The organism is Burkholderia sp. Bp8984 (genome assembly GCF_003853755.1).
Taxonomy (GTDB): domain Bacteria; phylum Pseudomonadota; class Gammaproteobacteria; order Burkholderiales; family Burkholderiaceae; genus Burkholderia.
On record NZ_QTQN01000002.1, the window covers coordinates 113,228 to 225,941 of the forward strand.

A 112,714-nucleotide genomic window follows, 5' to 3' on the forward strand; every position below is an offset into this window, starting at 1 on the left:
TCGGCGCCGGCGCGACGTCGAGGATCGGCGCGCTCTTCTCGTACGCGGCGCGCGCCTGCTGCGCCGTCTGGTGGTGATAGGACGGACGTTTCGCGCGCTCGACCATGTCGAGCACCTGGGCAATCTTCGGATTCAGCGGCATCGGTGAGGACGGCGCGGGCGGCGCCGTGAGCGGACAAGCGTCACATGATGCCACGCCGCGCGGTTGCGGGCCGCCACGCAAAACGGCCCTGCCGGTGAAAAGGCAGGGCCGTTCGTCGAGGGCGCTTACGCGTCGCTCGGGCCGGGCTGCGCATCCGGCGCGGTGCGGGTGCGTTGCCGCTTGATGTCGCGGCCCACCGCGAGCCGCCGCATGTACTTGAACGTGCCGAGCGCCTTCGCGACGAAGTTGCCGTCGCTGTCGCGCACTTCGCCTTCGCAATACGCCATCGTCGTCGAACGATGCATCACGCGTCCGTATGCGCGCAACTCGCCGCGCCCGGGCTGCATGAAGTTCACCTTCATCTCGACCGTGACGACGCCGACGCCGTCGTCGGTCAGGCTGCGCGCGGCCATCGCGAGCGCGATGTCCGACAGCGTCATCGTCACGCCGCCGTGCGCGATGCTCCACGTGTTCATGTGCCGCTCGTCGAGCGGCAGCACGATCTCGCTCGCACCGTCCTTCGCGGACACGAGCCGCACGCCGAGCAGGTCGACGAACGGGCTTTCGATCGACGGGCCGGCCGCCGGGGATGTCGCGTCGCTCATCGTGCGCTGTCGGACAGGTAGTCGACGCACTGGCGCGATTCGGCCACCGCCACGATGAACTTCTTCACTTCCTGGTGAACCGGATGCACCTGATACGCATCGAGCGCGGCCTGGTCCGTGAAATCGGACACGAGCACGACGTCGGACGTCGCTTCGAGGCCCGGCGTCGCGATGCCGACGTCGAGTTGCAGGATGCCCGGCACGAGGTCGCGGCAGCCTTCGAGCTTTTCCTTCAGCTTCAGCGCGTTCTGCGCGCGCGTGCCGCCTTCGGCCGATTCCTTCAGCTTCCACATGACGATATGTCTAATCACTTCCGTTGCTCCTGTTCGTGTTGGTTCGGCGGTTCGCCCAGAACCCTTGTCAGCCGGGCGTTACACAGCCCGTTCATCGTTCGCTCGCGTTCGTCGAAATCGCGCCCGGCACGGTGAAAAAGCGGGTATCCAAGCCGGTACAAGTTCAAGACGCCAACCACGATACCCGCTTTTTCACCGTGCCACTTGCGGACGTCACGATCCGCTAGCGAAAGCAGGCAACAAGCGTACCAAACTCACCGGCGCGAATGGACGGCATCTTGAGATGCGCCCATCTGGCTAGAAGCGCTGGCGGTATCGATACGGGATTGCCGGAAAGGGGATCGTACTCGCGATCGGCGAATCGCCCTCCGCCTTCCGGTTGTAAGCCCCGCATGGCTGGCCGCCATCGCGAACCACGGTTCACGCGCCTCTTGGCAGCCGCACCTCGAATACTGTTTCCGTCGGATCGGACCGCGCGTCAATACGGCCGTGATGTGCCTTGGCGATTTCGCTGGCGATGTACAAGCCGAGCCCCAACCCGACATCGTCACTCGCACTTGCCGATTGGTCGGCTCCGCGCTGAAGGGGGTCGAAAATGCGCTCCAGCGTGAGTCGGTCCATCGCCGGCCCTCTATTCCCAACCTCGATGAGCACTTCCTTGTCAGCCGATACCGCCGTCACCCGTACCGGCGTTTTGGACGCGCCATACTTGATCGCGTTGCTCACCAAATTACTCAGCAATTGCTGCATGCGCTGATCGTCCCAGTCCCCCCGGAGGTCGCCGCTTACGTCGACCTCGATTTCCCGATCCGGATGAGCCGCCCGCAGTTCGTCGACCACATTGGCGAGCACACGTGCGAGATCGACATTGCGCGGAACAACGTTGATGCCCAGCCCGAGCTGGGTTCGATTGAAATCGCAGAGATCGTCAAGGAGGCCTTGCATGCGCCCCCCGCTTCTGATCAGCCGGGCCGCGGCCTCCGATACTTCCTCTCCCGCATTGAGCGCCGCCAGATAAGTCGCCGTGATCTGAATGGTCTGCAGCGGCGTGCGCATGTCGTGACCCAGCATGCCCAACAACAAGTTGCGAGCCTGCTCGACCTGCTCGGTAAAGAAAGCGACTGATTCCGCGAGCGCCTGATCGATCGCCTCATTGAAACGAATCATGTCGTCCATGTGAGGCAGCCCGGGCTGGCACTCGTCGATCCACAGGCGCAACACACTGGCACGCAGCGCCCGATACTCGGCCGCCAACTGATTGATGTTGAAACCTCTTCGGGCGCGCAGCACGGCATGCGTCTGCGCGGCGGTTTCCGTGGCGTTCATCGGCTCGGGCGCGCGCCCGAGCGATTTTTCGTGTTGCTCGTCCCGCGTTTGCGGGGTGGCGATGTCCTTGGCCACGGCCTCCAGGATCTGCCGTGAATGGTCGCGTAGCGCGAACGAGTCCATGCCCCTTGCGGCCGGTAACAGCGTGGCGGCAAACGCTTCCCACTGCACCAGGATCGACTCCATGTTCCGGAGGATGAAATCAGCTAGTCGCATGTCGCCCCACATAACGAAATGAACGGTGGATGCTCCTGTGATACCGCACGAGATCACGCGAATACCAACGATCGAAGATCGCTTACATGGCAAGCCGCGCGCAAAGCCGTCGTCAGGTGCCCTCTATCGTATGGTGATTTGCCCGGCCCCAAGACGGGCCAGCGCGCGAAGCCGCAACCGCTAATGTGCAACAACTCGTGGTAACGCGAACTTCGTGGTTACCCGTCAAAGGCGCGGCTACGCCTGGCCATCAAAGCAACTTTCACGACCTGTGCTTCGCGATTCTTCGAATCGGCCATTGCCGCGCCCGCCACCGATCCCTTCGCACAACGGTCATGACGGACGACACTGCAGTCGCCATGCGTTCCAGCATTGCCGATTAATCTTCGATTTGAAGCGCCATTTCGGATCAATCGACCGGTCGTTATCCAGATTCATTATTCATTTCGACGGAATTGCATCTTTTACCGGCTCACCGGGTAATAATTACGAAAATCAAATAAAACACATCGAAATTGATCGAATCTGATTGACTTTGGCTTTCATGAAAATCTAGAATCCCCTACAACATCTTTCATCTGATTTTTCCAGCACCGGCAGAGCCTCATCCTTCGCCTGCCGAAAGCGCTCTCCATCGACTTCACCCGTTTCGTAACGGGTGGTGTGGGCTATCGTTTTCCATATTCAGCCTTTATCGCCCCCCCGATTAAAAAACGGTTCAATTCGCCCCGCAAGCATCACATCACGATTAATCCGGGCATTTTCAGAATGCCTGCGACGCAGAACGAAGCGGATCGAGCCGTCCGCTCATCCGGGCATTTCGATAAAAAAATCGCAGTCGTCAGGAGGGTCGTCATGAACGTGCATCGCTTCACGAAATCGCTGTGTCTGGGATTCGTCTGCGCCGGCCTGCTGGCCGCCTGCAACGACGACGACGTCCATTCGAACGACACGCCGCCCTCTTCCAGCGCTGCACTGTCGTTCCGCATGGACGCCGGCGGGCAGATCAACGCTTTCTACCGACAGGACAAGGTCGCCGCCCATCTGCTGGTGCGCTCGTCGACGAAGCCGCGCCTGCTTGTCGTGTTTCCGGCCGGCAACAGCGGCACCGGGCTGTGGTTCGACGACACTGCGCAGCCGGTGAACTGGAGCCTCGACACGCCACCGTCCGCACTGTCGGCACCCGACCCGCACGGCCGCCCGCTGTACGGCATCGGCGCCGACGTGTCGGTCGACACCGACACGCTGACGATCCGCCAGGGCGTGCTCAGCAACGTGCGCTTCCTGCGCGACTTCAACGGCGGCGCAACGATCCCGCCGGAGATCGTCACCGCCCCGACGATCCAGGGCAGCGCCGCGCAATGGCAGCGCGACCGGCTCGACGGCGCCCCCGGCTACGCACTGCGCATCACGCTGCGTGACGGCGGCAGCATCGCGACGGCCGCGGACGGCACGCTGGTGCTGCGCGCGGCGGCCGGTACGCGCACGCTGAAGCTGCATGTCGACGCGCTGTCGGGCGAGACGCCGATGTCGCCGATCACGCGCGCCGACCTGCTCGCCCCGTCCGCGAATCCGGACCCGGTCAGCCAGAACGTGCTCGAATTCCTGAGCTTCCACGACAAGCTGCTGGCCGGCTCGTGGCAGTACGACACCTATTTCGGCCGCGACACGCTGATTTCGGTGCGCATGCTGATGCCGGTGCTCGAACCGGCGGCGATCGAGGCCGGCCTGACGTCGGTACTGAACCGCCTGTCGAACGACGGCAAGGTCGCGCACGAGGAAGGCATCGGCGAATTCGCACTGGTCGACAACGCGAAGCACGGCCGGCCGAACGATGCGACGCCGACCTACGACTACAAGATGATCGACAGCGACTACCTGCTCGCGCCGATCGCGGCGGCGTGGCTGATCGACGACACGCGCGGCCAGGCGCGCGCGGCCACCTATCTCGCGCAACGCGGCGGCGACGGTCAGACCAATGGCAGCCGGCTCGTCGTCAACCTGCTGCACGTCGCGGCGACCGCGCAGCCGTTCGCGCAGCAGCCGTCGGTTGCGAACCTGATCCACCTGCGGCCCGGCGAGATCGTCGGCAACTGGCGCGACAGCACCGACGGGCTCGGCGGCGGCGTCTATCCGTACGACGTGAACGCGGTGCTCGTGCCGGCCGCGCTGCGCGCGGCGAACGCGTTCCTCACGCGCGGCCTGCTCGATCCGTACCTGGACGCCGGGCAACGCGCGGCACTTGCGAACACGGCGGCCGAAGCGGCCACGTGGGAACGGCAGGCGCCGCCGCTGTTCCAGGTGAGCGTGCCGGCCGCACAGGCGACGACCGACGTGTCGGCGTATGCGCCGTCGGCCGGCGTACCGGCCGGCACCGCGCCGGGCGCGCCGCTCACGTTCTACGCGTTGTCGCTCGACCAGCAGGGCACGCCGGTTCCGGTGATGAATTCCGACGGCGGCTTCGCGCTGCTGTTCGGCACGCCGACGGACGACGAACTCCAGCGCATCGTCGCCGACGTCACGCGGCCCTTCCCGACCGGGCTCGTCACCGATGTCGGGATGCTGATCGCGAACCCCGCGTATGCGAGCCAGGCACTGTGGCCGAAGTTCACGAGTTCCGCGTATCACGGCACCGTGATCTGGTCGTGGCAGCAGGCGATGTGGGTCGCCGGGCTCGATCGGCAACTCGCGCGCCAGGATCTGTCGGACACGACGCGCGCGCTGCTGACGCAGGCACGGCAGACGATCTGGCAAGTGATCTCGAACGGGCGCGACATGCGCACGTCGGAGATGTGGACGTGGTCGTACGTGAACGGCCGGTATCAGACCGACGCGTTCGGCACGCGCAGCGCAGACGCGACCGAGGCCAATGCGGCGCAGCTGTGGAGTACGACGTATCTCGCGATTCGCGATCCGCAACTGCGGACCGGCAAGTACTGGTGGCAGGCGATGGAGCGGATGAAGGATGTGCAGCCACAGCAGACGGCGGCCATCGCGGCTCGCCAGACGATGCACCAATGAAACGAATGCCCCGCACGCATCTTCGCGTACGGGGCTTCATTCAGGCCGGACGCAAACCGCGCGGACATCGCATCGCTCCGCCATTGCGCTGCATCCGCGCACACCACGCCGCCCGATGCGCGGCGCTCGTCCGTCAGTGCGCGACCACGCGATTGCGCCCGTCCCGCTTCGCCTGATACAAGCGTTCATCGACCGCGCGCAACAACGCATCGACCGTCCCGCCGTCGACCCCATACTGCGCCACGCCGACGCTGACCGTCACCTGCACGCGCTTGAAATCCAGCCCGAACGGCGAACTCGCGATCGACGAACGCACGCGCTCGGCCGTCATGCGAGCGCCCTCGAGCGGCATCTCGGGCAACAGCGCCATGAACTCCTCGCCGCCGACTCGCGCGAGCGCACCGGCCGGACGTATCGCCTCGAGACACTGGCGCACGACGCCGCGCAGCACCTCGTCGCCGATCTGGTGCCCGTATGCGTCGTTGATGTTCTTGAAGTTGTCGAGATCGAGCGCGAGCAGGCAAAACGGCGTGCCGTCGCGTTCCGCGCGCACGATCTCGCGCTCGACCTGCGCGATGAACTGGCGACGGTTGGACGCGCCCGTCATCGGATCGGTCGCGGCCATGTATTCGAGTTTCTGGTTCGTGCGGCGCAGTTCCTGCAACGCACTCTCGGTGCGCGCCATCGATTCCGACAGCCGGCTCATCAGGTCTTCCTGGCTGTAGATCGCCGAGAACGAACGCGTCGTCTGCAGCGCCTGCACGACGCCGTAGCTGAGCAGGAAGAACCCGCCCGCGAAGATCGCATGCGCGAGCCACCACATGTGATTCCACGGCTTGCCGAGGATGAACGCGAGCGACGACAGCGCGAACGCCATGATCGACACGCCGTAGATCACCATCAGCGGCGAGCGGATGCGCCGCGCGAGCAGCACGCCGACGTTCAGCAGCGAAAACACCAGCGCGCCGCCTTCCATCGACAGCCGCGTACCCGGCGCGCCGGCGACCGGCGAATAGGCGATGTACGCAACCGCCACGTTGATGGTCACGAACAACCCGACCCAGGGCAGCCACGTGCGCGCGCGCGTACGCTTCTCCACCCGATCGGGCGGCTGCGAATACGACAGCAGGCCCTTGAGCAGCAGGATCGACATTACGAGGCGCGAGGCGGGCCCGTACAGCAGGAACAGCCAGATGTTGTGGTGCGCCATCCCGGTGAACAGACCGTGCAGCGCGTAGATCATCGCGAAGCCGAGAAAGCCGAGCGTCAGCCAGCGCAGCAGCGGCTCGCCGGACGATCGGTAGCACACCCACGTCACGTAGGTGACGAACGCGCCTTCGAGGGTCGCGGCCGTGATCGCGATTTCATGGAATGCGTGGTTCTCGAACACGACGTGCGGGTCGCTGAAGAACCACAGATAGGCAATCAGATAGGCCGGCAGCAATGCAAAACCGACCAGCAGGCATTTCGCGTAGAGCCTCGCGGCCGCGCTGACGACACGCGGCGGTTCCCCGGCTGCATAGGTCGTGCTCAATTTGGTCCCCGTTTCGGTCTGCTGCGTGGTTCGAACGCCCACGGTGCCGGAAACGCGCGATGCATCGTCTTCGCCGGCTCCCGGAAACGCGTCACGTGCGCCGGTACGACGCACGCGTTGGCCCATCCCGCCGAAAGGCAAATGTCAGAGCAAGTATAGGTGCGGCAAATCGTTTGACAAGTAAGGGGAAACGGCAGCATCGAATGCATGGCGTTTGCTTCCTGTTTCTTACGAATCGCCCACGGATTTCGCCGATTCGCATCGCGGCCGCGGCTTCGGTCCCCCGAAAGCCGCGGCCGCCCCTCCTGCGCACAAATATCAGACGATTTCGAACAGGCCGGCAGCCCCCTGCCCGCCGCCGATGCACATCGTGACGACCACGTATTTCACGCCGCGCCGCTTGCCTTCGATCAGCGCATGGCCGGTCAGGCGCGCACCCGATACGCCGTACGGATGGCCGACCGCGATCGCGCCGCCGTTCACGTTCAGGCGGTCGTCAGGAATCCCGAGCGTGTCGCGGCAGTACAGCACTTGCACCGCGAACGCTTCGTTGAGCTCCCACAGGCCGATGTCGTCGACCTTCAGCCCCGCCTGCTTCAGCAGCTTCGGCACGGCGAACACCGGGCCGATGCCCATCTCGTCCGGCTCGCAACCGGCGACCGCGAAACCGCGGAACACGCCGAGCGGCTGCAGCCCTTCGCGCTGCGCGACATCCGCGTTCATCACCACGCACGCCGACGCGCCGTCCGAGAACTGGCTCGCGTTGCCCGCGGTGATCACGCCGCCCGGCACGGCCGAACGGATCTTCGCGACGCCCTCGAGCGTCGTGTCCGGCCGGATGCCCTCGTCGGCCGACACCGTCACGTCCTGCGTGAACAGCCGGCCCGTCGCCTTGTCGGCGATACCGGCCCGCACGGTGATCGGCACGATCTCATCGTTGAAGCGCCCGGCTTCCTGCGCGGCCGCGGCGCGCAGTTGCGAGCGCACGCCGTACTCGTCCTGCCGCTCCTTCGCGATCCCGTAGCGCTTTGCGACGTTCTCGGCCGTCTGGAGCATGTTCCAGTAGATCTCCGGCTTGTGCTCGACGAGCCAGCCCTCCTGGATCATGTGCCGGTTCATCTCGTTCTGCACGCACGAGATCGATTCGACGCCGCCCGCGACATACACGTCGCCCTCGCCCGCGATGATCCGCTGTGCGGCGAGCGCGATGGTCTGCAGCCCGGACGAGCAGAAACGGTTCACCGTCATCCCCGGCACGCTCACCGGCAGCCCGGCGCGCAGCGCGATCTGCCGCGCGATGTTCGCGCCGGTCGCGCCTTCGGGGTTCGCGCAGCCCATGATCACGTCCTCGATGCGCGCGGGGTCCAGCTTCGCGCGTTCGAGCGCGGCCGCGACCACATGGCCGCCGAGCGTCGCGCCGTGCGTCATGTTGAATGCGCCGCGCCACGATTTCGCGAGCGGCGTGCGTGCGGTCGATACGATTACGGCTTCGGTCATGCGAGTCTCCTTCGGTCCTGCTTCATGTCCTGAATCGGATGGGGGGAATGCGCTACGCCGTCGGGCGCGCGCCCGCGGAGGTCACATGTGCGACGCCCGCCGCCTGCATCTGTTGCCATGCGTGCGCGAGCGACCCGTTCAGGTCGATCGCACGGCACGCGTCGTTGATCACGGCCGCCTCGAAGCCGGCCGCGCGCGCATCGAGCGCGGACCACGCGACGCAATAGTCGGTCGCGAGCCCGCAGCACCACACGCGCTTCGCGCCGAGCTCGCGCAGGTAGCCGGCGAGCCCCGTGCGCGTCGTGCGGTCGGCTTCGACGAACGCGGAATAGCTGTCGACCTGGGCGTCGCCGCCCTTGCGGATCACGAGCCGCGCGTGCGGAATGTCGAGGTCGCGATGCAGCGCCGCGCCCTCGGTGTCCTGCACGCAGTGCACGGGCCACAGCACCTGCTCGCCGTACGGCAGCGCGAGCGTGGAAAACGGCTCGCGGCCGGGATGGTTCGCCGCGAACGACACGTGTTCGCGCGGGTGCCAGTCCTGCGTCAGCACGACCTGGTCGAAGCGTTGCGCGAGCGCGTTGATCACCGGCACGACCGCGTCGCCGTCCGGCACCGCGAGTGCGCCGCCCGGCATGAAGTCGTACTGCACGTCGATCACGAGCAACACGTCGTCAGTGCGTTTCATTGCATTTCTCCTTGCAAGCCTGGCCGCGCGGTCACGCGGGCCGTCAGCCGTTGAACCCGCGCCCGGCCCTGGCGAGCTCGACGATCGACGGCGCGAGCTGCCACGCGTCGCCGTTCGGTGCGGCCGCATAGCGGCGGATCGCGCGCTCGACGTTGTAGAGGCCGACCATGTCCGCATACAGCATCGGGCCGCCCCGCCACAGCGGGAACCCGTAACCGGTCAGGTAGACCATGTCGATGTCGGATGCCTTCGACGCGATCTTCTCCTCGAGGATCTTCGCGCCTTCGTTGACGAGCGCGAACACGAGCCGCTCGACGATCTCGTCGTCGCCGATCTTGCGCCGCTCGACGCCGCGCTCCTTCGAATACGCGACGACCATCTCGTCGACGAGCGCCGACGGCTTCGCCTTGCGCTCGCCCGGCACGTAGTCGTACCAGCCGCCGCCCGTCTTCTGGCCGAAACGGCCCTGCTCGCACAGGCGGTCGGCGATCTTCGAGCAGTGCAGATCGGGTTTCTCGACGTAGCGGCGCTTGCGGATCGCCCAGCCGATGTCGTTGCCGGCGAGGTCGCTCATCCGGAACGGGCCCATCGCGAAACCGAACTTCTCGATCGCGCGATCGACCTGCGCGGGCAGCGCGCCTTCCTCGAGCATGAAGAGCGCCTGGCGGATGTACTGCTCGATCATCCGGTTGCCGATGAAGCCGTCGCACACGCCCGACACCACCGCCGTCTTGCGGATCTTCTTGGCGACCGCCATCACGGTCGCGAGCACGTCCTTCGCGGTCTGCGCGCCGCGCACGACCTCGAGCAGCTTCATCACGTTCGCCGGGCTGAAGAAGTGCATGCCGACCACGTCCTGCGGACGCTTCGTGAACGCGGCGATCTTGTCGACATCGAGCGTCGACGTGTTCGACGCGAGGATCGCACCGGGCTTCGCCACCGCGTCGAGCCGGCCGAACACCTGCTCCTTCACGCCGAGTTCCTCGAACACGGCCTCGACGATCAGGTCCGCGTCCTTCAGGTCGTCGTAGGACAGCGTCGGCGTGATCAGCGCCATGCGCGCGTCGAGCTTCTGCTGCGTGAGCTTGCCCTTCTTCACCTGCGCGTCGTAGTTCTTGCGGATCGTGGCGAGGCCGCGGTCGAGCGCGTCCTGCTTCGTCTCGAGCAGCGTGACGGGCAGGCCCGCGTTGACGAAGTTCATCGCGATCCCGCCGCCCATCGTGCCCGCGCCGATCACGCCGACGCGGCGGATCTCGCGCACCGGCGTATCGGCCGGCACGTCGGGAATCTTGCTCGCCGCGCGCTCGCCGAAGAACGCGTGCCGCAGCGCACGGCTTTCCGGCGTCATCATCAGCGCGACGAAACCGTCGCGTTCGGCGACGCTGCCCTTGTCGAAGCCGTTCAGCACGCCGGCCTCGATCGCGTCGATGCACTTGTGCGGCGCGGGGAAATTCGGCGCGGCGGCCCGCGCGGAATTGCGCGCGAACTGGATGAAGCCCGCGGCATTCTCGTGGACGATCTTGCGATCGCGCACGCGCGGATGCGGCCCCTGCTGCGCGCCGACCTTGCGCGCGAACGCGACGGCCGCATCGAGCAGGTCGCCGTCGGCCATCGCGTCGAACAGCCCGCTGTTCGCGAGCTGCTCCGACGGCACCGGAGCGCCCGACACGATCATGTTCAGCGCGGTTTCGAGGCCCACCGCACGCGGCAGGCGCTGCGTGCCGCCCGCGCCCGGCAACAGGCCGAGCTTCACTTCGGGCAGCGCGACCTGCGCACCGGGCGCCGCGACGCGATAGTGCGCGCCGAGCGCGAGCTCCAGGCCGCCGCCCATCACGACGCTGTGCAGCGCCGCGACGACCGGCTTCGCGCTCGCCTCCACCGCGCGGATCACGGTGTGCAGCGTCGGCTCCTGCAGGGCCTTCGGGGTATTGAATTCGGTGATGTCGGCGCCGCCCGAGAATGCGCGGCCCGCGCCGGTCAGCACGATCGCCGTGACCGACGGATCCTGCGCGGCACGATCGAGCGCGTCCATGACGCCCTGGCGCGTCGACAGGCCGAGCCCGTTGACGGGCGGATTGTTGAGCGTGATGACGGCCACGCCGTCGCGAGTCGAGTAATCCACTGCCATCTGCCTGCCTCCATGCATCGCGCGCCGGGGTGGCTGCGCTTCATTGTGCGCGGTCGAACGGCCGCATGTCCGGATCGAACGGAGGCAGCATACAACGAAAAAGCACGGTCGTTCAATTTGATTTTGTTCCCGATCCGGGGGCCGGATCGGGCGACCGCGCGGCGGGCCGTCGGCGGCCGCGGCTTACGGTGCGCAGCGCGCCGTCGGCAGCACGTAGTCGCGGAACGTCTCGCGCAGCTTCAGCTTCTGCAGCTTGCCGGTCGCGGTGTGCGGCAGCGATTCGACGAACACGACGTCGTCGGGCACCCACCACTTCGCGACCTTGCCTTCGTAGAACGCGAGCAGCGCGTCGCGGGTCAGGTTCGCCCCCTCCCGCGGCACCACGACGAGCAGCGGACGCTCGGTCCATTTCGGGTGCGCGCACGCGATGCACGCGGCTTCGGCGACGCCCGGGTGCGCGATCGCGACGTTCTCGATGTCGATCGAGCTGATCCACTCGCCGCCGGACTTGATCACGTCCTTGCTGCGGTCGGTGATCTGCAGGAAGCCGTCTGGGTCGATCGTCGCGACGTCGCCGGTCGGGAACCAGCCGTCCGACAGCGGCGACGTATCGCCCTTGAAGTAGTGATCGATCACCCAGGGCCCGCGCACCTGCAGCTCGCCGAACGCGACGCCGTCCCACGGCAGTTCGCGGCCGTCGTCGCCGACGATCCGCATGTCGACACCGCAGATCACGCGCCCCTGCTTCTCCAGCAACCGGCGCTGCACGTCGAGCGGCCGCTGCGACTGCGCCCAGTTGAGCTTCGCGAGCGTGCCGAGCGGCGACAGCTCGGTCATTCCCCACGCGTGGATCACGCGCACGCCGTATTCGTCCTCGAACGTGCGCAGCATCGCGGGCGGGCACGCCGAACCGCCGATCACCGTGCGGTTCAGCGTCGAGAAGCGCACGCCGGCCTCGCGCATGTAGTTCAGCAGCCCGAGCCACACGGTCGGCACGCCCGCGGAGAACGTCACGCGTTCGGCCTCCATCAGTTCGTACAGCGACTTGCCGTCGAGGTCCTTGCCGGGAAGCACCAGCTTGCCGCCGGTGAGCGGCACCGCGTACGGCAGCCCCCACGCGTTCACATGGAACATCGGCACGACGGGCAACACCGCGTCCAGCGCCGACAGGTTCATCGCGTCGGGCAGCGCGGCGCCGTAGGCATGCAACACCGTCGAGCGATGTGAATACAGCACGCCCTTCGGATTGCCGGTCGTGCCCGACGTGTAGCACAGGCCGGACGCCTGCAGTTCGTCGAGGCGCGGCCAGTCGTAGCGGCCGTCCTCGGCGTCGACGAGCGTTTCGTAGCACAGGTACGGCGTCGCGCCGGACGGCAGGTGCGCGGCATCCGTCATCGCGATCCAGCCCTTCACGTTCGGGCACTGCGGCGCGATCGCGTCGACGAGCGGCGCGAAATTGATGTCGAAGAAGACGTAGCGGTCTTCCGCGTGATTGACGATGTAGGCGATCTGCTCGGGAAAGAGCCGCGGGTTGATCGTGTGGCACACGGCGCCCATCCCGCCGATTCCGTAGTACGCCTCCAGATGCCGGTAGCCGTTCCAGGCCAGCGTGCCGACGCGCTCGCCCGCTTCGACGCCGAGCCGTGCGAGCGCCTGCGCGAGGCGCTTCGCGCGCTGCTCGCAGTCGCGATACGTGTAGCGATGCAGGTCGCCTTCCACGCGCCTCGACACGATCTCCGTATCGCCCGCATAACGCGCGGCATGCGCGATCAGCGACGACACCAGCAACGGCATGTCCATCATCTGGCCCAGCAACGGCTTACCCATCGTCTTGTTCTCCCGGAAGGACGCGAATCGGTGACCAGCCTCGAAGCGATGCGCCAGCCTGCAACCCGTCCACGGCCCGGACCGGCCTGGCGCAAGGCGCGCGGGCCGCCATGCGGGCGGCGCGGCGCCGCCTTACAATATCGGCTTACCCAGAGGCGCTCAACATGTCGTTTTCCCGAAGCGCAGCCGCTACGGCTGACACTCTCCCCGACCTCGCCGCCACGCTCGGCGCGCCGGCCGTCGGCGCGTTCGTCGCACTCGGCGACGCGTTTCATACGCGGCTGCCGGCAGCACCCCTGCCCGCGCCGTACGTCGTCGGCTTTTCCGACGAAGTCGCGCGCCTGCTCGGCTTGCCGGCGTCGCTCGCCGCCCAACCCGGATTCGCCGAGCTGTTCGCCGGCAACCCGACGCGCGACTGGCCCGCGAGCGCGATGCCGTACGCGTCGGTGTATTCCGGCCACCAGTTCGGCGTATGGGCCGGCCAGCTCGGCGACGGCCGCGCGCTGACGATCGGCGAACTCGCCGGCACCGACGGCCAGCGCTACGAACTGCAGATCAAGGGCGGCGGCCGCACGCCGTATTCGCGGATGGGTGACGGCCGCGCGGTGCTGCGTTCGTCGATCCGCGAATTCCTGTGCTCGGAAGCGATGCATCACCTCGGCATTCCGACCACCCGCGCGCTCACGGTGATCGGCTCCGACCAGCCGGTGGTGCGCGAGGAGATCGAGACGTCGGCCGTCGTCACGCGCGTGTCGGAGAGCTTCGTGCGCTTCGGCCACTTCGAGCACTTCTTCTCGAACGATCGCCCGGACCTGCTGCGCCAGCTCGCCGATCACGTGATCGAGCGCTTCTATCCCGCATGCCGCGACGCCGACGATCCGTACCTCGCGCTGCTCGAAGCCGCGACGCTGCGCACGGCCGACCTCGTCGCGCAGTGGCAGGCCGTCGGCTTCTGTCACGGCGTGATGAACACCGACAACATGTCGATCCTCGGCGTGACGATCGACTACGGCCCGTTCGGCTTCGTCGACGCGTTCGACGCGAACCACATCTGCAACCACTCCGACACGAGCGGCCGCTACGCGTACCGGATGCAGCCGCGCATCGCGCACTGGAACTGCTACTGCCTCGCGCAGGCGCTGCTGCCGCTGATCGGGCTGCAGCACGGCATCGCCGACGACGATGCGCGCGCCGAGCGCGCGGTCGACGACGCGCAGGCCGTGCTCGCGAAGTTTCCCGAACGCTTCGGTCCGGCGCTCGAGCGCGCGATGCGCGCGAAGCTCGGCCTCGAGCTCGAACGCGAGAACGACGCCGAGCTCGCGAACAAGCTGCTCGAAACGATGCACGCGAGCCATGCGGACTTCACGCTGACGTTCCGCCGGCTCGCGCAGATCTCGAAGCACGACACGAGCCGCGACGCGCCGGTGCGCGACCTGTTCATCGATCGCGACGCGTTCGACGCATGGGCGAACCTCTACCGCGCGCGGCTGTCCGAGGAAACGCGCGACGACGCGGCCCGCGCGGCCGCGATGAATCGCGTGAACCCGAAATACGTGCTGCGCAACCATCTGGCCGAAGTCGCGATCCGGCGCGCGAAGGAAAAGGATTTTTCCGAAGTCGAACGACTCGCGCAGGTGCTGCGCCGCCCGTTCGACGAACAACCGGAACATGAAGCTTATGCGGCATTGCCGCCCGACTGGGCCGGGTCGCTCGAAGTGAGCTGCTCGTCGTGACCCGACCGACCCGACCGACCGATCAGGAGAACTCCCACATGTCACACGATTCCGACGACAAGACCTTCCCGTACCAGAAGGACGACGCCGAACTGCGCCGCCGGCTCACGCCGATGCAGTACGAGGTCACGCAGCATGCGGCGACCGAGCGCGCCTTCACCGGCGAATACACCGACACCGAGGACGCCGGCATCTACAAGTGCGTCGTCTGCAGCACGCCGCTGTTCGAATCCGGCGCCAAGTTCCATTCGGGCTGCGGCTGGCCCAGCTACTTCAAGCCGCTCAACGGCGAGGTGATCGACGAGAAGATCGACCGCTCGCACGGAATGGTGCGCGTCGAGGTCCGCTGCAACCATTGCGGCGCGCATCTCGGCCACGTGTTCGAGGACGGCCCGCGCGACAAGACCGGTTTGCGCTACTGCATCAATTCGGCTGCGTTAAACTTCGAGTCCCGACCCGAAAACGAATGAGCGGCACCGGACGGATCGGTCGGACAGCCTGCCCGGCTGCCCCGATCCCGGACGGTGGCGCCCGGCGGGTCCCCACAACGGTGAAAGGCCGCGCGATGCGGCCTTTCACGCAGCTGCGAGCGCCATGAAATTCCTGTTCGATCTGTTTCCGATCATCCTGTTTTTCGCCGCCTTCAAGGTCTGGGGCATCTTCACCGCCACCGCCGTCGCGATCGTCGCGACGCTGGCCCAGGTCGCGTGGGTCGCCTTCCGGCACCGGAAGGTCGACACGATGCTGTGGGTCAGTCTCGGCGTGATCGTCGTGTTCGGCGGCGCTACCCTCGTCCTGCATGACGAGAAATTCATTCAATGGAAACCGACTGTGCTGTACTGGCTGTTTGCGATCGGGCTGCTCGCCGCGCGCTATGCGTTCGGCAACAACCTGATCGAGAAGATGATGGGCAAGCAGCTGACGCTGCCGCACCCCGTGTGGGACAAGCTGAACGTCGCATGGGCGCTGTTCTTTGCGGTGCTCGGCGTCGCGAACCTGTACGTGGTGCACAACTACACCGAATCGCAGTGGGTGAACTTCAAGCTGTTCGGCACGACGGGCGCGATGGTCGTGTTCATCATCCTGCAGAGCCTGTGGCTCACGAAGTACCTGAAGGACGAATGACATGACCGACGCTTTCCTCGACGCCTCGCCCGACGAACGCATCGCGCTGATCGAAGCGCGCCTGACCGCCGCGCTCGCGCCGCTGTCGCTCGCGGTGCGCGACGACGGCGCGCAGCACGCGGGTCACGCCGGCGCCGCTGCCGGCGGCCACTTCACGGTCACGATCGTGTCGGCCGCGTTCGCGGGCAAGCCGCGCGTCGCGCGGCACCGGCTGGTGTATGATGCGCTCGCTGATGCGATGCAGCGCGGCATTCACGCGCTCGCGATCGTGGCTTACACGCCCGAAGAATTCAACGAATCTTCAATCTAGTCTCAACAGGAATTCCCGATGATCCTGAAATCCCCCCGCCTGTGGGTCGCGGCGGCTGCTTTTGCAGCGGCACCGGCATTCGCCCAGAACATCGCCGTCGTCAACGGCACGCCGATTCCGAAGTCGCGCGCCGATGCGATGGTCGCGCAACTCGTCCAGCAAGGCCAGACCGACAGCCCGCAACTGCAGCAGGCCGTGCGCCAGGAACTCGTGAACCGCGAAATCCTGATGCAGGAAGCGATCCGCGAAGGCATCCCGAACCGCCCGGACGTGAAGGCGCAGGTCGCCGTCGCGCAGCAGACGGTCGTGCTGCGCTCGATGATCGAGAGCTTCCTGAAGAAGAACCAGCCGACCGACGCGGAAGTGAAGGCGCGTTATGACGACCTCGTGAAGGGTGCCGGCGGCAATCGCGAGTATCACCTGCACCACATCCTCGTCGACAGCGAGCAGCAGGCGAAGGACCTGATCGCGAAGATCAAGGGCGGCGCGAAGTTCGAGGACCTGGCGAAGCAATACTCGAAGGATCCGGGCTCGGGCAAGAACGGCGGCGACCTCGACTGGTCCGACCCGAAGGCGTACGTGCCGGAGTTCGCGGCCGCGGCGCAGAAGCTGCAGAAAGGCCAGATGACCGACGCGCCGGTGAAGACGCAGTTCGGCTGGCACATCATCCGTGTCGACGACGTCCGCGACATCGCCCCGCCGCCGTTCGACCAGGTGAAGGCGCAGATCGCGCAGCAGCTCGTGCAGCAGAAGCTGCAGGCGTTCGAGGAAGGCCTGCGCCAGCAGGCGAAAATCCAGTAACGTCGGCGACGATCGCCCACGCGAAGGCCGCTCCCTGGAGCGGCCTTTTTCATGCGCGCTTGCAGTGCGCGCCGAAGCGCAACCAACGCGTCGCCATCGTCACTCGTATCGCGATCGTCACTGATGTCGCGATCGCCGGCCTGTGCCGGCACTTGCACTCGCGCCGATCCCGACGTCAACGCCAGCGCATGCACATCGCGCTACGCCTTCGCCGGCGCCGCCGATTGCGCACGCGCCCGGTCGGTTGCGAACGTCCTCGCGAGCACGCCGAGTACCGGCTGCTCGATCAGCCGGTACGCACCTGCCCCAACCACGACGACGAGCGCGAGGCCGCCCGCGACGATCCAGTCCGCACCGACCTGCTGCCCCACGCCGTGCTTGAGCGCCGTCGCGACGGCCGCCACGACGAAGTTGTGCGTCAGGTAGATCGAATACGACGCGTTGCCCAGCAACACCAGCGCGCTGTCCGCGACCGGTCGCACGTGGTCGATCAGCACCGCGCCCAGCACCAGCAGGAACGCCGGACCGCCGTAGACGAGCGCACGCGGCGCATGACCCACGAACAGCTCCATCGGCGGATTGCCCACACCGTCCGCGCCGGCCAGCGCCGCGCCGAGCAGCCCGAGCACACCCGCGACGACCAGCATCCGGCCGGCGGCCAGCATCGCGGCGGGCGTCCAGCGATCGCGCACGACCGCATACGCCGTCGCCGCGACGATGCCGAGCAGGAATTCGCCGATCAGTTGCGCGCCGGTCAGCATCGTGACCGACGTCGGCGCACCGAGCAGGTGGCAGGCCACGCCGACCGTCAGGAAGGTGGCCGCGAGAAACGGCAGCAGCAGGCGGCGCAAGCCGAGCGCGATCGCCATGGCGAATGCGAGATAAAAGTAGATCTCGTAGCCGAGCGTCCAGCCCTGCTCCAGAAACGGCCGCCAGATACCGTCCTGATTCGCCGCCGGCCACAACAGGTACGAGCAGATCAGGTAATGGAGCGTCGCGTGATGACTCTTCAGCACGAGATGCGCGCTCCACATCGCCACGAGCGCGGTGGTCCACATCCAGTACAGCGGATAGATCCGCAGCACCCGCCGCTTCAGGAACCGGCCGGCCGCGGCCCATCCGGCCGCATCGCGGCGATGCGTATGCAAGATGATGAAGCCGCTGATCACGAAGAACAGGTCGACGCCCGCATTGCCGATCGCCGCGAAATTGCGCGTGTTGATCCATGCGGGCGCATGGTGATAGAGCGGCATCGCGGCGGCGAAATGCCAGAACGCCACCAGCAGCGCCGCAACGGCCCGCAGGATCTGGATCGAGTGCAGTTGCGCGCGCGCCTCGCCTGCGCGGCCGCTGTTGCTGTCCGAATTCATTTCGATGACTCCCGTTGACGCGGACACCGTAGCAAGGGCGGACGATCCGCTGCGTGTGCCGGATCACTGAAACGCGATTGGCCGGCGCGATTGCGCCGGTCGGCGGGCGGGACAGGAAGAATGGATGACGAAAACGGCGCTACGCAAAGAAAAAGCCGCGTCGAAGCGGCTTTTCAGTTCATTCGGTCGAGTCCGGCGAGATCGCACACGGCCGGCGCACCGAACCGTTACACCGGATGGAACACGTCGTGATAGCGGACGTCGCCCGATGGCCGCGGCGCGGTGTCATCGAATGCCAAGGCGAGGAAATGCTCGGGCGGCGCATCCACGAACACGAGATCGCCGGACGGCACGAAACCGAAACGCGCGTAGTACCCGGGATCACCGAGCACGACGCAGCCGCGCGCGCCGAGCCGGCGCAACGCGTCGAGCCCCGCACGCACGAGCCCCGCGCCGATGCTCCGGCGCCGGCATTCGGGCAGTACCGCGAGCGGCGCGAGCCCGTACCACTGCTGGCTGCCTGCCGGCTCGCCGCCGATCGAGACCGGCGAGAACGCGGCATGTCCGATCACACGCTCGTCGCGCTCCGCGACGAGCGACACGCCGAGCGCGCCATCCGCGCGCAACGCGTCGACGATCCGCCGCTCGAACGCGCCGTGCTGCGGCGCGTCCGCGAACGCGGCCACGATCACGCGACCGATCTCCTCGACGTCGCTCGCGCGCTCATCGCGCAGCGTGACGATCTCGACCGGCGCGTGCGGATCGAACATCAGCCGATCCAGCGGCGTGCGTTGCGGAACACGCGCATCCACGGGCTCGCCTCGCCCCAGCCTTCCGGATGCCAGCTCATCGTGACCGTGCGGTGCACGCGCTCCATGTGCGGCATCAGCACCGAGAAGCGGCCGTCGGCCGTCGTGACCGACGTGATGCCGGCCGGCGACCCGTTCGGGTTGAACGGATAACGCTCGGTCGCTTCGCCGCGGTGGTCGACGTAGCGCATCGCGACCGCGACGCGATCGATGTCGCCTTGCTGCGAGAAGTCCGCATAGCCTTCGCCGTGCGCGACCGCCACCGGAATCCGCGAGCCTTCCATCCCCGCGAAGAAGATCGACGGCGACTTCTCCACTTCGACGAACGAGAAGCGCGCCTCGAACTGCTCGGACTTGTTGCGCGTGAACTTCGGCCACGCTTCGGCGCCCGGGATCATCGATGCGAGGCTCGACAGCATCTGGCAGCCGTTGCAGATGCCGAGCGCGAACGTGTCGGGGCGCGCGAAGAAGGCCGAGAACATGTCGGCGAGATTCGCGTTGAAGCGGATCGTCTTCGCCCAGCCTTCGCCCGCGCCCAGCACGTCGCCGTACGAGAAGCCGCCGCATGCCACCGCGCCCGCGAAATCGGCGAGCGTCGCGCGGCCGGCCAGCAGGTCGCTCATGTGCACGTCGTGCGCGTCGAAGCCCGCACGGTCGAACGCGTATGCCGTTTCGAGGTGCGAGTTCACGCCCTGCTCGCGCAGGATCGCGACGCGCGGGCGCGCGCCCGTCGCGATGAAGGGTGCTGCGATGTCGTCGGCCGGATCGAACGTGAGCACCGGCGAGATGCCCGGGTCGGCCGCATCGAGCAGCGCGTCGTATTCGGCGTCCGCGCAGGCGGGGTTGTCGCGCAGGCGCGCGATGCGCCAGCTCACTTCGCCCCATGCGCGATGGAGTTCCGCGCGCGGCGCGTCGAACACCTTCTTCGCGTCGCGGTACACCTCGATCACGTCGCGATCGTTGACCGTGCCGATCACGTGCGAGCACGCCGACAGGCCGAACTCGCGCAGCGCGCCGAGCACCGCGTCGCGATCGGCCGCGCGCACCTGCACGACGGCGCCGAGTTCTTCCGAGAACAGCGCGCGCAGCGTGCGATCCTCGCGACGGCCGCTCGTCTGCTTCGCCCAGTCCTTCGCGTCGCCGTAGTCGGATTCGTGATTCGGGTCGAGGGTCAGCATGTCGACGTTCAGCGACACGCCCGCGTGACCCGCGAACGCCATTTCGCACACCGTCGCCCACAGGCCGCCGTCCGAGCGGTCGTGGTACGCGAGCAGCTTGCCTTGCGCGTTGAGCGACTGGATCGCGTTGAAGAAGCGCTTCAGGTCTTCCGGATCGTCCACGTCCGGCGTCGTGTCACCGACCTGCTGCGTGACCTGCGCGAAGATGCTGCCGCCCATGCGGTTCTTGCCGCGGCCGAGATCGATCGCGATCAGCACGCTGTCGCCTGCGTCGGCGATGCGGCGCAGTTGCGGTGTCAGGTGACGGCGCACGTCTTCGACCGGCGCGAACGCGGAGATGATCAGCGACACCGGCGACACGACTTCCTTCGCGACGCCCTGCTCGTCCCACTTGGTCTTCATCGACAACGAGTCCTTGCCGACCGGGATGCCGATCCCGAGCGCCGGGCACAGCTCCATGCCGATCGCCTTGACCGTGTCGAACAGCGCGGCGTCCTCGCCGGCCGTGCCGCACGCGGCCATCCAGTTCGCCGACAGCTTCAGCTTGTCGAGCGACGCGATCGGCGCGCTCGCGATGTTCGTGATCGCCTCGCCGACCGCCATGCGGCCCGAGGCCGGCGCGTCGATCACCGCGAGCGGCGTGCGCTCGGCCATCGTCATCGCCTCGCCCTTGAAGCCCGCGTAGTCGAGCGCGGTCACCGCGCAGTCGGCCACCGGCACCTGCCACGGGCCGACCATCTGGTCGCGCACCGACGTGCCGCCGACCGAACGGTCGCCGATCGTGATCAGGAACGACTTGCTGCCGACCGTCGGGTGCTTCAGCACGTCGACCGCGATTTCCGACAGCGCGACGCCCGTCACGTCGACCGGCGCGCGCTCGGTCGCGACACGCGTGACGTCGCGGTGCATGCGCGGCGGCTTGCCGAGCAGCACTTCCATCGGCATGTCGACCGGGTATTCCTCGACGCCCGTCGCTTCGTCGTCGACGAGCTTCAGCTGGCGTTCGTCGGTCGCGATACCGACCACCGCGAACGGGCAGCGCTCGCGTGCGCAGATCGCCTCGAAGCGCGGCAGGTCGGCCGGCGCGATCGCCAGCACGTAGCGCTCCTGCGCCTCGTTCGACCAGATTTCGCGCGGCGACAGGCCCGATTCCTCGAGCGCGACCTTGCGCAGTTCGAAGCGTGCGCCCTTGCCCGCGCCGTCGACGATCTCGGGGAACGCGTTCGACAGGCCGCCCGCGCCGACGTCGTGGATGCTCAGGATCGGGTTTTCCGCGCCGAGCTGCCAGCAGCCGTTGATCACTTCCTGCGCGCGCCGCTCGATTTCCGGGTTGCCGCGCTGCACCGAGTCGAAGTCGAGTTCGGCCGTGTTCGCGCCGGTCGCCATCGAGCTCGCCGCGCCGCCGCCCATGCCGATCCGCATGCCGGGGCCGCCAATCTGGATCAGCAGCGAGCCGGCCGGCACGTCGTGCTTGTGCGTGTGCTGATCCGCGATGTTGCCGAGGCCGCCCGCGATCATGATCGGCTTGTGATAGCCGTGCACCTTCCCGCCGACGTTCTGCTCGTACACGCGGAAATAGCCGCCGAGGTTCGGGCGGCCGAATTCGTTGTTGAACGCGGCGCCGCCGAGCGGGCCGTCGATCATGATCTGCAGCGGCGACGCGATGCGGTCCGGACGGCCATACGGGCCGTGCTGCTCGTTCGGGTTGCGCTCGGCGACCGGCTGCGCCGCGTCGCGTGCGTTCTCCCACGACTGGCGTGCGTCCGGCAGGTCGAGGTTCGACACCGTGAAGCCCGTGAGGCCGGCCTTCGGACGCGCACCGCGGCCCGTCGCGCCTTCGTCGCGGATCTCCCCGCCCGCGCCGGTCGCCGCGCCCGGGAACGGCGAGATCGCCGTCGGGTGGTTGTGCGTCTCGACCTTCATCAGCGTGTGCGTGAGCTCGGTGTGGCGCCCGTAGCGCTCGCCCGGCTCGCCGGCCGCGCCCGCGTTGCGCGGGAACCAGCGCTCGGCTTCGGCGCCGACCATGATCGACGAGTTGTCCGAATACGCGACGATCGTGCCTTGCGGGCTCAGCTTCTCGGTGTTGCGGATCATCGCGAACAGCGACATGTCCTGCGCTTCGCCGTCGATCGTCCAGTTCGCGTTGAAGATCTTGTGGCGGCAGTGCTCGCTGTTCGCCTGCGCGAACATCATCAGCTCGACGTCGGTCGGGTTGCGTTCGAGCTTGCGGAACGCGTCGACCAGGTAGTCGATCTCGTCGTCGGCGAGCGCGAGGCCCAGCTCGACGTTCGCGCGCTCGAGCGCGGCGCGGCCGACGCCCAGCACGTCGACGGTCGCGAGCGGCTTGGCCGGCAGCTCGTCGAACAGGTGCTTCGCGTCGTCGCGCGCGGCGACCACGCTTTCGGTCATCCGGTCATGCAGCGCGGCTGCCACCGCGGCGCGCGCGTCGTCGGACAGCGCCTTCTTGCCGCCGAGCAGGCCCGACTTCAGCGTGACCGTGAATTCGACGCCGCGCTCGATGCGGCGCACCTGCGTGAGGCCGCAGTGCTGCGCGATGTCGGTCGCCTTGCTCGCCCACGGCGAAACGGTGCCGAAGCGCGGCAGCACGACGAAGGTCTCGGTCGTGCCCTTCTCGGCCGCCGGCTCGAACGGCGCGCCGTAGTGCATCAGCGCGTCGATGCGCGCGCTGTCGTCGGCCGACAGCGGCTCGGCCGCATTGACGAAGTGCAGGAACTGGCCGCGTACCGCGACGATGTTGGCGTCGATTTGCCTGAGCGTGTCGAGCAGACGGGTTTGACGGAAATCGGAGAGGGCCGAAGCGCCGGGAAAACACGAGAAGTGAGCCATGGGCTGGACTGACGTCGATGAGTCGCGCGAGGTGGCGACGTGGGGCGAAAGGAAGGCCGTAATTATACCCGGAAGTCGGTCATCCCAGACCGGCTGATCGGCACCCTGATCGGCACCCGTCACGCACCGCGACGGTGCACCGGCATCCACGCCGGCCCGGCCGCCCGCCGGCACGGCGTGCGCGGCCGCGGTGGCCTGTGACCGCAAGACGGCGGAATCGAATGGGGTTGCGTGGCACCGGTTCGCGTGATTTTGGCGCTATCATTCCCGGTTCACCGGGCCGGGGGCCCGTCAGCGAATTCTCACCGGGCGGCGTGCGCGCCGCCCGTCATCGAAGCAATCCATGGATGTCATCGTCATCGGCGGCGGAATCAGCGGCGTCGCCACCGCCTACCAGCTGCGCGCGGCCGGCCATCGCGTGTGCGTGGTCGAACGCCACGCGACCGTCGCGCAGGGCGCGACCTACGGCGACGGCGGCACGCTGCTGCCGAGCCCGCTCGACGTCTGGTTCGGCCCGACCTTCATGCGCCAGCGCCAGCCGCGCGACACCGGCATCGTCTACAAGCCGGGCTTCAACGGCGGCGTGCGCCGCTTCGTCAAGCAGCTCGCCGCGCTGCGCGAACCCGATGCATTCACCGCGCAGTATGCACGGCTGCGCCCGCTGATCGACGCATCGCGCGAGTCGCTCGCCGACATCGAGGCGCGCTTCCAGCTCGAATTCGAGCAGAAAGCCGGGATCCTGCACGTCGTGCGCGACCCGCGCGACTGGGAAGCGCTGCAGCCGGCGCTCGACTTGCTGCGCGCGCTCGACCAGCCGTACCGCGTGCTCACCGCCGACGAATGCGCGGCGCTCGAGCCGTCGGTGCCGGCCGAGCCCGGCTTCGCCGGCGGCGTGCTGCTCGAGAGCGAGCGCACCGGAAACTGCCCGCTGTTCGCGAAACTGGTCAAGCAGACGCTCGACGAGCACGGCGTGCAGTTCCGCTTCGGCGCGGACGTCGCGGCGATCCGCGTCGACACCGGCCGCGCCGCGATCGAGCTCGCACCGGCCGGCGGCCGGCACGCGAAGAAGGCGCACGAGGTCGACGTGATGGCGGCCGACGCGATCGTGGTCGCTGCCGGCGCCGGCAGCCTGCCGCTGCTGGAGCGGCTCGGCTGGCGGCTGCCGCTGCACCCGGTCCGCGCGCATACGCTGACCGCGCCGGTCGCGTACGAAGAACATGCGCCGCACCTGAGCGTCGTCGATTCGATCAAGCGGATCTCGATCACGCGCACCCACCAGCGGCTGCGCATCGGCGGCGGCGCCGTGCTGCAAAGCCTCGCCGACACCGCGAAGCCGCTCCCCGAGCCGTTGTCCGAAGCCGCCCTCGCGCTGCTCGGCCAGGCCGTCCACGACTGGGTGCCGGGCGCCGCGAAGATTTCCGCCGCGCTGTCGTGGCAAGGCACGCAACTGCTGTCGCCGGACGGCCTGCCGGTCGTCGGTCCGACCCCGCATCCGCGCGTGTTCGTCAATTTCGGTCACGGCCCGGCCGGTTGGGGCCTCGCGTGCGGGTCTGCTAAAGTGGTGACAGACTGTCTGGCCGGCGACACGCAGCAGTGGCCGGCCGACACGCTCGCCGCGCTGAGCGCAGCGCGCTTCACGACCTGACCGCCGCGGGCCCGTCCCGGGGCGCTTCCTCCCGCCGCCATGACCCCGCGATGACGAATACCCGCCCGCTTCCCGATTCCGTCCCGCTCGCGCTGCTGCGCGTCGCCGACCTGCGCGCGGCCGAGGCCGCCGCGACCGCCGAACTGCCGCCGCACACGCTGATGGGCCGCGCGGGCGCCGCCGCCGCGCGCTGGCTGTCCGAACGGGTCGCCGGCGACGATCGCCCGGTCTGGTTCGCGGTCGGCCCCGGCAACAACGGCGGCGACGCGCTGGTGGCCGCCGCGCAGCTGCAGCAGCTCGGTGTCGCGACGCAGGCCTGGATGCCCGTGCCGGTCAAGCCGGACGATGCGCAATGGGCGCTCGGCCTCGCGCGCGCGGCCGGCGTGCCGCTGTCGACCGAACCACCCGCCTCGCTCGACGATTACGCATGGGTCGTCGACGGACTGTTCGGCATCGGCCTCGGTCGCGCGCTCGACGGCCCGTTCGCCACCCAGGCCGCGCGCATCGCCGCGCATGCCCGATGCGGTGGCCGCGTGCTCGCGCTCGACGTGCCGAGCGGACTGGACAGCGACACGGGCCGGATCGTCGGCGCGGGCGTCGCCGTCGCCGCGACCCACACGCTTACCTTCATCGGCGCGAAGCCCGGCCTTTACACCGGCGACGGCCGCGACCTCGCCGGCCAGATCGACATCGCGTCGCTCGACGTCGCCCCACCCGCCGCGCCGGCCATCGTGCTGAATGCGCCGGCACGATTCGCCGGCGCATTGCCCGCCCGCGCGTTCGCGTCGCACAAGGGCACGTTCGGCAGCCTCGCGGTGCTCGGCGGCGACACGGGCATGTGCGGCGCGCCGATCCTCGCCGCGCGCGCCGCACTGTTCGCGGGCGCCGGCAAGGTGCATGTCGGTTTTCTCGGCGCCGGCGCGCCGCCGTACGACCCGCCGTTTCCCGAACTGATGCTGCATCCGGCGGACAGCCTCGATCTCGATGCGATGTCCGCGATCGCAGCAGGCTGCGGCCTCGGCATGCGCGAGGCCGCAGCCACGCTCGTGCGCGACGTGCTCGCGCACGATGCCGTGACGCTGCTCGACGCCGACGCGCTGAACCTCGTCGCGACGCACGCCGACCTCGCGGCCGCCGTAGCCGCCCGCGGCACACGCGGCAACGCGTGCGTGCTGACGCCGCATCCGCTCGAGGCAGCGCGGCTGCTCGGCAGCGACACGGCGTCGGTGCAGCACGACCGACTGGCCGCGGCCCAGGCGCTCGCCACGCGCTATGCGAGCGTCGTCGTCCTGAAGGGTTCGGGCACGGTGATCGCCGCGCCCGACGGCCGCCTGACGATCAATCCGACCGGCAATGCGGCGCTCGCCACCGGCGGCACCGGCGATGTGCTCGGCGGCCTGATCGGCGCGTTGCTCGCGCAACGCGTCGCGCCCTACGAAGCCGCACTCGCGGGCGTCTACCTGCACGGCCTCGCGGCCGATACGCTGACCGCGCACGGCACCGGGCCGGCCGGCCTCACCGCCGGCGAACTCGCGCCGATGGTGCGCACGCTGATCAATCGCCTTTTTTACCCGTCGCCGCGCGCCGACATGTAACGCCGCTATACTGAGTGCCCCCGCCGCACGGCGGGCCCGCTCGTCCGCCGGCCTTCCGATCCCGAGGCGCCGGCGCGGCATTCCTCCCGATTCACGCTTCACTCGAACCGCCATGACGCTGAATTCGCTCCCCGCCTGGACTGCCCTTCAATCCCACTTCGAACAGATTCGCCATGCGCGGCTGCGCGACTGGTTCGCGCCGGAAAACGACCGCGCGCCGACCCGCGCCGAACGCTTCACGGTCCCGGGCGGCGGCCTTGCGGCCGACTTCTCGAAGAACCGCATCAACGACGATACGCTGCGCCTGCTCGTGCAGCTGGCCCGCGAAGCGGGCGTCGAAGCGCGCCGCGACGCGATGTTCGCCGGCGAGATCGTCAACCCGACCGAAGGCCGCGCCGCATTGCACACCGCGCTGCGCGCGACGGACCCGCACGCGCCGTTCCATGCGCAGGTCAGCGCCGAGCGCGCGAAGATGGCGACCTTCGCGCGCGCCGTGCGCAGCGGCGCATGGACCGGCTACACCGGCAAGCGCATCCGCCACGTGATCAACATCGGCATCGGCGGCTCGGATCTCGGGCCGAAGATGGTCGTGCACGCGCTGCACCATGTCGCGACGCCCGACATCTCGACCCACTTCGTGTCGAACGTCGACGGTGCCGATCTCGCGCGCGTGCTCGAACAGCTCGACCCGGAAGAAACGCTCGCGATCATCGTGTCGAAGACCTTCACGACGCTCGAGACGATGACGAACGCACGCTCGCTGCGCGACTGGTTCGTCGCGCGCGGCTGCCCCGAGGACGCGCTCGCGAAGCACTTCGTCGGCGTGTCGGCGAACCCGGCCGAAGTCGTGAAGTTCGGCATCGCCGCGGACAACGTGTTCGAAATGTGGGACTGGGTCGGTGGCCGCTATTCGCTGTGGTCGGCGGTCGGCCTGTCGATCATGATCGCGGTCGGGCCCGAGCAGTTCGACGAACTGCTCGCCGGCGCGAACGACATGGATCGCCATTTCCGTGAAGCGCCGCTCGAGCGCAACCTGCCGGTGCTGCTCGGCCTGATCGGCATCTGGTATCGCAACTTCTTCGGCTCGCAGAGCTACCTCGTCGCGCCGTATTCGGAAGCGCTGCACTACCTGCCGTCGTATCTCCAGCAGCTCGAGATGGAAAGCAACGGCAAGTCCGCGCGTCTCGACGGCACGTTCGTCGATTACCCGACGTCGGCCGTCACGTGGGGCGAGCCGGGCACCAACGGCCAGCACGCGTTTTTCCAGATGCTGCACCAGGGCCCGACGATCGTGCCGATCGACTTCATCGCGGTGCTGACGCCCGAGCATCCGCTCGCGAGCCATCATCCGAAGCTGCTCGCGAACTGCTTCGCGCAAAGTGAAGCACTGATGCTCGGCCGCACGCTCGACGAGGCGCGCCAGGTCGCCGGCCCCGGCAAGGAAGCGCTCGCGCCGCACCTGACGTTCCCCGGCAACCGCCCGACGACGACGCTGCTGGTGGACGCGCTGACGCCGCGCACGCTCGGCGCGCTGATCGCGCTCTACGAGCACAAGGTGCTGGTGCAGGCGACGGTGTGGGACATCAATCCGTTCGACCAGTGGGGCGTGGAGCTCGGCAAGATTCTCGGCAAGGTCGTCGAAGCCGACCTGTCGGCCGACTCGGTCGATCCCGCGAAGCACGATTCGTCGACGACCGCGCTGATCGAGCGCGCGCGGGCAGCGCTCAAGCGCTGACGCGACGGCGTCGAACGCATGCCGGCCGCACCGGGCGATCCACCCGGCACCTGGCGCGGCCGGCAAAAATCCGGTCCCGCGCTATGCCGCGTGCGGTGCGACGATGCGTCCGGCGTCGATGGTGACCATCGTCGCGCAGCGCCGCGCGAGCTCGGGATCGTGCGTGACGAGCACGAGCGTCGCACCGTGCGTGCGATTCAGCTCGAACATCAGGTCGATGACCGCGTGGCCCGTGGCCGCATCGAGGCTGCCGGTCGGTTCGTCGGCGAACAGGATCGCCGGATGCGTGACGAACGCGCGCGCGAGCGCGACGCGCTGCTGCTCGCCGCCCGACAGCAGTTTCGGATAATGCGCGGTACGCTCGCCGAGACCGACCTGCACGAGCAGCGCGCGGGCACGATCGGCCGCGTCGCGCGCACTGATGCCGCCCTGCAGTTCGAGCGGCAGCATCACGTTCTCGAGCGCCGTCAGGTGCGGCATCAACTGGAACGACTGGAACACGAACCCGACCGCGCCGTTGCGCAGCGCGGCACGCTCGTCCTCGTCGAGCTGGTCGAGCGCGCGGCCAAGCAGGCGAACCGTGCCGCTCGTCGCGCTGTCCAACCCGGCAAGCAGGCCGAGCAGCGTCGATTTGCCCGACCCCGATGCACCGACGATCGCGAGGCTGCTGCCGGGCCGCACGGCGAGCGTGATGCCGTCGAGGATCGTCAGCTCGCCCGTTGCATCAGCAACCCGCTTGCACACGTCATGGACTTCGATGATCGGATCGGTAATCTTGAACATGGACACGACATTCCGCTGGAAAAGGCGCGCGGCACTCGCCGCACTGCTGGGAACCCTGGCCGCAACAAGCATGCCCGCACGCGCCGCGACGGCGGCGGCCCCGACCTCGGGCCAGCCCGCGCTCGTCGTGCTCGGCGACAGCCTGTCGGCCGAATACGGGCTGCCGCGCGACACCGGCTGGGTTGCACTGCTGCGGCAACGGCTCGCGACCGAGCGAATCGATTATAGCGTCGCGAATGCAAGCGTCAGCGGCGACACCACGAGCGGCGGCCGCGCACGGCTGCCCGCGGTGCTGCAACGGCTCAAGCCGTCGATCGTGGTCGTCGAGCTCGGCTCGAACGATGCGCTGCGCGGCGTGCCGCTCGCGACGACCGAGCAGAACCTGCGCGACATCATCGCCGATGCGCGGCAGGCGCGCGCGAAGGTCGTGCTGGTCGGCATGTACGTGCCGCCCAACTACGGCCCCGACTACACGCAGAAGTTCCATGCGGTCTATACGCGCCTGTCGAAGGAACTCGGCGTACCGCTCGTGCCGTTCCTGCTCGCCGGCATCGAGAACAAGCCCGAGATGTTCCAGCCGGACCAGATGCATCCCGCGCAGCAGGCGCAGGGCATCCTGCTCGACAACGTCTGGCCGGCGTTGAAACCGCTGCTCGGCAAGCCGCGCGGCTGACCTCGCGACTCGCCACCGCCGCAATGCAAAAAGCCCCGCTTCGAGCGGGGCTTCTTGTTGCTGCATGCGAAACCGTGAACGGCGCTTCGCTTGGTTGGCGCTGGGTCGTGGCTTAGTTGCCGCCGCCCTGCGACTGGCTCTGCGTGGTGCCGTACACCTTCACCTTCGAGCGGTCGCGCAGCGCGGCGAGATATGCTTCACCTTCGCTTTGCGCTTCGACCTGCGCCATCTGCTGCTGCGCGGCCGCGAGCTGCTGCGAATCGACGGCCGTACCCGCGATCACCGTGTTCACGCGATAGATCGCATAGCCGTCCGCACCGAGGTCGACACCGACATACGCCGGCAGCGTCTTCGCATCGACCTTGTAGACGGCGCTCAGCGCGGCCGGCGTCAGGCCCTGCGACTTCGTGCGCGACACCTTCTGCGCAGCCGCGAAGCCATCGGCCGACTTCGACTTCTGCAGTTCGGCCAGCTTCGCCGCACCGTCCTTCTTCGCGAGTTCCGCAGCCTGCTCGGCAACGACCTTCTGACGCACGACGTCCTTGATCGCGTCGAGCGCGGGCACGGCAGCCGGCTTGTAGTCGGTCACGCGCGCCGAGATCAGCGTGTTGTTGCCCACGTCGATCGCCTGCGTGTTGTTCTGGCTCTTCACCGAATCGTTCGCGAACACGGCAGCGAGGAACTTCGGATTGTTCAGCGGGCTCGTCGGCGGCAGTTGCGGATTCGGCGTCGGCGTGACGGTGGCCGTCTGGATCGTCAGCTTGTACTTGTCGGCGGCCGGCTGCAGCGTCTTCGCCTTTTCATACACGGTCGACGTGAAGCCTTCCGCGTTGTCCGTGAATGCCTTCGCTGCGTACTGCTGCTTCAGGTCGATTGCGATCTGGTCCTTCACGTCCGCGAACGGCTTGACCACCGACGGCTTCACTTCCGTCGCCTTCAGGATGTGGAAGCCGAGATCCGATTGCACGACACCGCTCACGTCGCCCTGCTTCAGCGCGAACGCCGCATCGTCGAACGCCTTGCCGCCCGCCGTCGAGCCGCGCGTGATGAAGCCGAGATCGCCGCCCTTCGCAGCCGACGGCGCATCCTGCGAGCTCTTCTGCGCGATCTGCGCGAACTGGTCCGGATGCGCCTTCACGTCCGCCAGCAACTGCTCGGCCTTCGCCTTCGCGGCTGCCTTGTCGGCCGCGCTCGCGCTGCTCGCCGCTGCGATGAAGATGTGGCTCACGCGCACCTGCGCTTCCGAGCGGAAGTGCGTCGGGTTGTCGTCATAGAACTTCTTGATGTCCGCCTCGGTCGGCTGCGCGCTCGCGGCAGCGGCGGCCGGCGAATAGACGAGATACTGGATCGTCGCGGTTTCCGGCGTCGCGAAGCTTTGCTTGTGCGCGTCGTAGTACGCGGCGAGCTGTGCGTCGGTCGGCTGTACCTTCGCCGCGTAGTCGCTCGTCTTCAGCAGCAGCGCCTGCACTTCGCGCTGCTGCGCGGCCAGTTCCGACAGGCGTTGCGCCGGGCCCTTCGGCGTGAACGCGCTCGCGATGATGCTCGCCGGAATCTGCTGCAGCGCGAGGCTGTAGCGCACGCGCTCCTGATACTGCTCGGGCGTCATCCCCTGGAACGACAGCAGCTGCGCGTAGCGTTCGACGTCGATCGAACCGTCGGGCTTCTTCAGCGACGCGATCATCGGGTCGCTCATCAGCGCATCGCGCACGGCGTTGTCGGATGCGGTCAGGTGCAGGCGTTGCGTCTCGTCGGCCAGCACGCGTTGCTGGATCAGGCCGTCGAGTACTTGCTTGCGATGTTCGGGCGTGTCGAACGCCTTGATGTCGAACTGCCCGCCGAGCGCCTGGCGCGCCTGGTCGACCTGCTGACGGAACGCGCCGTCGAATTCGACCCGCGTGATCTTGTGCCCGTTGATCGCCGCGACGTTCGCGCTGTCGTCGAAGAAGCCGCGGAAACCTTGGATCCCGACGAAACCCAGCCCCGGCAACACGATCAGGAGCAGGAGCGCCATCATCAGGCGCTGGTGATTACGGAAGAAATCGAGCATGCGTGACGGGAAAATTGGACAAAACGTCCGATATTACAACATACGGGGTGGCACGGGAGAAAAGCAGGTGCGCAACGCGCGGGCGTGAGCGACGACGCAAATGAAAAAGCCCGCACGAGGCGGGCTTTTTCATTTTCTGGCGGAGCGGACGGGACTCGCCTACATCCTGCAGGCCGCGGCTGCGCGTGCACGCGCAGCCCTTCGCGTCCCGCCGGAAGCCGCGCAGGCGGCTTCCTCCGCTCCGCAATCACGCGCTCGCAAGCGAGCGCAATCGATGACGCAAATGAAAAAGCCCGCACGAGGCGGGCTTTTTCATTTTCTGGCGGAGCGGACGGGACTCGAACCCGCGACCCCCGGCGTGACAGGCCGGTATTCTAACCGACTGAACTACCGCTCCTTGGTCTGGCTGAATCGTGAAACTGGTGGGTGCTGAGGGGTTCGAACCCCCGACCTACGCCTTGTAAGGGCGCCGCTCTACCAGCTGAGCTAAGCACCCGTTTCCGATTCGTTCTGGCTGCGATCTGCGTTTCGGCATCAACAACCAGCGAGCCCGCAAGTTTAATTCATCCCCGATCATTTTGCCAAGCCCATGCGCAAAAATTTTTAACGCGCGACGCTACACACGATCCCGACGCGCATAAAAAAACCCGCGGACTCGCCGCGGGTTTCGCGAACCACCGTCAGCGACGGCGTTCAGGTTCTCAGTGCTTCACGACTTCCGTCGAACCGGCATCCTTGGCCGCCTCGCCGACCGGTGCCGCAGCCTTCGCCTCTTCTTCCGGCGGCAGCGGGGTCGGCGTACGTTCGAGCGCGAGCTCGAGCACCTTGTCGATCCAGCGGACCGGCACGATCTCGATCGCGTTCTTCACGTTGTCCGGAATGTCCGCGAGATCCTTCACGTTCTCTTCCGGGATCAGCACGAGCTTGATGCCGCCGCGATGCGCAGCCAGCAGCTTTTCCTTCAGCCCGCCGATCGGCAGCACTTCGCCACGCAGCGTGATCTCGCCCGTCATCGCGACATCGGCACGCACGGGAATGCCCGTCAGCACCGACACCAGCGCGGTCGTCATCGCACCGCCGGCGGACGGACCGTCCTTCGGCGTCGCGCCTTCCGGCACGTGGATGTGGATGTCCTGCTTCTCGAACGCTTCGTCCTTGATGCCCAGACGCCGCGAACGCGAGCGCACGACCGAACGCGCAGCCTCGACCGACTCCTTCATCACGTCGCCGAGCGAACCCGTGCGAATCACGTTGCCCTTGCCCGGCATCACCGCGGCTTCGATCGTCAGCAGGTCGCCGCCGACTTCCGTCCACGCGAGGCCCGTCACCTGACCGACCTGGTTTTCCTTCGCCGCGAGGCCGAAGTCGTACTTGCGCACGCCGAGGAACGTATCGAGGTTCTCGCCGTCGACCTTGATCGCGCCCGATGCCTTCTTCAGCAGCAGCATCTTCACGACCTTGCGGCAGATCTTCGACACTTCCCGCTCGAGCGAACGCACACCGGCTTCGCGCGTGTAGTAGCGGATGATGTCGCGGATCGCCTGCTCGGTGACCTCGATCTCGCCGTCCTTCAGACCGTTGTTCTTCTTCTGCTTCGGCAGCAGGTAACGCTGCGCGATGCTGACCTTCTCGTCTTCCGTGTAGCCCGACAGACGAATCACTTCCATCCGGTCGAGCAGCGGCGGCGGGATGTTCAGCGAGTTCGACGTCGCGACGAACATCACGTCCGACAGGTCGAAGTCGACCTCGATGTAGTGGTCGGCGAACGTGTGGTTCTGTTCCGGATCGAGCACTTCGAGCAGCGCCGACGACGGATCGCCGCGGAAATCCATGCCCATCTTGTCGACTTCGTCGAGCAGGAAGAGCGGATTGCGCACGCCGACCTTCGCGAGGCTCTGCAGGATCTTGCCCGGCATCGAGCCGATGTACGTGCGGCGGTGACCGCGGATCTCGGCTTCGTCACGCACGCCGCCGAGCGCCATCCGGACGAACTTGCGGTTCGTCGCGCGAGCGATCGACTGGCCGAGCGAGGTCTTGCCGACGCCCGGAGGCCCGACGAGGCACAGGATCGGCGCCTTGACCTTGTCCACGCGCTGTTGCACCGCGAGGTACTCGAGAATGCGTTCCTTCACCTTCTCGAGGCCGAAGTGATCCTCGTCGAGCACCTGTTCGGCGTTCGACAGATCGTTGTTGACCTTGCTCTTCTTGCGCCACGGCAGGCCGATCAGCGTGTCGATGTAGTTGCGCACGACGGTCGCTTCCGCCGACATCGGCGACATCAGCTTCAGCTTCTTGAGCTCGGCGTCGGCCTTCTTCTTCGCTTCCTTCGGCATGCGCGCGGCGTTGATGCGCTTCTCGAGTTCCTCGAGATCCGCGCCCTCTTCGCCTTCGCCCAGTTCCTTCTGGATCGCCTTGACCTGTTCGTTCAGGTAGTACTCGCGCTGGCTCTTTTCCATCTGGCGCTTCACGCGCCCGCGGATGCGCTTCTCGACCTGCAGGATGTCGATCTCGGCTTCGAGCTGCGCAAGCAGGTGCTCGAGGCGCTCGATGACCGGGAACATCTCGAGGATGTGCTGCTTCTGGTCGAGCTTCAGCGGCAGACGCTCGGCGATCATGTCCGCGAGGCGGCCGGCTTCGTCGATGCCCGACAGCGACGTGAGAATCTCCGGCGGGATCTTCTTGTTCAGCTTCACGTACTGGTCGAACTGCGACACGATCGCGCGGCGCAGCGCTTCCGTTTCAGCGCTGTCGGCGTGATCGGGCTCGAGCGGCATCACTTCGCAGGAGAACTGCGTCTCCTGTTCTTCGATCGACAACGCCTTCGCGCGCTGCAGGCCCTCGACGAGCACCTTCACGGTGCCGTCCGGCAGCTTCAGCATCTGCAGGATGTTGGCGATACAACCGACCTCGTACATGTCCTTTTCGGTCGGTTCGTCCTTGGCCGCGGTTTTCTGGGCGACGAGCATGATGTGCTTGCCGCCTTCCATCGCTGCTTCGAGGGCCTTGATCGATTTCGGCCGGCCCACGAAGAGCGGAATGACCATGTGCGGGAAAACGACGACGTCCCGCAGCGGCAGCAGCGGGAGCGTGATGCGTTCCGGCGGGAGAAGTTGGGTGCCTGACATTTCATTTCCCCATGAGTGGAATCAATTGTTCGGTAATTGAGGCCGCCACAACGAATTGCAAGCCTTCAAGTGCGGGAAATATTCGGTAAGAAAGTAACCACCGCGTGTCGAGTCAGAGTTACCCACAAGATAAACGAAAAAAAGCCGCCCACGATCTCATGAACGGCCTTTTTCGCAGAACATCGTCGGCAAGCCGGTCAGTTCGAACCCGCCACCTTCGGCGTGTCCTCATAGATCAGCAGGGGTTTGCCGTCGCCATCGATCACGTTCTCGTCGATGATGACCTTGCTGACCCCTTTCATCGCCGGCAGCTCGTACATCACGTCGAGCAGCGCCTGTTCGATGATCGAACGCAAGCCGCGCGCGCCGGTCTTGCGGCGGATCGCCTTGCGGGCGACTGCCTGCAACGCGCCCGGCCGGATTTCCAGCTCGACGCGCTCCATCGCGAACAGCTTGTGATACTGCTTGACGAGCGCGTTCTTCGGCTCGACCAGGATCTTCATCAGCGCGGCTTCATCGAGCTTGCCGAGCGTCGCGACCACCGGCAGACGGCCGATCAATTCGGGGATCAGACCGAATTTGATCAGGTCTTCCGGTTCCGTTTCGCGCAGCACTTCGCCCGCGTCGCGTTCCTGCTTGCTCTTGACCGTCGCGCCGAAGCCGATGCCCGTCTTTTCGGTGCGATCGGTGATCACCTTCTCGAGGCCGTCGAACGCGCCGCCGCAGATGAACAGGATGTTGGTCGTGTCGACCTGGATGAAATCCTGGTTCGGATGCTTGCGGCCACCCTGCGGCGGCACCGACGCCATCGTGCCCTCGACGAGCTTCAGCAGCGCCTGCTGGACGCCCTCGCCCGACACGTCGCGCGTGATCGACGGGTTGTCCGACTTGCGGCTGATCTTGTCGATTTCGTCGATGTAGACGATCCCGCGCTGGGCCTTGTCGACCTCGTAGTTGCAGTTCTGCAACAGCTTCTGGATGATGTTCTCGACGTCCTCGCCGACGTAGCCGGCTTCGGTCAGCGTCGTCGCATCGGCGATCACGAACGGCACGTTCAGCAACCGCGCGAGCGTCTGCGCGAGCAGCGTCTTGCCGGAGCCCGTCGGGCCGATCAGCAGGATGTTGCTCTTCGACAGCTCGACGTCGTCCTTCTTGTCGAGATGCTTCAGGCGCTTGTAGTGGTTGTACACGGCCACCGCGAGGATCTTCTTCGCACGCTCCTGGCCGATCACGTACTGATCGAGGATGTCGCGAATTTCCTGCGGGCTCGGCAGATCCGACCGGGACAGGCTGGCCTCGACGCCGGCGGCAGCCGCCTCGTCGCGAATGATCTCGTTGCAGAGGTCGATGCACTCATCGCAGATGAATACCGACGGGCCCGCGATGAGTTTCTTCACCTCATGCTGGCTCTTCCCGCAAAACGAGCAATACAACAGCTTCTCGCTGTTCGAACCTTTTTTGTCCGCCATGAATGTAGAGCCTCCGGACAGGTAGATGACATGATACGCCGAATGCTCCGAACGCCGCGCCTAGGGCGCGACCGGAGTCGGCTGGATGCGCTTGCCGCAGATGCTCAGGGCACTCGGGACGTTGCAGGGGCGCCGCGCAAATCGGGGCGGCACCCCACTTAAGCTCACGGGCGCTTCAGCAGCACCTGATCGATCAGCCCGTAAGCCTTCGCGTCCTCGCTCGACATGAAGTTATCACGGTCGGTGTCGCGCGCGATGCGCTCCACGTCCTGGCCCGTATGCTGCGCGAGCAGGTTGTTCAGCCGTTCCTTCAGGTAGAGGATCTCGCGTGCCTGGATCTCGATGTCGGACGCCTGGCCGCGTGCGCCGCCGAGCGGCTGGTGAATCATCACGCGCGAGTTCGGCAGCGCGAAGCGCTTGCCCTTCGCGCCCGACGCGAGCAGGAATGCGCCCATGCTGGCCGCGAGACCCATGCACAGCGTCGACACGTCCGGCTTGATGAACTGCATCGTGTCGTAGATCGCCATGCCGGCCGACACCGAGCCGCCCGGGCTGTTGATGTAGAGGCTGATGTCCTTGTCGGGATTCTCGCTCTCGAGGAACAGCAATTGCGCGACCACGAGGTTGGCGGTCTGGTCGTTCACTTCGCCGACCATGAACACCAGGCGCTCCTTCAGGAGACGCGAATAGATATCGTACGAACGCTCGCCGCGGCCGCTCGTTTCGACGACGATCGGCACCAGCCCCAGCGCTTGCGCCTCGAAACCCTGCGGCGCGTTCGAAGCAAGCATGTCCAGCAATTCAGCGCGAGTGATCATTCAATGAACCTTGTTCGAATGGAAAATTGAACGGAGGGAAGCCGCCCGCTCAATCGCCATATTAATGGCAACCGTGCGCTTGACGTAAAAACGGCGTGCGGGCCGTCGCTCCGACAGCCGGCACGCCGCTAGAGCAACACTTACGCTTGCGCCGATGCGCTCGCGAGTGCCTCGAAGCTCACTTCCTTGTCCGTCACCTTTGCCTTGCCCAGCACGAAGTCGACGACGTTGCTTTCAACGACGAACGCTTCCATCTCGGCGAGGCGCTGCTGGTTCGAATAATACCAGCGGACCACTTCCTTCGGGTCTTCGTAGCTCTTCGCGAACTCGTCGACTTCCGCGCGGATCTGTTCCGGCTTCGCTTCGAGGCCGTTCGACTTCACGAGCTCGGCCAGCACGAGGCCCAGCTTCACGCGACGCTCCGCCTGCTCGGCGAACATCTCGGCCGGGATCGGTGCGTCCTTCGCGTTCGGCACGCCGCGCTGCGCCAGATCCTGGCGAGCCATTTCGACGAGACGTTGCTGGTCTTGTTCGATCAGGGCCTTCGGCACGTCGAGTTCGGAAATCTTCAGCAGCGCGTCCATCACCTGGTTCTTGACGATGGCTTGCGTGCGACGCTTCGCTTCGCGCTCGAGGTTTTCCTTGATTTCGGCGCGCATCTTCGTCAGGTCGCCGTCTTCGATGCCGAGCGACTTCGCGAATTCGGCGTCGATTTCCGGCAGGTGCGGCCATTCGATCTTCTTCATCGTGACCGTGAATTGCGCCGTCTTGCCCGCCACGTCCTTGCCGTGGTAGTCGTCCGGGAACTTCAGCTCGAACGTGCGCTGTTCGCCGGCCTTCAGGCCGAGCGCCGCCGTTTCGAATTCCGGCAGCATGCGGCCTTCGCCGAGCACGAACGGGAAGTCTTCGGCCGTGCCGCCCTGGAACGCGACGTCGTCGATCTTGCCGACGAAGTCGACCGTCACGCGGTCGCCGTTCTTCGCTGCGGTGTCCGCACCGCCGTCGCCGTGCTCGCCGGCTTCGCCGCGAGCGTGGTAGTGCACGCGCTGCTTGCGCAGGATGTCCAGCGTGCGGTCGATTTCGGCGTCGCCGATCGACGTCGTCGAGCGCTCGACTTCAGCCGTCGCCAGATCGCCGATCTTCACTTCCGGGTAGACCTCGAACGTCGCGTCGAACGCGTACGCATCTTCAGCCTGTTCCTGCTTCGGCTCGAAGCTCGGCTGGCCGGCGACGCGCAGGTTTTCCGCGCGGCTGATCGTGAAGAATTCCTGGCCGATCTTGTCGCTCAGCACTTCCGCCTCGACCTGACCCGAGTATTGCTGGGCGACCATCTTCAGCGGCACCTTGCCCGGGCGGAAACCCGGCATGCGAACGTTCTTCGCGAGTTTCTGGATACGGGCGTCGATTTCCTTCTGCACGGTGTCCTTCGGCAGGGAAATCGTCACGCGGCGTTCAAGCTTGCCGAGGTTCTCAACAACGTTAGCCATGGCTTCAATCGTCCTAAAATTATTCGAGCGAATCGGGTTTTCCTTGCCGTGCCTGCCTGCGGCATGAGGTGCGTCTCACGCACACGCCGCGCCGGAGCGCCACGCCATCCCTGCACGCGCCGGATGGCTAGCGCAAGCGGCTCGGAGCACGGCTTTGGCCGGAAGAATCGACTATTCTAGCAAACAATCTTCCTCATACCGCCAGATCGGCACGACAACCGTGCGCACCCGCGGTGCCGCCCGCTCCCGCGCGCGGCGATGCGCGCGGATCGCCGCTATGCCGAACGCCGTATCCACCGCGGGCCCGCCATCCTGTAAGCTCCGATTGAAGGTGCGCCGCGGCCGCGGCCGCCATTCTTCACACCAATCACGCCTTCCGGAGACACCATGCCGCAACACCCGTCCGCGCCTGTCGTCGTCATCGCGCCCGATTCGTTCAAAGGCTCGCTTTCCGCCGAGCAGGTCGCGGACGCGATCGCCACCGGCATCCGCCGCGCCCGGCCCGACGCGGTCGTGCGCTGCTGCCCGATGGCCGACGGCGGCGAAGGCACGCTCGACGCGATGCTGGCGGGCGGCGGTACGCGGCGCACGCTGCAGGTGGCCGGCGCGTCGCTCGCCGCACGCGATGCGGCGGTCGGCGTGATCGACGCGCGCACCGCGATCGTCGAGACGGCCGAGATCGTCGGCATTACCGATGCGGTCGGCATGAGCGTGCCGGTCGACGCACGCAGCACGCGCGGCATGGGCGAGGCGATCCGCACGCTGCTCGACGAGGGCGTGCGCCGCTTCTTCGTCGCGCTCGGCGGCAGCAGCACCAACGACGCGGGCGCAGGGTTGCTCGCGGGCCTCGGCCTGCAATGCTTCGACGCGGCCGGCCAGCCGGTCGAACCCGTGCCGGCACGACTCGCCGACATCGCGCGGATCGACGCGGCGGGGCTCGATCCGCGCCTGCAGGACGCGGAATTCATCGGCATGTCCGACGTCGACAACCCGCTGACGGGCGCGCATGGCGCAACCGCGGTGTTCGGTCCGCAAAAGGGCGTGACGCCCGCGCAGGTCGCGACCCTCGACGCCGCGCTCGGCCATTTCGCCGACCTGCTCGAGACCGCGCTCGACCGGCGCTGCCGCGACCTGGCCGGTGCCGGCGCCGCGGGCGGCCTCGGCTTCGCGCTGCACATGCTCGGCGCGCAGTTCGAAGCCGGCGCGGAAGTCGTCGCGCGGCAGGTCGGGCTCGATGCGGCACTGGCCGGTGCCGACTGGCTGATCACCGGCGAAGGCCGCTCCGACGTGCAGACGCTGCACGGCAAGGCGCCGTTCATCGCGTGCCGCCACGCGCGGGTCGCGGGCGTGCCCGCGTCGCTGCTGTCGGGCGCGGTCGACCCGGCCGCGCTGCCGCGCCTGTCCGAACACTTTTCCGGCTGCTTCTCGCCGGCGCCCGGCCCGATCACGCTCGACGTCGCGATCCGCGACGCGGCGAACCTGCTCGCGAACGAAGCGGAACAGTTGACACGGCTGAAGTACGGCGCACACTGACCGTTGACCCGAGCGCGCGATACAGGAACAATCGGGCCCGCCCTTTTTCTTCAGGATTCGACATGAAAGGCCGACAAGCCGGGCTCGACCAGTTTCTGACCTATCGCCTCCATGCGCTCGCGAAGCGATCCGACCGCGGGATCGCCGACGTGTACCGGCACAAGCTGGACATCTCGCTGCCCGAGGCGCGCGTGATCGCCGCCGTCGGCGCCTTCGGTCCGTTTTCGATCATGGATCTCGCGCGCCACACCAATCTCGACAAGAGCCAGGCGAGCCGCGCGGCGGAAGCGCTGCTGCGCCAGGGGCTGCTCGAGCGAAGCGCGAGCGAGGAGGATGGCCGGATCGTGCTGATCGCGCTGACCACCGACGGCCGCGCGCTGCATCGCAAGATCATGCCGATCGTGCGCAAGTGGAATGAAGGCTTGCTCGCGTGCCTGTCCGACAGCGAGCGCCAGACGTTCGAGCGGCTGCTCGACAAGGTGGTCGCGAGCGCGATCGAACGCGACGACTGAACCGCTTCTTGGCGGGCGTAGTCGGCGCCGCCCCTATCGCGAAGGTGCGGCATGGGCTGCAATCGCTGCGGCCGCGCACATGTTTCAGGCGCCTGCCGCTTTACCCGGATTTATTCGGATGAATCCCGCGGGCCGCCCGAGTCGCGCAAGCGTGGGCGGCGGCCCGGGCGATCGCTCGCCGTTTCGTCATTCTTCCCTGCATGCCGGCCATCGCCGCCGCGCTCTCCCTCCGCTACAGCCCGCTGTTCGCCGCACGCTGACGCAGCAACCCCAGCACCGCGTCGCAATACGGCGTCGGCACGCCGAGCTTGCGCCCCAGTTCCGGAAACACACCGAGGATCGGCCCGATTTCCAGCGGCCGCCCGGCCTCGAAATCCTGCAGCATCGATGTCTTGAACGCGCCGAGCTTGCGCGTCACGGCAATCCGCTCCGGCCCGCTCATCCCCGCATCGAGGCCGAGCTTCGCGCCGATCGCGGCCGCCTCCTCCATCATCCGCAACGCGAGATCCCGCGTGAACGGATCGTCGAGCAGCTGCTCGGCGGTCGACCCCGTCAGCGCGCTCAACGGATTCATGTTCATGTTGCCCCACAGCTTCGCCCAGATCTCGGTGCGGATCGCCGGCGTCGACTCGACGTCGAAGCCGCCCGCGGCAAGCGCCGCCGCGAACCGCGCGGTCGGCGCGGCGAGCCGATGGTCGGGCGAGCCGACGATCAGGCGGTTGCCGCGGCCGCGGCGCACGACACCCGGTGCATCGGTGCTCGACGACAGGTGCACGACGCAACCGATCGCCTGTGCGGGCGGCAACGCCGCCGAGACTGCACCCGCCGGGTCGACCGCGTCGAGCGGCACGCCGTCGAGCGGGCCCGCGAGCCCGTGCGTGAACCACCACGGCAGCCCGTTCATCGCGGCGACGATCACCGTGCCGGGCCCGACCAGCGGCGCGATGCGCGCGGCCAGCGCCGGCAGCGCCTGCGCCTTCAGCGCGATCACCACGTAGTCCTGCACGCCGAGCGCAACCGCGTCGTCGCTCGCGCGCACCGGGACCGACGACATGACGCCCGCCTCGTCGATCACGCGCACGCCGTGCGTGTCCAGTGCATCGAGCGTCGCACCGCGCGCGAATGCGCTCACCGTCATGCCGGCCCGCGACAGCGCGGCCGCGAGCAACCCGCCGATCGCGCCGACACCGACCACCGCCGCGCGCACCGCCCCTGAATTCGTGTCGTTCATGATGGAAATCCGTCTACCAGGAGCTGACGAGCATAACGCTCAATGGTTGCGGATACAACCATTCATGCCAGCACCCGCATGCCGATGCCGGCACGAGCGATTCAGCGCGCCGCGCCACCCGCCTCCACCGGCTCGTCGTCGGTCGGGCCGCCCGTCGCGCCGAGCACGCCGGCGATCTGGCTCTTGTCGTGCATGCCGAGCTTGCGGTACGCGCAGCGCAGGTAGTGACGCACGGTCGTCGGCGAAATCGCCATCTGCTGCGCCACCTCCTTGTGCGAACGGCCGGCACCGTAATAGCGGATCGCCGCCAGCTCGCGCGGACTCAGCCGGTCGAGCAGCGAGCGCGGCCGCGCCTCGATCTGGAACAGTCCCGCGACGGGCACGCACTGGATGCGCAACGCATCGCCGATGAACGGCTGGCCCGACTGGCGCCGCACGTGCGCGACCAGCGGCTCCGGTACGCGCGGGCCCGTCCACGCCGGCCATTCGGTGCGCAGCACGTCGTCGAAGCCGTGATCGGCGTGATGCAGCACGCCGAAGTTGTCGCACAGCGCGCGCGCCGCCGGCGCCACCGCGTCGCCGCGCTCGCGCGTGAGCTGCGCCGCGCGATTGATCGTCAGCGCGGCCGCCAGATGCGGGATCACTTCCTCGAAGCGGCTCGCGTCGTCGTCGCTGAACGGACGGTTCAGGCCCTGGCGGTAGATCGACATGAACGTCGTCAGCCCGAAGCGGCGGTCGAGCGTACACACGCACATCAGTTGCGCCAGCCCGTACTTCACGCACCAGTCGCGAAACCGCGCGTCGAACCCGGGCTCGACGACCGACAATCGCACCGCGCGACCGTGCGCGCCGAGCAGCGTGCGCTGCGCGAGCGGATCGCAGTCGCGCACGCGTTTCCAGTCGCTGAAGAACGCATGCGGCAGACGGTACAGGAAACTGTTGTGCATCACGGGGCCGGTCGGCACGTGCGTCGCGACGCCGGTCCACGCGGCGTCGAACGGGATGAGCCCCTGCAGCAGCGAAAAGAAGCGGCACTCGAATTCGCCGATGCCCGACTGCGCGGCGAGCGCGTACAGATCGAGCAGCATCAGGCCGAGTTCGCGCCGCGCCGCGTCGCCGCGCGTCACGCCGTCGAAATCGGCGCGGCGCGGCGGCAGCGGCGGCCAGGCGGATTCCTCGAGCACGATCGCGGCCGGCACGTCGCGCAACGCGTCGAGATCCTGCCCGATATCCGTCGTGATCCTCACCTTCCGCTCCCCTGCCCGATCGGGCCGCTGATGCGCGCAACGCAGACCGGCCGATTATAGCGACCGGCATTTTTGGCGGGCGCCGCCGCCGGAGTACACGACAGCCCCATCCATTTGAACGGGACGCCGCCCGTTGCTGCCGCGCAGCACGCCGCGCCGCGGCGTCGCGGCGTGTCCATGCCGTGCACCGCGGGTTTTCCATACCGTTCATCTGCACGACTGTTCGCCGGTTTTCCCGCTGCGGACACTGCGTCGCGACAACACCAGCGACAAACGACGCAGGACGGTATGGAGAACCCCACGTGATGACACCCCGCTTCATCCGCACGGCGATGGCCGCCGCTGCGCTCGCTGCGTGCAGCTTCGCCGCACACGCGCAATCGACCCTCACGCTGTACGGCGCGCTCGACGCCGGCGTGCAGTACCTGACGCATGCCGACGGACGGCACGCGGCCGTGCAGTTGCAGAACTACGGCATCCTGCCGTCGCAGGTCGGGCTCAAGGGCACCGAGGATCTCGGCGGCGGCTGGCGCGCGCTGTTCAAGCTCGAACAGGGTCTCAACATCAACGACGGCACCGCGACCGTCCCCGGCTACGCGTTCTTCCGCGGCGCGTACGTCGGCATCGCGGGGCCCGTCGGCACCGTCACGCTCGGCCGGCAGTTCAGCGTGCTGTTCGACAAGACGCTGTTCTACGACCCGCTGTGGTACGCGTCGTACAGCGGCCAGGGTGTGCTCGTGCCGATGAACGCGAACTTCATCGACCACTCGATCAAGTACCAGTCGCCGGCGTTCGCCGGCTTCGATGTCGAGGCCCTTGCCGCGACGGCCGGCGTCGCGGGCAATACGCGCGCCGGGCGCGTGCTCGAACTCGGCGGCCAGTACACGAGCAACGGGCTGTCGGTCAGCGCGGTGCTGCATCAGGCGCACGGCGACGCGTCGGCGGCGGGCGACGCGTCCGCGCGCCGCCGCGAGCTCGGCACGCTCGCCGCGCGTTATGCGTTCGCGACGCTGCCGCTCACCGTCTACGCGGGCGTCGAACGCCTGACCGGCGACCTCGATGCGGCGCGCACGATCGTCTGGGGCGGCGCGCGCTACCTGACGTCGGGCGGAATCGGGCTGAACGCGGGCGTCTACCACACCGATTCGCACGCGCCGGCGATCGGGCGCCCGACGCTGTTCATCGCGAGCACCACCTACGCGCTGTCGAAACGCACCGTCGCCTACCTGAACCTCGGTTATGCGCGCAACAGCGGCCAGAGTTCGCAGACCGTCTACGAATACGACCCGACACCGCTCGCCGGCGCATCGCAGTTCGGCGCGATGGTCGGCATGTACCACCTGTTCTGATTCCGTCCAGCGAGATCCAGCCATGAAAACCCTTTGCTCCACCGATGCAGCACTGCCGTCCGACGGCCGCGCGTCGCGGTTCGCGCGCTCGACGCTCGTCGCCCTCGTCGTGTTCGCGGCCATCACGCCGCTGCTGCTGCTCGTCGCGCCGGCCGTCGCCGGTCAGTTGGCGACACAGCTCGGGCTGTCCGCGTCGCAGATCGGCACCTACTTCTTCGTCGAACTCGGTGCGTTCAGCCTCGCGACCGTGCCGTCGTACCTGTGGCTCGGCCGCGTCGATGCGCGCCGCGTTGCCGCCTGCGCGATCGCGCTGTTCGGCGCGGGCAATCTCCTGACCGCGCTGTGGATGCCCGGCTTCGTCACGCTGCTCGCGTTGCGTGCCGTCACCGCGCTCGGCGGCGGCTCGCTGATGGTGCTCTGCATGACCAGTGCGGCCACGAGCGAGAACAGCGATCGCGTGTACGGCCTCTGGGTCGTCGGCCAGTTGATCGCAGGCGCGATCGGCCTGTTCGTGCTGCCGCACGTGTTCGCCGGGTTCGGGCTGCGCGCGCTGTACGTCGCGCTGGCCGTGCTCGCACTGCTTGCCGCGCCGCTGTCGCGCGGCTTTCCGGCGACGCTCGGTGCGCGGAGCGCGTCGGCGCGGGCCGCGCGCGGCGCTGCGACGAATACGCCGCAGCGCTTCGTCGCGCTCGCGATCGGTGCGGTGCTGACGTTCTATCTCGCGATCGGCAGCGTGTGGACCTTCGCGAGCCGCGCGGCGGCGGAAGCCGGACTCGATCCGCAAGCGACCGGCAACGTGCTCGCGATCGCGAGCGTGATGGGGATTGCCGGCGCGGCGCTCGCATCCTGCGCGGGCGGCCGGCTTGCGCGGCGCACGATGCTGGCCACCGGTTACGCGCTGCTCGCGGCGTCGCTCGTCGCACTCGCCGCGCTGCCGCATGCGCGCGGCTACAGCGCCGCGATCTTCGCGTTCAAGTTCGCGTGGACGTTCGTACTGCCGTTCATTCTCGCGACCGTCGCACAGATCGATACGTCCGGGCGCCTCGTCGCGACGCTCAATTTCGTGATCGGTGCGGGCCTCGCGGCCGGCCCGCTGCTCGCCGGGCTGTTGCTCGATGCCGGCGGCACGATGCACGCGCTGTTCGCGGCCGCCACTGCCGTCGCGATCGCGTCGTTCGCCGCGCTGCGCCATATCGATCGCCGCGCGCGGATTGCCGCGGCTGCCGTTTCCTTCCAACCGTGACAGGTCAAGCACATCCATGAATCGCACTGCCTTCTTCACCGACGAACGCACGTTCTGGCACACCGGCGGCACGCACGCGCTGTTCTTCCCGGTCGGCGGCTGGGTCCAGCCGCCATCGAGCGCCGGCTACGCGGAATCGCCCGATTCGAAGCGGCGCTTCCTGTCGCTCGTGCAGGCGTCGGGCCTTGCCGCTCACCTCGACCTGCGCGGTGCCGCGCCGGCCACCACCGGCGATCTGCTGCGGATTCATCCGGCGAGCTATCTCGACGCGTTCCGCGCGCTCAGCGATGCGAACGGCGGCGACCTCGGCGATCTCGCGCCGTTCGGCAAAGGGAGCTACGAGATCGCCGCGCTGTCCGCCGGCCTCGCGATCGCGGCAGTCGACACGGTCGTCGGCGGGCATGCGGCCAACGCGTTCTCGCTGTCGCGCCCGCCCGGCCATCACTGCCTGCGCGATCGCCCGATGGGCTTCTGCCTGCTCGCGAACATCCCGATCGCGATCGAGGCCGCGCGCGCGAAGCATGCGATCGAGCGCGTCGCGGTGATCGACTGGGACGTGCATCACGGCAACGGCACGCAGTCGATCTACTACGACGATCCGGACACGCTGACGATCTCGCTGCACCAGGACCGCTGCTTTCCGCCCGGCTACAGCGGCGGCGACGAGCGCGGCGAAGGCGCGGGCGTCGGCGCGAACCTGAACGTGCCGCTGCTCGCGGGCAGCGGCGACGACGCGTATCGCCATGCGTTCGAGCGGATCGTGCTGCCGGCGCTGGAACGATTCCGGCCGGAGCTGATCGTCGTCGCGAGCGGTCTCGATGCCAGCGCGGTCGACCCGCTCGCGCGCATGCAGTTGCATACCGACAGTTACCGGTACATGACGCGGGCGGTGAAGGAGGCGGCACGGCGCCACTGCGGCGGACGGCTCGTGATCGTGCACGAAGGCGGCTATTCGGAGGCTTACGTGCCGTTCTGCGGACTCGCGATCGTCGAGGAACTGGCCGGCATCCGCACCGAGGTCGCCGATCCGATGCTCGACCTCGCGATCGCGCAGCAGCCGGGCGAGCGGTTCGTCACGTTCCAGCGCGAGCTGCTCGACGAACTGGCCGTGTCGTTCGGGTTGTAACGCGCGCTCACCAACGAGATGGGGCCGGCCCTTGCGCGATCGGTGCGGATGGGGTTTCCTGTGCTTTTATACCTGCCAGGCCCGGGCCCCTCTTCAGATGAAATCGTCTCCGCGCGAACCCGACACCAACGACAAAGCGCGCCGCCAGCCTTCGAAGCTCGCCCTGAATATCGCCGCGGTGCTGGTCGGCCTCGTCACGTTCGCGATCGGCGTCGCGTGGTTGATCTATAGCTGGATCGTCGATCGCGAAGCGCAGTATTTCGCGATTCCGCTGGTGTTTTCGGTGCCGGTGATCGTGGCGGTCGCGGTGCGGAGTTTCTGGGACTAGGCGCGCGCCGAACGACAAAGCGCCGCGGTCGGTCGACGCGCGGCGCCTTTCATCAAATGCGGTAGCAATATTGGCGGTCCGCTCCCGGCCGCTCACAAGCCCGCGTGCCGACACGGGTTGGGAACCGCGCCCTGATACCCGCTGGCGAAACCCAGTGCGGAACCGAGCAGCGCCGTGCCGACCGATTTCAGGACGGTTTCGCCCGACAGCGACACCCCGCTCGAAATCAGCCGGCCCGAATAGGCCGAACACTCCGGGGAGGCTGCGCCGGTCTGCACGGACCTGGCGCTCCACGCGACGTTGTCGGCGGCCGTCGTGGCAGATGCCGGTACGGCCAGCGCGAGCGTGAGTACGGCAATCGATGTGTGTGCGATGTTCTTCTTCATGGACGGTCCTTGGCAGGGAGCGCTGCGTACAGGAACTGTAATGAAGAGATGATACGCGCTACGCGACCCGAATTTCCGTGCGCTGGACAGGAGCCGTGTATCGGCGAAAATCGTCATCAACAAAAAAGCGCTGCCGGTCAGCCGACCGGCAGCGCTTTTTTGAACGGTCCTGGGCGGAGCCCGTTCGACTTCGTGGTGCGTGAGGCCGGATCCATATTGAAGTCTCTGCGCCTTTCTGGCATTGGCGTCCGATGAGTTCGAATTTCTCGGATGCCCCCGCATATGCCCCCTTGTGCAAATACTGCCGATTTTTGTTGTTGCGACACAACGAATCGGCGGTTTCCATCATCGCGCAAGGAGATCGTCATGGCAAAGAACTTCGTCGGGGCATTTCGTTTTTCGTTGGCCGTTGCAGTACTGCTCGCATGCGCCGCATGTGGCGGCGGTGGAGACGGCGCGCCAGCGGTCACGGCAGTGCAGCAAAGGGTGACTCTCCCGCTGACCACCCAACCCATTATCCATTCGCCTACGGTCCTGATCGAGGAAGATGGCGATTCGAAGACGTATGGCGCGACGCTGGTCAATGGGGACTATGTGCAGGCGCCGGACAACATGCCGACCTACCTGCGCACACTCTTCAACTGGCAGGTACAGACGCTGAACAACGGCATTGGGCACTCGACGGCGCTTGATCTGCTGAACGGCACGGGTGGCTTCGGTGTACCGTTTGCGCAACGCATGGCCGAATCGAAAGCGCAGATCGTGGTGATCAGCTTCGGCGCAAATGACGCGACGAACCGGAGCGAGACGCCGGCCGTGTTCGAGCAGACGCTCTACCAGCTCACGATGATCGCGCAGAACGCGGGCAAGTACGTAGTGATCGAAGACGCAAGCCCTGCAACCGGCGTACATGAGGGCGACATCGCCACCTATTCGCTCGCGGCAATTGATGCCGCGAAGCAAATGGGCGTGCCAGTGATCGATCAGTACAACTGGATCGGGCATCAACCTGACTGGCAGGCGTTGCTCTCAGACGGCCTACACCCGACTGATACCGGCTACAAGATGATGGCACAGCAGCAATATGATGTGCTTGCGCCAATCGTTGCAGCACTACACTAGGCCCCGTTATCGACGTTCGTGGGCGTGATCGCATCTGGAATGACTGCCTCTGCACCGATTCCCGGCATGATCGATTTTTTGCAGTGGTCTTTCTGGATTTTGTCCAGCAAGCCGCAGAGAATGCAGGCCCAGCGTTCGCCCTTGATTTGGGCCTTGCCGGCTACGCTCGATATCGTTTCATGCGCATCGCCGCCGCGCGCCACGTTGGCGCCTTCGTCGAGCCAGATGAGCCAGTTCAACAGGTAGCGGCCGAGCTTGGTCATGATTGGCCGCCCTGTTGCGCAATGATTTCTGTTTTGCGATCGCTCGATGCGCTGCTGCCGAAATAGTAGGCGATCACACTGGCCCACGCGGTTCCGAGCGAGCCGAGCATCAGCATGAAGGCATCATGCGCCGGCGCGGGCAACGGAACGAACATCATCACCGCGAGCACTGCGAAGAAGCCGATGCTGACAAACATCGCGAGGAATGGGGCTGTCCAGCTTTTCGTGCTGATCTGCATCTGGCGCGCACTCGCGCGGTCTTGCACTGCCAGACTGGCGAGCGTCTCGGTATCCTTGAAGCCAGCCTGAGCCATCGCGACAGCATAGTCTTGGTCGGCTTTGCGCATCGCTGCGAGCTGCTCAGGCGTCGCGCCGCTTATTGCTGCGGCGAGCGTTGCCTGCCGGTCATCGGTCGAGGCATCCGGTTTCGGCGCGATGCCGAATACATGCTCGAGCGCAGCAACCGCGCCCCCAGCCAGCGGGCCGCCAAGTACCGTTGCAATCGTCGGCGCCAGTGTTTTGACGACATTCAGTGCGCTATCCCATCCGCTCATGATTGAGCTCCCGAAAAATTAGAACCGAGAATGAAAAGCGCGCGCTCTGCATCGCGCCGTTTTTGAAGACCGGCAATGACGCGACCGGCGGCCATATCCCATTTGGGGAATTCATCGGCGGCCCTCTGCATGTCACCGGAATTCAGCTTTGCGAGTAGCGTCGAGTGTTGGAGCGCGCCGATACCGATGTTGTAGGCAAAGTCGCAGAGCGCTCCCTTCTGTTCATCCGAGATTGGCGCCGTGATGATCTGATCGATTCGGATGCCGATCGCCTTCATGCGCTGCTGTAGATCGGCATCGGCCTGGTCCTGCGTCCATACCGTGTCGCGCGTAATGCCGTAACCGGTCGCACCATATCCGATCGTCCACGGATCGGCATGGGTTGCCGGATCGGGGTAGGCGGTCAGACTGCATCCCTCGAATTGCTTTGCTAGTCCTACCGCGAATTCAAGCCAGCTCATGCTTCACTTCCAACGATCTTGCAAGGAATCATCGCGTCCTCGTCATGCATGTAGACGGCGCAGACGCGGTGATATCCGTCCGCAATTGTCAGCATCGTGCCGCGCACGAGCAGGACTGGAGATAGCCTTTTGCCGTGCTCGATCTTCTCTAGGTTGCGTTTGACGTGGCTGTTCGAATCGCTCAACAACGGCAACCCGCTCGCTCTGAAAATGTCCTTCGCCTTGAACTCAGACATACCTGCTTGGCGTAACGCATGCACAAAATCTCCGGCCATTTTGATCGGCACATGCAGAGATAGATACGAGAGTGCCGCAGTGTAATCGTGCGCTTCGGGCTCATCGAGCCACCTGATTTCGTGACTCATTTTTTCTTCCTGAAATGCGCCCAGATATTGACAGCGCTGTAGGCAATGGAAGCCAATAGAGCGATGTTCGAAAGCGTGATATCGCTAGCTAGATGGCCAATCAGAACACCAAGCCACGGCGGCATGATCTGCGCGGCGCTTTGCAATACTGCGTGATGGCTGTTCATGTTTCCCCCGTTCATGTGAGTCATTTCTTAGATGGCGGGATCAGCAATCCAACTGATCATAACTGTCGTATAATCAGCAGCCACCCCGGACAGGTTTTTAGTTACGAAAACGGCGCCTCCCGCATTTTCGCTTGTCAGCTCGCATACTCCATCGTTATTAAGCATGCTCTGGTAGCAACGTGCGCCAGCATTAGGTTGATTGCGTGCGAAACTGACGGTATAAGTACCAGCGCTCGTGCGCGTCACCGACGCAACGCCAAATGACGAAACGATGCTGCCGTTCGTTCCATTGAAGCGGACATACCCACCAATATTCGATTGGGCGCACCTCATCGAATTCGCCATATTTGCTGAGCCAGTCAGATTCGGCGCTTCGATAGAATTATCATATGAAGACCCTGTGTCATCGACTTCCACATTATCTGTTGCACTCAAAACCTGCCAGTAGGGTCGACTGGACGATGCGGTGTAGTCGGCATACCCTTTGTGACCATTGCGCAGCCGGATCTTATGTTTGAAGCCGCCGGACGTATCGATTTTGATATTGTTGGTGCAGTAAAGCGAATGACGTTGGAACGTGCAGTCCTGCACGGTCAGCATGGAATTAGATGCCGAGTTGACATACCAGATGTCGGCTGAACCAACACCATTCGTCGCACTGCCGTTGTTCTCGATATAGGCGCTATTAAAGCTTGCTGAAATGGATCCTTCGGTGAGCGCTGTGTTGATGATGATGCGTGCGCCCCAAATAGAATTCAGGGTACCCGAAGAATTGCTGGTCCCGTTAGATTCGATCGAACCGCCTTGCCAATCGAGCGCAGACGGATTCTGGAAATCTGCGCCAAAATTAGTGTTCAGACCGAATGTGCAATTCATAAACGACAGCGCGTTCGGCTGCGTGAAGGTATTCTTTGCACACTGAAAGCCACCATTGTTATAGAGCAGATAGACGTTCTCAAAGAACGATTCCTGCACATCAACACATGACATGCCGAGGTTCCACCCTTGGCACATTACGTCTTTCGTCGTCAGATGCGAATGGCTCGTGAGAGTAATGGCCGTGTTGCTGCGATCTGTCTTGAACAGACCGATCCCCTCGACATGCATCATGCTGATGGCGCCACCAGCAGTGTTACCAGTGATATGGAAGCCATCGAATGCGCCGTTATCGAAGTTGATGACGGTCTGTCGCGATCCGCCGCCTTTGATGGCGGTGCGCAAGCCCGAAAGCGTCGTGTCGGAGCTGTAATCGATCGTGAAACCTGCGCTGGAGCGGAACTGACCGAAACCATACACATCAGCGCCATTCGCCACGGCGAACGCAATACACGCTTGGATCATTGGATGATTGTCAGTCCCTATCCCAATCCCTGTGCTATCTGCTTTTGCGCCCCACTGCTTGAATCCATAGATGGCTTGTGGGACGATTTTCATACGTCCGCCATCTGCCGCAATATAGATTGAGCCGCCATCGTCAGGCGAAGTCGAATCACTCGGATCGAGGCAATATTCCGCACCTCCCCCGCCATCACGCGCCGAATAGTAGCCGGTCAAATGAACCCGCGGAAATGCCGCAGAGTTCAATGCTCGCGCTGCCGCCATCGAATCGACCGAGCGCGCCAGATTGCTACTGGCGTATTCACTTGCCTGAAGCGCACTAGATGCTACCCATGTTGCCTGGTTGATCTGATTGCCATTCGCATCATAGAGCGTAAAGACATAGGTGACGCCTGCCGCCAGAAAGAGCTGCGATGAAATCCCCGATGAGTTAGAAATTTCGCCGCGCGAATTTAGCGGGATCGGATTAGGCAGAGGCGTGGTGCCGGCTGCATCCTGATAGGTAGGATAGTTGACGCCACCAACCTGCGTGAGAACGCTGCCGCCTGCATTGGGTTGGCCGGCGTTATTCAGAAAGGCCAGAATCGGCGTCGGCGCGAGGAAGACTTGGGTGCTCATTTACGGGGTTCCCCGAGATTTTTTCATGAGTTCGCTGAGGGGTACTGCGGATAGACCGGCGCCAGGCTCGAGCGAGCGAGCAACTTCCTTTGCGGCGGCGCGTCGTTCGATCGCCTGACGTGTCCACGTGCCGACCGGCACACCGTGCGCCGCGACGTTGGCAGCTCCTTCGGCCGCAGACTTGGCTGCCCCCGCAACCGATGCGACGAAGGTGTTGCTGTTGTTCACGTAGCTGCCGCGGGGCTGCTGTTGCGTATAGCGCGCCACGTTGCCGAGCTTGTCGACGGTTTGCGCCGCCTCTGGCCCGAGCACGATCCCAGTTTTGTCGCCGAGATTCTGGATTGCCTTGTTCAGGCCAGCCTGACTGACGTTTCCCGTACCCGTACGAAGATCAATGCCCGCTTGCGCGCGGAGGTGATCCATCAATGCCGATGCGACGAGCTCGCGATTGACCGGATCGTTCGACAGGTTTTGCAGCATGTTCTGCACATTGGCCGTCTTGCCGCCCGCGACGTATTTGCGCGCGAAGTCATCCGCCAGCGGCGAAGGCTCGCCGGGCGGCGTAATGTCATTCACTGCAGCCTTATAGGCGGGATCGGCATCCATCGCCTGGAAGCGTGCACGCGCGGCTCCTTGCGCGGCTTTGTAGGCAGCAAAGGCATCCGCACCGGCCGATGACGGATCAAGGTCGGAGCTGACGATGTGATCGCGCAACAGGCCGATATCGTGCCGCACGGTGCCATCGGTCGCGCTTCGCATGGCACCAGAGAGCGTCTTGTCAATGTCCATCAGGTCACTAACATGCATGGGGCGGAAGGACGAGCCATTGACTTCGAATCCGGCCGGCAGTGAGATCTGATTCGTCGCCGCATCGCGGAAGATCTGCTGAACATTCGAGGGGAGTGCATTGAAGCGCGTCGGGCCAATCTCGGACGCGAAGTCCTTCATCCGCGGCGCGGCGTCGACCAATGCCGGCGCACCATTCGCGCCGCGCGCTTGCGCGTACAGGTCGGAGATGTGCCGCTGAATCGGCGCATCCATCTCCTTATAGGCGTCGACGAGCGCCTGACCAGTGAGAGCGCCAGACGGCACGTTGACGTTCGGGGAGACCTGATCCCGGATCGCGGTGAGGTTGTCGACGATCTGCCCGTTCTGCGCGTTGAAGCGATTCGCCAGTTCCGGGTTTTTGCCGCGGGCGTTCTGCTCTTCTGACAACAAGCGCACATCGCCGCTCGCCTGGCCGGCTGTCAGTTCGATCGGCACCGGCAGCGAACCGGCCTCGATATGCCGTTCGGCAGACGTCGGGTTCAGTGTGCCCTTCTGTTCCGCCGCAGCGATCTTCTGCACCAACGCATCCGGCACGCCTTCAGCGGCAGCCTGTTGGGCGTATGACGTGCCCGCCGCACCGGCGCTGCCACGGGCGCCAGCGGCGGCCGCTGCAGGAGATCCACCGGCAGAAGCGGCCGCTCCAGCCGGCGCACCAGAATCTGCCGCCTTCGATACGCCCACTAGATGACTCATCGATGGAATGAGCGCACCGATTGCCCTTGCAGCCAGTGCGCCACCTGCGCCGAATCCGGCGCCCTCAAGCGCACCCTGAGTCGTTTCGACGCCCGACCGGTTATCGGCAATGGCGGGGATAGCACCCGCAACAGCACCGCCAGCCATTGCGCCCGGAATGCTCGCGCCGCCTAACGTGGCATAGGGCAGTGCGCCGCCGACGACGCCAGCCGCCTTCCCAGCGAGGCTGTTGTTCGTGTCGCGCGCCATCTGCTGCTCGATCTGAGCGCGTGCCGCCTGCGCCTTGTCGGCGAATTCGTTTGCGCCCACAAGTCGCGCGCCAGCCCCGGCGATGCCAATTACGCTGCTTGCGAGATTGCCGACGCCCTTCTCTGCGATGTCAGACCATGTCGAGCCATTCTGGGCGGCAGTCGTCGGATGCATGGGCGCAGTCGGCATACCTTCGCCGGGTGCAGCGGCAGGCGTTTTCGCGGGCGCGGCGGGTGCATTGACTCCCGCCATTGCAGTATCGAATGCATCTTGATGCTGCTGAGCGGGCGCAGTCGCCTGGACCGCAGGGGCAACGGGTTGAGTCGCGGGCAGCTTGTTGAAGTTCGTCAGCACCTTTCCCGGATAAGCCTGCGTCAACGGCCCCCATCCACGTTGGTCGAATCCGCCGTGATAGGCCATCAGCGCCTTTTGCGGATCGCCATAGCGGTCAAGAAGTTGCGACAGATACTGCGTGCCTGCGTTGATGTTCGTCTGTGGGTCTGTCAGATCACCCTTGTATCCCATGCCCTTTGCAGTGCTAGGCTCGACCTGCATCAGGCCAACCGCGCCCTGATCCGAGACCGCCTTCGGCCTGCCGCTCGATTCGGTCTGGATGACGGCGCGGATCAGGCGCGGATCGACGTTATAGACCTGCGATGCATGTGCGATATACGCGCCATAGGGATCTGACGGAGAGGCGGTCTGAGCTGACGACGCAGCAGGCGAAGACGAAGGTGCTGCCGGCGCGCCGCTGCCGCCACCAAGACTCGACATTGCCTGATCGAATACGTCGCGGCTCACTGGAATGCCCCCAATGCGTTCGCGCGCTTGTACGTTTCGCCAAATTGGGCGCGCTGCTGCGGCGTCATGGCACGCAACATCTCGACGCGATCAGCGGGCGACTTGTTCTGAAACTCCCATGCCCGCGGGTCGGCGATCAGGGAGAAATCGGCCTTGGCGTTTTTGTACGCAGCCGGGTCCGTTCCATTCGACGCGTTCTGCAGATACTTCTGCGCGAACTGCTGCATCTGCGCGTTGGCCTTGCCATACTCGGAAATCTCCTGATTCACCTTGTCCGGCATCACGGTGCCCGGCGTGAAGTGCGCAACCACTGCTCTAGCCGCGTCGGTGTTCCCGCCAAATGCCTGCTGGATCATCGAGGCATTCTTGTTGAGCGCGACCGATGCATCGTTGAGATTTTGCGCAGCAGGAACGCCAATGAGTGCGAGGATGCTGTTCGCATACGACAGGCGATCTTGTGGTCCCGTGAGCGCCTGTTTCGATAGCGTCTGGACGTTGTTGTAAAGCCCGATCCGCTGCTGCGCGGTGGAAGCATCGGATGCAACGCTCTGGTAATCCTTTTTCATCCAGTCCACATCAGCCGGCGTGCCGATCGGCGCGGCATTCGCAGCAAAGGATGAATTCGATCCGGGCTGAGATCCGAGCCGTCCCGTGCCGAATGGACTATTCGCGGCGCCATAACCCGGAGTACCGGGCGTAATCGATCCGAGTGAGACGGTGCCTGGCTGGCCATTCTGGAAGACCGGCACGCGCTGAGCGAGCGCTTCCGGAGACAGCGTAGTGGGGATGTCCGGCGATCCTGCAAGATTGCCGCCAGCCGCCTGCGGATTGACATTGGTCAGCGCGCCGCCCGTATTCACAAACGATGGGGATTGCGCTTGAGCCTGGCGCGAGGCATCCATTGCTTGAAGCTGGACGGTACTCAGACCTTGGGCGAGTTGGCCTTGTGGCACATGTGCCACCATAGGCGCATAGATTTGCGCGACGCGCTGCGCATCCGGGCCGCCCGCGGCACCAAAGGCTGCAACCGCATCGGTGACTTTCTGGCGACCAGCTTGCGTATCCTTGATGACATCAGGATCGGTCCGCAGCGCACCCACGATCGATCCAAACTGATCGCGCAGACCATTGTTGAGATTCACCAGTGATTGCTTGTTCGCCAGTTGCGACGTGCGCGTTTGTGCGGCCTTCCCCAAAATATCCATAAACTGATCGCCGGCCGCCGAGCGCAATGACGGATCAGACAACATTTTGTCGGTGCTGATCACGCCAGTACCGTCGTCGTACTTGCTCCAGTCGATATTGGCGATGCCCTGCCGTTGCGCAGCACTTTGCTGCCGCATCTGGACATCAGCCGCGCCGGCCTGCAATTGCTGCTGCTGCTGCGCGATGCCGAGCAGGCCCGAAAGAGTCTGCAATCCCTGGTTAGGATTGGGTGCCTGAATCTGTTCCGCAACGGGCGCGCCGAAGTCTGCCATCGTTTAACTCCCTGCCGGGGTCCAGCCCGGAATGCCGGCATCTCCGCCCATACCGCCGCCGAGGCCGCCACCGCCGAGAATTTTACTGAGCATCAACGTCGATCCGAGCGAGTTGAGGCCGCCAGAAATCGCGTTTGCACTGCCTATCGTGCCGGCTGCCTGCGAGGCTCCGGAAGAGGCGATCGCCTGTGCGGCACCCGTGCCGAGTTGCGTTCCTGCCTGACCGGTATTGCTCGCCGCGTTTTGCCCGAGATTAGCGAGATTCGCAAGCCGCGAAAAAATGTTCTGTTGTTGCGTCTGGAACTGGTTGAAATAGTTGTTGTAGTACTGCTCCGCGGTCCCCGTCGAGAAGTTCAGCATGTCTTTGAGCGCAGGTCCAGACAGCGCACCGACACTCGGTGCATCTGCGTTCTGAACTGCCTGCAAACCCTGTTGCTGCGCGAATTGATAGCCAGGCGAACTCGCAATGCTCGATGGATTGAAAGTCTGAGTGAGATATCCATTTGGAAGACCATCCGCCGGGTTATTAGGCGTAAGGCCGAGCAACTGATTTAATACCGTTGTCGCACCATACCCGGCCTTCATGAACGGCTGTTCTTGACCATTGATGGTGTTGAACATGTCCAATTGGGTTTGCGCGGCCTGCTGCTGCGCGCCAGCTTGCGTGTCCGCGGCGGATTGAGCACCCATCGACCCTATCACTGCGGAACCAAGCGTCGCACCTCCAATTGCCGCCGCTACGCACATGACTTGTCCTCCTGGATATCTTTCAGCTTGAGTTCCATGACAACATCGTCTGCGATATAGCCGCGCCTTTTAAGAATTTCGTACAACTTTCCGGTTGCTGTCACCGGCCAGCCAATAATGCTTACGCCGCGTGCGCGCAATTCATCTTCGATGCGTGACATGAACCTAGGCATGAACCGACGATGCTCGAGCTGCACATAGAAGGTATCCACGTTCCCGCATAGTTCGTTTTTCAGATGCAGGCTGTAATACAGAATCAGCAGTGCATAGCCGCACAGAGCGCCATCATCGTTGCGCAGCGTCATCACTATCAGACAATTTCGGGTAGCCAGATAGAGGTATTGATCGATATTCGGATCGATCGCCAACCCACGCTGACCATGGTAAGCGCACGTATCTTTTTTGATTTCCGAGCACTCATCCCAAGATTGCTGCCCGAGTGGGGTAATCTCTTCAGCCAGTTCGAGCGTCAAAGATTCGATAGCGATTTTCATACGATCGTCACCCCGGAAGCCGTAAAGGTCACCGATGCGGCAGCGCTCGCATAAACATGCAACTGAGAACCAAATGGAATGACTACGCCCGCTAGTTCAGGCGATACATACGATTCGCCGGGGGCAAGAGGACGCGCAGAAATCATGGTCGTCGAGGCTCCGAGTGCTCCGCCGGTCGTGATACCGGCAGTTATCGTGACTGCGCTCGCCGTGGTGTTGGTGAACACCGCCCGGCCGATTTTGGCCGTCGTCTGCGTAGGCGGAGTGTAGACCGAGGCATCAGCATTGCCAAGTTGCTGAGGTGCTACAAGCTGGACTTGGGTGATAGTGGTCATTGCCACTCCTATCGATTTGGCAGGAAATTGAGCGTCGGCGGAGTGCCGCCCGACCATGTGAGCGTGAGCTGGTCTTTTTCGCGCATAGGCACGGTGCCATCGCTCATGCCCATCGGGACATTTACTCCATAACGTGCAAGCGTGAGGGTCGGTCCGACCGACCCCGAAACAAACATCGTCCCGTCATGGATGGCCGTATAGGTGAATGGCGATGCTCCAGGTGTGACCGAGATGACGGCGCCTGCGGGTGGCGGAGGATCGGCAAGTCCCGCATCCATAGCGAGTAGCAGCGCATTGGTCAGATCGCGTAGGCTCGCACCCGGGTCGCTCTGCTCGGGTAATAGCGCTTGAAGATTCGCAAGCCCGCGATAAGCCTGCGGCACATCGGTTCCACCTGCATCGAGATCGAGCGAATTGCTAGCACTTGCATCAGGTGGTGTCGTCCCGGATCCGCCTGGGCCAAACACCTGCGCCGCGAGATGGTAGAGAAATAGATACCAGTTGAACTCGATGTAAAGACGCCCGTCCGTTCCTTCCTGCGTGATAGGAACGGTCTGGAGAGGGATCTGAGTAGGCAGGCCGCTCATGCTGAACTGAACGCCTTGAGCGTGGCGCCTACGATGTCACGGCGAACAGGATCGATTACCTCGACATCGACCACGTTGTCACGCCCGAAGCCGAGCTTTCTCCACATTGTGCGATTGCGAAACTGGCCGGTTTGTCCAATGGGCGCATTCCAGCGCTGCCCGAATGTCTTTCCGCCGTCGCGCGAGATCGTGAGCGCTGCTTGCGGATTCGAGCCCATGCCGCTCGGATTGCCCACGCCCGCCGAGAAGTCCAGTTGCAGGCTCGCCATGAATACGCGGCCACGCTGGCCCTTATCCCAGATATGCGGCGCGCGGCGCTTGGCGAGCAGCGGCCAGCCAGCGTCGGTATAGGCGTTGCGCGTGAGCTGGTAGAGCGCACCGTTCTGGTAGTCGCCCACGATGCGCATGCCCATGAAATTCATGAAGCAGTTCGAGCGATGGCGATGGAACTGCTGCGCATACGGATCGTAGGAGAGGCGCTTGTGCAGCAGGCCCGACTGCCCGTCATAGCACCAGCACGTATCCGCACTCGGGAAGATCAGCACATAGAACTCGTGCGTGTCTTCCTGATACGTGTAGCCGATGGCATCCGCCGTGGTCGGATATTGGGATACCTCGGCGCTGAATGCGGGCGTAGATATCGTCTCATCCATAAAGCCGCGGGTGCGGATAATGACGTTCTCGCCGCGTTCGGATCGGCCAAACCAGATCAACCCCTCCTGCCCCTGAAAGCCGAAGCGCGCCACTGAGTGTTGAGCCTTGCATCCAACCTGAAGAAGCGTGCCCTCGATGCGAGCAAACGGGAAATACTGACCGCCTGCGTCATACCAGATTTCCGTGGTCTTATCGCCGATCAGCCAGAGCATCTCCTTGTTCTCGATGAGTGTCACGAGATTGTCTGACGCGCCATCCTTTAGCGCGAAATAGAGACCATTGAACGTCGTGCTGTAGATCGGCTGATTGGTATAGAAGGTTTGTGTGCCGGGCTTGTTGAAAATCCACCAGCCGTCGATATAGGCCACGCGGCTAGCGCCCTGAAAGTTCGGATCAGTGATCTGCGCAAACTTGCGAGTGGCGATGTTATAGGTATAGCCATATGTGCCATCCACGATGACCGCAAAGCCACCCTGATTATTGTCGCGGATGCATACCGGACCGGCACTTGTATTCAGAATGCCGACTTGCATCAGGGATAGCGTCGGAAACGTCGGCGTAATCGTGGCCGTGACCAGATAGCAGATATTGCCAATCACTGCGAGCGCGGTATTGCCGTTCGGCAGTTCCCACAAACCACGCACCGGCAATGACGGGCCAGCATATGGCTTCGGCCACTGCGTCATGCTCGAGCTAAACCCGGGCGCACCGCCACCCGGAGCCGCAACAAGCTGCGTAAGACCCGGGCAACCAAGCAGGCCAATCGGTTCCTTTGCGTTCTGTTGGTCGATTTCTGCATACCAATTGATGCAGATCTGGTTGTCCTGCTGCGGGTTCGGCGCGGAGTCTTGCCCCCCAACAAAACCGAAATCACCAAAGAGAGCGAGCGGGCCGGCCATTATCGATATCCGCCGCTCAAAATCCAGCCTCCGTCAGGCCGGTTGCCGCGAACGAGTTCACGGTCATAACGCGAGACAGATGCTGGCTTCGCATTGAGCGCCTTCACGAACTCCGTAGCCTCGCGCGCATTCATCAGGATCGCCTGACTGAGCGGGAAGCCGTATTCGGCGCACAGCTCCTTAGCGAGCAGCCACTTGAGCATGCGTGCATAGCCCTGCGGCATCACCAGCACCTGCGATAAGGTGAGGTTTTGCAGGAGCGTGTCTGTAAAGAGATGGCATTCCGCGTTGTTCCCCGGCGTCTGGTAGACGTTCAGAAGCCCATACGGGAACGTGTTGTTGTACCAGGCAACCGTAGGCCATGGGCCAGGCTGCGCCTTGTATAGAAACTCGGTGTACTGCGTTTCGGTCTCGTACACGTCAAGCGTGAAATCGAGCGCATTGAAACGCGTGAAGCCATGCGTGATACGCAGCGGACGCGGAATCGGCAGATCGCCAGGCACCGTGTAACTGAAGTTGTCTGCACCCGTCGAATTACCGATCGCGTTCGCGGACAGCGTGAGGCTGTTCACGCCGATCGCTGTGACCGTGGTATTGGCAGGCAGCAGACCCTGCACATCCGTCACGATCGAGCCCGAGCCGACCGTATAGGCAGGATTCTGCCCGGCCACGACCTGCTGCGGCATGTTCGTGATACCGGTGATGACGTTCGAACCCGCTGTGAGCGCGCCGGTGAAATTCGGCAGGTTGAGCAGCGAATTGATTGGGTTGCCGACCTTATAGAGCCGCTGCTGTGCGGTCCAGTTAAGGATATTTTCCTGAGAGCCGAAGATGAACTGCTTGTCGGTCGAGAGCGAGTCGAGCAGGTCGTTGAGCGTGTCTAGGCAATCCGCCTCGTCGGGCGCCGAGATCTGTTCGCCCGACTGGTAGGAGTTGATCCGCCGCAGCGCGCCCTGGATGATGTTCAGGGCCGTCGTAGTGCCAACTGTCATCACGGCACCTGTGTAATCGAGAGGTAGTTTGCGTTCGCGTTATTGGCGAGCGCTACAGCACCACCGCTGTTCTGGAAAGCCTTGACGACGATCGTCTGTCCCGAAGTGAGGCTGACGAGCGCGGAAACGGCAGCAGGTAGTACACCAAACGTCGAAGTAGTTGGATACGGCAGATAGCCGGTTGCGACCTGCGTGCCATTGGCGAATATAGCTAACGCAAGACCTACCCCTGCCGCGCCCGTCATCGTTCCCCACGCCACGCCTGCCGATACGAGGTAATAGCCGGTTGCGGGTGCAGTGAAGGTGCCCGTCGATGCCGTGAAATTGCTATTCACATCAAACGACGTTGTCCAGGTCGTGACGGTCGTAAAGGCAGAGTTGGGGATGCTCTGCGCGCTTGTGTTGGTCGCATAGACCTTAGCGAGCGAATTGCCCTTGAGCGTCGTGAAAGTGCCTGCGGCTGGCGTCGTCTGCCCGATCGACCCATTGAGTGTGCCGCCCGTGGAGTTCAGCGTCGTAAAGCTGCCCGTATTCGCCGCAGTGCCGCCAATCGCAGGCGGCGAAGCGAGGTAGGTACTGAATCCCGTGCCACTGACTGTGCTTGATGCGGACAAGGTTGTGAATGCGCCCGCAGCGGCCGTCGTCTGCCCGATCGAAGCCCCGTTGATCGTCCCGCTCGTGATACACCCGGCCGACAGTGCCGCATTGAGCCCGGAAGCCGTGAGAATCTGGTTGGAGGCGAACGGATTGCATTGCCCCCATGCGAGCAGCGGCAGGAACAGCAATAGCGCAAGGAGCTTTTTCATTTGAGCTTGCTCTCGTCGAGGATAAAGGGGAAGCCGGTACCGTCTTTCAGTGCATCGCTTGGCACCTGCGGCTGCACGACTGGTCCATCTGTGCTGACCGACATCGAATGGGCAGAAAGGGTGAGCAGGACAGAGGAATTGACCGCAATGCTCTGGCCGGACGCCGGGTTCTGTTCGAGCACGAAACCCGGTCTTTGTGCGCTATGCCTGAGCCAGCCGACCGTGACGGGATCAACCTGAAAATAGCCAAGCGGCATGGCACGCACGCCGGCGCGCACCATCGCGGCCAGCGCGTCCTGATATTGCAGGCCGATCAGATTGGGCATCGTCGGCATGCATACCCCTACGAAATGCCGTTGCCGCGCAGGAAGCGCACATTGCCGGCTGTCGCGCCCGTGTTGAGGATCACCGAGACATAGGCGGTATCGCGGCGCACGGAGACGATACGGAATGATGCCGGCGGCACACCAACGCCGTTGTTCAGTGTGGCGTTCGGAACGCTCGCATCGCCGAAATTGCAGAACGCCCAGCCGTTCGTGGTGTTCTCGATGCAGATTGAATCGTTCTGTTCGTCGCCCTGCGTGCTGCCGGGAAGCAGCGTTGCAGCAGTGACCGTCGTCGACGCAGCAACAACGGTCGGCGCGGTCTGCTCCGCGCCCGAATAGAGCGGCTGAAATGCGCGCGGCTGCATGTCAGGAACCCTGCACCGAAGTCGGCAGCGTCTGATATTCGCAGCGGCAGATCGAGATCAGGTAGACCTCGGCCGTCGGCGTGATCGGGCTGGCCGTGACGTTGCCGAACTGCACCGCGATCTGATTGGCCGCCGGAACGCGCACGTTCGAGATGACGATGCCGGACGTATGCGAGGGCTTGTTGATCTCGATGAAGTCATTCGGCAGCGTGCCGGGAAGCGCATACGTCGTCTCGACGGTCGAGTTGCCCGGAATGTTCGTGCCGTTGTTCGGCGTGAGCGTGACTTGCAGCACTTCTTCGAGCACGAGATTGCCGCGCGTGACTGTCGTTGCCATGTTCCTCTCCAGTTCAGAAGGGGGACCGAAGTCCCCCATCGATTACCAGTCCATCTGGTTGCCGGAAGCCGGCGCGGTCCAGTTGGGCTGCACGCGGAACACATCCACCAGATACGTGCCCGCAGGCGGCGTCAGTGAGCCCGCCGTCGGATTCACGAACTGGATGGACAACTGGTCGGCAGCGGAGACCCATGCAGAAGCCTGCGCAACGCCCGCCGTCGCGCCCGGCGGCGTCACCACCACGGAATCGGTCGTCAGCAGCCCGATGCCGGTGTTGGCGAAGTTCTGGATCGGCGCGGAGATGGTTGCGACAGCTGCCGGCGTCAAAGAGATCGCAAAACGGCCAATCTTCTGGACGTTGCCGATCGGGCTTTGAGTCGTATCCGGCGTGTTGGATACGTTCGGTCCCGGATTCGAGCCGTCGACGTTGGTTGTGGAAGGGAATGCCATGTCGTCAGCTCCTTAGCCCGAGACCCGGACACCGAGCGAACGGTAGAGGCTCGAAAAGCCGTAAGCCACGTCCATACGCGTCGGTTCTGCGTCGTTGTTGATGGTGTACTGCGTGGCGATACGGATCGAGAGACCCAGGTCCTCGTCGTATGCGCGGCTCGCTTCCACAGCAGTGCGCGGCAGCGGCAGATCGACAAAGGCCAGCGCGAACGCGTCGCGATGGAAATACAGGTTCTCGGTCGAAGCCGTACCGGATGCTGCGCCACCGTTGATCGTCACGGCGGGCGTGCCAGTGAAAGCAGCGGTTGTCGCGCAGTTCTGGAACTGGCCGCCCGTGATTGCGCATTCACCCACGGTCACAGCCAGCGTGCCGGAGCCACTCGACGTATAGACGCCCGTCGTTGCGTTGAACGTACCGGCCGCAAGCGTCGCGGGTGCGAACTGCGGACCGCCGGGAGCCGCCGAGCCCGTCATCTGCGCATAGCCACCCGGCGGCAGCACGACGAACTGCTTGAGCGTGTTGCCATAACGGCCGCGGTTCTGGGGGTTGACCGGATAAAGGCCATTGACCTGGATCGTGTCACCAACCTGACACTGCGCGGCAGAGTTCGTGAGCCCCGAGAGGTTAAACACGCCCTGTTGTGCCCAACCAGAAGTGATGATTGCCGATCCGCCCGAAGCTGCTGTGACGCCCGCCAGCACCGGCGTGCCCGTGAGCGTGCCGGTGTTGTAGGAGGCGATGTTCGGATCTTCGAACCAGTCTGCGCCGGCCGTCTTGCGAGCAATCAGGCCTTCCTCGAAGAAGTCGCTGATCTGCGCCTGCGGATTAAACAGGCCCTTCAGGCTGTCAGCCATCGAGGACGATGCGAGCGGGTGCAACACGGCGCACGGCATCATGCCCTTCGGCATACCTTCCGAGACGAGAACGGCGCGCGCATCGGAGAACGACTTGAACGCGGTCGGCGTGGTACCGGGCGTGCCCAGACGGTTCGCGGTGTTCTGCAACGCGAAATAGGCGCCATCCGAATCGATACGGTTGCCGACAGCGATACACGCCGGACGGATGAAGCGTTCTTCGAAGTCATCGATGTCCAACAACATGTTGATGGTGTTGAACTGGATGTCGACGTGGAACTGGTACAGGATGTTGACAGGCACGTAGTTTTCGGTTGAGGGCTCAACGTTCAGAGCCGGACCGAAGGTGCCGAGATAGCGCGGGGGCAGGCGCACGTTACACGTGGCGCCGATCTTGCGGCCCTTTTGCCCGAATTCCTTGTCGTACTGACGGTTGAATTTGTCCGTGAGGACACAGGTGTTTGCCAGAACCGGAAGCGCCCGGTTGGTGATCTGGCTGATTGTGAGAAGCTGATTGGCCAAGGAAGGCTCCTAGCGCGCCTTGCGACGCAAGCATCTGAAGATGCGTGGCTAGAAGCCCTCCGGGAAACGCTCAATGGCGTTTTCGCATGCCGAGGTTGACCTTGTTGCGCTTCGACCAGTCATCGATGGTTTCTCGGATATTCATATCCTTCGAATCCTTCGCGACACCAGCGCTACCAGTGCCTTCCAACGGTGTGATCACCGGAGCCGCTTTGCCACGCGGCTTGCTCGGAACAATGTCCGTATCTGCGCTCGGTGCAGGCTTGGCCTGGCCGTTGGTTTCCGTGCTCGACTTAGAGTCGTTTTGGGGCTGATTTCCCCCGAATGGAGAAAGGGTACTCTCAAGTTTGCCGATTTTCACTAATTGAACATCAGCCGGAAGCTTTGCGAGTGATACCAACACATCCGGATTCTTGGCAAAGTGATAAGCGAGTTCCGCGATCATTTCGGACTTTTCCATATAACCCGCGATGGCTGGCGGAATGACCGCATCATTGCCATCCATCACAGCCGCGAAATCCGGGACGATCTCAATGGCATGATCAATGCGCCCCTTAATCGCTGCCATCCGCTCTTCTCGTTCGCGTTCGGCCCGTGCTTTGGCGTCTTCCGCCGCCTTTTCCCGCAAACGCTGATCGACGCCATATTGAATCATCGCGTCAACATATTCTTCCTCCGATTCGAAATTCGCCCGAACTGGTTTCTCGGGTGCCTTTTCCTCCTTTGCCGGCGCACTTTTGGAACGCAGCTCGGCGAGTTCCGCCTCGAGACGCGCGGCTCGCTCTTCAGCGAGGCGCCGCGTGTTGTACTGCTCGGCGGCGAACTCTTCGGCCTCCTTCTGCATGCGATGCTTCTTGCCGATGGCCTTCTGCATCTTCTCGGTGAATTCGGCCTTTTGCGCGGCCGTGAGGCCGTTCTCGTCCTCTTCGTCGTCCTGCTCGAGCTTTTCAGCCGACTTATCAACCGGTTTCGGATCGTCCTTGGGCTCGGGCTTTTCGGTCACGACGCCCGCATCGGCGAGGATTGCTTCCACGTTGTTTCCATCGACTACGGTCACGGCCATCACTGTTCTCCGGTGGGTTGAGACTGTGCAGCGGCGGCCCGGTCAGCTGCCGCATTCATGTTGTCGTTGCTCATTTGCTGCATCGCCATAGAGGCTTCGTGCTCTATCTGATTGGCAAATTGCTGTGCCGAATGATCGCGGTCGGCGCGTGCGTCGATGATCTTGCCCGCGGCGCGAATTTCCTCGACCTTAAGAGCGGTATCGGCCTTCGTGTTCGTGTCATGGATCTTCGTCGCCGCGCTGATCTGCTCTTTCTGCAGGCCAAACTTCTGTTCGACCTGTGCGGCCTGAAGCGCCTGCTTGAGCTGAATGTTCTCGTTCGCGAGGAACCGCACAACCGCCTTGGCGCGGCTGGAGAGACCTTCCATGACCTTTTTCAGGCCTTCCGGTGTCGCTGCCATCAGACGATCGGCCAGTTCCTGCATGTACGGATGGTCAATCGAGCGGAACACAAGGTCCATGCCCGTTTTTGCGATGATCTCTGCGAGCGGCGGAATCTTGATCAGCTCGATCATGTTCTCCGCGCCCTCTTCGCGCTTCGTCTCGTAGCCGGGACCGGTGTCCATCACCACATCGTATTTGCCAACCGAGAGGTCGTTTTTGATGCGCTGCTCGCCCTCGTCTTCCGTGGGCTGGTTGAGTTTCACCATCTGTGGCGTCGAATCCTCGCCGATGATGCGCTGCATGCGCCCGGGTTCGGAGAAATAGGCCGGAATCCATTCCGCCATCACACGCCAGCACTGCGCAATGGCTTGTGTAAGGTTGTCGTAGTACTGGAAGTGCGACTGATCGGACAGGAATTGGCGGCGGTCAATGGCCTTGCCCGATACCACGACGCCTTGCGCATCCTGTCCCGGCTCGTTCGGCATTCCGGCGACGGCCACGAGGTTCGAGCGCATTCCCTGCACGAATTCACTGAAACCCGCCTCGATCTGCGCGGGTTGTTGACGCTGGGGCGGCGGCAGAACCACGGGGCCGGCGCCAGTCTCGATCACGACCGGCTTGTAGGTGAGCACCGAATAGGTCTTCTGATTGGCGTCGTCCCACTCAGAATGGCCGTCAAGCTGGCCCTCTGCAGCGACCCAGGGCGCTTTCGGCGCGAGCCCTAGGCGCTTGATCTTGGCGACCTCGCCATAGTTCACCATGCGTTGCGGGTCCATCATCGGCTCAACCATGCCCTTGCGACGGACCTTGCCGTTGATATCGCGCGCATTTCCGGAAACGCGGAATATCGGAATCCATGTGCCCGGAATTTGCTGTCGCTCGATCACGACAAGACCGTTCAGCCTGAACCACTCCACTTGGCGCTTGCAGGAATCGCGCTCGCCTTCGATGTACCAGCCGGCACCCGCAAGGCGCTTCACGGCGTCATCAATCACAACCTTGCCATCTTCGCGCCGCGGCAACTCGGAACGATAGAGCGTGCGCTCGATGCCCTGCCGATTGCGGATCATGTAGAGCGTCTCGGCCTTCTCGCGAATGCGGAAGTATTCTGCTAGGCGCACCTCTTCCTTGCTCTCCCAATCGTCGCGCGAGCTCTGACGCTCGAGATCGCTCCAATTGACGTTCTTTGCGTTCGGGTAACGTCGCTTGTACTCCTGCCGTTTCATCTTCGTGGAGATAAGACACCACGTCTGGTCGGCACCGCTGGGCATGATGGCGCCTGGATCCATGCTCACGCTGAAAATGTTCGGAATCGGGAGGATGCGTAGGTCTTTCTGGAACGAGCGTGGACTCACATACTCCGCGATCATGCGGAAATAGCCCTCGCCAGCCGTTACCGCGCAGTCAGCTGCCAGATCGTAGGCGACAGCAGCTTCTGAGCGTGTCTCGACGTGGCGGCCGATACCATTGATGATCTCGGCCAGCTCGATATCAGCACCATCGCCTACCGGATGGCATTTGCCGCGCGGGCGCTGCTGCTTGATATTGTTCACCACGCGACTTGCAAAGGCGTCCGTCAGGTTGATCGTTAGTTCTGGCGAGTCGTCAATTGCCGTCGTGACCACATCATGGTCCCACTGATCGCCCTCGCGAAAGAGCATCGCCGCTTCGGCGCGCTTTCGGTTGTCCGTATAGGCCTCGTGCGCAATCTGGAGGCGGTCTTTCGCTTCCTCCCAGATATCGTCATCCTTGATCGCAGCGAATTCTCGCTCTTCTTCAGTGCGTTCAGTCGGCTCGTGAGCAGCGTAGGTGTCTTGTGTCTTGTGTCATGTCCGCATCCATGAATTGCCGCCCGTGCGGCGAATGATCTGAGACTTCGGTTCGGGTTTTGGCTGCTCAGGCTTCGTCAGTTCGGGGAACAGATCAGCAAATGCCCATACCATCGCATCGGCGCGGTTTGGGCTGTTCTCTCCCATATAACCGTGGGTAGTGAAGGCGCATAGCTCGTCTTCGAGTTCGAGAAACTGTCCGGCCATGCGGATCTTCCCGGACTCAACGAGCGCCGAAACAGGTTCTGCACGAACCACTTTGCCGCGGGAAGCCTTCACCGGACGATATGGAACGGCCGCACTTTGTGCGCGGATGACGAACTTGACCATTGCGCCGCCGAAGTTATCCTCGGCAACGATGCGATCTGCCTCCCAACGCCGGTACGCATCGACGGCTACCTTGCCCCATACGCCAGGGCCCGCTTTGCAAGTTAAGTCCTCGAGCAGATAGCCATTGCCATCAATCCCTAGGCCTGCAACGATGATGCCGATCTCATCGTTCTCGATGTTGTCATCGTCATCTGCACCAGATGGGTCAACCGCGACCACAATACGCAGCATGTCCGGCAGCTCGCCATCGATATTGCGCCAGCGCTCCAGCCATTCATCGCGGAACAGCGCGTTAGGGTTGGCATCGCGGAACTCTCCATACAGAAAGCGCTTACGCAGACGCTCCGGCAATGATTCCAGCGTTTTGATATATGACTCGGAGAGATTCTGCCGGTTGTCGCCCGGATTGATACGGTAGAAGCCATATTCGTTCGCATCAAGCGCCTGACGCGTCTCAGGGTCTTGCAGAAGCTTAAATACCTTGTATGTCCAGTGCCCTTTATCAGGCGGATTCTCGTCGTAATACATCTTCAAGCGCAGATCGCGACCTGTTGCGCGGTCCGTGACCTTTTGCGCAAGACGGGTCATGGCGATGTTGCGGCTGTTATACGGAATCTGGCTGCACTCGTTGAGAAAGATGTCGGTATATTCGTTACCGAGAATCTTCTCTACGCGCGCCGCATCATCAAGGCCGCCGAACCATAGTTCACTGCCACCCGGGAACGTGGCATACATATCCGACTTATTCAGTTCGTATTCGATGCCAGGGAAACACTTGCGCATCACCGTAGGGAATGTGTCGAGCACAATTGACTGCTTGACGTGACCAGCCCGGAAGCGAAGCACCGCACCGCGTGATCCAGGCGCTTTCAGACGGCGCTGCACCTGTTTGCGGATGGTCAGGAATGTCTTGCCCGAGCGGGAGCCACCCGCGAGCATTACGTGCGTCGCAGGACCGTTCAGGATCTCCTGCGCCTCGGCCTGCTTCTCGGTTAGAGTGAACTCAGCCATGGACATCCGAGCCGTTCAAGATGAGCGCCACCGGTGCATCAGGATCACCCGAGTGTGTGATCTTTTCCCCGTACTTTTTCGGATCCCATTTGGCGAGAATCTTGAATCTAGTCTCGATCTTCAGCTTTCGATGCCCGAGCATGTCGCCACGCTTCTCCTTTTTGCCCGTCTCACTGATCTCAGTCTCGACACCTTCTTCCGGCGTATCAGCAATGACCAGTGTGTCCTCCATTATTGCTTCGCGCCCCATTTCCCTCGCGCGCGCGATGCGTGCCGCAAAGTCCTTGTCGGCCTCAATCCAGTGATAGACCGTGCGCCAAGCCGGCATGTGCTCGTCACGACAGATGACGCGCAGATACTCACCATCAGCGAGTCGATCACATATCTCGTCAGCCGCCTTCAGCGTATAGGTGGTCGGACGGCCAGGTGGGCGCTTCTCAGCTTTCGCCATCTTCTACTCCGAGCATTTCATTCGCGACCGCTTTCGCCCATTCAACAAGCGCCTTCACATCCCACTTGCGCGCGTCCTGACCGGAGATCAGTTCGACAATAAGCCGTTGTCGTTCGCTCATCGCGCCCTCGGATCATGATGCTCAGCGGCATACCAGCGCGACACGAAGTCCTGGCACTCGCCGAGGTTGGTAAAGCGCATTGAGCGCTCGGGATGTTCCTCGTCGAACTCTTCGGGATAGAGCGTGATGACGTAGGCATCGCCGCGGTTGCGCACGTTCAATAGCGCTCCCTTGCGCCAGTCGGCCGGCGGTTGGTTCGGTTCGCGTGGAACTTTGACCATTTCCGCGGACTCGGCAAGCTCAATTGCTTCCCGTTCGTGCTGAACGGCTATTTCGCTTGAAACCTTACGCGGGCGCGGACGGCCCTTCGGCCAGCTCATCGCTTGCTCCGTTTCGGAAGTGATACCGCCCGAGCGCGCAGAATGCCGATGTTCACCCAACCAGGAATGCGCATCACCATCGGACCGAGGCGCGTCGGCAGAATCAGGTCGATTCCATAGAGTTCTTTCATGCGGCCTCCGCCTCATTGACCACCACTCCACTTACATCGGCCTCGCGACAGAGAATGTGTGGCTTGGCGCCCCAGAGGACCGTCTGAAAGCTGTAACCGACGATTCGGCCGCCCTCCTTGACCGATCCAAGCTCCACCACGTCACCAACCTTGACCTGCGTCGGCTGGAAGACTTTGCTGCGCCACATCTTCGTGCGCTTGTGCTTGTCAGGATGGTCATAGCACATCGGGTAGTGGCCAGGCCCGACCGCCTTCACGACGCCACGAACCGGCTTGATGTGCTCGATCACGATCAGGATGGCCGAGTGCTCGACACCGAGCGGCTCGACGACGATGTAGTCGTGCAGAGGCTTGATCTGCGCGCCCGGCTCGACGTAAGTGGTCGATTCATAGTTCAGTTCGCCGGATCGACCATTGAGATTGATGCTCACGAGCGCTTCTCCTTCTTTGCCGCCTCGCGCGCCTCACTGTATCCGGTCGCAAGCCTTTGGGCTTTGTTCGGAAACCTCCGCTCTTCCCGCTTTGATGACACGAAGCGCCCGATGAAATGGCCCAACTTCTCGCCTTTCTCGCGTGCCGGCATAATCGACTCCTGAATGAATGCAATTGGTATATCGTTTAAGGTTGCGAGATACAAGAGCAACTATCACCCAACGCTCCGCGAACATCCTCTTCGATCCATTCCAGCCGAGTGTCGATGGTGTATATGCCGATCATCAAACCACGGGTTCCATATCCTCTGCGAGCAGGATAGGGATAAGTGAGCAGCATTCCTCGATGGAGACGAACTTGGCGTGTGCCGAGAATCTGCAACTTCATATAGATTCGCTCGGCAAGCAATGCGGCTTTTTGGGCTGGAGTGGTCATGATTTCCTCAGTCAGCGAGAGCCCAAACTATGATGATGCAAAGGATTAATCCGAGAAGCCAATGCATAGTCATTCCCCATTTTTTTGACTAAAAATCCCCCAAGGCCCGGCAGCACGATTCAATGCCTGATATTTATCTTTTCCAACAAGTCGAGCGATCTGGCACACCGCCGTTTCAGACGATCCGGCTGATGATGCATGCCGAGCAACTAGCTTCGCGATGTAGACACCATTCCCAAGAAAACCTGCACCAAACAAAGTCAGTAATCTTTCCACTGCTGCCGACGTCCAACTTTCCGGGGCTGAGCTTTTCGTCCTGGCCTTTGCGCGGGTGCGCCACGAGGTGAACGTGGACGTTGTACTGGCGCGCGAAGTTGGCGAGCAAACGCATCGCTTCCTTCTGCGCCGTCATGGTGCCATGCCGCTCGAGCAGAGCGCAGATATTCCGCTGGGCGGATCCTTCTCTTTGTATCGGACTCACATTTCCCTCCTTAGTGATGCTTATTAGCACCCGCTGTTCAATGCCAAACCACATCCCTACGCTTACTTTCTGTTTGGTGGGCAGACCTAGCCCATCCTAGGTTTGCCTTCACATGCTTTCCGTCCGGAGCCGCATGACCCGCCAGCCGTTCGGTCTCGGGCGCTAGCTTCGCCACCCTTATCGGTATTTCAGACCTATCCCCCAGTACCGAGTCTTCCCGCGCCGCTGGTGTTAAACCGTGTCCGCCCAGCGCGGTGCTTTACTGCCTCTCAGGAGCCTCTGCGTGCCTCCATCAGCTTCTGGCACACGGCCATCACGCCGGCTCGCTTGTGGAGATCATTGGCATCCTCGCCAACGCGGTCGCTCATGCACCAGGAAAGACCTGTCTTGATAGCTGCTTGCTGTCCGGCGCCAGATTCGTCGTTGTCCGCGAAGACGTATTTGCGACCGGCTACAGAGGGCGCTACGGCCGCCATATTCGAATCGCTGAAGCAGATGAGGACAGCAGCGTTGAAACGGAGTTGGCGCGCCGCCATGTCGATCGACAGACCGGTTGCATAGCCTTCGCACAGGATGGTTTCCGTGGCGCGAGTAGGTCCGATTCGGAATACGGCACCACTGGCGCTCATACCGAAAATCATCTTCTTGCACCACTTGCGTTCGTCGTAATCCCACCAGATCGACTGAACGCCACGCAACTCGCCACTGAGCGAACGCATCGGGACGATCAGACGGTTGTCGGGCAGGACAAGGCCACGAGCCTCGGGGAGTCCCTTGTAGTGGAGATAGTTGTGCTCAGCGACAACTGCAGTCGAGATGAGGCATTCAGCCTGTCGAACCGCGGCCTGTCGGCGGCGAGCAGCAAGCTTCTCAGAAGCTCGGCGCTTCTGAGCCCATGCTCGTTTTTCCGCATCCGTCCACGGACAAGCATTGGGATTGTTGAATCGGATGACCTCACCCTGCCCATCCCATGCCATCACCCATCCGCGCCGGCCGTCGAACATATACGCACCGTTCTTCGAGCGCGGGTGAGCCTCAGTGGGGCAACGACGAATGCGGCCTGAGTCGTCAAGGTTCTGTATCAGCACCCCATGGGCGGCGGCAAACGAAACGAAATCGCTCATGCCGCTGCCTTCTTCTGAGCTTTACTGTATGCGATGTTTCGTGACTGAATCTTTCGCAATATCGCGGGAGCAACCTGTCCGAATTCTTCGTTTGAGAATTTGAACGATGGCCAATGCCCCGCGATGTCATGGAAAATGTGTCGCGCATACCCAGACGGATTGTTGTAATTCCGTCCGTTGACGTATGAGCACACCTGATTCCACAGATCGCGCTCACTCGAGGCGACCTTGTTCTTGCCGATGAAGATTTCCTTCATCTCGCCAGCGTGCGCGGCCACAACGGGCGCGCTAGCCGTTTCGTGACCGCATGACATGCACCGCTTAAAGAAAGGCCTGTAGCCGCATTTCGGGCACTGAGCAGTCTCCCGCTCCTTCACATCATTGCGGACGGTGCGATCGAGCTTTTCGCCCTGATCAAGTGAGTCGAGCCCGTTGTGATAGAACTCGGTGAAGTCTTCGATGAAACGGACGATGTTGCCGCTGTGATCCAGTAAGAGACAGTCGCCCTTCGCCGTTTCCTTCGATGCGCGAAGACCGCGGCCCCACATCTGGATTGCAGTGCTCAACGATTTGCGAAGCGGACGGCAGTCGACGACGCATGACACGTCCTTGACGTCGAAACCTTTCGCCAGCGCCTCGACGCTAATCAGCACACGGATTAAAGAGTCCGGTTTCTTGTATTCATCCAGAATACGGTCTCGCTCGGGATCCTTCGTCTTGCTCGTGAAGATCTCGGCGAGAATGCCGCACTCGTTGAACTGCCTGCACAACTCCTCGCAGTGCTTGATGTTCGATGCAAAGACGATCGTCTTTCGGTTCTCGCCATAGCGCGACCATTCCGAAACGACGTCGCCAACGATTTCCATGCCGCGTTCCGCCGCAGCTTTGTCCGTCCACTCGCCGTCGGACGTCTTAGCTCCGTCCATGTTGATACGGGTGCACGAAAGCACACGCATCGGGACGAGATCTCCTGTCTTCGTGAGCTCGTGCATCGTTGCCGCATTGATGAGATTCGTGAAAATCTCTCCGAGCCCACGCGTGAACGGTGTGGCCGACAATCCTATGACCGTCGCGCTCGTGCTCATGATGTGATCCTTGAGCGCTTTGTAGATCGTGTGCGCTTCGTCGACGACGATCAGATTCGTGTCGTGCCAGCCGCGGTCCATGATCGTCTGGACGCTCGCGATCTGGAACGGCAGATCCATGTTGAATCGTGGGTTCTGCGCCTGGATGATCCCGTGCTGATGCAGGCCATATGCGGACGCCACATCACTCGTCTGCTTGATGAGTGACTTGCGGTCGCACACGAACGTGGCTTTCTTCCCGATCTTCAGCGTAGCGTGCGCCAGTTGGAGGCCAAGATAGGTCTTCCCGGCACCGGTGGGCGCGACCAGCATTTGACATCGGTGACCCGCACGACGGCCGGCGATGATCTGCTCGATCGCCGGTCCCTGAAATTCCCGCGGCGCAGGGAAGCACACGTCCTGATAGTCTGGGAAGAGATTGAACAAGGGAGCGTTCACTTGGCCCCCTTGTCAGAGTATCCATGCTGCTCGGCGATCCGCCTCCAGCGCTTCGCAGCGGATTCAAGCGCTACCTTCTCGTTCAGCAATCCAGTCTGGCGTTCGCGAAGAACGGCGATTTCAGCGCGAAGTCGACCGATTTCTTTCGACTGGTCATTGACGAGCTTCATCAACTCGCCCATCTTGTCATCGGCATGGGCGACTTCTACGAGCTTGTCGTATTTCTCGCGACTCGCTCGCTCAATCTCTTCCGCTTCAGCGATCTCCTCCGGGCTCGGACCGAAGTCTCCTTCAACTGAGGACTCCTCATCTGTATGCTCATGCGGAGAAGCGATCTGGTCGCCAACGTTCGAAACCTTCCCCTCGACCTGCCTCACCGCCTTCGGAAGGCTGATCTCGCCGCGCGCGACGCGCTTTGCCAACTCAGGATCTGCCTTCGCGACTTTGTCTGCCATGCGTTGGGTGCGATCGCTCGCCCCTGACTGCGCCGCACGATCGGCAACCGTATCAAGCGGCAACGTTGCCGCTTGGTCGGATTTTCGATCGCCGCCATGAGTTTGAGCTTCAAGCCAGTCGGTAGCAGCGGCAACGATCGCAGCCTGTTGGCCAGGCGTCAAATGACGGCGGTGGAGATTGCGCGAGAGAACGAACGCCAGAGGATCGCAGCCGTCAAACTGAACCGTCATCGGATCGACGCCAGCTTCAAGACAGGCCCGATAGCGGTTGCCGCCGTCAAGAATCATCCCGTCGTGAATGACAATAGGCTCGCGCAGGCCGTTCGCCTGAATATCGACCTTCAGCGCCTCGAACTCTACGCCGTCGATGCGCGGGAACAGCGTGCAAAGGGGATGAAGTTGGAGATGGCCGAACATCACGCCTCCACCAGATCCAGAAAACGGATCAAGAACGTGACAACAGAACCTGGCAGAACACTCCAGTTGTACCCAGTCATCAATGCCTGTTTGATCGTCGACTTCATCCCTTCACCTTCTTTTTGCTTAGGATTACGAATCCACAAATACAAAGCCCCGCTCTGGGGAAGCGCCGGTAATCAGCCGGATCGGTTTGCCGGAAGGGACGGCCGACCTACACTTCCCCAGAGCGGGGCACCCTTCAAAAGCGTCGGTGATGAGTCGACGTACATAGGCTAAATTATCTTCCCGTCATGTGCTGGCACCGAGCGGTGATGTAGGCTAAAACGACCGTCCGCTCACGCCTGATTACCTAAGGTTTCCGGGCTGGGTTTAGGTTTTTCCGAAGCCTTGGAAATGATCGAACAGGTGCTATCGCTGATCCTGGAAATGTTCCGGAAGCCACGCCACACCCTGGTGTGGCTCACGTTTTCGAAGAACATCGGCAACTGCCCGATCATCTATGGCACGACCTGCTCGATCACTTCCTCCATTCCGTAGAGCCCACGGAATGCCGGATACACCTTGATGACCTTGTTCGCGAAGATCCCCATGTTCTCGAACAGTCCGAGTGTCGGCTTGTTGATGTGTTCGGCGATCTTCGGCGTATCACTGCATTCAATGATCGGTTCCATTTTTTGATTTTCGCAAGGCCGCTTACGCGGCCTCGCCGAGGCCAGAATCAACTCGATAGCCGAGCGGATCCGCCAGCCACCGGTGCACCTCGGCGTTGCTGTAGCAGGAATGCGTGCGACTCATGCGGATGGGCTGAGGCGCCTTGCCGGCAAGCCCCAGCTTCCGCCAGGACTCGCGGCACATCGGAATAAAGGGCGCGATCTGTGCCCACTTAGAGAGGCCGACCCGCGGGAGGATCGGCTCGGTCGGCTTGCCGGAATCGGCTGCCGCTGCTGTCTTCTTCACGTTCGCTCACCGTTGGTAGATTTGGGCGATGAGCTAATGATGGCTGTTACGTACGGGGTTCTGAAGTACGAAATTTCTTATAAAATTTTTCCGGAAAGAAAACTCTACAAAATCTTTCCGCTACCAGTAGATATCCCCCTGATTGCGGAGTTGATCCACACACGCTTGTGTCATGACTTGTCGTTCCAGCGGCTTCGTGTTCTTTCGGAACATTCCGTCCGTGTCTCCCTGTACATCTCCGAACAAAGCATCCACGTAGAGCCAGTCAGGAATGTGCGCGCCCTCAGACATCGCCCACAGCTTGAGGTCAAAGTAAGGAAGAATCGCGTATCGGTGCCACCGTTTAAAATCGAGTTCCGTGAATGCTCTCTTTGAGTGAAATGGAACACCTCGACTTGACTTCACCTTTTGCACCCATTCCTTAAAAGATTCTACAAGGTCATCTAACGGGGCATGAATGTCAACCTCGGCGTAGACGAGATGACCTGCACTCGGAAACATTTCATTCATGTAATCACCCGCCGAGTTTTCGAGTGCACCATGCTTATCCTTCAGGCGCTCCAGAATCCATTCCTCGCTAGTGTTCATGCTCCATTCCCAAGCCTCCCAGGCGGCTTGATATTTTTCACTTTTGTGCAATTCCTCGGCCACGCCCATTACATCATGAACAGTCATGTCTCTCACTGGCTTTGCCGTGGGCAAGCCACACTCACTATTTTTTCGCTTTCTTCTAGTTTCGTTTGCGGGTTGATCAAGTAATTTTTTGAGTATCTCCAAATAAAATTCACGATCGTCACCCCTTACCTGCAATCCGTCGCGCTTTAGCCTATCATTTAATTCCAACAACGATTTTCCATCGAAAGCGGACAGCAGCACGAGCCGAAAACTAATACTCGAAAACCAATCGAAAATATCAAAATCCGCCACGGGCGCGTATTTTCCGATATCGAACCAATCGGGAACAGCAGACAAGATTTGTTTTTTCATCTTGATGCCTGTAAAGCTATTCAACGTAGGGAGGCGAACAAGGAAATGGATCCCTGCTTTCGCCCCGTCGGACTAGGCGCGGTCGTAACAATTCTCAGAACTACCCAGCACTCCGGGAAAGGGAGGCCCGTAGCTCGTCGAATTTCGCTCGGGCCGCCGCCCTCTCATCGTCCAGGAATTGCGCAACGTCGCGGATATCGGCAACCCATTTGCCGGCGCACTTCTGCATCGGAACTGGAAATTGCCCGAGACTCAGTTCGTTATAGGCAGTCTGCTTGGCATAGCCGATGGCCTCGCAAACCTCGTCAAGCGACAGGCGCAACTTGGAATCAAACTGCGCCATCAGGATAAATAGGGATTTCATCGAGTCCTCCTTTGTCTCGTGCCACAATCATCACAGACCCGCAAAGACGAATCAGCATCATTCGTATGCCGGGAATATCTCCTTCGCCGCTCTGGACGCCCATATGAGGTGATACGCAAGTTTATCGAGCGATGCCTTGATCTCCTCGTACGTCGGCTTGCTGGCCGCGCGGAAATCAATACCATCGATGACATCCGCCAACGGGGCACCCTGAATGGGTTTCCTACGGCGTCGACCTTTCCGAAGTTGGCGCGTCGGCATGTGGATGATCTCAGCCATGCCCCACCTCCGTCGACGAATTGAGTTGAGCAAGACCTACAATCGCTTCCCGTTGGATGATCGCAGCCGCGTACGAGATACGCTCGAGCTTCGTCCGCACGTCAACTTCATCCACGCAAATCCTGAGGATCACCGCTGCGGCGGCTTCGATGGTCGCGATGTCAGTCATGGCGCTGCTCCCGAGTACCATGCGCCTCGGCCCGGCCCGTGTACCCCGCGTCATCGACGAAGTCGTATATAAAATCGCTCAGGCATTCGACTGCGCCAGCCAAGTTTTGCTTTGTCCAGTTGTCCAAGCTGGCGATCTCTATCCCGTCATCGTCATCGCTGATCGAGTTGTGAAGAATGCGACCGATCGCGGCGATAGCCCGGGACGCACGTGCTATCTCGTTTATTGCGCCGGTCCTTACCCGAATGAACTCCGGTTCGTCGACAGCGACCCAGCGATCTGCAGTCAGAGATGGACGCTTATCCATGATTAACTCCCACGTTGGCAGCTGCGCGGTATGCGGCGAGGATGCGGGTTTTGCGCGCGTGGTCGATCTCATCGACAAAATTGCTCCCAACCTCTTCTGCGCACACGTTGACGAAGTTCATCAAATCGGAGGCGAGATATTCCATCAAGCCTAGCGATTCCATGATGACGAGCGGGTTACGCCAAAACTCCTGCGACTCCATCGCACGAAGCGTAGACGTGATCGTTGCATTGATCTGCCCGAGTTGCGTCTGGCACATCGAATCGATCGACTCGATCTGATCGAGGAGTTGGCGGATGTCGGTGGATTGCTCAGGACGAGCAGATGCATTGGAAGACATGATGGATCCTTGAGTGTTGGACCCGCCTTCCGTCGCCAAACGGGGTGGGCGGGCAAATGACAGGGTTGGCGAACCGGCACTCAAGGCATCCGGCATACCCTCGCGGGTATCCCCACCATCGCCCGCCCAAAGACTGGACGTATGCGTAGTGTACAGACGAAAAAATACCGCCATATGGCGGTCGTCATCCGCCTTGAGTGACAGGTCGCCAAACCCGATGCCTGTTGTCTCAGGCACGCTGAAAGATTATGTCTCAGCCGTTACGTCGTCAAGAGGAATTTTGTAAACGCAAGCTGCGCGCGGTGATGCGTGTCACTTTTTCTTTCGCGAGCTCTCATTCGACGCTTTCTTATCCTGCTCGTACCGCTCCTTCCGCATCCCCTGAAGGAATTCACGGAGGCTGCTTTGCTTCTGCTCACCCGGCAGCGTAACGGTACGCGCCGGATAAGATTTCCGAGCACGGCCGACCGGATCGACCGTCGGCGCTTGCACCGGCCGCACTTCGTTCGCCAACAGGAACTGCTCAAGTGACTCGACGTCGTAGACGAAGGTCTTGTGGCCAAGCTTGTATCGACGGATGATCTCTCCCCGCCGATCGATTCGACTGATCGTGTTTTTAGGAACTCCTAGAATGGAGGCGGCTTCAGCAGCACTAACGCGCTTCTTTTGCAGGATGCTCACGGCGCTCTCCACAGTTCAGACAGGAGCATTCTATGACTACCGCGAAGCCAAAACTGATACCGTTAAGCGTCTGGGCCGAGCAAACGTTCGGCGAGTATGCTCCCCATCGCAACACGCTGCTGAGCTGGGTGAAAAACGGGAAGATCCGCCCCTTCCCGAAGAAGGTCGGACGCCGGTATTTTGTGACTCCCGAGGCTGAGTACATCGACCCGGTCGCCCAGAAGATTCAAAGGATGATCGATGGCCGCTGATGCTACGCCCAAAAGCGATTTGTTCCTGACGGTCGACGAAGTCGCAGAACTCACTGGCATCCGTAACGGACGGCGCGGCCAGACGCGCGAGGAACTGCAGATCGCGTGGCTGCGCACTTCCGGGATTCCATTTTGGATAAATGCGCGAGGCCGCCCGATCATCGCTCGCGCCAGAATTACAGGGCAGCCAACGGAGCCGCCACCAAGGCCAAAGTGGCAACCTAAGGCCCTCAATCCCGATGGGACATTGAAGTTGAATCCGGACGGCACTCTGAAGACGGACTGAACATGAACACCGCCTTCATTCTCATGGCGCAGTACGGCGCCCGCGCCATCATCCCGATAGAAGACGTCTGCCGGGATTACTTTGCGCCGCTCACCCTGCCGAAATTGCTGCAAAAGATCGCGACCGGTGACATTGCACTTCCCCTCGTACGGATGAGTGGGTCACTGAAGGCCGCTAAGGGCGTCCACATCATGGACCTCGCACTCTACATCGACAAGCAGCGCGCCGCTTCGGTCAAGGAGTTCGAAACGTTCCACGGAACGAAGTGGATCACCCCGAATAGGTTCGGCAGCGGACAGATCATCAAGAATCCACCTGTTCGCTTTGTGCGCCTTGGTAGGGCTCGGCCGCCATCTGATCGGCCGGATACAATTGCAGCATCGCACGCGCCGCCTCGACGTTCGATGTCGTCAGCCACTCCTCCCAATCGTCCGGACGCAGGATCACGACCGATCGTTTTTCCTCTCCTGGTCGGTGCATGTGCTTCATGATCGGGTGCTCGTCCGCGTTGACCGTGATCATCGCCATGGTGTGGCGCTCGGCACCGTCCGGATACTGCAGCGTCCGCCAGATGCCGGCGACGCACAAGGGCCGCCAACCAGTGAGACCGATCCTGTAGCGCACGTGCTTGCCGGTCTCCCAATTCGGTTCGTAGATCCATTTGGCGGGGATGAGGCATCGCTTGCCGGCGCGCCACGCTGGCCCGTAGAGAGGTGATTTTCCGAGGTTGTCGTCGCGCACGTTCATCGTGCTGCGGATGATCGGCGGCTTGCGGCCCTGCTCCTTCGCCTTCTCGACGTTCGCCTTCTGTAGGGCTCGCGGCCAGAATCCGAAGCCGGCAATCAATGGTGTGAACTGTCCGTCGATGCTCGCGACGATAGGCGCGTCATAGTCCTGGTAGATCTCCGGCTTCCAGGGTGTCCAGCGGTACAGGTCGACGAAGCTGTCGATCCGGAGCTCACTGAGGCCCGGATCCTCGCCCGGGGCCACGTAGTTCGTGCACATCGCCCGTCTCCCCCAATTTCGGTCTTGACCGCAGTAGCTTATCTCGAAATATACTGTGTTTTTATACAGTATTTCAGCCGTGATCAAGCCACAGTGGGCCTACATCTGGGAGTACGGATTCCAGGGCGACAAGAACCGCCTGAGGACTCCGATCGAGCTCACGAAACGTGAATTTGAGTTTTGGCTCGACAAGGATCCAAGGTCGAGTGCCCTAGTCACATACACGCCAATCGAAACGACCAGGATCGACCGCAACCGCGTCCCGCTCACGGATCCGCGGTTCAAGCTGCGTCCGGCGGTCCCGGAATTTGACGCGCCGACCGAGGCCGAGCTTCGCGCGCTATGGCGCGAGTACAGCGACCTTCAGGTGCGATGGCTGATCCTCGAGATCCGCGCGCTTCGGAAATCGCTCGAACGCATCGAGGAGTGGTACAACTACACCGATACGAACGTCGCGAACAAAGGCGATCTCGCCGGCGCGCAGGGGCAACTCCATCGACTGATGCATCTGCTTCGCGAGGAGATGAGGCGCGCCGGAATGCGCTAAGCCTCGTAAACCCTTGATCTGTAGCTATTTACCCTCACCTTCGGTAGCGATAGGCTAACGGGACGTTGACAGAGAGGCAACCATATCTTGCGTCTGCCGACGCCGTTTGATAGCCTCAAATCAGACCAACAACCCCTGCAGAGGACACACTATGACGAATGAAGGTACTGGCTCGGCCTAATTGGTAAAAAATTTCCACATCAAGCCCCATTTTTGGGGCTTTTTCATTACAAAAATGACCAAACCAAAGAAAATCCTTCTATTGCTGCTTCTTGTCTACGTCGGGGCGATTGGGTTTCTCATCTGGGAAGAAGCGATACATCCGCTAGGACACACTCCCGCTGGAGCAAGTGAGCCCTTGTTCGGATTCGGGAAAACGGAATGGCCGGTGGTAGGGACGATTTCCGGGGCAGTCCTTGGCTGGATGGTCACGGCGCTAGTTTCCCTGCACAACTCGATCAAGCAGCATACGATCAACACACTTCTGCAGTCCCGACTAAGCGCGACGTATCAAGGATTGGTCACGTCACTCGACGCAACATACCCCACCACCAACCAAGGTCGCACAGAAATTAAGGTCGGAGATTGGCTTAGCAACGACGAGACCGTCAAAAGCAGCCTTGCAGCGTATCGGTATTTCCTCAACTACTACGAGTTCCTCGCAGTCGGCATTAAAGCCGGAGACCTCCATGCACAGCTTCTCCGACAAAGTATGCGAGGCATCGTATGTGTAAACGTTAGAGCCGCTCGGGCATACATATCTCACTTGCGAGAACCTGAGATCCGCGTTTACGCAAACTTGCTGGAACTGTACGAGGAGTGGCTACAGCCAACCCGCTGGGAGCGATTCGTCGAATGGTGGAGCGGCCACGCCGATCCCAAAGAAGTCAAGGACAGGCGGGCCAAGAGAGACCTCGCTATTCGAGGCAAGGTAGAGGCCGAACGAAGCGCCAAACAAAAAGACATTGAGGATGCACTGAAATATGCGGAGGCCAACGCTCCCGCTACTTGACTTTCACCGCACACCCGCGGCAACGGTCGAGTCTATTTCACAGCGACGTTCGACAGATAGTCTCCCCACCACTGCATCATCTTCCGGCGCTCTGGCAGGTACTCGGCGTGGTTGTACGCCGCCCGGACGCCGTCGCGCTCGCTGTGAGCCAGCTGGCGCTCAATCCAGTCCCGGTTGAAGCTGTGCTCGTTGAGGATGGTCGAGGCGAGGCCGCGAAAGCCGTGCCCGGTCATCCGTGAGTGGTAACCCATCCGGTACAGCGCGTACAAGATCGTGTTCTCGCTCATCGGCTTCTTTGAACTCGACCGGCTCGGGAACACAAACTGGCTTTGGCCGTTCAGTTCGCGCAGCTTCGCGATCACCTCGAGCGCCTGCTTCGACAGCGGCACGATGTGGGGCGTGCGCATCTTCATCTTCTCGGGCGGGATGCGCCACTCCTTCTTCTTCTCGTCAATCTCTGTCCATTCAGCGAACCGGAGTTCGCTCGTACGAACGAACGTCAACGCCATGAACTGCAGCGCCAGTCGGGTCTGGTAGTCGCCTTCGTATGCGTTGATCTTCTCCATGAGCTCCGGCAGTTCGGCTTCGCTCACCCGCTTCATGTGCACGACGGTACGAGTCTTCAGCGCGCCGCGGAGATCCGGCGCAGGGTCACGTTCAGCCCGGCCGGTGGCGATGGCATACCGGAAGATCTGGCTCGTTGCCTGGATCGCCTTGTGCGCTAGTTCGATCGCATCGCGCGCTTCAATCTTTCGAATCACTGCGAGCAACTCGGGCGCCGTGATCTCGGCGATCGGCCGTGCGCCGAGCACCGGAAACAGTTCGCGCTCGAGCAGCTTCATGATGCGGTCGGCGTGTCGGTCGCTCCAGGCGCCCTTCTTTTGCTCATGCCACTCGCGTGCGATCGGCTCGAACGAGTTCGCGCGGTCCAGGCTGCGCTGTGCCTTCACACGCTTCTTTTCGTGCGAGGGATCGAGGCCGCCGCGCAACTGGTCTTTAATCTCGTCACGGGCCTTCCGAGCAGCCAGCAGGGTCACAGCCGGATAGACCCCGAGGGCCATCCGTTTCTCCTTGCCGTCGATGCGATACTTCAACCGCCAGTACTTGGAGCCGGACGGCATGACCTCAAGGTACATGCCTTGGCCGTCGGCCAGCTTGTACGACTTTTCGCGGGGCTTGGCCGCACGGACAGCGACATCGGTAAGGGGCATTTTGAGCGCGGGGGCATTTCGATGCCCATGATCGGAGAAAACTGCCCCCTACGATGCCCCCGGGTTACGTGGGTGTCAATGGGAAATGCTGGGCAACGGTGGCAACAAAAAGCCCCGTAAGTGCTTGACTGACGGGGCTTTTTGGCCAAACATGGAAATGCTTGGGAGTATATGTGGTGCGTGAGGCCGGACTCGAACCGGCACACCCTTGCGGGCGTCAGGACCTAAACCTGGTGCGTCTACCAATTTCGCCACTCACGCGCATTCCTGTCGCCTGACCGCGCGGCACGCAAGAAGCGTGCTCCACGCGCCCGGGCGTCATGCCGGCCCGAAAACCCGAAAACCGGCACGCCCGATCAGGCGAGCGCGAGATTCTACCCGATCCGCGCAGCATTGTCTCGCCCCGCCGGCGCCCGTCGGACAGCGGTGCTAGAATGCCGCGCTCGACGTGCCGGCCACCCGCCGGCACGCGCCCCCCCCGAATCCACCTCCGCCACGACCCCACCCGTGAACTTCGACGACTACTGTCAGCAAAAGGCCGCCCCCGCGGGCTCCAGCGTCTACTACGCGCTGCGCCAGGCGCCGCTCGTCGCCGCACCGCGCCTGACGGCCCTGTTCGCGCTGCGCCGCGAACTCGAGGAAACCGTCAAGGAAACCAGCGATGCGACCGTCGGACACACGAAACTCGCGTGGTGGCACAAGGAACTCGCGGCGCTCGCCGCCGGCGAACCGTCGCACCCGGTCACGAAGGCGCTCGCGCAGCACCACCCGGCGATCGGCGCAGAAACCGACGCGCTGCGCACGCTCGTCAACGGTTACGGGATGGATCTGGAACAGGCGCGTTACCTGGATTTCGCGAACCTGCAGCGCTACATCGCGCAGGTCGGCGGCACCTTTGCGTCGCTGGTCGCGCGCGCAAGCGCCGCGAATCCGGCCGAACCGCAACCGTGGGCCGCGCAGGCCGGCCACGCGCTGATGCTCGCGCAATTCGTGCAGGAACTCGGCAACGATGCGCGCCACGGCCGCATCTATCTGCCGATCGACGAACTGCAACGCTACAACGTGACCGCCGCCGACCTGCTGAATCGCCGCTACAGCCCGGCCTTCAGCGAGCTGCTGCAGTTTCAGACGGCCCGCGCGCGCGAAGCGCTCGCCGCCGCCGACGCGGCGATCCCCGCGTCCGAACGCCGCGCGCAACGCACGCTGCGTGCGCAGATCGCACTGGCCGGCGCGCTGCTCGACGAAATCGAGCGCGACGGCTACCAGGTGCTGCACCAGCGTATCGCGCTGACGCCGATCCGCAAGCTGTGGATCGCGTGGCGCGCCGCACGCGGCCGCTGATCCGCCCCGTCACGCACGACCGCCTCACACCTTCAGCAGCGGCAGCGTCTCGAAGCGCTGCTGCAGCACGTGCGTCGCATCGAGCCCCCACCACGGCCCGAGCACGGTCGCATAGAGCTGGCGGAAATCGACGGCGACCGGCAGGTTGCCGTTGCCGTCGAGATGCCCGAGTGCCGGCGCCGCGCCGTACAGCCCGCCGGCCACGCGGCCGCCCATCACGAAATGCGGCGCGGCGGTACCGTGATCGGTGCCGTTGCTCTGGTTCTCGCGCACGCGCCGCCCGAATTCCGCATACGTCATCACGAGCGTCTGGTTCCAGCGCCCGAGCTCGACCAGCGCGCCGCGCATCGCACTCATCCCTTCCGCGAACTGCCTGAGCAGCGCCGCCTGCTGCCCCGGCTGGTTCTGGTGCGTATCGAAACCGTTGAGCGTGAGCCGCAGCACCGCGACGCCGTCCTGCGCGCCGGGCCCGGACGCCTCGCATGCCGCGAGCACCTGCATCGCGGTCTTCACCGAGGTCCCGAACGTACCGGCCGGAAAGGCCGTCCTGAACTCGCGCATCCCGCCGCGCGGGCGCAGCCGGTCGGCCGCCTTCACGATGTCGTTCTCGACGTCGATGATGTGCGCGAGCGCCGGGTTCCGTTCGCGCAGCGACGACGGTTCGGCCAACCGCGCCGCGCGGATGAACTGCGCGGGATTGACGAGCGCGATCGCGCGCGCGCCGTTCGCGAGCGGTCCCATCTCCGCACTGCCGAGCACGACGCCGTCCGCCGCGAAGCCGGGCGGCACCGGCGCCTGCGCGAACGTGCGCGTGAGCCAGCCTTCGTGCAGGTACTGGTCCGAGCGCGACGCGGTGTCCCAGATCTCGATCGAGCGGAAATGCGACAGGTTCGGCTGCGGATAACCGACGCCCTGCACGATCGCGACCTGTCCGTCGCGCCACAGCGGCATCAACGGCGCGAGCGACGGGTGCAGCCCCGTCTGCGCGTCGAGCTGCAGCACCTGGTCGCGCTTGATGCCGATGCTGCGGCGGAACTGGTAGTAGAGCGGATCCGCATAGGGCACCACCGTGTTGAGGCCGTCGTTGCCGCCCTTCAGTTCGACGAGGATCAGCACGTTCGCATAACCGGTCGCCGGCTGGCGCCTGACCGCGACCATCGATGCCGCCTGCGCGGGCGGCTGCCACAACGACACGCCCGCCGCGGCCGCGGCGCCCGTCAGCGTCAGAAAATCACGTCGGTTCATCGTGCATCCTTCGGCTCGCCGTGCGGCATGGCCACCGCGGCAGCGTGCCTGTTCGTCGTCGTTTCGGTCGTTTCAGTCATTTCAGTTGATAGGCCGGATCCATCAGCAGCGCCTCGAGATACGCGCTGCCGGTCGAGTCCGTATCGATCGCCGCGACCGGCGACACCGGCAGCACCGCATGCTGCAGCTGGAGCTCGGTCGACAATCCCGCCATCGCCTGCGGCCGCGCACGATACTGCGCGAGCCAGCGTTCGAGGTCGAATCGCAGGCCGCCGCGCGCGAGTTTGACCGGCGCGCCGCGCATGCCGGCAACCGACGCGGCGTCCGCAACCGGTATCGCCTGCGCCCGCGCATTCGGCGACGGCGGCGCCATCGCATGCGCGGGCGAGCGCATGCCGGCCGTCTCGGTCGCGCGGAACAACTGCTCGACGAACTGCTTGCGCGCCAGCAGCGTGGTGCTGTTGATCCACATCGCGCCGCCCGGCCAGCCCTTCACGTTCGGCGGATAGAACAGGTTCTGCCCGAGCGTGCGCACGGTGTTCGCGAGCGTCTGCGGATCGCCGTACGCGACGTCGAACAGCCGCACCGACCCGACGACGAACTCGGCCGGCGACTTCACGAGCACGCCGCGATTGCGCGGATCCCAGAACGCGTCGGTCGACCAGAGCGCGGCGAGCGCCGCGCGTATGTCGGAGCCGCTGGCGCGAAACCGCTCGGCCACGGCATCGAGCGCGCCGGCGTCGGGCGTATCGGACACGAATTCGTGCCACAGCTTGCCGGCGATGAAGCTTGCCGTCTCGGGCCGCTTCAACAGGATGTCGAGAAACCCGTCGCCGTCGAACGCGCCGGTCTCGCCGAGGATCGTCTTGTCGCCCGCGTCGTGCCAGTCGGGCCGCACCTCGAAGCGCAGCGTATCGGGATCGACGCTCCAGCCGGTCATCGCGCGCGCGGCTTCGGTCACGTCCCGCTGCGAGTAATGCCCTTCGCCGAGCGTGAACAGCTCCATCACCTCGCGCGCGAAATTCTCGTTCGGGCGGCCCTTGCGGTTGCTCGCGCCGTCGAGATACTGGAGCATCGCCGGATCCTTCGCGACCGCATGCAGCAGCGTGCCGAAGTTGCCGAGCGCCTCGCGCCGAAACAATGCATTCTGCGCGGCCATCGTCTGCGGATACGGGACCTTGTCCTGCCCGGACGTGAAGTGCCCGTGCCAGAACAGCGTCATGCGCTCGGTGAGCGGCGACGGCGTGACGATCATCTCGTTGACCCAGGCGGCGCGCAGCGCATCGTAGCGGACATTGCGCTCGCGCTGCTCGTCGCGGCGCATGTCGGGCGTCAGCGCCTGACGCTGCGCGCGCGTCGGCGGCAGCTCGGCGATCCAGTCGGGCGAGGCCGTCACGGGCTCGCGGCGCACGTTGCCGAGCGTATCGGCCACCACTTGCGCGCGCGTCATCCCGACGATGCGGGCAACCTCGGCCGGTGCGGGAGAAAAGCCGGTACGGCTCAGGAAGAACAGCGCATCGTCGGCGTCGAGAGGCGCCTGCATCGCGGGCGAGGCCGGGGCGGCAGCGTTCGCATTCATCGTCGTGGACTCCCGGAGCGCACCGGCGGTGCGGATGCCGGTTCAACGGCGGCACGCATCCGAAAGTTGACCGAAAAATTGCTACGGAATCTTTCCGCGCCGTGCGAACGCGCGTGCGTGTCAGCGCTTGTACAGCTCGCGAACGGCGTCCTCGATGTGCTGGCGCAGCAGGTGGCGCTCCTCGGGCGTCATGTGCCCGTCGCGACGGTGCTGATCGAGATCGGGAGGCACGGCGGAACGGACCGCCGTGTCGGCGGCGCGGTCGGGCTGCGGCGCTTTGCCGCGCGGCAGCTTGCGCGACGAGGCGCCCTGCTCGGGGCGCTGCGCATACGCGAAGTTCGACGCATATGGACCGGCAAGTGCGATCGTCAGCATCAGTGCAATCCGGGCAGATCGCATGACCGTCCTCGCTTCTTTGGTCGATTTGTTCCCTTCGTCACGCGGCAACCGGTTACCTCTGGTACTTGAAAAACCCTGCGGAATTCGGGTGTACAAAGATGAAAGATGGAGTGCAGGGGAGTATCTACCGAATTTCAGCTTCGAGTAAAGGAATCTCTATAGCCTGCCTTTACTCCGCGCGACACTACGGGTAAATTTTGTAACGGACTGTAACGCACGAAAATACGCGACCGTGCGTGATTTCCCATTCGCGATAAGATGCCGCTCATGGAAACGAAAAACCCCTCCAAGATTCTCGTCGTCGACGACGACCCGCGCCTGCGCGATCTGCTGCGCCGCTATCTCGGCGAGCAGGGTTTCAACGTGTACGTCGCGGAGAACGCGACCGCGATGAACAAGCTCTGGGTGCGCGAGCGCTTCGACCTGCTGGTGCTCGACCTGATGCTGCCGGGTGAAGACGGCCTGTCGATCTGCCGCCGCCTGCGCGGCAGCAACGACCGCACGCCGATCATCATGCTCACCGCGAAGGGCGAGGACGTCGACCGCATCGTCGGCCTCGAGATGGGCGCCGACGACTACCTGCCGAAACCGTTCAACCCGCGCGAACTCGTCGCGCGCATTCACGCGGTGCTGCGCCGCCAGGCGCCGGCCGAACTGCCTGGCGCACCGTCGGAAACCACCGAGGTGTTCGAGTTCGGCGAGTTCTCGCTGAACCTCGCGACGCGCACGCTGACGAAGTCGGGCCAGGAAATTCCGCTGACGACCGGCGAATTCTCGGTGCTGAAGGTGTTCGCGCGCCATCCGCGCCAGCCGCTGTCGCGCGAAAAGCTGATGGAGCTCGCGCGCGGCCGTGAATACGAAGTGTTCGACCGCAGCCTCGACGTGCAGATCTCGCGCCTGCGCAAGCTGATCGAACCGGATCCGGGCAGCCCGCGTTTCATCCAGACCGTCTGGGGCCTCGGCTACGTGTTCATTCCGGACGGCGCCGCCTGATCTTTTCTCTTTCCGGTTTCGCCCGTCCACGGCCCGTCCCATGCGTATCGACCGGCGCCTCCTGCAGCTCGCATTCGGCGGGCTGTTCTGGCGCACCTTCCTGCTGATCGCGCTGCTGATCTCGGTCAGTCTCGCCGCGTGGTTCCAGAGCTTTCGCGTGATCGAGCGCGAGCCGCGCGCGCAGCGCGTCGCGCTCCAGCTCGTCGCGATCGTGAAGCTCACGCGCACCGCCCTGCTCTATTCCGATCCCGATCTGCGGCGCGCGCTGCTGCAGGATCTCGAGAGCAACGAGGGCGTGCGCGTGTACCCGCGCGAAAAGACCGACAAGTTCAAGCTGCAGCCCGACGAATCGCTGAACCGCCTGATCGAACACGACATCCGCAGCCGGCTCGGCGACGATACCGTGATCGCGCAGTCGGTCAACGACATCCCGGGCGTGTGGATCAGCTTCAAGATCGACGACGACGATTACTGGGTCGCGCTCGACCGCGACCAGCTCGACAGCGTCACGGGCCTGCAGTGGGCCGGCTGGGGCCTGTTCGCGCTCGCGCTGTCGCTGTTCGGCTCGGCGTTCATCACGAGCCTCGTGAACCGGCCGTTCTCGCGGCTCGCGCTCGCCGCGCGGCAGATCGGCTCGGGCCAGACGCCCGAGCTGCTGCCCGAGCGCGGGATGGGCGTCGCGGCCGACACCAACCGCAGCTTCAACCAGATGGTGCGCGACCTCGAACAGCTCGAGGCCGACCGCGCGCTGATGCTCGCGGGCATCTCGCACGACCTGCGCACGCCGCTCGCGCGGCTGCGGCTCGAGACCGAGATGAGCCCGTCCGACCAGGCGACCAAGGACGCGATGGTCGACGACATCGAGCAGATGGACCGCATCATCGCGGCCTTCATCGACTACGCGCGTCCGACCCAGCGCAAGCCGGAGCCGGTCGACCTGTCGTCGATCGCGCACGAAGTCGCCGCGCGCGTGTCGGGCGAGGACGGCGTCGAGATCCGCACGCGGCTCGCGCCGACCGCCGTGATCGAAGCCGACGAGACCGACATGCGCCGCGTGATCGGCAACCTCGTCGAGAACGCGCGCAAATACGGCCAGAGCCGCGACGACGGTGTGTCGCGCATCACGCTCGAGACGCGCGTGACGCACGCGCGCGTCGAGCTGTCGGTGAGCGACGAGGGCCCGGGCATCCCCGAGGACCAGCTGCCGCTCGTGATGCGGCCGTTCTACCGCGTCGACACGGCGCGCACCAAGGCGGACGGCACGGGGCTCGGCATGGCGATCGTGCTGCGCCTCGTCGGCCGCTATCGCGGCGCGCTGCGCCTGCGCAACCGCAGCCCCGAAGCGGGCCTCGAAGTCACGCTCGAATTCCCCGGCGCCGGCAAGGCGCGTGCGACGGCGTGACGCGTTCGCGCACGCTTCTTGCGCGTCACACTATCGGCGCGGTTGAAAAAAACTATGGGAATCGTTAGCCAAAAACTATTGAAGCGACTTATTAATAGTGTTATAGTCGTGCCCATGCTGTCACATCAACGTTGCAGCACCGAGGTAGCTTGACTCAGTCTTCTTCCCAACTCACACAGGAGTATCCGCATGAAAACCGTGGGCGATAAACTCGAAGCATTCACCGTCGTAGCCGCGAAGCCGGGCTTCAACAATCACGAGGAAAACGGCCAGTCGGCGTTCGAGACCGTCACCGAAGCGTCGTTCCCGGGCAAGTGGAAGATCATCTACTTCTATCCGAAGGATTTCACGTTCGTGTGCCCGACGGAAATCGTCGAGTTCGCGAAGCTGACGAAGCAGTTCGAAGAGCGCGACGCCGTCCTGCTCGGCGGCAGCTCGGACAACGAATTCGTGAAGCTCGCATGGCGCCGTGAGCACAAGGACCTCGACAAGCTGAACCACTACTCGTTCGGCGACGTCAAGGGCGAGCTGATCGACCAGCTCGGCGTGCGCGACAAGGAAGCCGGCGTGGCCCTGCGTGCAACGTTCATCGTCGATCCGGACAACACGATCCAGCACGTTTCGGTGAACAACCTGAACGTCGGCCGTAGCCCGGAAGAAGTCCTGCGCATTCTGGACGGCCTGCAAACGGACGAACTGTGCCCGTGCAACCGTGCAGTCGGCGGCGCAACGCTGTAAGCGCATCGATGCACGAAGCCCGCGGCGCACGTCCTGCCTGCGGGCTTTTTTAACGGCCAACCCATAGGAGATATCAATGGAATTCATCGATTCGATTAAGGCACGTATCCCCGACTACGCGAAGGACATTCGCCTGAACCTCGACGGCACGATCTCGCGCTCGTCGCTCGAAGGCACCGATGCAGTCGGCGTCGCGCTGGCGGCGGCGGTCGCGGCGAAGAGCACCGTGCTCGTGAAGACGATCCGCGAAGCCGGCGTGCTGTCGCCCGAAGAGACGAACGCCGTGCTGACGGCGGCCGCGCTGATGGGGATGAACAACACCTGGTATCCGTATGTCGAGATGGCCGACGATGCCGACCTGAAGACGCAGCGCGCCGAGCTGCGGATGGGCGCGTATGCGTCGCACGGCGGCGTCGACAAGCGCCGCTTCGAGATGTACGCGCTCGCCGCATCGATCGTCGGCAAGTGCCACTTCTGCGTGAAGTCGCACTACGCGCTGCTGAAGAACGAGCAAGGGATGACGACGACGCAGCTGCGCGACGTCGGCCGCATCGCGTCGGTGATCAACGCCGCCGCGCAAGTGATCGCCGCCGAAGGCGAATAAGCAGCCACGCGAGCGGCAGCGCGATACGGCGGCCAAGCGCGCCGGATCGTGCCGCAAAACGAAAATGCCACGCAAACGCGTGGCATTTTTCATTCCGGCGGCGCAACCTGCGCGCCGCTTCGGACCGGCGTCAGGCGCTCACGCGCCCTGCTTCACCAGCAGCGCGGCGGCCTGCGCCTCGATGCCCTCGCCGCGGCCGAGGTAGCCGAGCTTCTCGTTGGTCTTCGCCTTCACGTTCACGCGCTCGAGCGGCAGGCCGAGATCGGCCGCGAGGTTCGCGCGCATCCCGTCGATGTGCGGCGCGAGCTTCGGCGCTTGCGCGATCACCGTGCTGTCGACGTTCTGGATCGTGAAGCCGGCCGCCTTCACGCGGGCGACGCATTCGCGCAGCAGCACGCGGCTGTCCGCGCCCTTGAACGCCGCGTCGGTGTCGGAGAAATGGCGGCCGATGTCGCCGAGCGCCGCCGCGCCGAACAGCGCGTCGGTGATCGCGTGCAGCAGCACGTCCGCGTCCGAATGCCCGAGCAGGCCGCGCTCGTACGGAATCGTCACGCCGCCGATGATGAGGGGGCGCCCCGGGACGAGCTGGTGCACGTCGTAGCCTTGTCCGATTCTGAAGTCCATGCGTAATCCGGTTTGAGATGAGGTGAAAGTCAGGAAGCGTTCGCGGGGCGCGCGAGGATCGCTTCCGCGAGCGCGAAATCTTCCGGGTACGTGACCTTGAAGTTGCGCAGGCTGCCCTGCACGACGCGCGGCGTATGGCCGGCCCATTCGATCGCGCTGGCCTCGTCGGTCAGGTCGTGCCCTTCGCGCTGCGCGCGCAGGATCGCGTCGCGCAGCATACCGATGCGGAACATCTGCGGCGTCTGCGCCTGCCACAGCGCGTCGCGCGACTCGGTGCGCGCGATCGCGTCGCCGCCGGCCGGCACGCGCTTGAGCGTATCGGCCACCGGCAGCGCGACGATGCCGCCGACCGGGTCGTCCTTCAGCGTCGCGACCAGCGTGCGGATCAGCGCCGGCGTGATGCCAGGGCGCGCGGCGTCGTGCACGAGCACCCAGTCCTGCTCGGTCGCGCCGAATTCGGCCAGCTCGAGCAGCCCGTTGAGCACCGACGCCTGCCGCGAGCCGCCGCCGCAGCGGCGCACCGCGAAGCGCAGGCCCGCGAAGCGGCGCGCATCGAAGTGCGTGTCGTCGGGCGCGAGGACGACGAGCGTCTGCGCGAATTCGCTGCACGCGTCGAACGCGGCGAGCGTGTAATGCAGGAGCGCGCGGCCGGCCAGCGTGCGGTATTGCTTCGGCACGGCCGAACCGGAACGGCTGCCCGTGCCGGCGCAAGGAATCAGGGCGAAAAGTCGGGGAGTCACGAAGGGGAAACGCCGGAAAGATGAAATCGAGAAGCGGATTTTATAATAGGTCTTTCGTCTCGACCGGCGCGCCGCGTCGCGCCCGTGCCCGCCACCCCTGCCGTCCCTATGCCAGACAACGCTTCCACCCCGTTCGCCTCGCCCGTCGCCCGCGTCAAGCCGGGCCAGCGGTTCGCCTTCGACGGCGCGCACGGCTCCGCCGACGCACTCGCCATCGCCCGCTATCTCGCCGACAACCGCGACGCGGTCCCGCTCCTTGCGGTGATCTGCGCGAACGCGGTCGACGCGCAGCGGCTGTCGCAGGAACTCCGCTACTTCTCGCCGGAGGCGCGCGTGCGCCTGCTGCCGGACTGGGAAACGCTGCCGTACGACACGTTCTCGCCGCACCAGGATCTCGTCTCCGAGCGGCTCGCGACGCTGCACGACCTCGGCGAGGGCCGCTGCGACATCCTGCTGGTGCCCGCGACCACCGCGCTGTACCGGATGCCGCCCGCGTCGTTCATGGCCGCGTACACGTTCGCGTTCGCGCAGGGCGAGCGGCTCGACGAGGCGAAGCTGAAGGCGCAGCTCACGCTGGCCGGCTACGAGCACGTGAGCCAGGTCGTGCGGCCCGGCGAATACTGCGTGCGCGGCTCGCTGATCGACCTGTACCCGATGGGCTCGCCGCTGCCGTACCGGATCGACCTGTTCGACGACCAGGTCGACTCGATCCGCGCATTCGATCCCGATACGCAGCGCAGCCTCTATCCGGTGCGCGACGTGCGCCTCCTGCCCGGCCGCGAGTTTCCGTTCGACGAAGCGGCACGCACGGCCTTCCGCAGCCGCTGGCGCGAGACCTTCGAAGGCGACCCGAGCCGCGCGCCGATCTACAAGGACATCGGCAACGGCGTGCCGTCGGCCGGCATCGAGTACTACCTGCCGCTGTTCTTCGACGAGACGGCCACGCTGTTTCACTACCTGCCGCAGGATGCGCACCTCGTGTTCGCCGGCGACCTCGAAGCGTCGATCCGCCGCTTCACGGCCGATACGAAGCAGCGTCACGCGTTCCTCGCGCACGACCGCGAGCGGCCAATCCTGGAGCCGCAGCGGCTGTTCCTGTCCGACGAGGATTTCTTCGCGTTCGCGAAGCCGTTCGCGCGCGTCGTGCTGCCCGCGCAGCCGGCCGGCGGCTGGGCGACGGCCTTGCCCGAGCTCACCGTCGACCGCCACGCGGACGATCCGCTCGCCGCGCTGCGCACCTTCGTCGAAGCGTCGGGCAAGCGCGTGCTGCTGACGGTCGAATCGGCCGGCCGCCGCGAGACGATCCTGCAACTGCTCGCCGAGCATCGCCTGCGTCCGGCGTCGAACGACCACTTCGCGGGCTGGCTCGAAAGCGACGCGCCCTTCGCGCTCGGCGTCGCGCCGCTCGCGAGCGGCTTCGCGGTGCCGGGCGAAGGCTACGCGATCGTCACCGAAACCGAGCTGTACGGCGCGCTCGGCCGCCGCGCCGGGCGCCGCCGCCAGGAACAGGCGAGCAACGTCGACGCGATGGTGCGCGACCTGTCGGAGCTGAAGGTCGGCGATCCGGTCGTGCATGCGCAGCACGGCATCGGCCGCTACATGGGCCTCGTGTCGATGGATCTCGGTGAAGGCGAGACCGAATTCCTGCATCTCGAATACGCGGGCGACAGCAAGCTCTACGTGCCGGTCGCGCAGCTGCACGTGATCTCGCGCTACAGCGGCGCCGATCCCGACAGCGCGCCGCTGCACGCGCTCGGTTCGGGCCAGTGGGAGCGCGCGAAGCGCAAGGCCGCGCAGCAGATCCGCGATACGGCGGCCGAGCTGCTGAACCTGTACGCGCGCCGCGCGGCCCGCGAAGGCCATGCGTTCGCGCTCGAGCCGCGCGACTACGTGAAGTTCGCGGAAAGCTTCGGCTTCGAGGAAACGCCCGACCAGGCCGCGGCGATCGCGGCCGTGATCGGCGACATGACGAGCGGCAAGCCGATGGACCGCCTCGTGTGCGGCGACGTCGGCTTCGGCAAGACCGAGGTCGCGCTGCGCGCCGCATTCATCGCGGTGATGGGCGGCAAGCAGGTCGCGCTGCTGTCGCCGACCACGCTGCTCGCCGAGCAGCACACGCAGACCTTCGCCGATCGCTTCGCCGACTGGCCGGTGCGCATCGTCGAGCTGTCGCGCTTCAAGACCGCGAAGGAAGTGAACGCGGCGATCGCGCAGATCAACGAAGGCAGCGTCGACATCGTGATCGGCACGCACAAGCTGCTGTCGTCGGACGTGCAGTTCAAGCGCCTCGGCCTCGTGATCATCGACGAGGAACACCGCTTCGGCGTGCGCCAGAAGGAAGCGCTGAAGGCGTTGCGCGCGGAAGTCGACGTGCTGACGCTGACCGCGACGCCGATCCCGCGCACGCTCGGGATGGCGCTCGAGGGCTTGCGCGATTTCTCGGTGATCGCGACCGCGCCGCAGAAGCGGCTCGCGATCAAGACCTTCGTGCGCCGCGAGGAGGAAAGCGTGATCCGCGAGGCGATGCTGCGCGAGCTGAAGCGCGGCGGCCAGGTGTATTTCCTGCACAACGAGGTCGAAACGATCGAGAACCGCAAGGCGATGCTCGAGGAGCTCGTGCCCGAAGCGCGGATCGTGATCGCGCACGGCCAGATGCACGAGCGCGAGCTCGAACGCGTGATGCGCGATTTCGTCGCGCAGCGCGCGAACGTGCTGCTGTGCACGACGATCATCGAGACCGGCATCGACGTGCCGAGCGCGAACACGATCATCATGCACCGCGCCGACAAGTTCGGCCTCGCGCAGCTTCACCAGCTGCGCGGCCGCGTCGGCCGTTCGCACCACCAGGCGTACGCATACCTGCTGGTCCACGACCCGCAGTCGCTGACCAAGCAGGCGCAACGCCGCCTCGAGGCGATCCAGCAGATGGAGGAACTCGGTTCGGGCTTCTATCTCGCGATGCACGACCTCGAGATCCGCGGCACCGGCGAGGTGCTCGGCGACAAGCAGTCGGGCGAGATCCACGAGATCGGCTTCCAGCTGTATACCGACATGCTGAACGACGCCGTGAAGGCGCTGAAGAACGGCAAGGAGCCCGACCTCACGGCCCCGCTCGCCGCGACGACGGAAATCAACCTGCATGCGCCCGCGATCCTGCCGGCCGACTACTGCGTGGACGTGCAGGAGCGGCTGTCGCTGTACAAGCGGCTCGCGAACTGCGAGCACGGCGACGCGATCGACGGCATCCAGGAAGAGCTGATCGACCGCTTCGGCAAGCTGCCGCCGCAGGCGCACGCGCTCGTCGAGACGCACCGGCTGCGGCTCGCCGCGAAGCCGCTCGGCATCGTCAAGATCGACGCGAGCGAGGCCGCGATCGGGCTGCAGTTCGAGCCGAACCCGCCGATCGATCCGATGCGGATCATCGAGATGGTGCAGAAGCACCGGCACATCAAGCTCGCGGGCCAGGACAAGCTGCGCATCGAGACGCGCTCGCCCGATCTCGCGATCCGCGTGTCGACGATCAAGGAAACGCTGCGCGCGCTCGCCCCGCGCGCCGACGCGGCGAGCGCGGCACGCTGACGGCACGGCCGCGATGCTGCACCGCATCGCGGCCGGCGAAGGCGGGCCGGCGCGTTTTTGAGTATGATTTTCCCATTCCTCAGACGGAGTTTTGCCATGTCCACTCTCGACGCGCCGGCGCCGTCCGCCGCAACCCAAGGCGACGCCTCGCTCGTCAGCCTGCCCTGGATCAAGCAGCTGGTGTCGATGGACACGACGAGCCGCGTGCCGAACCTCGGCCTGATCGAAACGGTGCGCGACGCGCTCGCCGCGAAGGGCATCCAGTCGACGCTCACGCACGATCCGCGCGAAGGCTGGGCCAACCTGTTCGCGACCGTGCCCGCGCACGACGGCTCGACCGACGGCGGCATCGTGCTGTCGGGGCACACCGACGTCGTGCCGGTCGACGGCCAGCAGTGGGACAGCAACCCGTTCGAGCCGGAGTTGCGCGACGGCCGCCTGTACGGCCGCGGCACGTGCGACATGAAGGGTTTCATCGGCGCGGCGCTCGCGCTGCTGCCGGAGATGCAGGCGACGAAGCTCGCGAAGCCGATCCATTTCGCGCTCTCCTACGACGAGGAAATCGGCTGCGCGGGCGCCCCGCTGCTGATCGCCGATCTTGTCGAGCGCGGCGTGAAGCCGTCCGGCTGCATCGTCGGCGAGCCGACCAGCATGCGGCCGATCATCGCGCACAAGGGCATCAACGCGTACCGCTGCTGCGTGCGCGGCCACGCGGCGCACTCGTCGCTGACGCCGAAGGGCCTGAACGCGATCGAATATGCGGCACGCCTCATCTGCCACATCCGCGACATCGCCGAGCGCTTTCGCGCCGAAGGCCCGTTCGACGCGCTGTACGACGTGCCGTTCACGACCGCGCAGACGAGCACGATCCAGGGCGGCAACGCGATCAACACGGTCCCGGCCGAATGCCGGTTCGACTTCGAGTTCCGCAACCTGCCGACGCTCGATCCCGAGCAGATCTTCGCGCGCATCGAAGCGTATGCGCGGGAAACGCTGCTGCCGCAGATGCTTCGCGAGCATCCGAACGCGGCGATCGAGTTCTCGAAGATCGCCGCGGCGCCCGGGCTCGACGCGACCGAACAGGCCGCGATCACTCAGCTGGTGCGCGCGCTGACGGCCGACCAGGACAAGCGCAAGGTCGCCTACGGCACGGAAGCCGGCCTGTTCGAGCGCGCGGGCATCCCGAGCATCGTCTGCGGGCCCGGCAACATCGAACAGGCGCACAAGCCGAACGAGTATGTCGAGCTCGCGCAGCTCGCCGCCTGCGAGCAGTTCCTGCGCAAGTTCATCCGCAGCATGTCGGTCGACGCACACTGACTGCCCCCGCCACGCCGGCCTGCGTGTGCGGGCCGGCCCCCTCCCGCCACCCGCCACGTCATGTCGACTGACCAACAGCGCACTGCCCATACGACGATCGACGGCGAACCGATTCCGACGCTCGACGAAATCGCCGCGCAGCATTTCGCGTTGTCGCCGTGGGTCGCGCGCACGCCCGTGTTCGAGCGTGCCGACCTGCCGTCCCTCGAGGGCACGCACGTCAACTTCAAGTTCGAGCTGCTGCAGGTGAGCGGCAGCTTCAAGGCGCGCGGTGCGTTCACGAACCTGCTGGCCCTCGACGAAGCGCGCAAGAACGCCGGCGTCACGTGCGTGTCGGCCGGCAATCACGCGGCGGCCGTCGCGTATGCGGCGATGCGGCTCGGCAGCAGCGCGAAGGTCGTGATGTTCCATACCGCGAGCCCGGCGCGCATCGCGCAGTGCAAGCAGTACCGCGCGGAAGTCGTGCTCGCCGGCAGCGCGTCGCAGGCATTCGACGTCGTGCGGCGGATCGAGGCCGAGGAAGGTCGCTTCTTCATCCATCCGTTCAATGGCTATCACACGATTCTCGGCACCGCGACGCTCGGCTACGAATGGGCGACGCAGACGCCCGATCTCGACGCGGTGATCGTGCCGATCGGCGGCGGCGGGCTCGCGGCCGGCATGGCGACCGCGCTGCGGCTCGCGAATCCGCGCGTGCACGTGTACGGCGTCGAGCCGGAAGGCGCCGACGCGATGAGCCGCAGCTTCGCGGCGAATCACACGATCCAGATGAGCGCGATGCAGACCATCGCCGACTCGCTGATGGCGCCGCACACCGAGGAGTACAGCTACCAGCTGTGCCGGCGCCACGTCGACCGCATCGTCACGGTGTCCGACGACGCGCTGCGCGCGGCGATGTTGTTCCTGTTCTCGCAATTGAAGCTGTCGGTCGAACCGGCGTGCGCGGCGGCGCTAGCGGCGCTGCTCGGCCCGCTGCGCGAAACGCTGCAGGGCAAGCGGGTCGGCGTGCTGCTGTCGGGCACGAACACCGATCCCGCGACGCTCGGCATGCATCTCGCGCACGCAAAACTGCAGCACTGAACCCGCGCACGATACTCAGGGTTATCCCCAGTTTATGTTGACAGCCCTGTTGATAACCCGCCGGACAAGCACGCAAGTGGTTGAGCGCGCAGCGTTTTACGCGCGCAAAGCGCGCCGGACGCGAAATAGGCAGATGGCGCCGTCGAACGCATGGCCCGCGGCGTGGCAACGTCGTACGCGGCAGATGATCGGCGCGGCAGCCGTCGCGCTGCTTGCCGGTTGCGCGGCCCCGCCCTCGCCCGTCGTCGACGCTTCCGTTGGCTGCCTGCGGCCGGACATGCACCGGATGCTGCAGGCCGACCTGCTGTTCGGGCGCGATATCGCGGGACGCGGCCCCGTCACCGAAACGGAACGCGCGGCCTTCCTCGCCGACGTCGTCACGCCGCGCTTTCCGGACGGTTTCACGGTCTGGGACACCCGCGGCCAATGGCGCGACCGCGCCACCGGCCGGATCATCGGCGAAGCGAGTTTCGTGGTCCGTATCGTCGCCGACGACACCGCCGATACGCACGCGCGGCTCGTGGCGATCCGGCACGCGTACCGCGAGCGCTTCCGGCAGGACTCGGTCGGCATCACGCTCGTACCGGCCTGCGCGTCGTTCTGATTCGTCCTCCCGCCGGCTGATGCGCGAAGACACATAAAAAAAACGGGCGCCCGAAGGCGCCCGCCGCATGCGACACATCCGCATATCGCTTACTTGTTCTCGAACATGTCCATGATCTGCTGCTTCTCTTGCTGCGTGACGGGCGGCGGCGCGAGCCCCTCCGAGCCGGCCGAGCCGAGCGCGTCGTTCGCGCTGATCGCATTCGCGGCCGGGTTGATGTCCACGCTGCCGACGAAGCCGTTGCCCGGCGTGCGATCGGCGTAGTACAGCTCGCCGTCGATCGAGGTCAGGCCGTCCGGCATCGGCATCTGCTGCTCGGGCACGCCGTTCAGCGCGGTGCGCATGTAGTTCACCCAGATCGGCAACGCGAGCTGCGCGCCGAATTCGCGGCTACCGAGGCTCTTCGGCTGGTCGAAGCCCATCCACGCGACCGCGACGAGCGACTGCTGGTAGCCGGCGAACCAGCCGTCCTTCGCGTCGTTCGTCGTGCCCGTCTTGCCCTGCAGGTCGCTGCGGCCGAGCGCGTTGGTACCCGCGCCCGTACCGGCCGTCGCGACCGTGTGCAGCAGGCTGTTCATCACGTATGCGTTGCGGCCTTCGATCGTGCGCGGCGCGGTGCCGCCGGCGATCACCGGCTGCGATTTCTGCAGCGGCTGGCCGCGCGCGTCGTCGACTTCGGCGATCAGGTACGGATCGACCTTGTAGCCGCCGTTCGCGAAGACCGCATAGCCGGTCGCGAGCTGCAGCGGCGTCACGAGGCCGGCGCCGAGCGCCATCGGCAGGTACGGCGGCGTCTTCGCCGGATCGAAGCCGAAGCGCTGCGTCACGTACTCCTGCGCGTACTGCGTGCCGATCGACGCGAGGATCCGGATCGACACGAGGTTCTTCGAACGCTGCAGGCCGGTGCGCATCGACATCGGGCCGTCGGGCTGGTCGTCGTCCTTCGGTTCCCACGCGGTGCCGCCCGGCACGCTCGGCGGGAAGTACAGCGGCGCATCGTTGATGATCGTCGCCGGCCCGAGGCCCTTGTCGAGCGACGCCGAATAAATGAACGGCTTGAACGACGAACCCGGCTGACGCCACGCCTGCGTCACGTGGTTGAACTTGCTCTTGTTGAAGTCGAAGCCGCCGACGAGCGAACGGATCGCACCGTCCTGCGGCGCGATCGCGACGAGCGCGCCTTCGACCTGCGGCAGCTGCACGATCTGCCAGCCCGTCTTGCCGTCCTTCAGCACGCGCACGATCGAGCCCGGCTTGATGTGCAGCGTCGCGTTCGCGCGCGGGCTCAGCGCGGCCGACACGAAGCGCAGGCCGGCCGGGCCGATCGTCGTCGTGGCGCCGCCGACGAACTGCACCTCGACCGCGTTCGGCGACGCCGACAGCACCACCGCCGACTGCAGGTCGCCGTTGTCCGGGTGATCGGCGAGCGCGTCGTCGATCGCCTCGTCGCGATCGTCGCCGGCCGCCGGCAGGTTGATCCAGCCTTCCGGACCGCGATAGCCGTGACGGCGCTCGTAATCGAGAATGCCGCGACGCACGGCCTGGTATGCGGCTTCCTGGTCGGCCGAGTTGATCGTCGTCGTGACGGTCAGCCCGCGCGTATAGGTTTCGTCCTTGTACTGCTGGTACATCATCTGCCGCACCATCTCGGCGACGTATTCGCCGTGCACCGCGTACTGGTTGCCCGGCGTGCGCACGCGGATCTCTTCCTTCACCGCCTGGTCGTACTGCGGCTGCGTGATGTAGCCGATCTCGAGCATGCGCTTCAGGATGTACTCCTGGCGCACCTTCGCGCGCTTCGGATTGACGACCGGGTTGTACGCGGACGGCGCCTTCGGCAGCCCCGCGAGCATCGCCGCCTCGGCGAGCGTGATGTCCTTCAGGTCCTTGCCGAAATACACGCGCGCGGCGGCCGCGAAACCGTACGAGCGCTGGCCCAGGTAGATCTGGTTCATGTACAGCTCGAGGATCTGGTCCTTCGTCAGCGCCTTCTCGATCTTGTACGCGAGCAGCATCTCGTAGATCTTGCGCGTATACGTCTTCTCGCTCGACAGGAAGAAGTTGCGCGCGACCTGCATCGTGATCGTGCTCGCGCCCTGGCGCGCGCCACCGTGCATCAGGTCGGCCACGCCGGCGCGCAGGATGCCGAGGAAGTCCACGCCGCCGTGTTCGTAGAAGCGGTAGTCCTCGATCGCGAGCACCGCCTTCTTCATCACGTCGGGAATGTCCTGGAAGCGCACGAGGCTGCGGCGCTCCTCGCCGAACTCGCCGATCAGCACGTGATCGGCGCTGAACACGCGCAGCGGCACCTTCGGCTGGTAGTTGGTCAGCGCATCGAGCGACGGCAGTTGCGGCGCCATCACGACGAGCGCGTAGCCGACGATCAGCGCACCGACGATCGCGAGCGTCGCGATCAGGCCGACGAACCACAGCGCGACGCGCGAGCCGAACGAGCGGCGCGCGCCGTCCCCGCCGCCGCGGCGCTGCGCGCGCCGGTCGTCGCCGCGCTCGTCGTCATCGGGGTAATAGGCCCCCGACGGCGAACGGCGCAACGTGTAGTGAGGTTCGTTCCGGTCGGAAGGAGAAGACGGTCGTTTGATGATTGGCATGTCGGAATGGCGGGCGGCGTGGCGCCCTCGGACGCATGCGGAAAATGCAAGCGGATGAATCAGAGTGGGTGCATCGTGGCAACTGTCACGTCGACAGACCCCGCCGCGCGGCGATCCGTTCCCGCGACGTGACAGCGCATTTTAATGAAATCGACCGATCGGCTCCGCGATTTTTTGTAAAAATTCCCGCACAAGCATGAATTGCGGAACGTATTGGCGCCATGCTCCGCCTATCATGGACTCGCGACCCGGTGCGTGCCGCGGCGTTTCTTTCAGATGCGAAAGGTGAAAACCTGCACACGCACGGCGCTTGAACTCCGGCGCTTAAGCCGTATTTAAGGGGCCGGCGGTGTAATATCCGCCGGCTCACGCGGGTCGGAACCGATTCGCGACGGGCATTGCCGCCGACGCGGCACCTTTCAACCACGGAGGATTTCATGTCGCTTTTCGACTCTGTTTCGCGCACGATCAAAGGCCTGCTGAACGATGCGGCCGACTCGGTACAGGATCCGTCGCGCGACGCACGGCAGATCGTGCGGGAGCTCGACGACAGCATCGGCCGTGCCGAGAATTCGCTGATCGAGATCGAGGCACAAGTCGCGACCCAGCGCAGCAAGCGCGATGCGGCCGACGACAAGGTGAAGAAGTACGAGGACGGCGCGAAGCGCGCGCTGCAGGCGGGCGACGAAGCGCTCGCACGCGAGGCGCTCGCCGCGCAGTCGAACGCCGAAGCCGAGCGCGATGCGCTCGCGGCCGAACTGACGACGCTCGAGCCGTCGGTCGACAAGCTGAAGGGGCAGATCGCCGACATGCGTCAGCGCCGCAACGACCTGAACGCACGCTCGAACATCCTGCAGGCCAAGCAGGAAATCGCGCAGGCGAAGGATGTCGCGGCAAGCGCGTTGGGCGGCATCGGCGGCAAGAACCTGTCCGAGGACTTCCAGAAGCTCGAGGACAAGGTCGCGCTGCAGAATGCGCGTTCGGACGCCCGCCTGAATTCGGCCGACACGTCGAGCGGCAAGGCGCTCGACGACAAGCTCGCCGCGCTGAACAAGGGCCCGTCGGTCGAGGACCGCCTCGCCGCGCTGAAGAAGCAGCTCGACACGCCCGCGCAGTAACGGCAGGCAACCGCGCCGCGGCCCGCCGGGCGCGCGGCGCGCACCGATCGTCAGGAGACGGGCGCCCGCGCCCGGTTCGACCATGAAGAAATCTCTCGCCGCACTCGGCTTCTCGCTGATGCTGCTGTCGTCCGCCGCCTTTGCGGTTCCGTCGCTGCAGCAAGTCGAGCAGTCGATCGCGCAACGTGACTGGCAGCGCGCCGACACGCAGCTGTCGCAAGTCATCGACGCCCATCCGAACAATGCGCATGCGCGCTATCTGTACGCACAGGTGCTGGACCGCGAAGGCCGCGCGTCCGACGCGCTCGCGCAACTGCAGCGGGCGAAGTCGCTCGATCCGCAACTGCGCTTCACCGACGCGTCGCATTTCGCGCAGACCGAATCGCGCATTCGCGCCGACGCCGCGCGCGTGAGCGGCGCGAGCGGCAACGCACCGTCGGCCACGCAGGCCGGTTCGTTGCAGTCGTCGCTCGCACCTGCCGCGCCGGTTGCGAAACACGGTCCGTCGACCGGCATGTGGATCGGCCTCGGGCTGCTCGTCGCGGTCATCGCGCTGGTGCTGCGCTGGACGTTGCGGCGCGCACGCTCGGCCGACGACAGCCGTGCCGGCGACGAACGCCGCGCGCAGTTGAAACGCGCGACCGACGTGCTGAACGACATCCGTCCGCTGAAACTCGACGCGAAACTGTCGACGGCGCCCGGTGCCGCCGCGCTCACCAGCGAACTCGAAGGCATCGAGACCGATGCACGCGCGCTCGTCGAAGCGCTGTCGAACGGCAAGAACCCGGTGCCGCCGTATCGCATCGACGAACTCGAACAGCGGCATGCGAGCGTGAAGGCGCGCGTCGAAGGCCGCCCCGATCCGAGCGCGCCGCCCGCTGCGCCCGCGAACGGCAGCGGCTCCGTGTATGCGCAGGAAGCCGATCGCGTGACCCGCATGCAAGGGCAGCCGTATCAGCAGCAACCGTACCCGCAACAGCCGTATCCGCCGCAACCGTATCCGCAACAGCAGCCGCCCGTCGTGGTTCAGCAAGGCGGCGGTTTCGGCAGCGGAATGGGCGGGCTGCTGACCGGCGTGCTGCTCGGCGAAGCGATGTCCGGCGGCCGCGAACGCGTAGTCGAACGCGACGTGATCGTCGACGACCAGCGCCGGCGCCAGGAGAACAACGATCCGGGCTTCGACCTCGGCCGCGGCGACGATTCGAACTGGAGCGACGGCAATGGCGGCGGCGGCGTCGATCTCGGCAGCAACGACGACGGCTGGACCGACGACAACACCTGAGCATGGCTCGCGCGGGCGTCGACGCATCGCGCCGCGCCCGCCCCCGCGCTTTCTTTCATTTCCACTCGCGCCGGCCCGGTGATTTGTTAATCATTTCAAGATGGGCTACCGGCAATGGGGCACGTTCGCTATCATGCGGCCATCGGCGTGCCCCCGATCCGACCCATCAGACGCTTCGCAGCCCTGCGCGTCGCGGCACGCCTCCTCTCGCCCAACCAGGAGAAAGCCGCTCATGAGCATAATCAAGGAATTCAAGGAGTTCGCCGTCAAAGGCAACGTGATGGATCTCGCCGTCGGCGTGATCATCGGCGGCGCGTTCTCGAAGATCGTCGACTCGGTCGTGAAAGACCTCATCATGCCGGTCATCGGCGTGCTGACGGGCGGTCTGGATTTCTCGAACAAGTTCGTTCTGCTCGGCACCATCCCCCCGACGTTCAAGGGTAATCCCGATTCGTTCAAGGACCTGCAGGCCGCGGGCGTCGCCGCATTCGGCTACGGCTCGTTCATCACCGTGGCGATCAACTTCGTGATCCTCGCGTTCATCATCTTCCTGATGGTGAAATTCATCAACAAGCTGCGCAAGCCGGAAGAAGCGGCGCCGGCCGCGACGCCGGAAGACATCGTGCTGCTGCGCGAGATCCGCGATTCGCTCAAGCAACGCTGAGCACCGCGCCACGCTGCGACTGCCGGGCCCGCCATGTGCGGGCCTTTTTCATGGGCACGCATCGTGCACCGTCGTGCGAGCGCCTATCTCACTTTTTTGTGACGCGCGAATGCACGCGCGGGAAAAGCAGGTCTATGATGGAGACTAAACGACAGTACGGGCGCCAAGACGCTGGCTGTGTCGATCATCGTGGCATGCGGGTCGACGGGAGACATTGATCGTCGTACCGCACGAGTGCGGAGTGCAGCATTTTCGTGTGCTATAAAGGATCGACATGCGGCGTACATAGCCGGGAGTGGGTCGCATGAAAGTGCCGCATTTCTTGCAATTGTTTTTCAGGCGAGTGTTTATGTCCTTCCCGAAAAAACGTCGACGTGCGCAACAGGATGGCCAGGAGTCCTTCCTCGCGGTATTGCGCCATTCGAAACCGTTCGCGCAGCTCGACACCAAGATTGCCCGCGCCCGTGCGCAGGACGAACCCGTCCTCTATGCGCACGTGCTACCCGGCCTCGACGTGCTTCTGTGCAGCGTGCGCGGCGCACAGCCGCCCTATCCGGCCATCGCCGAACTGCGCAAGCGCTGCCTCGAATCGATCGCCAACGCACTCGAACAGCCGCTCGACGGCCTCGAGAACGGCGGGTACTGGTACGAGGCGAACGGCTTCGGCTTCCTCGTGTTCGCGAGCCGCGCCCGCGCGCGTATCCTGCCCGAATTTGGTGCAGGCACGAAAGCGAGCCTGCGTGGCGGGCTCGGACGCCAGAACGCCGGCGACACGACACCGCGCTCCCTCGGCTGAACCGACACCGACACGATGGGCCGCCTCCGGGCGGCCCATCGGCCACTCAGGTTTCCCGCTTCAGCGTCGCGGCGCGCTCACTGCGCCGTCCCGCGCCCGTTGCCGGGCCGGACGATGTCGATGAACGCGGCGAAATCGGCGCCGGCAAGCCCCTGCGCGGCGCCCAGGCGCAGCACCTGCTGCACCGTGGCCGATACGGGCATCACCGCGCCCGTGTCGCGCGCGGCGTCGGCGATCGCATCGACATCCTTCTGGAACGTGCTGAGCGCGCCGATCGGCGGGTGACCGCCTGACGTCATGCGAGGCACGAAGGTCTGCAGCAGCACCGAATCGGCCCAGCCGCCCGCCAGCGCGTCGGCCAGACGCGCGGCGTCGATGCCGCTCGCCTGGGCCAGGCCGACGGCTTCCGCGATCGCGGTCACCGTCGCGGTGACGATCGCCTGGTTGCACAGCTTCGCGGTCTGGCCCGCGCCTGCGTCGCCCATGTGCGTGACGCGCGACGCGTAGGTATCGATCAGCGGTCGCACCGCAGCGAGGTCGGCGGCGCCGCCGCCCGCCATCACCGCAAGCGTGCCGGCCTGCGCGCCGGGCACGCCGCCCGAAACCGGCGCATCGATCCAGCCGACGCCGAGCGCGGCGGCACGCGCCGCGTAGTCGCGCGTCGCGGCAGGCGGAATGCTCGAGTGATCGACGATGCGCTTCAGCCGGCGTGCATGCGCATCGCCGGCAAACAGCCCGTGCTCGCCGAACGCGACGTCGCCGACCGCACGGCCATCGAGCACGCACACGAACACCGTGTCGACGCGCTCGGCCAGTTCGCGCGGCGTGTCGACCACCTGCGCACCGTCCTTTTCAAGCGCCTCGGCCTTGCCGCGCGTGCGGTTCCATACGCTGACCCGGTGGCCCGCCGCCAGCAAATGCCGAATCATCGGCGCGCCCATCAATCCCGGTCCGCAAAATCCGACTTCCACGATCTTCCTCGTCTCCAATTGAGGTTGCACTTGCCGCCCATCATACCTATCACTCAAGAAGCCGGACACGCGCGGCGCCGCTTCGGGCCCGCCGCTTGCGCCGGCCGCACACACACACACCGACATCCCAGGGAGCGCATCATGAGCGACCACGTCTACAAGCTGATCGAACTGACCGGTTCGTCGCGGCAATCGTGCGACGACGCCATCCGCAACGCGATCTCGAAAGCCGGCAAGACGCTGCACAACCTGCACTGGTTTCAGGTGACCGAAACGCGCGGCCACATCGAAGGCGACCAGGTCATCCACTGGCAGGTCACGCTGAAAGTCGGCATGCGCATCGACGACTGACGCACGCGTGTCACGCGCGGTGCCCTGACCACCGGATGCGTGCAATGCGCGTCCGCGCGGTACCGCGCACGCCCGCGTTCCGCCCCTTCACCCGTTCCCCGTTCGGCCCTCTTCAGTCCGCTTGGCGAGGCCCGGCGACGGGTGTCTGCGGGTATCCATCTCTTGACGCTGACTTTCGTTCATATTAAAAACCATATACCCACCTCCCCCATCGATCAGCCCAGCCATATAAACCGGAGAAATCATGAGTCAGCAACGCGAGGCGATCGACACGTACCTCTTGCGCGTCTTGCACACCTTGTTGATGGAGCGCAGCGTCACGCGCGCGGCCGTCAAACTGAACCAGTCGCAACCGGCGATCAGCGCCGCGCTGCGGCGCCTGCGCGACATCACCGGCGACCCGCTGCTGGTGCGCGGCAAGTCCGGCATGGTCCCGACCGAATACGGGCTGCGCCTGCTCGAGCCGGTGCAGAACGCACTGCGTGAAATCGAGCGCATCAAGTTCCAGCAGCACAATTTCGACCCGGCCACGTCGATCCGCTGCTACCGGATCGGCTGCCCCGACTACCTGAACGTGCTGTTCGTGCCGACCGTCGTCGAACGCTTCCGCCAGGCGGCGCCGAACGCGACGCTCGAGTTCCACTCGCTCGGCCCCGCGTTCGATTACGAGCTCGCGCTGGAAGACGGCAAGCTCGACATCGTCGTCGGCAACTGGCCCGAGCCGCCCGAGCAGCTGCACCTGTCGAACCTGTTCGTCGACGAAATCGTCTGCCTGATGAGCAACACGCACCCGTTCGCGAAGCGCGGCGGGCTCACGCTCGACCAGTACCTGAACGCGCCGCATCTCGCGCCGACGCCGTACTCGGTCGGCCAGCGCGGCGCGATCGACGTGCATCTCGCACGCGAACGGCTCAAGCGTCACGTGGTCGTCACGCTGCCGTACTTCAACCTCGCACCGTACGTGCTGGTGAAGTCCGACCTGATCTTCACGACGACACGCCTGTTCGCCGATCACTACGCGAAGTTCCTGCCGCTGTCGGTCGTGCCGGCACCGCTCGACTTCCCGCCGATGCAGTATTACCAGCTGTGGCACGAACGCTGCCACTACTCCGACGAAGTGCGCTGGCTGCGCAGCCTCGTCGCCGAAGCGACCCGCACGCTGATCGAGGCGTAAGCGCATGCGACGCGCGCGCCGGCCACGCCGTTGCGGGGTAGGCCGGGGTGACGCGCGGCGCGGCGCTTGGCGGCTTCAGCCTCAGCCTCAGCCTCAGCCGTAGCCACGGCCGCGCGCCCGATCCGCGGCGTGCGGGCGCGGCCTTCACCTCACGTCGACGCGGTCAGCGCGACGCCTCCACGAGTGCCTGCGCCAGCGCGTTGTGGCGCTCGATGACGGGCGGCAGGTCGAGCGTCGCGAGCCGCCCTTCCCGCACCACCACCTTCCCGTTCACCACCGTGTACGCCGTCTGCGACGGCGCGCAGAACACGAGCGCCGCGACCGGATCGTGCAGCGCGCCCGCGAACAGCGGCTGGCGCAGGTCGAACGCGGCGAAGTCCGCGGCCATGCCGGGCTTCAGCGCGCCGATGTCGTCGCGGTTCAGCACCTTCGCGCCGCCCAGCGTCGCGATCTCGAGCGCTTCGCGCGCGGTCATCGCATCGGGCCCGAAACCGACCCGCTGCAGCAGCAGCGCCTGCCGCACTTCCGCGACCATCTGCGCGCCGTCGTTCGACGCGGAACCGTCGACGCCGAGGCCGACCGGCACGCCCGCCAGACGCATCTTCCTCACCGGCGCGATGCCCGACGCGAGCCGCATGTTCGAGCACGGACAGTGCGCGACGCCGGTGCCGGTGCGCGCGAACAGGCCGATCCCCGCATCGTCGAGCTGCACGCAGTGCGCGTGCCACACGTCGTGGCCGACCCAGCCGAGATCTTCCGCGTATTCGGCAGGCGTCATCCCGAACTTCTCGCGGCTGTACGCGATGTCGTTGACGTTCTCGGCCAGGTGCGTGTGGAGCGACACGCCGTAGTCGCGCGCCAGCACGGCCGCGTCGAGCATCAGGCCGCGGCTCACCGAGAACGGCGAGCACGGCGCGACGACCACCCGCAGCATCGCGTAGCGGCCTTCGTCGTGATAGGTCTCGATCAGGCGCTGCGCATCGCGCAGGATGTCGGGCTCGCGCTCGACGACCGAATCGGGCGGCAGCCCGCCGTCGCGCTGGCCGACGCTCATCGCGCCGCGGCTCGCGTGAAAGCGCATGCCGATCCGCTGCGCGGCGCCGATGCTGTCGTCGAGCCGGCTGCCGTTCGGATAGATGTACAGATGGTCGCTCGACGTCGTGCAGCCCGACTGCAACAGCTCGGCCATCGCGGTCAGCGTCGACACCTCGATCATCTCGGGCGTCAGGTGCGCCCAGATCCGGTACAGGTTCGTGAGCCAGCCGAACAGCTCCGCGTTCTGCGCGGCCGGCACCGCGCGCGTGAGGCTCTGGTACATGTGATGGTGCGTGTTCACGAGCCCCGGGATCACGAGGTGGCCGCGCAGGTCGAGCACTTCGTCCGCAGTATCGGGCAACTCGGCGCTCGGGCCGACCGCGACGATCCGGTTGTCTTCGATATAGAGCCCCGCGTCGCGCAGTTCGCGGCGCGTGTCGTCCATGGTCACGAGCACGTCGGCGTGCTTGACCAGCAGGGTCGTCGGGCGGGATGAGGATGGGTGCGGCGCGCGTGCGTGCGCGCCGGGGTGTTGCTCGGGATTCATGCGTTCTCCGCGTCGGTCAGCCCTTTCGGGCGGTCGCAAAGCCGTTCGAACGCTGATTCGCGGCACGCCCCGGTGCCTGCGTCCGTTCGAACGCCCTGGCCCGGTTACCCGGCGTGCTCGCCGTCTTCGGGGTGCGCCCCGGCCGCCGGGCCGACGCGCACGGCGGGAGGATCGCCGATGCGCGCGCGCCGCACAATGCGCGACGCCGAATACTGCGCTTCACGGTTTCGATATGGTACGCGCGTGGGCCGTGCAGCGGCCCGCCGGGCGCGGCGCGGCGGGTTTTTTCCCGCCGTCGACAGCGGTTCATGCGCGGCGCATTATCTTTGATATCGCGCCCGTATTTGCGCGGGGAACCTTTTTACAATGCCTGCACGGCGCTCGCTTCAATCTCGCCGACGGGTATGTAGCCACGTGACGTGGAGCCTCGATCCGCCGCACAGTCATGGATCGAGTCGCCGCCGAACCTCGCATTCACACAAGGACAATTGCGAATGGGAAAGCTCACTACCCACGTACTCGATACGGCGCACGGCCGTCCCGGCGCCGCCATCAAGGTGGACCTCTACGCGCTGGACGGCGAATCGCGCCGCGCGATCAAGACCGTGCTGACCAATAGCGACGGCCGCTGCGACGAACCCCTGCTCGAAGGTGCCGCGCTCGCCGCCGGCGAATACGAACTCGTGTTCCATGCCGGCGACTACTTCGCGTCGCTGGGCGTGAAGGTGCCCGAACCGCGCTTCGTCGACCGCGTCGTGCTGCGCTTCGGCATCGCCGACACCGCATCGCACTACCACGTGCCGCTGCTCGTGTCGCCGTGGTCGTACAGCACCTATCGCGGCAGCTGACACACGCATCGGCGCCCGCATCAAAGACAACGATCTGAGTCTGGAGGAGTTTCATGGAAGGCTTCATCACCGACTGGCTGAACCTCGCGCTGCGATGGCTGCACGTCATCGTCGCCATTGCGTGGATCGGCGAGTCCTTCTATTTCGTCGCGCTCGACAACAGCCTGAAACCGCCGACCGACGCGAACCAGCGCAAGCGCGGCGTGTTCGGCGAACTGTGGCACGTCCACGGCGGCGGTTTCTACAACATGCAGAAGTACACGGTCGCCCCGCCCGAAATGCCGGATGACCTGCACTGGTCGAAGTGGCCGTCGTACACGACCTGGCTGTCGGGCTTCTCGCTGTTCTTCGTGCTGTACCTGCTCGCGCCGAACACCTACCTGATCGACAAGAGCGTGCTGGACATGGGCCCGGTGGTCGCCGTCGCGTCCGCGCTCGGCTTCCTCGCGGCCGGCTGGATCGTCTACGACACGCTGTGCCGCATCCTCGGCACCAACGATCGCGTGCTGGGCATCTGCGTCGGCCTCTACGTCGTCGTCGCCGCGTACCTCGCGTGCCACATCTTCTCGGGCCGTGCGGCATACCTGATCGTCGGCGCGATGCTCGCGACGATCATGTCGGCGAACGTGTTCTTCGTGATCATCCCCGGCCAGCGCAAGATGGTCGACAAGATGCTCAAGGGCGAGGAGCCGAACCCGATCTACGGCAAGCGCGGCAAGCAGCGCTCGGTGCACAACACGTACTTCACGCTGCCGGTCGTGTTCGCGATGCTGTCGAACCACTATGCGATGACGTACACGAACAAGTTCAACTGGGTCGTGCTCGTGCTCATCATGCTGGCCGGCGCGCTGATCCGTCAGTTCTTCGTGATGCGTCACCGCGGCAAGCAGCTGTGGTACCTGCCGATCGGCGGCGTCGCGCTGCTGTCGGGCGCGCTGGTGTGGACGATGCCGAAGCCGGTCGCACCGGAAGCACAAGCGGCGAACGCACCGAAGATCGTGATCAACGACATCATGCCGATCCTGCAGCAGCGCTGCGTCGAGTGCCACTCGGCCAAGCCGACGCTGATGGGCAGCGCGCCCG

General features: G+C 64.4%; 112 protein-coding genes, 3 tRNA genes and 1 pseudogene (2 of these 116 cut by a window edge). 39 read left to right on the forward strand and 77 right to left on the reverse strand.

The annotated features are described in order from the left end of the window. From DID98_RS02595 to DID98_RS02610, 4 genes are all read right to left on the reverse strand, one after another. Nucleotides 1-142: the 5' end (the start) of an alpha/beta hydrolase gene (locus tag DID98_RS02595; RefSeq protein ID WP_044843656.1), read on the reverse strand. 818 nt of this gene lie to the left of the window's left edge; only the first 142 of its 960 coding nucleotides appear in the window; the start codon lies at nucleotides 140-142; its stop codon lies off the left edge, out of view. A 125-nt stretch (nucleotides 143-267) separates the two neighbouring features. After that, complete coding sequence (locus tag DID98_RS02600) at nucleotides 268-747, reverse strand: PaaI family thioesterase (protein WP_124570151.1); 480 nt, start codon at nucleotides 745-747, stop codon at nucleotides 268-270. After that, nucleotides 744-1,058, reverse strand: coding sequence for a Dabb family protein (locus DID98_RS02605; RefSeq protein ID WP_121858954.1), 315 nt, complete (start codon nucleotides 1,056-1,058; stop codon nucleotides 744-746). Before DID98_RS02605 ends, DID98_RS02600 begins: the two co-directional genes overlap by 4 nt. Nucleotides 1,059-1,460: 402 nt before the next feature. Then, on the reverse strand, nucleotides 1,461-2,582 hold the full coding sequence (locus tag DID98_RS02610) for a sensor histidine kinase (RefSeq protein ID WP_124570152.1): 1,122 nt from the start codon (nucleotides 2,580-2,582) through the stop codon (nucleotides 1,461-1,463). Between the two features lie 861 nt (nucleotides 2,583-3,443). On the opposite strand from DID98_RS02610, the gene DID98_RS02615 reads away from it, so the two are divergent. After that, complete coding sequence (locus DID98_RS02615; RefSeq protein ID WP_124570280.1) at nucleotides 3,444-5,603, forward strand: hypothetical protein; 2,160 nt, start codon at nucleotides 3,444-3,446, stop codon at nucleotides 5,601-5,603. 133 nt (nucleotides 5,604-5,736) lie between these two features. Here the strand turns inward: DID98_RS02615 and DID98_RS02620 are convergent, their stop codons facing one another. From DID98_RS02620 to DID98_RS02640, 5 genes are all read right to left on the reverse strand, one after another. Beyond that, a complete protein-coding gene (locus DID98_RS02620; RefSeq protein WP_124570153.1) occupies nucleotides 5,737-7,137 on the reverse strand; it encodes a sensor domain-containing diguanylate cyclase in 1,401 nt (466 codons plus the stop codon). 318 nt (nucleotides 7,138-7,455) lie between these two features. Further along, nucleotides 7,456-8,634: an acetyl-CoA C-acyltransferase gene (locus DID98_RS02625; protein WP_124570154.1), complete on the reverse strand. Its 1,179-nt coding sequence runs from the start codon at nucleotides 8,632-8,634 to the stop codon at nucleotides 7,456-7,458. Between the two features lie 52 nt (nucleotides 8,635-8,686). Beyond that, the gene (pncA, locus tag DID98_RS02630) at nucleotides 8,687-9,319 is read right to left on the reverse strand and encodes a bifunctional nicotinamidase/pyrazinamidase (RefSeq protein ID WP_044843660.1); all 633 of its coding nucleotides are present in this window, start codon (nucleotides 9,317-9,319) and stop codon (nucleotides 8,687-8,689) included. Nucleotides 9,320-9,362: 43 nt separating this feature from the next. Beyond that, entirely contained in the window at nucleotides 9,363-11,447 is a 2,085-nt protein-coding gene (locus DID98_RS02635; RefSeq protein ID WP_124570155.1) for a 3-hydroxyacyl-CoA dehydrogenase NAD-binding domain-containing protein, read from the reverse strand. Nucleotides 11,448-11,630: 183 nt separating this feature from the next. After that, on the reverse strand, nucleotides 11,631-13,274 hold the full coding sequence (locus DID98_RS02640; protein ID WP_124570156.1) for a 3-(methylthio)propionyl-CoA ligase: 1,644 nt from the start codon (nucleotides 13,272-13,274) through the stop codon (nucleotides 11,631-11,633). A 164-nt stretch (nucleotides 13,275-13,438) separates the two neighbouring features. On the opposite strand from DID98_RS02640, the gene DID98_RS02645 reads away from it, so the two are divergent. From DID98_RS02645 to DID98_RS02665, 5 genes are all read left to right on the forward strand, one after another. After that, nucleotides 13,439-15,007, forward strand: coding sequence for a YdiU family protein (locus tag DID98_RS02645; protein ID WP_124570157.1), 1,569 nt, complete (start codon nucleotides 13,439-13,441; stop codon nucleotides 15,005-15,007). 38 nt (nucleotides 15,008-15,045) lie between these two features. Next, the gene (gene msrB / locus DID98_RS02650; RefSeq protein ID WP_059529717.1) at nucleotides 15,046-15,477 is read left to right on the forward strand and encodes a peptide-methionine (R)-S-oxide reductase MsrB; all 432 of its coding nucleotides are present in this window, start codon (nucleotides 15,046-15,048) and stop codon (nucleotides 15,475-15,477) included. Between the two features lie 124 nt (nucleotides 15,478-15,601). Next, entirely contained in the window at nucleotides 15,602-16,132 is a 531-nt protein-coding gene (locus tag DID98_RS02655) for a septation protein A (RefSeq protein ID WP_006753406.1), read from the forward strand. A gap of 1 nt (nucleotide 16,133) precedes the next feature. Next, nucleotides 16,134-16,442: a BolA family transcriptional regulator gene (locus DID98_RS02660; RefSeq protein WP_124570158.1), complete on the forward strand. Its 309-nt coding sequence runs from the start codon at nucleotides 16,134-16,136 to the stop codon at nucleotides 16,440-16,442. Nucleotides 16,443-16,460: 18 nt separating this feature from the next. After that, nucleotides 16,461-17,243: a peptidylprolyl isomerase gene (locus DID98_RS02665; RefSeq protein WP_044843666.1), complete on the forward strand. Its 783-nt coding sequence runs from the start codon at nucleotides 16,461-16,463 to the stop codon at nucleotides 17,241-17,243. 200 nt (nucleotides 17,244-17,443) lie between these two features. On the opposite strand, the gene DID98_RS02670 is transcribed toward DID98_RS02665, so the two are convergent. From DID98_RS02670 to purL, 3 genes are all read right to left on the reverse strand, one after another. Then, nucleotides 17,444-18,613 (reverse strand): acyltransferase, encoded by a 1,170-nt coding sequence (locus tag DID98_RS02670; protein WP_124570159.1) that lies wholly within the window; start codon nucleotides 18,611-18,613, stop codon nucleotides 17,444-17,446. Between the two features lie 227 nt (nucleotides 18,614-18,840). Then, entirely contained in the window at nucleotides 18,841-19,383 is a 543-nt protein-coding gene (locus DID98_RS02675; protein WP_124570160.1) for a GNAT family N-acetyltransferase, read from the reverse strand. Further along, nucleotides 19,383-23,447 carry a phosphoribosylformylglycinamidine synthase gene (gene purL / locus DID98_RS02680; protein WP_124520072.1) on the reverse strand — a complete coding sequence of 1,355 codons (4,065 nt, stop codon included), beginning with the start codon at nucleotides 23,445-23,447 and terminating at the stop codon, nucleotides 19,383-19,385. Before purL ends, DID98_RS02675 begins: the two co-directional genes overlap by 1 nt. A gap of 343 nt (nucleotides 23,448-23,790) precedes the next feature. Between purL and DID98_RS02685 the strand changes: the two genes are divergently transcribed. The 3 genes from DID98_RS02685 (at nucleotide 23,791) to pgi (ending at nucleotide 28,422) form a co-directional block, all read left to right on the forward strand. Beyond that, nucleotides 23,791-25,092 carry an FAD-dependent oxidoreductase gene (locus tag DID98_RS02685; RefSeq protein ID WP_044843669.1) on the forward strand — a complete coding sequence of 434 codons (1,302 nt, stop codon included), beginning with the start codon at nucleotides 23,791-23,793 and terminating at the stop codon, nucleotides 25,090-25,092. A 50-nt stretch (nucleotides 25,093-25,142) separates the two neighbouring features. Next, nucleotides 25,143-26,687: an NAD(P)H-hydrate dehydratase gene (locus DID98_RS02690; RefSeq protein WP_124570161.1), complete on the forward strand. Its 1,545-nt coding sequence runs from the start codon at nucleotides 25,143-25,145 to the stop codon at nucleotides 26,685-26,687. A 112-nt stretch (nucleotides 26,688-26,799) separates the two neighbouring features. Then, entirely contained in the window at nucleotides 26,800-28,422 is a 1,623-nt protein-coding gene (gene pgi / locus DID98_RS02695; protein ID WP_124570162.1) for a glucose-6-phosphate isomerase, read from the forward strand. Nucleotides 28,423-28,503: 81 nt separating this feature from the next. Here pgi and DID98_RS02700 read toward each other — a convergent pair whose 3' ends face one another. Next, the gene (locus DID98_RS02700; protein WP_044843672.1) at nucleotides 28,504-29,205 is read right to left on the reverse strand and encodes an ABC transporter ATP-binding protein; all 702 of its coding nucleotides are present in this window, start codon (nucleotides 29,203-29,205) and stop codon (nucleotides 28,504-28,506) included. Between DID98_RS02700 and DID98_RS02705 the strand changes: the two genes are divergently transcribed. After that, nucleotides 29,204-29,878, forward strand: a complete 675-nt coding sequence (locus tag DID98_RS02705) for an arylesterase (RefSeq protein ID WP_044843673.1) — start codon at nucleotides 29,204-29,206, stop codon at nucleotides 29,876-29,878. The genes DID98_RS02700 and DID98_RS02705 overlap by 2 nt on opposite strands. A gap of 112 nt (nucleotides 29,879-29,990) precedes the next feature. Here the strand turns inward: DID98_RS02705 and DID98_RS02710 are convergent, their stop codons facing one another. From DID98_RS02710 to tig, 7 genes are all read right to left on the reverse strand, one after another. After that, entirely contained in the window at nucleotides 29,991-31,925 is a 1,935-nt protein-coding gene (locus DID98_RS02710) for a SurA N-terminal domain-containing protein (RefSeq protein WP_124570163.1), read from the reverse strand. 320 nt (nucleotides 31,926-32,245) lie between these two features. Further along, nucleotides 32,246-32,322 (reverse strand) — tRNA-Asp (locus DID98_RS02720). Between the two features lie 23 nt (nucleotides 32,323-32,345). Then, nucleotides 32,346-32,421: transfer RNA gene (locus DID98_RS02725), tRNA-Val, on the reverse strand. 205 nt (nucleotides 32,422-32,626) lie between these two features. Continuing rightward, nucleotides 32,627-35,050, reverse strand: coding sequence for an endopeptidase La (lon, locus tag DID98_RS02730; protein WP_044843675.1), 2,424 nt, complete (start codon nucleotides 35,048-35,050; stop codon nucleotides 32,627-32,629). A 197-nt stretch (nucleotides 35,051-35,247) separates the two neighbouring features. Continuing rightward, a complete protein-coding gene (gene clpX / locus DID98_RS02735; RefSeq protein WP_006754177.1) occupies nucleotides 35,248-36,519 on the reverse strand; it encodes an ATP-dependent Clp protease ATP-binding subunit ClpX in 1,272 nt (423 codons plus the stop codon). Nucleotides 36,520-36,683: 164 nt separating this feature from the next. Beyond that, nucleotides 36,684-37,337 carry an ATP-dependent Clp endopeptidase proteolytic subunit ClpP gene (gene clpP, locus DID98_RS02740; RefSeq protein ID WP_006496351.1) on the reverse strand — a complete coding sequence of 218 codons (654 nt, stop codon included), beginning with the start codon at nucleotides 37,335-37,337 and terminating at the stop codon, nucleotides 36,684-36,686. 140 nt (nucleotides 37,338-37,477) lie between these two features. Further along, the gene (tig, locus tag DID98_RS02745; RefSeq protein WP_124570164.1) at nucleotides 37,478-38,824 is read right to left on the reverse strand and encodes a trigger factor; all 1,347 of its coding nucleotides are present in this window, start codon (nucleotides 38,822-38,824) and stop codon (nucleotides 37,478-37,480) included. A 387-nt stretch (nucleotides 38,825-39,211) separates the two neighbouring features. On the opposite strand from tig, the gene DID98_RS02750 reads away from it, so the two are divergent. Further along, nucleotides 39,212-40,357, forward strand: a complete 1,146-nt coding sequence (locus DID98_RS02750) for a glycerate kinase (RefSeq protein WP_124570165.1) — start codon at nucleotides 39,212-39,214, stop codon at nucleotides 40,355-40,357. 62 nt (nucleotides 40,358-40,419) lie between these two features. Next, the gene (locus DID98_RS02755) at nucleotides 40,420-40,869 is read left to right on the forward strand and encodes a MarR family winged helix-turn-helix transcriptional regulator (RefSeq protein ID WP_124486232.1); all 450 of its coding nucleotides are present in this window, start codon (nucleotides 40,420-40,422) and stop codon (nucleotides 40,867-40,869) included. A 232-nt stretch (nucleotides 40,870-41,101) separates the two neighbouring features. Here DID98_RS02755 and DID98_RS02760 read toward each other — a convergent pair whose 3' ends face one another. After that, the gene (locus DID98_RS02760; RefSeq protein WP_124570166.1) at nucleotides 41,102-42,100 is read right to left on the reverse strand and encodes a 2-dehydropantoate 2-reductase; all 999 of its coding nucleotides are present in this window, start codon (nucleotides 42,098-42,100) and stop codon (nucleotides 41,102-41,104) included. A gap of 101 nt (nucleotides 42,101-42,201) precedes the next feature. Beyond that, complete coding sequence (locus tag DID98_RS02765; RefSeq protein ID WP_124486230.1) at nucleotides 42,202-43,347, reverse strand: helix-turn-helix transcriptional regulator; 1,146 nt, start codon at nucleotides 43,345-43,347, stop codon at nucleotides 42,202-42,204. A gap of 302 nt (nucleotides 43,348-43,649) precedes the next feature. On the opposite strand from DID98_RS02765, the gene DID98_RS02770 reads away from it, so the two are divergent. From DID98_RS02770 to DID98_RS02785, 4 genes are all read left to right on the forward strand, one after another. Further along, the gene (locus DID98_RS02770; RefSeq protein ID WP_124570167.1) at nucleotides 43,650-44,696 is read left to right on the forward strand and encodes a porin; all 1,047 of its coding nucleotides are present in this window, start codon (nucleotides 43,650-43,652) and stop codon (nucleotides 44,694-44,696) included. A gap of 22 nt (nucleotides 44,697-44,718) precedes the next feature. After that, nucleotides 44,719-45,939 (forward strand): MFS transporter, encoded by a 1,221-nt coding sequence (locus tag DID98_RS02775; RefSeq protein ID WP_124570168.1) that lies wholly within the window; start codon nucleotides 44,719-44,721, stop codon nucleotides 45,937-45,939. Nucleotides 45,940-45,955: 16 nt separating this feature from the next. After that, nucleotides 45,956-47,065 carry a class II histone deacetylase gene (locus DID98_RS02780; protein WP_124570169.1) on the forward strand — a complete coding sequence of 370 codons (1,110 nt, stop codon included), beginning with the start codon at nucleotides 45,956-45,958 and terminating at the stop codon, nucleotides 47,063-47,065. A 97-nt stretch (nucleotides 47,066-47,162) separates the two neighbouring features. Continuing rightward, nucleotides 47,163-47,393: a hypothetical protein gene (locus DID98_RS02785; protein WP_044843684.1), complete on the forward strand. Its 231-nt coding sequence runs from the start codon at nucleotides 47,163-47,165 to the stop codon at nucleotides 47,391-47,393. Nucleotides 47,394-47,485: 92 nt separating this feature from the next. Here the strand turns inward: DID98_RS02785 and DID98_RS02790 are convergent, their stop codons facing one another. Next, nucleotides 47,486-47,779, reverse strand: a complete 294-nt coding sequence (locus DID98_RS02790) for a hypothetical protein (RefSeq protein WP_124486226.1) — start codon at nucleotides 47,777-47,779, stop codon at nucleotides 47,486-47,488. Between the two features lie 366 nt (nucleotides 47,780-48,145). Between DID98_RS02790 and DID98_RS02795 the strand changes: the two genes are divergently transcribed. Then, nucleotides 48,146-48,901: an SGNH/GDSL hydrolase family protein gene (locus DID98_RS02795; protein WP_185640815.1), complete on the forward strand. Its 756-nt coding sequence runs from the start codon at nucleotides 48,146-48,148 to the stop codon at nucleotides 48,899-48,901. Here the strand turns inward: DID98_RS02795 and DID98_RS02800 are convergent. From DID98_RS02800 to DID98_RS02985, 43 genes are all read right to left on the reverse strand, one after another. Then, on the reverse strand, nucleotides 48,898-49,164 hold the full coding sequence (locus DID98_RS02800; protein WP_124570171.1) for a hypothetical protein: 267 nt from the start codon (nucleotides 49,162-49,164) through the stop codon (nucleotides 48,898-48,900). The genes DID98_RS02795 and DID98_RS02800 overlap by 4 nt on opposite strands. After that, the gene (locus tag DID98_RS02805; RefSeq protein ID WP_124570172.1) at nucleotides 49,161-49,718 is read right to left on the reverse strand and encodes a hypothetical protein; all 558 of its coding nucleotides are present in this window, start codon (nucleotides 49,716-49,718) and stop codon (nucleotides 49,161-49,163) included. The genes DID98_RS02800 and DID98_RS02805 overlap by 4 nt, the downstream gene beginning before the upstream one ends. Then, a complete protein-coding gene (locus DID98_RS02810; protein WP_124570173.1) occupies nucleotides 49,715-50,179 on the reverse strand; it encodes a lysozyme in 465 nt (154 codons plus the stop codon). The genes DID98_RS02805 and DID98_RS02810 overlap by 4 nt, the downstream gene beginning before the upstream one ends. Next, nucleotides 50,176-50,544, reverse strand: a complete 369-nt coding sequence (locus tag DID98_RS02815; RefSeq protein WP_124570174.1) for a hypothetical protein — start codon at nucleotides 50,542-50,544, stop codon at nucleotides 50,176-50,178. The genes DID98_RS02810 and DID98_RS02815 overlap by 4 nt, the downstream gene beginning before the upstream one ends. Further along, nucleotides 50,541-50,711, reverse strand: coding sequence for a hypothetical protein (locus DID98_RS35695; RefSeq protein ID WP_185640816.1), 171 nt, complete (start codon nucleotides 50,709-50,711; stop codon nucleotides 50,541-50,543). The genes DID98_RS02815 and DID98_RS35695 overlap by 4 nt, the downstream gene beginning before the upstream one ends. A 27-nt stretch (nucleotides 50,712-50,738) precedes the next feature. Further along, on the reverse strand, nucleotides 50,739-52,667 hold the full coding sequence (locus DID98_RS02820) for a hypothetical protein (protein WP_124570175.1): 1,929 nt from the start codon (nucleotides 52,665-52,667) through the stop codon (nucleotides 50,739-50,741). Beyond that, the gene (locus DID98_RS02825) at nucleotides 52,668-55,211 is read right to left on the reverse strand and encodes a lytic transglycosylase domain-containing protein (protein ID WP_124570176.1); all 2,544 of its coding nucleotides are present in this window, start codon (nucleotides 55,209-55,211) and stop codon (nucleotides 52,668-52,670) included. It lies immediately after the preceding gene. A 23-nt stretch (nucleotides 55,212-55,234) separates the two neighbouring features. Then, nucleotides 55,235-56,716 carry a hypothetical protein gene (locus tag DID98_RS02830; RefSeq protein WP_124570177.1) on the reverse strand — a complete coding sequence of 494 codons (1,482 nt, stop codon included), beginning with the start codon at nucleotides 56,714-56,716 and terminating at the stop codon, nucleotides 55,235-55,237. 3 nt (nucleotides 56,717-56,719) lie between these two features. Beyond that, nucleotides 56,720-57,406 carry a DNA transfer protein p32 gene (locus tag DID98_RS02835; protein WP_124570178.1) on the reverse strand — a complete coding sequence of 229 codons (687 nt, stop codon included), beginning with the start codon at nucleotides 57,404-57,406 and terminating at the stop codon, nucleotides 56,720-56,722. 47 nt (nucleotides 57,407-57,453) lie between these two features. Next, nucleotides 57,454-57,957, reverse strand: coding sequence for a hypothetical protein (locus DID98_RS02840; protein WP_124570179.1), 504 nt, complete (start codon nucleotides 57,955-57,957; stop codon nucleotides 57,454-57,456). Then, a complete protein-coding gene (locus tag DID98_RS02845; RefSeq protein WP_124570180.1) occupies nucleotides 57,954-58,292 on the reverse strand; it encodes a hypothetical protein in 339 nt (112 codons plus the stop codon). Before DID98_RS02845 ends, DID98_RS02840 begins: the two co-directional genes overlap by 4 nt. 8 nt (nucleotides 58,293-58,300) lie before the next feature. Beyond that, entirely contained in the window at nucleotides 58,301-58,879 is a 579-nt protein-coding gene (locus DID98_RS02850) for a hypothetical protein (RefSeq protein WP_124570181.1), read from the reverse strand. Next, complete coding sequence (locus DID98_RS02855) at nucleotides 58,876-60,432, reverse strand: hypothetical protein (RefSeq protein WP_124570182.1); 1,557 nt, start codon at nucleotides 60,430-60,432, stop codon at nucleotides 58,876-58,878. The genes DID98_RS02850 and DID98_RS02855 overlap by 4 nt, the downstream gene beginning before the upstream one ends. Beyond that, on the reverse strand, nucleotides 60,432-61,424 hold the full coding sequence (locus DID98_RS02860) for a hypothetical protein (protein ID WP_124570183.1): 993 nt from the start codon (nucleotides 61,422-61,424) through the stop codon (nucleotides 60,432-60,434). Before DID98_RS02860 ends, DID98_RS02855 begins: the two co-directional genes overlap by 1 nt. After that, nucleotides 61,424-62,230 (reverse strand): hypothetical protein, encoded by an 807-nt coding sequence (locus DID98_RS02865; protein ID WP_124570184.1) that lies wholly within the window; start codon nucleotides 62,228-62,230, stop codon nucleotides 61,424-61,426. The genes DID98_RS02860 and DID98_RS02865 overlap by 1 nt, the downstream gene beginning before the upstream one ends. Beyond that, nucleotides 62,227-62,556: a PASTA domain-containing protein gene (locus DID98_RS02870; RefSeq protein ID WP_185640817.1), complete on the reverse strand. Its 330-nt coding sequence runs from the start codon at nucleotides 62,554-62,556 to the stop codon at nucleotides 62,227-62,229. The genes DID98_RS02865 and DID98_RS02870 overlap by 4 nt, the downstream gene beginning before the upstream one ends. 17 nt (nucleotides 62,557-62,573) lie before the next feature. Next, nucleotides 62,574-62,921 carry a hypothetical protein gene (locus tag DID98_RS02875; RefSeq protein ID WP_124570186.1) on the reverse strand — a complete coding sequence of 116 codons (348 nt, stop codon included), beginning with the start codon at nucleotides 62,919-62,921 and terminating at the stop codon, nucleotides 62,574-62,576. Between the two features lies 1 nt (nucleotide 62,922). Continuing rightward, nucleotides 62,923-63,258 (reverse strand): hypothetical protein, encoded by a 336-nt coding sequence (locus DID98_RS02880; protein ID WP_124570187.1) that lies wholly within the window; start codon nucleotides 63,256-63,258, stop codon nucleotides 62,923-62,925. Between the two features lie 42 nt (nucleotides 63,259-63,300). After that, the gene (locus DID98_RS02885) at nucleotides 63,301-63,708 is read right to left on the reverse strand and encodes a hypothetical protein (RefSeq protein ID WP_124570188.1); all 408 of its coding nucleotides are present in this window, start codon (nucleotides 63,706-63,708) and stop codon (nucleotides 63,301-63,303) included. Between the two features lie 12 nt (nucleotides 63,709-63,720). Beyond that, complete coding sequence (locus DID98_RS02890; RefSeq protein ID WP_124570189.1) at nucleotides 63,721-65,085, reverse strand: P22 phage major capsid protein family protein; 1,365 nt, start codon at nucleotides 65,083-65,085, stop codon at nucleotides 63,721-63,723. Nucleotides 65,086-65,155: 70 nt separating this feature from the next. Continuing rightward, nucleotides 65,156-66,148, reverse strand: a complete 993-nt coding sequence (locus tag DID98_RS02895) for a hypothetical protein (protein ID WP_124570190.1) — start codon at nucleotides 66,146-66,148, stop codon at nucleotides 65,156-65,158. Further along, complete coding sequence (locus tag DID98_RS02900; RefSeq protein ID WP_124570191.1) at nucleotides 66,148-68,286, reverse strand: portal protein; 2,139 nt, start codon at nucleotides 68,284-68,286, stop codon at nucleotides 66,148-66,150. The genes DID98_RS02895 and DID98_RS02900 overlap by 1 nt, the downstream gene beginning before the upstream one ends. Before the next feature lie 72 nt (nucleotides 68,287-68,358). After that, nucleotides 68,359-69,702, reverse strand: coding sequence for a phage terminase large subunit (locus tag DID98_RS02905; RefSeq protein WP_124570192.1), 1,344 nt, complete (start codon nucleotides 69,700-69,702; stop codon nucleotides 68,359-68,361). Beyond that, on the reverse strand, nucleotides 69,695-70,153 hold the full coding sequence (locus DID98_RS02910; RefSeq protein WP_124570193.1) for a terminase small subunit protein: 459 nt from the start codon (nucleotides 70,151-70,153) through the stop codon (nucleotides 69,695-69,697). Before DID98_RS02910 ends, DID98_RS02905 begins: the two co-directional genes overlap by 8 nt. Beyond that, on the reverse strand, nucleotides 70,140-70,274 hold the full coding sequence (locus DID98_RS36130; protein WP_260428026.1) for a hypothetical protein: 135 nt from the start codon (nucleotides 70,272-70,274) through the stop codon (nucleotides 70,140-70,142). Before DID98_RS36130 ends, DID98_RS02910 begins: the two co-directional genes overlap by 14 nt. After that, entirely contained in the window at nucleotides 70,271-70,594 is a 324-nt protein-coding gene (locus DID98_RS02915; protein ID WP_260428027.1) for a hypothetical protein, read from the reverse strand. The genes DID98_RS36130 and DID98_RS02915 overlap by 4 nt, the downstream gene beginning before the upstream one ends. After that, a complete protein-coding gene (locus tag DID98_RS36135; protein WP_260428028.1) occupies nucleotides 70,591-70,725 on the reverse strand; it encodes a hypothetical protein in 135 nt (44 codons plus the stop codon). The genes DID98_RS02915 and DID98_RS36135 overlap by 4 nt, the downstream gene beginning before the upstream one ends. After that, the gene (locus DID98_RS02920) at nucleotides 70,722-71,156 is read right to left on the reverse strand and encodes a hypothetical protein (protein WP_124570194.1); all 435 of its coding nucleotides are present in this window, start codon (nucleotides 71,154-71,156) and stop codon (nucleotides 70,722-70,724) included. Before DID98_RS02920 ends, DID98_RS36135 begins: the two co-directional genes overlap by 4 nt. Beyond that, entirely contained in the window at nucleotides 71,153-71,308 is a 156-nt protein-coding gene (locus tag DID98_RS35700; RefSeq protein ID WP_185640818.1) for a hypothetical protein, read from the reverse strand. The genes DID98_RS02920 and DID98_RS35700 overlap by 4 nt, the downstream gene beginning before the upstream one ends. 35 nt (nucleotides 71,309-71,343) lie before the next feature. Beyond that, nucleotides 71,344-71,592, reverse strand: a complete 249-nt coding sequence (locus DID98_RS02925) for a hypothetical protein (RefSeq protein ID WP_124570195.1) — start codon at nucleotides 71,590-71,592, stop codon at nucleotides 71,344-71,346. 175 nt (nucleotides 71,593-71,767) lie between these two features. Then, nucleotides 71,768-72,004, reverse strand: coding sequence for a hypothetical protein (locus DID98_RS02930; RefSeq protein ID WP_185640819.1), 237 nt, complete (start codon nucleotides 72,002-72,004; stop codon nucleotides 71,768-71,770). A 338-nt stretch (nucleotides 72,005-72,342) separates the two neighbouring features. Next, nucleotides 72,343-73,197 (reverse strand): toprim domain-containing protein, encoded by an 855-nt coding sequence (locus tag DID98_RS02935; protein ID WP_124570197.1) that lies wholly within the window; start codon nucleotides 73,195-73,197, stop codon nucleotides 72,343-72,345. Beyond that, nucleotides 73,194-74,720: a DEAD/DEAH box helicase gene (locus DID98_RS02940; RefSeq protein WP_260428030.1), complete on the reverse strand. Its 1,527-nt coding sequence runs from the start codon at nucleotides 74,718-74,720 to the stop codon at nucleotides 73,194-73,196. The genes DID98_RS02935 and DID98_RS02940 overlap by 4 nt, the downstream gene beginning before the upstream one ends. Continuing rightward, complete coding sequence (locus DID98_RS02945) at nucleotides 74,717-75,592, reverse strand: ParB N-terminal domain-containing protein (RefSeq protein ID WP_124570198.1); 876 nt, start codon at nucleotides 75,590-75,592, stop codon at nucleotides 74,717-74,719. Before DID98_RS02945 ends, DID98_RS02940 begins: the two co-directional genes overlap by 4 nt. Before the next feature lie 500 nt (nucleotides 75,593-76,092). Continuing rightward, nucleotides 76,093-76,266 (reverse strand): hypothetical protein, encoded by a 174-nt coding sequence (locus tag DID98_RS36505; protein WP_311767924.1) that lies wholly within the window; start codon nucleotides 76,264-76,266, stop codon nucleotides 76,093-76,095. Between the two features lie 22 nt (nucleotides 76,267-76,288). Further along, nucleotides 76,289-76,552, reverse strand: coding sequence for a transcriptional regulator (locus DID98_RS36140; RefSeq protein ID WP_260428031.1), 264 nt, complete (start codon nucleotides 76,550-76,552; stop codon nucleotides 76,289-76,291). A gap of 120 nt (nucleotides 76,553-76,672) precedes the next feature. Continuing rightward, a complete protein-coding gene (locus DID98_RS02960; protein WP_124570199.1) occupies nucleotides 76,673-77,539 on the reverse strand; it encodes a DUF6387 family protein in 867 nt (288 codons plus the stop codon). Nucleotides 77,540-77,639: 100 nt separating this feature from the next. Next, the gene (locus tag DID98_RS02965; RefSeq protein ID WP_124570200.1) at nucleotides 77,640-77,903 is read right to left on the reverse strand and encodes an AlpA family transcriptional regulator; all 264 of its coding nucleotides are present in this window, start codon (nucleotides 77,901-77,903) and stop codon (nucleotides 77,640-77,642) included. A gap of 57 nt (nucleotides 77,904-77,960) precedes the next feature. Then, on the reverse strand, nucleotides 77,961-78,182 hold the full coding sequence (locus DID98_RS02970) for a hypothetical protein (RefSeq protein WP_124570201.1): 222 nt from the start codon (nucleotides 78,180-78,182) through the stop codon (nucleotides 77,961-77,963). Beyond that, complete coding sequence (locus DID98_RS35705; RefSeq protein ID WP_185640820.1) at nucleotides 78,175-78,351, reverse strand: hypothetical protein; 177 nt, start codon at nucleotides 78,349-78,351, stop codon at nucleotides 78,175-78,177. Before DID98_RS35705 ends, DID98_RS02970 begins: the two co-directional genes overlap by 8 nt. Further along, on the reverse strand, nucleotides 78,344-78,658 hold the full coding sequence (locus tag DID98_RS02975) for a hypothetical protein (RefSeq protein WP_124570202.1): 315 nt from the start codon (nucleotides 78,656-78,658) through the stop codon (nucleotides 78,344-78,346). The genes DID98_RS35705 and DID98_RS02975 overlap by 8 nt, the downstream gene beginning before the upstream one ends. Further along, entirely contained in the window at nucleotides 78,651-79,235 is a 585-nt protein-coding gene (locus DID98_RS02980) for a hypothetical protein (protein ID WP_124570203.1), read from the reverse strand. Before DID98_RS02980 ends, DID98_RS02975 begins: the two co-directional genes overlap by 8 nt. 75 nt (nucleotides 79,236-79,310) lie before the next feature. Then, nucleotides 79,311-79,679, reverse strand: a complete 369-nt coding sequence (locus DID98_RS02985; protein WP_124570204.1) for an AlpA family transcriptional regulator — start codon at nucleotides 79,677-79,679, stop codon at nucleotides 79,311-79,313. A 32-nt stretch (nucleotides 79,680-79,711) separates the two neighbouring features. Here DID98_RS02985 and DID98_RS02990 point away from each other — a divergent pair, with 32 nt between their 5' ends. From DID98_RS02990 to DID98_RS03000, 3 genes and pseudogenes are all read left to right on the forward strand, one after another. Next, on the forward strand, nucleotides 79,712-79,930 hold the full coding sequence (locus tag DID98_RS02990; RefSeq protein WP_124570205.1) for an excisionase: 219 nt from the start codon (nucleotides 79,712-79,714) through the stop codon (nucleotides 79,928-79,930). After that, nucleotides 79,920-80,216, forward strand: coding sequence for a DUF4224 domain-containing protein (locus tag DID98_RS02995; protein WP_124570206.1), 297 nt, complete (start codon nucleotides 79,920-79,922; stop codon nucleotides 80,214-80,216). Before DID98_RS02990 ends, DID98_RS02995 begins: the two co-directional genes overlap by 11 nt. A 2-nt stretch (nucleotides 80,217-80,218) precedes the next feature. Beyond that, nucleotides 80,219-80,434, forward strand: a pseudogene (locus DID98_RS03000) (pyocin activator PrtN family protein); the annotation flags it as partial. 85 nt (nucleotides 80,435-80,519) lie between these two features. On the opposite strand, the gene DID98_RS03005 reads toward DID98_RS03000, so the two are convergent. Further along, nucleotides 80,520-81,221 (reverse strand): SOS response-associated peptidase family protein, encoded by a 702-nt coding sequence (locus tag DID98_RS03005; protein WP_124570207.1) that lies wholly within the window; start codon nucleotides 81,219-81,221, stop codon nucleotides 80,520-80,522. A 55-nt stretch (nucleotides 81,222-81,276) separates the two neighbouring features. On the opposite strand from DID98_RS03005, the gene DID98_RS03010 reads away from it, so the two are divergent. Together DID98_RS03010 and DID98_RS03015 are read left to right on the forward strand one after the other, a co-directional pair. Next, nucleotides 81,277-81,768, forward strand: coding sequence for a hypothetical protein (locus DID98_RS03010; RefSeq protein WP_124570208.1), 492 nt, complete (start codon nucleotides 81,277-81,279; stop codon nucleotides 81,766-81,768). Between the two features lie 181 nt (nucleotides 81,769-81,949). Then, on the forward strand, nucleotides 81,950-82,780 hold the full coding sequence (locus DID98_RS03015) for a DUF4760 domain-containing protein (RefSeq protein WP_124570209.1): 831 nt from the start codon (nucleotides 81,950-81,952) through the stop codon (nucleotides 82,778-82,780). A gap of 32 nt (nucleotides 82,781-82,812) precedes the next feature. Here the strand turns inward: DID98_RS03015 and DID98_RS03020 are convergent, their stop codons facing one another. Then, entirely contained in the window at nucleotides 82,813-83,991 is a 1,179-nt protein-coding gene (locus DID98_RS03020) for a phage integrase central domain-containing protein (RefSeq protein WP_124570210.1), read from the reverse strand. Between the two features lie 174 nt (nucleotides 83,992-84,165). Then, nucleotides 84,166-84,252: transfer RNA gene (locus DID98_RS03025), tRNA-Leu, on the reverse strand. Between the two features lie 246 nt (nucleotides 84,253-84,498). Here DID98_RS03025 and hpnD point away from each other — a divergent pair. Continuing rightward, on the forward strand, nucleotides 84,499-85,332 hold the full coding sequence (gene hpnD, locus DID98_RS03030) for a presqualene diphosphate synthase HpnD (RefSeq protein ID WP_124570211.1): 834 nt from the start codon (nucleotides 84,499-84,501) through the stop codon (nucleotides 85,330-85,332). A gap of 24 nt (nucleotides 85,333-85,356) precedes the next feature. On the opposite strand, the gene DID98_RS03035 is transcribed toward hpnD, so the two are convergent. The 3 genes from DID98_RS03035 to DID98_RS03045 all read right to left on the reverse strand — a co-directional run bounded on the left by DID98_RS03035 (nucleotide 85,357) and on the right by DID98_RS03045 (nucleotide 88,555). Next, on the reverse strand, nucleotides 85,357-86,577 hold the full coding sequence (locus DID98_RS03035; protein WP_124570212.1) for a DUF1501 domain-containing protein: 1,221 nt from the start codon (nucleotides 86,575-86,577) through the stop codon (nucleotides 85,357-85,359). Between the two features lie 76 nt (nucleotides 86,578-86,653). After that, entirely contained in the window at nucleotides 86,654-88,156 is a 1,503-nt protein-coding gene (locus DID98_RS03040) for a DUF1800 family protein (RefSeq protein WP_124570213.1), read from the reverse strand. A 120-nt stretch (nucleotides 88,157-88,276) separates the two neighbouring features. Then, nucleotides 88,277-88,555 carry a hypothetical protein gene (locus tag DID98_RS03045; RefSeq protein ID WP_124486222.1) on the reverse strand — a complete coding sequence of 93 codons (279 nt, stop codon included), beginning with the start codon at nucleotides 88,553-88,555 and terminating at the stop codon, nucleotides 88,277-88,279. 258 nt (nucleotides 88,556-88,813) lie between these two features. On the opposite strand from DID98_RS03045, the gene ompR reads away from it, so the two are divergent. From ompR to DID98_RS03065, 4 genes are all read left to right on the forward strand, one after another. Beyond that, nucleotides 88,814-89,548, forward strand: a complete 735-nt coding sequence (gene ompR / locus DID98_RS03050) for a two-component system response regulator OmpR (protein WP_004192636.1) — start codon at nucleotides 88,814-88,816, stop codon at nucleotides 89,546-89,548. A 40-nt stretch (nucleotides 89,549-89,588) separates the two neighbouring features. Beyond that, nucleotides 89,589-90,950: an ATP-binding protein gene (locus DID98_RS03055; RefSeq protein WP_044843721.1), complete on the forward strand. Its 1,362-nt coding sequence runs from the start codon at nucleotides 89,589-89,591 to the stop codon at nucleotides 90,948-90,950. Nucleotides 90,951-91,139: 189 nt separating this feature from the next. Continuing rightward, on the forward strand, nucleotides 91,140-91,688 hold the full coding sequence (locus DID98_RS03060; protein ID WP_006478563.1) for a peroxiredoxin: 549 nt from the start codon (nucleotides 91,140-91,142) through the stop codon (nucleotides 91,686-91,688). 76 nt (nucleotides 91,689-91,764) lie between these two features. After that, nucleotides 91,765-92,292: a carboxymuconolactone decarboxylase family protein gene (locus tag DID98_RS03065; protein WP_044843722.1), complete on the forward strand. Its 528-nt coding sequence runs from the start codon at nucleotides 91,765-91,767 to the stop codon at nucleotides 92,290-92,292. 138 nt (nucleotides 92,293-92,430) lie between these two features. On the opposite strand, the gene ispF is transcribed toward DID98_RS03065, so the two are convergent. Further along, nucleotides 92,431-92,916 carry a 2-C-methyl-D-erythritol 2,4-cyclodiphosphate synthase gene (gene ispF, locus DID98_RS03070; RefSeq protein WP_044843723.1) on the reverse strand — a complete coding sequence of 162 codons (486 nt, stop codon included), beginning with the start codon at nucleotides 92,914-92,916 and terminating at the stop codon, nucleotides 92,431-92,433. A 29-nt stretch (nucleotides 92,917-92,945) separates the two neighbouring features. Then, nucleotides 92,946-93,656, reverse strand: a complete 711-nt coding sequence (ispD, locus tag DID98_RS03075; protein WP_124486221.1) for a 2-C-methyl-D-erythritol 4-phosphate cytidylyltransferase — start codon at nucleotides 93,654-93,656, stop codon at nucleotides 92,946-92,948. A 108-nt stretch (nucleotides 93,657-93,764) separates the two neighbouring features. Here ispD and mfd point away from each other — a divergent pair, with 108 nt between their 5' ends. From mfd to DID98_RS03095, 4 genes are all read left to right on the forward strand, one after another. After that, nucleotides 93,765-97,235: a transcription-repair coupling factor gene (gene mfd, locus DID98_RS03080; protein ID WP_124486220.1), complete on the forward strand. Its 3,471-nt coding sequence runs from the start codon at nucleotides 93,765-93,767 to the stop codon at nucleotides 97,233-97,235. Nucleotides 97,236-97,331: 96 nt separating this feature from the next. Continuing rightward, nucleotides 97,332-98,552: an acetylornithine deacetylase gene (gene argE / locus DID98_RS03085; RefSeq protein ID WP_124570214.1), complete on the forward strand. Its 1,221-nt coding sequence runs from the start codon at nucleotides 97,332-97,334 to the stop codon at nucleotides 98,550-98,552. 60 nt (nucleotides 98,553-98,612) lie between these two features. Beyond that, on the forward strand, nucleotides 98,613-99,632 hold the full coding sequence (locus DID98_RS03090) for a threonine/serine dehydratase (protein ID WP_044843727.1): 1,020 nt from the start codon (nucleotides 98,613-98,615) through the stop codon (nucleotides 99,630-99,632). A 133-nt stretch (nucleotides 99,633-99,765) separates the two neighbouring features. Further along, nucleotides 99,766-100,236: a DUF3574 domain-containing protein gene (locus DID98_RS03095; protein ID WP_260428032.1), complete on the forward strand. Its 471-nt coding sequence runs from the start codon at nucleotides 99,766-99,768 to the stop codon at nucleotides 100,234-100,236. Between the two features lie 89 nt (nucleotides 100,237-100,325). Here the strand turns inward: DID98_RS03095 and DID98_RS03100 are convergent, their stop codons facing one another. Continuing rightward, nucleotides 100,326-102,845: a penicillin-binding protein 1A gene (locus DID98_RS03100; RefSeq protein ID WP_124570215.1), complete on the reverse strand. Its 2,520-nt coding sequence runs from the start codon at nucleotides 102,843-102,845 to the stop codon at nucleotides 100,326-100,328. 437 nt (nucleotides 102,846-103,282) lie between these two features. Here DID98_RS03100 and DID98_RS03105 point away from each other — a divergent pair, with 437 nt between their 5' ends. From DID98_RS03105 to DID98_RS03120, 4 genes are all read left to right on the forward strand, one after another. After that, a complete protein-coding gene (locus DID98_RS03105) occupies nucleotides 103,283-103,963 on the forward strand; it encodes a PspA/IM30 family protein (protein WP_044843730.1) in 681 nt (226 codons plus the stop codon). An 82-nt stretch (nucleotides 103,964-104,045) separates the two neighbouring features. Beyond that, a complete protein-coding gene (locus tag DID98_RS03110) occupies nucleotides 104,046-105,245 on the forward strand; it encodes a tetratricopeptide repeat protein (RefSeq protein WP_124570216.1) in 1,200 nt (399 codons plus the stop codon). A gap of 232 nt (nucleotides 105,246-105,477) precedes the next feature. After that, nucleotides 105,478-105,909, forward strand: a complete 432-nt coding sequence (mscL, locus tag DID98_RS03115) for a large conductance mechanosensitive channel protein MscL (protein WP_006760677.1) — start codon at nucleotides 105,478-105,480, stop codon at nucleotides 105,907-105,909. A gap of 349 nt (nucleotides 105,910-106,258) precedes the next feature. After that, the gene (locus tag DID98_RS03120) at nucleotides 106,259-106,705 is read left to right on the forward strand and encodes a hypothetical protein (protein WP_185500383.1); all 447 of its coding nucleotides are present in this window, start codon (nucleotides 106,259-106,261) and stop codon (nucleotides 106,703-106,705) included. Between the two features lie 77 nt (nucleotides 106,706-106,782). Here DID98_RS03120 and DID98_RS03125 read toward each other — a convergent pair whose 3' ends face one another. After that, complete coding sequence (locus tag DID98_RS03125) at nucleotides 106,783-107,676, reverse strand: NAD(P)-dependent oxidoreductase (RefSeq protein WP_124570284.1); 894 nt, start codon at nucleotides 107,674-107,676, stop codon at nucleotides 106,783-106,785. A 141-nt stretch (nucleotides 107,677-107,817) separates the two neighbouring features. Between DID98_RS03125 and DID98_RS03130 the strand changes: the two genes are divergently transcribed. Both DID98_RS03130 and DID98_RS03135 read left to right on the forward strand, forming a co-directional pair. After that, on the forward strand, nucleotides 107,818-108,027 hold the full coding sequence (locus tag DID98_RS03130; protein WP_006755984.1) for a dodecin: 210 nt from the start codon (nucleotides 107,818-107,820) through the stop codon (nucleotides 108,025-108,027). Between the two features lie 244 nt (nucleotides 108,028-108,271). Then, on the forward strand, nucleotides 108,272-109,201 hold the full coding sequence (locus tag DID98_RS03135) for a LysR substrate-binding domain-containing protein (RefSeq protein ID WP_006762467.1): 930 nt from the start codon (nucleotides 108,272-108,274) through the stop codon (nucleotides 109,199-109,201). Nucleotides 109,202-109,364: 163 nt separating this feature from the next. On the opposite strand, the gene DID98_RS03140 is transcribed toward DID98_RS03135, so the two are convergent. Beyond that, nucleotides 109,365-110,783 (reverse strand): 8-oxoguanine deaminase, encoded by a 1,419-nt coding sequence (locus DID98_RS03140; protein WP_124570217.1) that lies wholly within the window; start codon nucleotides 110,781-110,783, stop codon nucleotides 109,365-109,367. A gap of 494 nt (nucleotides 110,784-111,277) precedes the next feature. Here DID98_RS03140 and uraH point away from each other — a divergent pair, with 494 nt between their 5' ends. Next, nucleotides 111,278-111,631 carry a hydroxyisourate hydrolase gene (uraH, locus tag DID98_RS03150; RefSeq protein WP_011657188.1) on the forward strand — a complete coding sequence of 118 codons (354 nt, stop codon included), beginning with the start codon at nucleotides 111,278-111,280 and terminating at the stop codon, nucleotides 111,629-111,631. Between the two features lie 53 nt (nucleotides 111,632-111,684). Next, nucleotides 111,685-112,714 carry the 5' portion of a urate hydroxylase PuuD gene (locus DID98_RS03155; protein WP_124570218.1) on the forward strand. 164 nt of this gene lie beyond the right edge of the window, so 1,030 of the gene's 1,194 nt are visible here — the first part of the coding sequence; it begins with the start codon at nucleotides 111,685-111,687; the stop codon falls past the right edge of the window.

Excerpts from the sequence above, each read along its gene's own strand:
- DID98_RS02755 (WP_124486232.1), top strand. The coding sequence starts at position 40,420 with ATGAAAGGCCGACAAGCCGGGCTCGACCAGTTTCTGACCTATCGCCTC.
- DID98_RS03055 (WP_044843721.1), top strand. The coding sequence starts at position 89,589 with ATGCGTATCGACCGGCGCCTCCTGCAGCTCGCATTCGGCGGGCTGTTC.
- DID98_RS02675 (WP_124570160.1), bottom strand. The coding sequence starts at position 19,383 with ATGTTCGATCCGCACGCGCCGGTCGAGATCGTCACGCTGCGCGATGAG.
- DID98_RS02910 (WP_124570193.1), bottom strand. The coding sequence starts at position 70,153 with ATGGCGAAAGCTGAGAAGCGCCCACCTGGCCGTCCGACCACCTATACG.
- DID98_RS02690 (WP_124570161.1), top strand. The coding sequence starts at position 25,143 with ATGACGAATACCCGCCCGCTTCCCGATTCCGTCCCGCTCGCGCTGCTG.
- argE (WP_124570214.1), top strand. The coding sequence starts at position 97,332 with ATGTCCACTCTCGACGCGCCGGCGCCGTCCGCCGCAACCCAAGGCGAC.
- DID98_RS02850 (WP_124570181.1), bottom strand. The coding sequence starts at position 58,879 with ATGAGCGGCCTGCCTACTCAGATCCCTCTCCAGACCGTTCCTATCACG.
- DID98_RS03105 (WP_044843730.1), top strand. The coding sequence starts at position 103,283 with ATGTCGCTTTTCGACTCTGTTTCGCGCACGATCAAAGGCCTGCTGAAC.
- DID98_RS03120 (WP_185500383.1), top strand. The coding sequence starts at position 106,259 with ATGTCCTTCCCGAAAAAACGTCGACGTGCGCAACAGGATGGCCAGGAG.
- DID98_RS02915 (WP_260428027.1), bottom strand. The coding sequence starts at position 70,594 with ATGAGCTGGCCGAAGGGCCGTCCGCGCCCGCGTAAGGTTTCAAGCGAA.
- DID98_RS02870 (WP_185640817.1), bottom strand. The coding sequence starts at position 62,556 with ATGCCCAATCTGATCGGCCTGCAATATCAGGACGCGCTGGCCGCGATG.
- DID98_RS02840 (WP_124570179.1), bottom strand. The coding sequence starts at position 57,957 with ATGAAAATCGCTATCGAATCTTTGACGCTCGAACTGGCTGAAGAGATT.
- ispF (WP_044843723.1), bottom strand. The coding sequence starts at position 92,916 with ATGGACTTCAGAATCGGACAAGGCTACGACGTGCACCAGCTCGTCCCG.
- DID98_RS02880 (WP_124570187.1), bottom strand. The coding sequence starts at position 63,258 with ATGGCAACGACAGTCACGCGCGGCAATCTCGTGCTCGAAGAAGTGCTG.
- DID98_RS02640 (WP_124570156.1), bottom strand. The coding sequence starts at position 13,274 with ATGGGTAAGCCGTTGCTGGGCCAGATGATGGACATGCCGTTGCTGGTG.
- mscL (WP_006760677.1), top strand. The coding sequence starts at position 105,478 with ATGAGCATAATCAAGGAATTCAAGGAGTTCGCCGTCAAAGGCAACGTG.
- DID98_RS03135 (WP_006762467.1), top strand. The coding sequence starts at position 108,272 with ATGAGTCAGCAACGCGAGGCGATCGACACGTACCTCTTGCGCGTCTTG.
- DID98_RS36135 (WP_260428028.1), bottom strand. The coding sequence starts at position 70,725 with ATGAAAGAACTCTATGGAATCGACCTGATTCTGCCGACGCGCCTCGGT.
- tig (WP_124570164.1), bottom strand. The coding sequence starts at position 38,824 with ATGGCTAACGTTGTTGAGAACCTCGGCAAGCTTGAACGCCGCGTGACG.
- DID98_RS02965 (WP_124570200.1), bottom strand. The coding sequence starts at position 77,903 with ATGAAATCCCTATTTATCCTGATGGCGCAGTTTGATTCCAAGTTGCGC.
- lon (WP_044843675.1), bottom strand. The coding sequence starts at position 35,050 with ATGTCAGGCACCCAACTTCTCCCGCCGGAACGCATCACGCTCCCGCTG.
- DID98_RS02750 (WP_124570165.1), top strand. The coding sequence starts at position 39,212 with ATGCCGCAACACCCGTCCGCGCCTGTCGTCGTCATCGCGCCCGATTCG.
- DID98_RS02600 (WP_124570151.1), bottom strand. The coding sequence starts at position 747 with ATGAGCGACGCGACATCCCCGGCGGCCGGCCCGTCGATCGAAAGCCCG.
- uraH (WP_011657188.1), top strand. The coding sequence starts at position 111,278 with ATGGGAAAGCTCACTACCCACGTACTCGATACGGCGCACGGCCGTCCC.
- DID98_RS02815 (WP_124570174.1), bottom strand. The coding sequence starts at position 50,544 with ATGAGTCACGAAATCAGGTGGCTCGATGAGCCCGAAGCGCACGATTAC.
- DID98_RS02885 (WP_124570188.1), bottom strand. The coding sequence starts at position 63,708 with ATGGCATTCCCTTCCACAACCAACGTCGACGGCTCGAATCCGGGACCG.
- DID98_RS02855 (WP_124570182.1), bottom strand. The coding sequence starts at position 60,432 with ATGGCCGGCCCGCTCGCTCTCTTTGGTGATTTCGGTTTTGTTGGGGGG.
- DID98_RS03020 (WP_124570210.1), bottom strand. The coding sequence starts at position 83,991 with ATGCCCCTTACCGATGTCGCTGTCCGTGCGGCCAAGCCCCGCGAAAAG.
- DID98_RS02820 (WP_124570175.1), bottom strand. The coding sequence starts at position 52,667 with ATGAGCACCCAAGTCTTCCTCGCGCCGACGCCGATTCTGGCCTTTCTG.
- DID98_RS02935 (WP_124570197.1), bottom strand. The coding sequence starts at position 73,197 with ATGAGCGATTTCGTTTCGTTTGCCGCCGCCCATGGGGTGCTGATACAG.
- DID98_RS02685 (WP_044843669.1), top strand. The coding sequence starts at position 23,791 with ATGGATGTCATCGTCATCGGCGGCGGAATCAGCGGCGTCGCCACCGCC.
- DID98_RS03130 (WP_006755984.1), top strand. The coding sequence starts at position 107,818 with ATGAGCGACCACGTCTACAAGCTGATCGAACTGACCGGTTCGTCGCGG.
- DID98_RS02845 (WP_124570180.1), bottom strand. The coding sequence starts at position 58,292 with ATGACCACTATCACCCAAGTCCAGCTTGTAGCACCTCAGCAACTTGGC.
- DID98_RS02610 (WP_124570152.1), bottom strand. The coding sequence starts at position 2,582 with ATGCGACTAGCTGATTTCATCCTCCGGAACATGGAGTCGATCCTGGTG.
- clpX (WP_006754177.1), bottom strand. The coding sequence starts at position 36,519 with ATGGCGGACAAAAAAGGTTCGAACAGCGAGAAGCTGTTGTATTGCTCG.
- DID98_RS02790 (WP_124486226.1), bottom strand. The coding sequence starts at position 47,779 with ATGAAGAAGAACATCGCACACACATCGATTGCCGTACTCACGCTCGCG.
- DID98_RS02930 (WP_185640819.1), bottom strand. The coding sequence starts at position 72,004 with ATGACGGCGCAGAAGGAAGCGATGCGTTTGCTCGCCAACTTCGCGCGC.
- DID98_RS03090 (WP_044843727.1), top strand. The coding sequence starts at position 98,613 with ATGTCGACTGACCAACAGCGCACTGCCCATACGACGATCGACGGCGAA.
- DID98_RS03110 (WP_124570216.1), top strand. The coding sequence starts at position 104,046 with ATGAAGAAATCTCTCGCCGCACTCGGCTTCTCGCTGATGCTGCTGTCG.
- purL (WP_124520072.1), bottom strand. The coding sequence starts at position 23,447 with ATGGCTCACTTCTCGTGTTTTCCCGGCGCTTCGGCCCTCTCCGATTTC.
- DID98_RS02800 (WP_124570171.1), bottom strand. The coding sequence starts at position 49,164 with ATGACCAAGCTCGGCCGCTACCTGTTGAACTGGCTCATCTGGCTCGAC.
- DID98_RS35700 (WP_185640818.1), bottom strand. The coding sequence starts at position 71,308 with ATGCCGGCACGCGAGAAAGGCGAGAAGTTGGGCCATTTCATCGGGCGC.
- DID98_RS02860 (WP_124570183.1), bottom strand. The coding sequence starts at position 61,424 with ATGACAGTTGGCACTACGACGGCCCTGAACATCATCCAGGGCGCGCTG.
- DID98_RS02645 (WP_124570157.1), top strand. The coding sequence starts at position 13,439 with ATGTCGTTTTCCCGAAGCGCAGCCGCTACGGCTGACACTCTCCCCGAC.
- DID98_RS02945 (WP_124570198.1), bottom strand. The coding sequence starts at position 75,592 with ATGTTCGGCCATCTCCAACTTCATCCCCTTTGCACGCTGTTCCCGCGC.
- DID98_RS02665 (WP_044843666.1), top strand. The coding sequence starts at position 16,461 with ATGATCCTGAAATCCCCCCGCCTGTGGGTCGCGGCGGCTGCTTTTGCA.
- DID98_RS03065 (WP_044843722.1), top strand. The coding sequence starts at position 91,765 with ATGGAATTCATCGATTCGATTAAGGCACGTATCCCCGACTACGCGAAG.
- DID98_RS02670 (WP_124570159.1), bottom strand. The coding sequence starts at position 18,613 with ATGAATTCGGACAGCAACAGCGGCCGCGCAGGCGAGGCGCGCGCGCAA.
- DID98_RS02905 (WP_124570192.1), bottom strand. The coding sequence starts at position 69,702 with ATGGCTGAGTTCACTCTAACCGAGAAGCAGGCCGAGGCGCAGGAGATC.
- DID98_RS02895 (WP_124570190.1), bottom strand. The coding sequence starts at position 66,148 with ATGGCCGTGACCGTAGTCGATGGAAACAACGTGGAAGCAATCCTCGCC.
- DID98_RS03035 (WP_124570212.1), bottom strand. The coding sequence starts at position 86,577 with ATGAACCGACGTGATTTTCTGACGCTGACGGGCGCCGCGGCCGCGGCG.
- DID98_RS03140 (WP_124570217.1), bottom strand. The coding sequence starts at position 110,783 with ATGAATCCCGAGCAACACCCCGGCGCGCACGCACGCGCGCCGCACCCA.
- DID98_RS02625 (WP_124570154.1), bottom strand. The coding sequence starts at position 8,634 with ATGACCGAAGCCGTAATCGTATCGACCGCACGCACGCCGCTCGCGAAA.
- DID98_RS02795 (WP_185640815.1), top strand. The coding sequence starts at position 48,146 with ATGGCAAAGAACTTCGTCGGGGCATTTCGTTTTTCGTTGGCCGTTGCA.
- DID98_RS36130 (WP_260428026.1), bottom strand. The coding sequence starts at position 70,274 with ATGAGCGAACGACAACGGCTTATTGTCGAACTGATCTCCGGTCAGGAC.
- clpP (WP_006496351.1), bottom strand. The coding sequence starts at position 37,337 with ATGATCACTCGCGCTGAATTGCTGGACATGCTTGCTTCGAACGCGCCG.
- ompR (WP_004192636.1), top strand. The coding sequence starts at position 88,814 with ATGCCGCTCATGGAAACGAAAAACCCCTCCAAGATTCTCGTCGTCGAC.
- DID98_RS02875 (WP_124570186.1), bottom strand. The coding sequence starts at position 62,921 with ATGCAGCCGCGCGCATTTCAGCCGCTCTATTCGGGCGCGGAGCAGACC.
- DID98_RS03045 (WP_124486222.1), bottom strand. The coding sequence starts at position 88,555 with ATGCGATCTGCCCGGATTGCACTGATGCTGACGATCGCACTTGCCGGT.
- DID98_RS35695 (WP_185640816.1), bottom strand. The coding sequence starts at position 50,711 with ATGAACAGCCATCACGCAGTATTGCAAAGCGCCGCGCAGATCATGCCG.
- DID98_RS02780 (WP_124570169.1), top strand. The coding sequence starts at position 45,956 with ATGAATCGCACTGCCTTCTTCACCGACGAACGCACGTTCTGGCACACC.
- DID98_RS02975 (WP_124570202.1), bottom strand. The coding sequence starts at position 78,658 with ATGGATAAGCGTCCATCTCTGACTGCAGATCGCTGGGTCGCTGTCGAC.
- DID98_RS02995 (WP_124570206.1), top strand. The coding sequence starts at position 79,920 with ATGGCCGCTGATGCTACGCCCAAAAGCGATTTGTTCCTGACGGTCGAC.
- pgi (WP_124570162.1), top strand. The coding sequence starts at position 26,800 with ATGACGCTGAATTCGCTCCCCGCCTGGACTGCCCTTCAATCCCACTTC.
- DID98_RS02660 (WP_124570158.1), top strand. The coding sequence starts at position 16,134 with ATGACCGACGCTTTCCTCGACGCCTCGCCCGACGAACGCATCGCGCTG.
- DID98_RS02990 (WP_124570205.1), top strand. The coding sequence starts at position 79,712 with ATGACTACCGCGAAGCCAAAACTGATACCGTTAAGCGTCTGGGCCGAG.
- DID98_RS02635 (WP_124570155.1), bottom strand. The coding sequence starts at position 11,447 with ATGGCAGTGGATTACTCGACTCGCGACGGCGTGGCCGTCATCACGCTC.
- DID98_RS02865 (WP_124570184.1), bottom strand. The coding sequence starts at position 62,230 with ATGAAAAAGCTCCTTGCGCTATTGCTGTTCCTGCCGCTGCTCGCATGG.
- DID98_RS02700 (WP_044843672.1), bottom strand. The coding sequence starts at position 29,205 with ATGTTCAAGATTACCGATCCGATCATCGAAGTCCATGACGTGTGCAAG.
- DID98_RS02810 (WP_124570173.1), bottom strand. The coding sequence starts at position 50,179 with ATGAGCTGGCTTGAATTCGCGGTAGGACTAGCAAAGCAATTCGAGGGA.
- DID98_RS03095 (WP_260428032.1), top strand. The coding sequence starts at position 99,766 with ATGGCGCCGTCGAACGCATGGCCCGCGGCGTGGCAACGTCGTACGCGG.
- DID98_RS02835 (WP_124570178.1), bottom strand. The coding sequence starts at position 57,406 with ATGGGTGCTCAATCCGCCGCGGACACGCAAGCTGGCGCGCAGCAGCAG.
- DID98_RS02805 (WP_124570172.1), bottom strand. The coding sequence starts at position 49,718 with ATGAGCGGATGGGATAGCGCACTGAATGTCGTCAAAACACTGGCGCCG.
- DID98_RS02710 (WP_124570163.1), bottom strand. The coding sequence starts at position 31,925 with ATGCTCGATTTCTTCCGTAATCACCAGCGCCTGATGATGGCGCTCCTG.
- DID98_RS02775 (WP_124570168.1), top strand. The coding sequence starts at position 44,719 with ATGAAAACCCTTTGCTCCACCGATGCAGCACTGCCGTCCGACGGCCGC.
- DID98_RS02785 (WP_044843684.1), top strand. The coding sequence starts at position 47,163 with ATGAAATCGTCTCCGCGCGAACCCGACACCAACGACAAAGCGCGCCGC.
- mfd (WP_124486220.1), top strand. The coding sequence starts at position 93,765 with ATGCCAGACAACGCTTCCACCCCGTTCGCCTCGCCCGTCGCCCGCGTC.
- pncA (WP_044843660.1), bottom strand. The coding sequence starts at position 9,319 with ATGAAACGCACTGACGACGTGTTGCTCGTGATCGACGTGCAGTACGAC.
- DID98_RS03060 (WP_006478563.1), top strand. The coding sequence starts at position 91,140 with ATGAAAACCGTGGGCGATAAACTCGAAGCATTCACCGTCGTAGCCGCG.
- DID98_RS02925 (WP_124570195.1), bottom strand. The coding sequence starts at position 71,592 with ATGACCACTCCAGCCCAAAAAGCCGCATTGCTTGCCGAGCGAATCTAT.
- DID98_RS03040 (WP_124570213.1), bottom strand. The coding sequence starts at position 88,156 with ATGAATGCGAACGCTGCCGCCCCGGCCTCGCCCGCGATGCAGGCGCCT.
- DID98_RS35705 (WP_185640820.1), bottom strand. The coding sequence starts at position 78,351 with ATGACTGACATCGCGACCATCGAAGCCGCCGCAGCGGTGATCCTCAGG.
- DID98_RS02830 (WP_124570177.1), bottom strand. The coding sequence starts at position 56,716 with ATGGCAGACTTCGGCGCGCCCGTTGCGGAACAGATTCAGGCACCCAAT.
- DID98_RS03100 (WP_124570215.1), bottom strand. The coding sequence starts at position 102,845 with ATGCCAATCATCAAACGACCGTCTTCTCCTTCCGACCGGAACGAACCT.
- DID98_RS36505 (WP_311767924.1), bottom strand. The coding sequence starts at position 76,266 with ATGGAACCGATCATTGAATGCAGTGATACGCCGAAGATCGCCGAACAC.
- DID98_RS02655 (WP_006753406.1), top strand. The coding sequence starts at position 15,602 with ATGAAATTCCTGTTCGATCTGTTTCCGATCATCCTGTTTTTCGCCGCC.
- DID98_RS02970 (WP_124570201.1), bottom strand. The coding sequence starts at position 78,182 with ATGGCTGAGATCATCCACATGCCGACGCGCCAACTTCGGAAAGGTCGA.
- DID98_RS02825 (WP_124570176.1), bottom strand. The coding sequence starts at position 55,211 with ATGTCGAGTCTTGGTGGCGGCAGCGGCGCGCCGGCAGCACCTTCGTCT.
- DID98_RS02760 (WP_124570166.1), bottom strand. The coding sequence starts at position 42,100 with ATGAACGACACGAATTCAGGGGCGGTGCGCGCGGCGGTGGTCGGTGTC.
- DID98_RS03005 (WP_124570207.1), bottom strand. The coding sequence starts at position 81,221 with ATGTGCACGAACTACGTGGCCCCGGGCGAGGATCCGGGCCTCAGTGAG.
- DID98_RS02705 (WP_044843673.1), top strand. The coding sequence starts at position 29,204 with ATGGACACGACATTCCGCTGGAAAAGGCGCGCGGCACTCGCCGCACTG.
- msrB (WP_059529717.1), top strand. The coding sequence starts at position 15,046 with ATGTCACACGATTCCGACGACAAGACCTTCCCGTACCAGAAGGACGAC.
- DID98_RS02960 (WP_124570199.1), bottom strand. The coding sequence starts at position 77,539 with ATGAAAAAACAAATCTTGTCTGCTGTTCCCGATTGGTTCGATATCGGA.